The 113778-nt window shown below is 64.7% G+C and carries 108 protein-coding genes and 1 other RNA gene (1 of these 109 only partly in view); 58 read left to right on the forward strand and 51 right to left on the reverse strand.

What is annotated here, in order from left to right; genetic code table 11:
- Positions 1–388 precede the first annotated feature (388 nt).
- Together GKC30_RS07100 and acs are read left to right on the forward strand one after the other, a co-directional pair.
- Complete coding sequence (locus GKC30_RS07100) at positions 389–1258, forward strand: LytR/AlgR family response regulator transcription factor (RefSeq protein ID WP_155933525.1); 870 nt, start codon at positions 389–391, stop codon at positions 1256–1258.
- Positions 1259–1364: 106 nt separating this feature from the next.
- Positions 1365–3281 (forward strand): acetate--CoA ligase, encoded by a 1917-nt coding sequence (gene acs / locus GKC30_RS07105; RefSeq protein WP_155933527.1) that lies wholly within the window; start codon positions 1365–1367, stop codon positions 3279–3281.
- Positions 3282–3368: 87 nt separating this feature from the next.
- Here acs and GKC30_RS07110 read toward each other — a convergent pair whose 3' ends face one another.
- The 5 genes from GKC30_RS07110 to GKC30_RS07130 form a co-directional block, all read right to left on the reverse strand.
- Complete coding sequence (locus tag GKC30_RS07110; protein WP_155933528.1) at positions 3369–4142, reverse strand: hypothetical protein; 774 nt, start codon at positions 4140–4142, stop codon at positions 3369–3371.
- 73 nt (positions 4143–4215) lie between these two features.
- Positions 4216–4422: a heavy-metal-associated domain-containing protein gene (locus GKC30_RS07115; protein WP_155933530.1), complete on the reverse strand. Its 207-nt coding sequence runs from the start codon at positions 4420–4422 to the stop codon at positions 4216–4218.
- Positions 4423–4464: 42 nt separating this feature from the next.
- Positions 4465–6963, reverse strand: coding sequence for a heavy metal translocating P-type ATPase (locus GKC30_RS07120; protein WP_155933532.1), 2499 nt, complete (start codon positions 6961–6963; stop codon positions 4465–4467).
- Positions 6964–7073: 110 nt separating this feature from the next.
- Positions 7074–7673, reverse strand: coding sequence for an adenylyl-sulfate kinase (gene cysC, locus GKC30_RS07125; protein ID WP_367614019.1), 600 nt, complete (start codon positions 7671–7673; stop codon positions 7074–7076).
- 97 nt (positions 7674–7770) lie between these two features.
- Positions 7771–8187, reverse strand: coding sequence for a hypothetical protein (locus tag GKC30_RS07130; RefSeq protein WP_155933534.1), 417 nt, complete (start codon positions 8185–8187; stop codon positions 7771–7773).
- Positions 8188–8491: 304 nt separating this feature from the next.
- On the opposite strand from GKC30_RS07130, the gene GKC30_RS07135 reads away from it, so the two are divergent.
- Together GKC30_RS07135 and gltA are read left to right on the forward strand one after the other, a co-directional pair.
- Complete coding sequence (locus GKC30_RS07135) at positions 8492–9337, forward strand: sulfide/dihydroorotate dehydrogenase-like FAD/NAD-binding protein (protein WP_155933536.1); 846 nt, start codon at positions 8492–8494, stop codon at positions 9335–9337.
- On the forward strand, positions 9330–10763 hold the full coding sequence (gene gltA, locus GKC30_RS07140) for an NADPH-dependent glutamate synthase (protein ID WP_155933538.1): 1434 nt from the start codon (positions 9330–9332) through the stop codon (positions 10761–10763). Before GKC30_RS07135 ends, gltA begins: the two co-directional genes overlap by 8 nt.
- 21 nt (positions 10764–10784) lie before the next feature.
- Here gltA and GKC30_RS07145 read toward each other — a convergent pair whose 3' ends face one another.
- On the reverse strand, positions 10785–13703 hold the full coding sequence (locus GKC30_RS07145) for a DEAD/DEAH box helicase (protein WP_437179104.1): 2919 nt from the start codon (positions 13701–13703) through the stop codon (positions 10785–10787).
- A gap of 90 nt (positions 13704–13793) precedes the next feature.
- On the opposite strand from GKC30_RS07145, the gene GKC30_RS07150 reads away from it, so the two are divergent.
- Positions 13794–15215 (forward strand): response regulator, encoded by a 1422-nt coding sequence (locus GKC30_RS07150; protein WP_155933540.1) that lies wholly within the window; start codon positions 13794–13796, stop codon positions 15213–15215.
- A 46-nt stretch (positions 15216–15261) separates the two neighbouring features.
- Here GKC30_RS07150 and recQ read toward each other — a convergent pair whose 3' ends face one another.
- The 7 genes from recQ to hisS form a co-directional block, all read right to left on the reverse strand.
- Complete coding sequence (recQ, locus tag GKC30_RS07155; RefSeq protein ID WP_155933542.1) at positions 15262–17466, reverse strand: DNA helicase RecQ; 2205 nt, start codon at positions 17464–17466, stop codon at positions 15262–15264.
- Positions 17467–17655: 189 nt separating this feature from the next.
- Entirely contained in the window at positions 17656–18492 is an 837-nt protein-coding gene (locus GKC30_RS07165; RefSeq protein ID WP_155933544.1) for a DUF116 domain-containing protein, read from the reverse strand.
- A gap of 103 nt (positions 18493–18595) precedes the next feature.
- Positions 18596–19759, reverse strand: a complete 1164-nt coding sequence (locus GKC30_RS07170) for a glycosyltransferase family 4 protein (RefSeq protein WP_437179105.1) — start codon at positions 19757–19759, stop codon at positions 18596–18598.
- Between the two features lie 6 nt (positions 19760–19765).
- The gene (fmt, locus tag GKC30_RS07175) at positions 19766–20734 is read right to left on the reverse strand and encodes a methionyl-tRNA formyltransferase (RefSeq protein ID WP_155933547.1); all 969 of its coding nucleotides are present in this window, start codon (positions 20732–20734) and stop codon (positions 19766–19768) included.
- Positions 20722–21219, reverse strand: a complete 498-nt coding sequence (gene def / locus GKC30_RS07180; protein WP_155933549.1) for a peptide deformylase — start codon at positions 21217–21219, stop codon at positions 20722–20724. Before def ends, fmt begins: the two co-directional genes overlap by 13 nt.
- A 397-nt stretch (positions 21220–21616) precedes the next feature.
- A complete protein-coding gene (gene aspS / locus GKC30_RS07185) occupies positions 21617–23440 on the reverse strand; it encodes an aspartate--tRNA ligase (protein ID WP_155933551.1) in 1824 nt (607 codons plus the stop codon).
- 42 nt (positions 23441–23482) lie between these two features.
- Positions 23483–24733 (reverse strand): histidine--tRNA ligase, encoded by a 1251-nt coding sequence (hisS, locus tag GKC30_RS07190; RefSeq protein WP_155933553.1) that lies wholly within the window; start codon positions 24731–24733, stop codon positions 23483–23485.
- A 185-nt stretch (positions 24734–24918) separates the two neighbouring features.
- On the opposite strand from hisS, the gene GKC30_RS07195 reads away from it, so the two are divergent.
- Positions 24919–26820: a molybdopterin-dependent oxidoreductase gene (locus GKC30_RS07195; RefSeq protein WP_155933555.1), complete on the forward strand. Its 1902-nt coding sequence runs from the start codon at positions 24919–24921 to the stop codon at positions 26818–26820.
- Positions 26821–26964: 144 nt separating this feature from the next.
- Here the strand turns inward: GKC30_RS07195 and GKC30_RS07200 are convergent, their stop codons facing one another.
- The 10 genes from GKC30_RS07200 to GKC30_RS07245 form a co-directional block, all read right to left on the reverse strand.
- Positions 26965–27597, reverse strand: a complete 633-nt coding sequence (locus GKC30_RS07200; protein WP_155933557.1) for a redox-sensing transcriptional repressor Rex — start codon at positions 27595–27597, stop codon at positions 26965–26967.
- Between the two features lie 111 nt (positions 27598–27708).
- The gene (locus tag GKC30_RS07205; protein ID WP_155933559.1) at positions 27709–28017 is read right to left on the reverse strand and encodes an ATP synthase F0 subunit C; all 309 of its coding nucleotides are present in this window, start codon (positions 28015–28017) and stop codon (positions 27709–27711) included.
- A gap of 75 nt (positions 28018–28092) precedes the next feature.
- Positions 28093–28815 carry a F0F1 ATP synthase subunit A gene (atpB, locus tag GKC30_RS07210; RefSeq protein ID WP_155933561.1) on the reverse strand — a complete coding sequence of 241 codons (723 nt, stop codon included), beginning with the start codon at positions 28813–28815 and terminating at the stop codon, positions 28093–28095.
- Positions 28816–28840: 25 nt separating this feature from the next.
- The gene (locus GKC30_RS07215; protein WP_155934015.1) at positions 28841–29266 is read right to left on the reverse strand and encodes an ATP synthase subunit I; all 426 of its coding nucleotides are present in this window, start codon (positions 29264–29266) and stop codon (positions 28841–28843) included.
- Positions 29232–29534, reverse strand: a complete 303-nt coding sequence (locus tag GKC30_RS07220; RefSeq protein WP_155933563.1) for an AtpZ/AtpI family protein — start codon at positions 29532–29534, stop codon at positions 29232–29234. Before GKC30_RS07220 ends, GKC30_RS07215 begins: the two co-directional genes overlap by 35 nt.
- Positions 29535–29819: 285 nt before the next feature.
- On the reverse strand, positions 29820–30989 hold the full coding sequence (locus GKC30_RS07225) for a DUF3426 domain-containing protein (RefSeq protein WP_155933565.1): 1170 nt from the start codon (positions 30987–30989) through the stop codon (positions 29820–29822).
- A 28-nt stretch (positions 30990–31017) separates the two neighbouring features.
- Positions 31018–31551 carry a hypoxanthine phosphoribosyltransferase gene (hpt, locus tag GKC30_RS07230; RefSeq protein ID WP_155933567.1) on the reverse strand — a complete coding sequence of 178 codons (534 nt, stop codon included), beginning with the start codon at positions 31549–31551 and terminating at the stop codon, positions 31018–31020.
- A gap of 16 nt (positions 31552–31567) precedes the next feature.
- The gene (locus GKC30_RS07235) at positions 31568–32026 is read right to left on the reverse strand and encodes an N-acetyltransferase (RefSeq protein ID WP_155934017.1); all 459 of its coding nucleotides are present in this window, start codon (positions 32024–32026) and stop codon (positions 31568–31570) included.
- A 13-nt stretch (positions 32027–32039) separates the two neighbouring features.
- Positions 32040–32528, reverse strand: a complete 489-nt coding sequence (locus GKC30_RS07240) for a TlpA family protein disulfide reductase (RefSeq protein WP_155933569.1) — start codon at positions 32526–32528, stop codon at positions 32040–32042.
- A 104-nt stretch (positions 32529–32632) separates the two neighbouring features.
- Positions 32633–35044 (reverse strand): homocysteine S-methyltransferase family protein, encoded by a 2412-nt coding sequence (locus tag GKC30_RS07245; RefSeq protein WP_367614020.1) that lies wholly within the window; start codon positions 35042–35044, stop codon positions 32633–32635.
- Between the two features lie 314 nt (positions 35045–35358).
- Here GKC30_RS07245 and GKC30_RS07250 point away from each other — a divergent pair, with 314 nt between their 5' ends.
- From GKC30_RS07250 to GKC30_RS07290, 9 genes are all read left to right on the forward strand, one after another.
- Positions 35359–36459: a sigma-70 family RNA polymerase sigma factor gene (locus GKC30_RS07250; protein ID WP_155933571.1), complete on the forward strand. Its 1101-nt coding sequence runs from the start codon at positions 35359–35361 to the stop codon at positions 36457–36459.
- Between the two features lie 14 nt (positions 36460–36473).
- Entirely contained in the window at positions 36474–38225 is a 1752-nt protein-coding gene (locus GKC30_RS07255; RefSeq protein ID WP_155933573.1) for a tetratricopeptide repeat protein, read from the forward strand.
- Positions 38222–39154, forward strand: a complete 933-nt coding sequence (locus GKC30_RS07260) for a hypothetical protein (protein ID WP_155933575.1) — start codon at positions 38222–38224, stop codon at positions 39152–39154. Before GKC30_RS07255 ends, GKC30_RS07260 begins: the two co-directional genes overlap by 4 nt.
- Positions 39154–39468, forward strand: coding sequence for a hypothetical protein (locus tag GKC30_RS07265; protein ID WP_231117081.1), 315 nt, complete (start codon positions 39154–39156; stop codon positions 39466–39468). Before GKC30_RS07260 ends, GKC30_RS07265 begins: the two co-directional genes overlap by 1 nt.
- Positions 39469–39507: 39 nt before the next feature.
- On the forward strand, positions 39508–39948 hold the full coding sequence (rpiB, locus tag GKC30_RS07270; RefSeq protein WP_367614021.1) for a ribose 5-phosphate isomerase B: 441 nt from the start codon (positions 39508–39510) through the stop codon (positions 39946–39948).
- A 23-nt stretch (positions 39949–39971) separates the two neighbouring features.
- Positions 39972–41951: a transketolase gene (tkt, locus tag GKC30_RS07275; RefSeq protein WP_155933577.1), complete on the forward strand. Its 1980-nt coding sequence runs from the start codon at positions 39972–39974 to the stop codon at positions 41949–41951.
- On the forward strand, positions 41951–42934 hold the full coding sequence (gene glpX, locus GKC30_RS07280; RefSeq protein WP_155934023.1) for a class II fructose-bisphosphatase: 984 nt from the start codon (positions 41951–41953) through the stop codon (positions 42932–42934). The genes tkt and glpX overlap by 1 nt, the downstream gene beginning before the upstream one ends.
- 120 nt (positions 42935–43054) lie before the next feature.
- A complete protein-coding gene (locus GKC30_RS07285; RefSeq protein ID WP_155933579.1) occupies positions 43055–43411 on the forward strand; it encodes a PilZ domain-containing protein in 357 nt (118 codons plus the stop codon).
- Between the two features lie 76 nt (positions 43412–43487).
- The gene (locus GKC30_RS07290; protein ID WP_155933581.1) at positions 43488–44762 is read left to right on the forward strand and encodes a transcription antitermination factor NusB; all 1275 of its coding nucleotides are present in this window, start codon (positions 43488–43490) and stop codon (positions 44760–44762) included.
- A 159-nt stretch (positions 44763–44921) separates the two neighbouring features.
- On the opposite strand, the gene GKC30_RS07295 is transcribed toward GKC30_RS07290, so the two are convergent.
- Both GKC30_RS07295 and mnmL read right to left on the reverse strand, forming a co-directional pair.
- Positions 44922–45389, reverse strand: coding sequence for a methylated-DNA--[protein]-cysteine S-methyltransferase (locus GKC30_RS07295; RefSeq protein ID WP_155933583.1), 468 nt, complete (start codon positions 45387–45389; stop codon positions 44922–44924).
- Positions 45386–46369 carry a tRNA modification radical SAM protein MnmL/YtqA gene (gene mnmL / locus GKC30_RS07300; RefSeq protein ID WP_155933585.1) on the reverse strand — a complete coding sequence of 328 codons (984 nt, stop codon included), beginning with the start codon at positions 46367–46369 and terminating at the stop codon, positions 45386–45388. Before mnmL ends, GKC30_RS07295 begins: the two co-directional genes overlap by 4 nt.
- A gap of 175 nt (positions 46370–46544) precedes the next feature.
- On the opposite strand from mnmL, the gene GKC30_RS07305 reads away from it, so the two are divergent.
- The 20 genes from GKC30_RS07305 to tyrS all read left to right on the forward strand — a co-directional run bounded on the left by GKC30_RS07305 (position 46545) and on the right by tyrS (position 65049).
- Entirely contained in the window at positions 46545–47588 is a 1044-nt protein-coding gene (locus GKC30_RS07305) for a rod shape-determining protein (RefSeq protein WP_155933587.1), read from the forward strand.
- A gap of 12 nt (positions 47589–47600) precedes the next feature.
- Complete coding sequence (gene mreC, locus GKC30_RS07310; RefSeq protein ID WP_367614022.1) at positions 47601–48476, forward strand: rod shape-determining protein MreC; 876 nt, start codon at positions 47601–47603, stop codon at positions 48474–48476.
- Positions 48460–48945 carry a hypothetical protein gene (locus tag GKC30_RS07315; RefSeq protein WP_367614023.1) on the forward strand — a complete coding sequence of 162 codons (486 nt, stop codon included), beginning with the start codon at positions 48460–48462 and terminating at the stop codon, positions 48943–48945. The genes mreC and GKC30_RS07315 overlap by 17 nt, the downstream gene beginning before the upstream one ends.
- Positions 48929–50803 carry a penicillin-binding protein 2 gene (mrdA, locus tag GKC30_RS07320; protein WP_155933590.1) on the forward strand — a complete coding sequence of 625 codons (1875 nt, stop codon included), beginning with the start codon at positions 48929–48931 and terminating at the stop codon, positions 50801–50803. The genes GKC30_RS07315 and mrdA overlap by 17 nt, the downstream gene beginning before the upstream one ends.
- Positions 50793–51905: a rod shape-determining protein RodA gene (gene rodA / locus GKC30_RS07325; protein ID WP_367614024.1), complete on the forward strand. Its 1113-nt coding sequence runs from the start codon at positions 50793–50795 to the stop codon at positions 51903–51905. Before mrdA ends, rodA begins: the two co-directional genes overlap by 11 nt.
- 61 nt (positions 51906–51966) lie before the next feature.
- The gene (locus GKC30_RS07330) at positions 51967–52347 is read left to right on the forward strand and encodes a bactofilin family protein (protein ID WP_155933592.1); all 381 of its coding nucleotides are present in this window, start codon (positions 51967–51969) and stop codon (positions 52345–52347) included.
- A 130-nt stretch (positions 52348–52477) separates the two neighbouring features.
- Complete coding sequence (locus tag GKC30_RS07335; protein ID WP_155933594.1) at positions 52478–52900, forward strand: F0F1 ATP synthase subunit B; 423 nt, start codon at positions 52478–52480, stop codon at positions 52898–52900.
- A gap of 22 nt (positions 52901–52922) precedes the next feature.
- Positions 52923–53498, forward strand: a complete 576-nt coding sequence (gene atpF / locus GKC30_RS07340; protein WP_155933596.1) for a F0F1 ATP synthase subunit B — start codon at positions 52923–52925, stop codon at positions 53496–53498.
- Complete coding sequence (gene atpH, locus GKC30_RS07345; protein WP_155933598.1) at positions 53495–54046, forward strand: ATP synthase F1 subunit delta; 552 nt, start codon at positions 53495–53497, stop codon at positions 54044–54046. Before atpF ends, atpH begins: the two co-directional genes overlap by 4 nt.
- A 4-nt stretch (positions 54047–54050) precedes the next feature.
- The gene (gene atpA / locus GKC30_RS07350) at positions 54051–55559 is read left to right on the forward strand and encodes a F0F1 ATP synthase subunit alpha (protein WP_155933600.1); all 1509 of its coding nucleotides are present in this window, start codon (positions 54051–54053) and stop codon (positions 55557–55559) included.
- Between the two features lie 14 nt (positions 55560–55573).
- A complete protein-coding gene (locus tag GKC30_RS07355) occupies positions 55574–56452 on the forward strand; it encodes a F0F1 ATP synthase subunit gamma (RefSeq protein WP_155933602.1) in 879 nt (292 codons plus the stop codon).
- 15 nt (positions 56453–56467) lie between these two features.
- Complete coding sequence (gene atpD / locus GKC30_RS07360) at positions 56468–57865, forward strand: F0F1 ATP synthase subunit beta (RefSeq protein ID WP_155933604.1); 1398 nt, start codon at positions 56468–56470, stop codon at positions 57863–57865.
- A gap of 12 nt (positions 57866–57877) precedes the next feature.
- Positions 57878–58300 carry a F0F1 ATP synthase subunit epsilon gene (locus GKC30_RS07365; protein ID WP_155933606.1) on the forward strand — a complete coding sequence of 141 codons (423 nt, stop codon included), beginning with the start codon at positions 57878–57880 and terminating at the stop codon, positions 58298–58300.
- 291 nt (positions 58301–58591) lie between these two features.
- Complete coding sequence (gene glmU, locus GKC30_RS07370) at positions 58592–59968, forward strand: bifunctional UDP-N-acetylglucosamine diphosphorylase/glucosamine-1-phosphate N-acetyltransferase GlmU (RefSeq protein WP_155933608.1); 1377 nt, start codon at positions 58592–58594, stop codon at positions 59966–59968.
- Between the two features lie 31 nt (positions 59969–59999).
- Positions 60000–60176 (forward strand): hypothetical protein, encoded by a 177-nt coding sequence (locus tag GKC30_RS14890; protein WP_196772834.1) that lies wholly within the window; start codon positions 60000–60002, stop codon positions 60174–60176.
- Positions 60177–60188: 12 nt separating this feature from the next.
- Positions 60189–60446, forward strand: a complete 258-nt coding sequence (locus GKC30_RS07375) for a cell division protein ZapA (protein WP_155933610.1) — start codon at positions 60189–60191, stop codon at positions 60444–60446.
- Positions 60447–60486: 40 nt separating this feature from the next.
- Positions 60487–60670, forward strand: a non-coding RNA gene (gene ssrS, locus GKC30_RS07380) — 6S RNA.
- A 164-nt stretch (positions 60671–60834) separates the two neighbouring features.
- Positions 60835–62391 (forward strand): ribonuclease Y, encoded by a 1557-nt coding sequence (gene rny, locus GKC30_RS07385; RefSeq protein WP_155933613.1) that lies wholly within the window; start codon positions 60835–60837, stop codon positions 62389–62391.
- Positions 62392–62543: 152 nt separating this feature from the next.
- Positions 62544–63461, forward strand: a complete 918-nt coding sequence (locus GKC30_RS07390; RefSeq protein ID WP_155933615.1) for a CheR family methyltransferase — start codon at positions 62544–62546, stop codon at positions 63459–63461.
- Between the two features lie 304 nt (positions 63462–63765).
- Positions 63766–65049 carry a tyrosine--tRNA ligase gene (tyrS, locus tag GKC30_RS07395; RefSeq protein WP_155933617.1) on the forward strand — a complete coding sequence of 428 codons (1284 nt, stop codon included), beginning with the start codon at positions 63766–63768 and terminating at the stop codon, positions 65047–65049.
- A 107-nt stretch (positions 65050–65156) separates the two neighbouring features.
- On the opposite strand, the gene GKC30_RS07400 is transcribed toward tyrS, so the two are convergent.
- Entirely contained in the window at positions 65157–66329 is a 1173-nt protein-coding gene (locus GKC30_RS07400) for a pyridoxal phosphate-dependent aminotransferase (protein WP_155933619.1), read from the reverse strand.
- Between the two features lie 324 nt (positions 66330–66653).
- Between GKC30_RS07400 and GKC30_RS07405 the strand changes: the two genes are divergently transcribed.
- Entirely contained in the window at positions 66654–69080 is a 2427-nt protein-coding gene (locus tag GKC30_RS07405) for a PAS domain S-box protein (RefSeq protein ID WP_155933621.1), read from the forward strand.
- A gap of 167 nt (positions 69081–69247) precedes the next feature.
- Positions 69248–71938 carry a S8 family serine peptidase gene (locus GKC30_RS07410; RefSeq protein ID WP_196772835.1) on the forward strand — a complete coding sequence of 897 codons (2691 nt, stop codon included), beginning with the start codon at positions 69248–69250 and terminating at the stop codon, positions 71936–71938.
- A gap of 29 nt (positions 71939–71967) precedes the next feature.
- Here GKC30_RS07410 and GKC30_RS07415 read toward each other — a convergent pair whose 3' ends face one another.
- From GKC30_RS07415 to hisI, 7 genes are all read right to left on the reverse strand, one after another.
- A complete protein-coding gene (locus GKC30_RS07415) occupies positions 71968–72669 on the reverse strand; it encodes a cytochrome c biogenesis CcdA family protein (protein ID WP_155933625.1) in 702 nt (233 codons plus the stop codon).
- A gap of 3 nt (positions 72670–72672) precedes the next feature.
- Positions 72673–73167 (reverse strand): thioredoxin family protein, encoded by a 495-nt coding sequence (locus tag GKC30_RS07420; RefSeq protein ID WP_155933627.1) that lies wholly within the window; start codon positions 73165–73167, stop codon positions 72673–72675.
- A gap of 84 nt (positions 73168–73251) precedes the next feature.
- Positions 73252–73485 (reverse strand): thioredoxin family protein, encoded by a 234-nt coding sequence (locus GKC30_RS07425; RefSeq protein WP_155933629.1) that lies wholly within the window; start codon positions 73483–73485, stop codon positions 73252–73254.
- A 10-nt stretch (positions 73486–73495) separates the two neighbouring features.
- The gene (locus GKC30_RS07430; RefSeq protein ID WP_155933631.1) at positions 73496–74797 is read right to left on the reverse strand and encodes a permease; all 1302 of its coding nucleotides are present in this window, start codon (positions 74795–74797) and stop codon (positions 73496–73498) included.
- 59 nt (positions 74798–74856) lie between these two features.
- Complete coding sequence (locus GKC30_RS07435; protein WP_155934031.1) at positions 74857–75105, reverse strand: ArsR/SmtB family transcription factor; 249 nt, start codon at positions 75103–75105, stop codon at positions 74857–74859.
- A 211-nt stretch (positions 75106–75316) separates the two neighbouring features.
- Positions 75317–76195, reverse strand: coding sequence for an ATP phosphoribosyltransferase (hisG, locus tag GKC30_RS07440; protein ID WP_155933633.1), 879 nt, complete (start codon positions 76193–76195; stop codon positions 75317–75319).
- Positions 76195–76569 carry a phosphoribosyl-AMP cyclohydrolase gene (gene hisI / locus GKC30_RS07445; RefSeq protein ID WP_155933635.1) on the reverse strand — a complete coding sequence of 125 codons (375 nt, stop codon included), beginning with the start codon at positions 76567–76569 and terminating at the stop codon, positions 76195–76197. The genes hisG and hisI overlap by 1 nt, the downstream gene beginning before the upstream one ends.
- 246 nt (positions 76570–76815) lie before the next feature.
- Between hisI and GKC30_RS07450 the strand changes: the two genes are divergently transcribed.
- Positions 76816–77979: a DegT/DnrJ/EryC1/StrS family aminotransferase gene (locus tag GKC30_RS07450; protein ID WP_155933637.1), complete on the forward strand. Its 1164-nt coding sequence runs from the start codon at positions 76816–76818 to the stop codon at positions 77977–77979.
- A 248-nt stretch (positions 77980–78227) separates the two neighbouring features.
- Here the strand turns inward: GKC30_RS07450 and GKC30_RS07455 are convergent, their stop codons facing one another.
- Entirely contained in the window at positions 78228–78443 is a 216-nt protein-coding gene (locus tag GKC30_RS07455; protein WP_013515963.1) for a hypothetical protein, read from the reverse strand.
- A 226-nt stretch (positions 78444–78669) separates the two neighbouring features.
- On the opposite strand from GKC30_RS07455, the gene GKC30_RS07460 reads away from it, so the two are divergent.
- On the forward strand, positions 78670–79359 hold the full coding sequence (locus GKC30_RS07460) for a response regulator (protein ID WP_367614025.1): 690 nt from the start codon (positions 78670–78672) through the stop codon (positions 79357–79359).
- A 337-nt stretch (positions 79360–79696) separates the two neighbouring features.
- On the forward strand, positions 79697–80605 hold the full coding sequence (era, locus tag GKC30_RS07465; protein ID WP_155933641.1) for a GTPase Era: 909 nt from the start codon (positions 79697–79699) through the stop codon (positions 80603–80605).
- A 142-nt stretch (positions 80606–80747) separates the two neighbouring features.
- Here era and GKC30_RS14995 read toward each other — a convergent pair whose 3' ends face one another.
- The 3 genes from GKC30_RS14995 to GKC30_RS07480 all read right to left on the reverse strand — a co-directional run bounded on the left by GKC30_RS14995 (position 80748) and on the right by GKC30_RS07480 (position 83209).
- Positions 80748–80993, reverse strand: coding sequence for a metal-sensitive transcriptional regulator (locus tag GKC30_RS14995; RefSeq protein ID WP_231117093.1), 246 nt, complete (start codon positions 80991–80993; stop codon positions 80748–80750).
- A 585-nt stretch (positions 80994–81578) separates the two neighbouring features.
- Positions 81579–82310 carry a metallophosphoesterase family protein gene (locus GKC30_RS07475; RefSeq protein WP_155933645.1) on the reverse strand — a complete coding sequence of 244 codons (732 nt, stop codon included), beginning with the start codon at positions 82308–82310 and terminating at the stop codon, positions 81579–81581.
- A 26-nt stretch (positions 82311–82336) separates the two neighbouring features.
- Entirely contained in the window at positions 82337–83209 is an 873-nt protein-coding gene (locus GKC30_RS07480) for a methylenetetrahydrofolate reductase (protein ID WP_155933647.1), read from the reverse strand.
- Between the two features lie 286 nt (positions 83210–83495).
- On the opposite strand from GKC30_RS07480, the gene GKC30_RS07485 reads away from it, so the two are divergent.
- The 4 genes from GKC30_RS07485 to GKC30_RS07500 all read left to right on the forward strand — a co-directional run bounded on the left by GKC30_RS07485 (position 83496) and on the right by GKC30_RS07500 (position 88324).
- Complete coding sequence (locus GKC30_RS07485) at positions 83496–84653, forward strand: amidohydrolase family protein (RefSeq protein ID WP_155933649.1); 1158 nt, start codon at positions 83496–83498, stop codon at positions 84651–84653.
- Complete coding sequence (locus tag GKC30_RS07490; RefSeq protein ID WP_155933651.1) at positions 84650–85576, forward strand: aspartate carbamoyltransferase catalytic subunit; 927 nt, start codon at positions 84650–84652, stop codon at positions 85574–85576. Before GKC30_RS07485 ends, GKC30_RS07490 begins: the two co-directional genes overlap by 4 nt.
- Before the next feature lie 69 nt (positions 85577–85645).
- A complete protein-coding gene (locus GKC30_RS07495; RefSeq protein WP_155933653.1) occupies positions 85646–86929 on the forward strand; it encodes a dihydroorotase in 1284 nt (427 codons plus the stop codon).
- 69 nt (positions 86930–86998) lie between these two features.
- Positions 86999–88324 carry an HD domain-containing protein gene (locus GKC30_RS07500; RefSeq protein ID WP_155933655.1) on the forward strand — a complete coding sequence of 442 codons (1326 nt, stop codon included), beginning with the start codon at positions 86999–87001 and terminating at the stop codon, positions 88322–88324.
- A 98-nt stretch (positions 88325–88422) separates the two neighbouring features.
- Here the strand turns inward: GKC30_RS07500 and GKC30_RS07505 are convergent, their stop codons facing one another.
- From GKC30_RS07505 to GKC30_RS07515, 3 genes are all read right to left on the reverse strand, one after another.
- A complete protein-coding gene (locus GKC30_RS07505) occupies positions 88423–88821 on the reverse strand; it encodes an RlpA-like double-psi beta-barrel domain-containing protein (protein WP_155933657.1) in 399 nt (132 codons plus the stop codon).
- An 80-nt stretch (positions 88822–88901) separates the two neighbouring features.
- The gene (locus GKC30_RS07510) at positions 88902–89243 is read right to left on the reverse strand and encodes a DsrE family protein (RefSeq protein ID WP_155933659.1); all 342 of its coding nucleotides are present in this window, start codon (positions 89241–89243) and stop codon (positions 88902–88904) included.
- 22 nt (positions 89244–89265) lie between these two features.
- Positions 89266–89505, reverse strand: coding sequence for a hypothetical protein (locus GKC30_RS07515; RefSeq protein ID WP_155933661.1), 240 nt, complete (start codon positions 89503–89505; stop codon positions 89266–89268).
- A gap of 130 nt (positions 89506–89635) precedes the next feature.
- On the opposite strand from GKC30_RS07515, the gene GKC30_RS07520 reads away from it, so the two are divergent.
- From GKC30_RS07520 to GKC30_RS07540, 5 genes are all read left to right on the forward strand, one after another.
- The gene (locus GKC30_RS07520; RefSeq protein WP_155933662.1) at positions 89636–90682 is read left to right on the forward strand and encodes a glycosyltransferase family 9 protein; all 1047 of its coding nucleotides are present in this window, start codon (positions 89636–89638) and stop codon (positions 90680–90682) included.
- A gap of 87 nt (positions 90683–90769) precedes the next feature.
- Entirely contained in the window at positions 90770–91192 is a 423-nt protein-coding gene (locus tag GKC30_RS07525; RefSeq protein WP_155933664.1) for a DUF4079 family protein, read from the forward strand.
- A gap of 79 nt (positions 91193–91271) precedes the next feature.
- The gene (locus GKC30_RS07530; protein ID WP_155933666.1) at positions 91272–91517 is read left to right on the forward strand and encodes a hypothetical protein; all 246 of its coding nucleotides are present in this window, start codon (positions 91272–91274) and stop codon (positions 91515–91517) included.
- Positions 91518–91660: 143 nt separating this feature from the next.
- Complete coding sequence (locus GKC30_RS07535; RefSeq protein WP_155933668.1) at positions 91661–93367, forward strand: hydantoinase/oxoprolinase family protein; 1707 nt, start codon at positions 91661–91663, stop codon at positions 93365–93367.
- Between the two features lie 2 nt (positions 93368–93369).
- On the forward strand, positions 93370–94704 hold the full coding sequence (locus GKC30_RS07540) for a histone deacetylase family protein (RefSeq protein WP_367614027.1): 1335 nt from the start codon (positions 93370–93372) through the stop codon (positions 94702–94704).
- Between the two features lie 94 nt (positions 94705–94798).
- Here GKC30_RS07540 and GKC30_RS07545 read toward each other — a convergent pair whose 3' ends face one another.
- Together GKC30_RS07545 and GKC30_RS07550 are read right to left on the reverse strand one after the other, a co-directional pair.
- Positions 94799–97246 carry a glycosyltransferase gene (locus GKC30_RS07545; protein ID WP_155933672.1) on the reverse strand — a complete coding sequence of 816 codons (2448 nt, stop codon included), beginning with the start codon at positions 97244–97246 and terminating at the stop codon, positions 94799–94801.
- Between the two features lie 29 nt (positions 97247–97275).
- Positions 97276–97635, reverse strand: a complete 360-nt coding sequence (locus GKC30_RS07550; RefSeq protein ID WP_155933674.1) for a TraR/DksA family transcriptional regulator — start codon at positions 97633–97635, stop codon at positions 97276–97278.
- Positions 97636–97827: 192 nt separating this feature from the next.
- Between GKC30_RS07550 and GKC30_RS07555 the strand changes: the two genes are divergently transcribed.
- From GKC30_RS07555 to metW, 6 genes are all read left to right on the forward strand, one after another.
- Positions 97828–98271 carry a DMT family transporter gene (locus tag GKC30_RS07555; protein WP_155933676.1) on the forward strand — a complete coding sequence of 148 codons (444 nt, stop codon included), beginning with the start codon at positions 97828–97830 and terminating at the stop codon, positions 98269–98271.
- 38 nt (positions 98272–98309) lie between these two features.
- Positions 98310–99176, forward strand: coding sequence for a UbiA-like polyprenyltransferase (locus GKC30_RS07560; RefSeq protein ID WP_155933678.1), 867 nt, complete (start codon positions 98310–98312; stop codon positions 99174–99176).
- Positions 99177–99196: 20 nt separating this feature from the next.
- The gene (locus GKC30_RS07565) at positions 99197–100522 is read left to right on the forward strand and encodes a mechanosensitive ion channel family protein (protein WP_155933680.1); all 1326 of its coding nucleotides are present in this window, start codon (positions 99197–99199) and stop codon (positions 100520–100522) included.
- A gap of 75 nt (positions 100523–100597) precedes the next feature.
- Positions 100598–100999, forward strand: a complete 402-nt coding sequence (locus GKC30_RS07570; protein ID WP_155933682.1) for a rhodanese-like domain-containing protein — start codon at positions 100598–100600, stop codon at positions 100997–100999.
- A 138-nt stretch (positions 101000–101137) separates the two neighbouring features.
- On the forward strand, positions 101138–102400 hold the full coding sequence (metX, locus tag GKC30_RS07575) for a homoserine O-acetyltransferase MetX (RefSeq protein ID WP_155933684.1): 1263 nt from the start codon (positions 101138–101140) through the stop codon (positions 102398–102400).
- Positions 102390–103016: a methionine biosynthesis protein MetW gene (gene metW, locus GKC30_RS07580; protein ID WP_155933686.1), complete on the forward strand. Its 627-nt coding sequence runs from the start codon at positions 102390–102392 to the stop codon at positions 103014–103016. The genes metX and metW overlap by 11 nt, the downstream gene beginning before the upstream one ends.
- On the opposite strand, the gene GKC30_RS07585 is transcribed toward metW, so the two are convergent.
- From GKC30_RS07585 to sfsA, 4 genes are all read right to left on the reverse strand, one after another.
- A complete protein-coding gene (locus GKC30_RS07585; RefSeq protein ID WP_155933688.1) occupies positions 103011–104504 on the reverse strand; it encodes a tetratricopeptide repeat protein in 1494 nt (497 codons plus the stop codon). The two genes, metW and GKC30_RS07585, sit on opposite strands and share 6 nt — an antisense overlap.
- 92 nt (positions 104505–104596) lie before the next feature.
- Positions 104597–105928: a tetratricopeptide repeat protein gene (locus tag GKC30_RS07590; protein ID WP_155933690.1), complete on the reverse strand. Its 1332-nt coding sequence runs from the start codon at positions 105926–105928 to the stop codon at positions 104597–104599.
- A gap of 132 nt (positions 105929–106060) precedes the next feature.
- Positions 106061–106912: a DMT family transporter gene (locus GKC30_RS07595; protein ID WP_155933692.1), complete on the reverse strand. Its 852-nt coding sequence runs from the start codon at positions 106910–106912 to the stop codon at positions 106061–106063.
- Positions 106909–107637 (reverse strand): DNA/RNA nuclease SfsA, encoded by a 729-nt coding sequence (gene sfsA / locus GKC30_RS07600; protein ID WP_155933694.1) that lies wholly within the window; start codon positions 107635–107637, stop codon positions 106909–106911. Before sfsA ends, GKC30_RS07595 begins: the two co-directional genes overlap by 4 nt.
- A 143-nt stretch (positions 107638–107780) precedes the next feature.
- Here sfsA and GKC30_RS07605 point away from each other — a divergent pair, with 143 nt between their 5' ends.
- The gene (locus GKC30_RS07605; RefSeq protein WP_231117094.1) at positions 107781–109037 is read left to right on the forward strand and encodes an HDOD domain-containing protein; all 1257 of its coding nucleotides are present in this window, start codon (positions 107781–107783) and stop codon (positions 109035–109037) included.
- Between the two features lie 20 nt (positions 109038–109057).
- Here the strand turns inward: GKC30_RS07605 and GKC30_RS07610 are convergent, their stop codons facing one another.
- The 4 genes from GKC30_RS07610 to selD all read right to left on the reverse strand — a co-directional run bounded on the left by GKC30_RS07610 (position 109058) and on the right by selD (position 111744).
- Positions 109058–109669 carry a VOC family protein gene (locus tag GKC30_RS07610; protein WP_155933698.1) on the reverse strand — a complete coding sequence of 204 codons (612 nt, stop codon included), beginning with the start codon at positions 109667–109669 and terminating at the stop codon, positions 109058–109060.
- 63 nt (positions 109670–109732) lie between these two features.
- Positions 109733–110224, reverse strand: a complete 492-nt coding sequence (locus tag GKC30_RS07615) for an acyl-CoA thioesterase (protein ID WP_155933700.1) — start codon at positions 110222–110224, stop codon at positions 109733–109735.
- Positions 110221–110469 (reverse strand): hypothetical protein, encoded by a 249-nt coding sequence (locus GKC30_RS07620; protein ID WP_155933702.1) that lies wholly within the window; start codon positions 110467–110469, stop codon positions 110221–110223. Before GKC30_RS07620 ends, GKC30_RS07615 begins: the two co-directional genes overlap by 4 nt.
- Positions 110470–110697: 228 nt before the next feature.
- Positions 110698–111744 carry a selenide, water dikinase SelD gene (gene selD / locus GKC30_RS07625; protein WP_155933704.1) on the reverse strand — a complete coding sequence of 349 codons (1047 nt, stop codon included), beginning with the start codon at positions 111742–111744 and terminating at the stop codon, positions 110698–110700.
- Between the two features lie 170 nt (positions 111745–111914).
- Here selD and GKC30_RS07630 point away from each other — a divergent pair, with 170 nt between their 5' ends.
- On the forward strand, positions 111915–112688 hold the full coding sequence (locus tag GKC30_RS07630) for a YkgJ family cysteine cluster protein (RefSeq protein WP_155934033.1): 774 nt from the start codon (positions 111915–111917) through the stop codon (positions 112686–112688).
- On the forward strand, positions 112685–113170 hold the full coding sequence (gene rfaE2 / locus GKC30_RS07635; protein ID WP_155933707.1) for a D-glycero-beta-D-manno-heptose 1-phosphate adenylyltransferase: 486 nt from the start codon (positions 112685–112687) through the stop codon (positions 113168–113170). The genes GKC30_RS07630 and rfaE2 overlap by 4 nt, the downstream gene beginning before the upstream one ends.
- 84 nt (positions 113171–113254) lie before the next feature.
- On the opposite strand, the gene GKC30_RS07640 is transcribed toward rfaE2, so the two are convergent.
- A protein-coding gene (locus tag GKC30_RS07640) for a CPBP family intramembrane glutamic endopeptidase (protein ID WP_155933708.1) crosses the window boundary here: on the reverse strand, positions 113255–113778 show its 3' portion. The gene runs 94 nt beyond the window's last position; only the last 524 of its 618 coding nucleotides appear in the window; its start codon lies beyond the right edge, outside the window — the gene reads right to left on this strand; the stop codon is at positions 113255–113257.

A 113778-nucleotide genomic window follows, 5' to 3' on the forward strand; every position in this document is an offset into this window, starting at 1 on the left:
TTCCCCCTGGACCCCCATCCCCTCTCCCTTCCTAAACTTTTTGGCGCTCCGCTGCGCGGAGGGGGACTAGGAGAGCAGGAGGACGGGCTTCTTATTGAAAACCCACAAGAGAGGTGCACGTTGGCGCGGACGTGCGGCCCCCTACGCCGCCATCAAGGCCTTCCTTGCCCGCCTGCCCTTCCAGGCGGCGTAGAACCAAAAAGTTTTGAAAGGGGGTCCGGGGGGAAACTTTTTCAAAAGTTTTCCCCCGGAATCTCTCACCCACGCCCGCCCCGCCCATTCCACGCCATCCCCAGCGCTGTCTTGCATGCGGGCGAAAATGCGGGTAGGTGGGGGGAGTGGGTCGAATCCGGCCCGATGACTGGCTTTCTCTCGGGGAAATGCGGAAATGCCCAAGCTCAAGACCTTGCTTATCCATCCTGATCCAGAGGTTCGCACCGCGTTGCGCGACGTGCTGGAGGATGTGCGCTTCATTCAGGTGCTCGGCGAGGCGGTTTCGGCCTTTGAGGCCATGGAGATGCTGGAGGCGATTCCCTACGGCGTGTTCTTCGTGGGCGTGGACCTGCCGGGCGGGGCCTCGGGCATCGAAATGGCCCAGATGCTGGCCGGGCGCAAACACCGGCCAGCCCTGGTCTTCATCTCCGACACCGAGGCCCATGCCTATGCGGCCTTTGAACTGGGAGCCACGGACTATCTGCTGTGGCCACCGGCCACAGGACGCATGGCCCGCACCGTGGACCGGCTCCAGAATTTCAAGACGCGCTTTCGCGAGGTGCCCGCCCCTGCCAGCTTTGCCGCCGACCCGGACGACCCGGACGACGAGCGCGAGCACACGGTGCAACTCCCTTTGCCCGAGGAGGAGCAGGACACCTTTCTGGCCGCGCTGAAATCCGCCTGGGACCAGACCGGCGGACGCAGGCTCGAGATTGAGAAGCTGGCGGTATCCCAGGACGGCCGCACCATCCTCATCCCCTACGATCAAATCATCTTTGTGGAGGCTTTTGAGGACTATTCCTATGTGCACACGGCCAACCAGAAATTTTTATCGTCCCACAGGCTCAAGAATCTGGAGGACAGGCTGGAGCCGCATCGGTTCTTCCGGGTCCACCGCAAGTATCTCGTCAACCTGGACATGGTCACGGAGATAGCCAGCATGCCCGGCTCCAACTTCATGCTGCGCACCGCGGGCCGTACCCGCATCGAGCTGCCCATCAGCCGCCGCCGCATTGCGGAACTGAAGAAGGTCATCGGGCTGTGACCGTTCGCCCCGCCGCTGGAACCGCTGGCCGAATAACGCGGGCATTGCGGCGGCACCATGCTATGAATGAGACTCGCTGACTGCTTTTTGCGGCGAGGAGGAAACAATGGATCAGTCAGGCGCACTTGACAGCTTGCTTACCGAGGAGCGGGTACTACGCCCGCTGCCCCAGCTGGTCATTGAGGCCAATATCAATCCCCAGGAGCTGGAGGCGGCCCGCAAGTTTGCGGCCATGGACCCCCTTGGCTACTGGGAGGAAGCGGCCGACGAACTGGACTGGTTCAAGAAATGGGACCAGGTACTCGACGACAAGGACGCCCCCTTTTACCGCTGGTTCGCCGGGGCCCGCTGCAACATCGTCTACAACGCGCTCGACCGCCATATCGAGACCGCCAACAAAAACCGGCTGGCCCTGATCTGGGAGGGCGAGCCTGGAGACTCGCGCAAATACACCTATTTCGAGCTGTACCGGGAGGTGAACCGCTTCGCCAACGCCCTGCGCTCCCTTGGTGTGCGCAAGGGCGACAGGGTGGTGATCTACATGCCGCCCCTGCCCGAGACCGTCATCGCCATGCTGGCCACGGCCAAGATCGGGGCCATCCACTCGCTGGTCTTTGCGGGCTTTTCGGCCAAGGCGTTGCGCCAGCGCATCAACGACTGCCAGGCCAAGCTGCTCATCACTGCCGACGGCTTCTACCGCAACGGCCAGATCATCAACCTCAAGGAAACGGCGGACGCGGCCCTGGTCGGCTCCTGCGCCGAATGCGTGGAGTCCATGGTCGTGGTGCGCCGCTGCAACATCGGGACGGAGATGACCGACGGCCGGGACTTCCACTATGATGACCTCGTCCGCCAGGAGCGCAACGAGGCGCCCACCGAGGTCATGGACGCGGCCGATCCGCTCTTCCTGCTCCACACCTCGGGCACCACGGGCAAGCCCAAGGGCATCGTCCATTCCCACGCGGGATACATGGTGGGTGTCCACCGCTCCCTTACCTCGGTTTTTGACATCAAGCCCACGGACATCTTCTGGAGCACGGCCGACCCCGGCTGGGTCACGGGCCACAGCGCAGGCATATACGGACCGCTGTTGGCGGGGACCACCTCGGTCATGTATGAAGGCCATCCCAACTATCCCCAGGCCGACCGTCTCTGGTCCATCGTGGCCCGCTACGGGGTGACGATCTTCTACACCGTGCCCACCATGGTCCGCATGCTCATGCGTTTCGGCGCCCAGTACCCCAAACAGCACGACCTCTCCAGCCTGCGTCTGCTCGGCTCGGTGGGCGAACCCATCTCGCCCGAGACCTGGATATGGCTCTACAAGAACATCGGCCGCAGCGAATGCCCGGTGCTCGATACCTGGTGGCAGACAGAGACCGGCATGTTCATGATCGCGCCCCTGCCCATCTCGCTGCTCAAACCCGGCTCGGTGACCAAGCCCCTGCCCGGCGTGGAGGTCGATGTGGTGGACCGCGAGGGCAACTCCATGCCCCCTGGCAAGGGCGGTCTGCTGGTGGTCACCAAGCCGTGGCCCGCCATGATGACCGGGCTGTGGAACGACGACGACCGCTACAAGGAATACTGGACCAAAATCCCCGGCGTCTACTACGCGGGCGATGTGGCCAGACGCGACGAGGATGGCTACATCTGGATGCAGGGCCGGGCCGACGATGTTATCAACATCGCCGGGCACCGCATCGGCTCGGCCGAGGTGGAGGCCGCATTTGCCGCCCATCCGGCCGTGTGCGAGGTGGCGGTCATCGGCATGCCCGACCGGATCAAGGGCGAGGCGGCCAAGGCCTTTGTGGTCCTCAACGACGGCTTTGAACCGAACGACGGCATGATCAAGGAACTCAAGCGCACCGTGCGCAACGAGCTGGGCCCGGTGGCTGTGGTCAAGTCCGTCGAATTCCGAAGCGAACTGCCCAAGACCCGCTCGGGAAAGATTCTGCGCCGCGTGCTCAAGGCCGAGGACATGGGCCACGAGATCGGCGACCTCACGGGCGTTGACGAAGACTGATTCCCTGCCCCGCACCCGCCTGAAACAAGCAGAGCCGCCGGTTCCCCAAAGCGGGAGTCGGCGGCCTCAAGCGTTGACGTGCGGCGGTCAGGCCGTCAGGGACACAAGCTGGGGCAGGGCGTCTGCCGGGACAGCACCATAAGCGGCAAGGGCCGTTCTCAGGGTACCCGGCGTGAGCGCGGGGTCGGCTGCCCCTTGAAGCTGGACGGTTTCGTCCAGGTCCTGCCTGAGGGACTCAAGGAGCGCCTCGGCCAGGTTGGGAATATTCTCGACCGGGGCCGGGACCTTTGCCGAGCGCAGGAAGCTCCGGGCAGCGGTGTCGCCAGCGTCCACCTGCACGGCCATGAACTGTTCGCTGCGGCCGTTGTCGAAATAGGCGTTGAGCTGGCCGTTGACGCCCGCGTTGAAGCGGGCGATGGCCTCGTCCCCGGCCGCGAAGCCCTGATTGCGGTCAATGAAGCGAAGGGTGTCGAGCAGTCCCTGGCCCAGGGTTTCTTCGGACACGGTGTCGGCCGTGGCGGCCATGAGCATCCCCGAAGCCGCCGCCCCTGTCTCGTTGCCGAAGCGCTCGCGCACCCAGTCCAGAGTGGCGGCCAGGGAGTCGCGCAGCGCGGTGGCGTCCCGCTCCCGGCCCTCTTCATCGGGACCGGCCTCCATGCGCCGGACGATCTCGTCTGCCGTTGTCCGACCCAGGGTTTGCGGTGCCGCGCCGGGCAGGGAGCCGGGCCGGACGGAGTCTCCCGCCGCCAGACCAAGGCCGCTGGCCAGCCGGGCGCTGGCGGTTGTGGCGGCGGGCGCACCAAGGCCGGAGCGCAGTCCCTGTGCGCTCCAGGAAGGAATCTGGTCAGCCTGGATGATCATGCCCGTCTTATCGGCCGCTGCCCATCATTCATTAGGGCAGGACGGCAAAAAAAACGAACACGTCCGGGCGGGATCAGCCGACCACTTCAAAGCCGATGCGGACAATGGCCTCGGCAATGGACGATTTGTCGATGGGGCCGTTCCCGTTGGGCTCGTCATAGGTCACATTGCCAGAGAGCAGGTCAACCCGCACGTTGGCGGCGCCCAACGCCTCAAGGGCCTGAGTTACGGACTTGGCGCAATGCTGGCAGCTCATTCCCTTCACTTTGACGACAGGCATGAAACCTCCCTGGATGCAAGCCGGACGGAACCGCCGCCCGGGTCAGGCGTTGAAGAAGCGCAAACGCAGGGCATTGCCCACCACCGTGACCGAACTCATGGCCATGGCCGTGCCCGCGATCATGGGGTTGAGGGTGGGCCCGCCGAAGACGTGGAGCAGCCCGGCGGCCACGGGCAGGCCGATGACGTTGAAGGCAAAGGCCCAGAACAGGTTCTGCTTGATATTGGTCATGGTGGCCCGCGACAGGTTCAGGGCCGTGAGCAGGGCCCTCAGGTCGCTCTTGATGAGCACCACGTCGCCGGATTCCACGGCCACGTCAATACCCGAGCCCATGGCCACGCCGATGTCGGCCAGAGCCAGGGCCGGGGCGTCGTTGATGCCGTCGCCGACCATGGCCACCTTGCGCCCCTCGGCCTGGAGCCGCTCGATCTCGGCGGCCTTGCGGTCGGGCAGGACTCCGGCGATGACCGCGTCGATGCCGGCCCGCTCTGCCACCACGCGGGCCGTGACCTCATTATCGCCGGTAAGCATGATGGGCGTCAGCCCGTTGCGCTTCAGACTGGCCACCACCTCGGGCGTCTCGTCGCGCATGGCGTCGGCAATGGCGAAAACGGCGTTGAACTTGTTCTCGCTGGCAAAGAAAACCACGGTGGCGCCCTGGCCCGCGTAATGGCTGATGGCGTCCACCGCGAATTGGTCGTCGTCCAGGGAGATGCCGTTGTCTTCCATGAAGGCGCGGTTGCCAATGAGCACGGTGCGGTAGCCGATGGTGGCCCGGATTCCCTTGCCGGGCACGGCCTCAAAGGCGTCGGGCTCAGGCGGGTCCAGCTCGAGGGCACGGGCGTGACGCACGATGGCCTGGGCCAGGGGGTGTTCGCTCCGGCTCTCGGCGGCGGCGGCCAGATACACGGCCTCGGTCCGGGCCATGGTGCCCCGGACCATGGTGACGGCGGCCAGCTCCGGGCGTCCGTGGGTCAGGGTGCCGGTCTTGTCGAAGACAACGGTGTCGAGCCCGCCCGCCTCCTGGAGCGCCCGGCCCGACTTGATGAGTACGCCAAGCTGGGCGCCGCGGCCCGTGCCGACCATGATGGACACTGGCGTGGCCAACCCCATGGCGCAGGGGCAGGCGATGACCAGCACGGCCACGAAGATGCGCAGGGAAAAGGGAAAACTCTCCCCGCCCGCAAAATACCATGCCAAGCCCGAGGCAACGGCCAGGAGCATCACGGCCGGAACAAAGTAGAAACTGACGCGATCGGCCAGATTGGCGATGGGCGCCTTGGACCCCTGGGCCTCCTGAACCATACGGATGATCCGCGCCAGCATGGTGTCGCGTCCCACCCGCCGGGCCGCCACGGTCAAGGCCCCAAAGGTGTTCAGGGTGCCGCCCGCCACGGCGTCGCCCGCCGCCTTGCCCACGGGCATGGGCTCGCCTGTGAGCATGGACTCGTCCACGCTGGAGCGGCCGTCCACGACCTCGCCATCCACCGGAATGCGCTCCCCCGGTTTGACAAGCAGGGTATCGCCCGGCTCCACCTCGTCCACGGGCACGACCACCTGTCGACCGTCCCGGATCAGGGTGGCCGTGTCCGGGGCCAGCTGCATCAGGGCGCGAATGGCGTCCGAGGTCTTGAGGCGTGAACGGGCTTCGAAATACTTGCCAAGAGAAATCATGGCGATGAGCACGGCCGCGGACTCGTAATACAGGTCCATGGCCAGATGCACGGCGGCTTGTGGATCGGCCACGGCCATGGCCGCCGTGTTCCACAGGGAATAGACAAAGGCCGCCCCCGTGCCGATGGCCACCAGGGAGTCCATGTTCGGCCCGCCGCGCAGCAAGGCCGGGATGCCCTGAAGATAGAAGTTGCGGCCGGACCAGACCACCGGCAGGGTCAGACCGAGCTGGACCAGGGCAAAGGTGGCGGGCGCGTGCATGGGGTCGAGCCAGCCGGGCAGGGGCATGCCCCACATGTGGCCCATGGTCAGGATCAGCAGCGGCAGGGCAAAGGCAAAGGCAGGGATCAGCTCCCGCCTTTGCGCAGCCAACCGCTCCTGAGCCTCGCGGCGCCGGGTTTCGAAAACATTGCCCGCCTCGGAGCGGACCTCGGTGGTGAATCCGGCGTCGGCGATGGCCTGGCGGATGTCGCGGCGCGAGACACGGGCCGGATCAAAGACAAAGGAACCGGAGTTGGTGGCCAGGTTGACTGAGGCCGAACCAACGCCCGGCAGCGCCCCGGCGACGCGCTCAATGCGGGCCGAGCAGGCCGCGCAGTGCATGCCGCCTATATCAAGGCGCAGCTCCTCCAGCTCTCCGCCCTCAGCGGTCATGGCCGGAAACTGTGCCTCGAAGCCGAGTTCCGCTATGCGTCCGGCCACGGCCTCGGGAGACGAAACCAGGGGATCATAGGTCAGGTCCATGGTTTCCGACGCAAGATTGACCGAGACGGCCTCCACGCCGTCCATGCCCCCCACCGTGCGCTCGATACGTCCCGAGCACGCCGCGCAGTGCATGCCCTTGATCCTTGCCTGTACTGATTTCATCTGCTGATTCCTCGTGAGCGTAGCCGGAGTCCATAGTGCGCCTCAAGGCCCACTTTGGCAAGCAAAGGGGAAGGATATGGAGAACTCCCGCGATACCGGCCATGCCCCGGCTAGAGGGCCGAGGTCTTCAGGACATACGCCATGACCCTTTCCACACACTCGTCAATGCTCGCCTTTTCGGTCTCCAGCAGCAGGCCGGGGGAGACAGGCGGTTCGTAGGGGGCGGAAATGCCGGTGTAGTTCTTGATTTTCCCTTCCCGGGCAAGGCGGTAGTAGCCCTTGGTATCGCGCCGTTCGCACTCTTGGACAGGGCAGGAGACAAAGGCCTCGTGAAAATCGTTCGGCCCGATGATCCCGCGCACCCGCTCGCGATCGGCGCGAAGGGGCGAGATGAAGGCGCACAGGCAGATGATGCCGTTTTCCAGAAAGAGCTTGACCATCTCCGCGATGCGCCGGGTGTTTTCGGCCCGCGCCTCGGGCGAGAAGCTCAGGTCGCCGCACAGGCCGTGACGGACGTTGTCGCCGTCAAAGACCTTGACACGCATCCCCCGATCAAACAGGCGCTTCTCCACCTCGTGGGCAATGGTGGACTTGCCCGAGCCGGACAATCCGGTGAACCACACGGCAAGAGCCCTGTGGCCGCCCAGACGCTCCCACATCCCGCGGTCCACCGCTCCGTTGAAACGGCGGATATTCTTCTTTTCTTCCACGCTGTGTCCTTGGTTTTTTCCCACTAAAAAAACACGGTCAGTCCGTTTTGTCCAGCGCTTTGGCGCGGCGGCGCAGTTCCGGTCGGAACGGGAAGGGTCAGACTATCGAGGCAAGCATGGTGCCCGGCGGAGGAGAGGCCTCGCGGGCAGCGACGGCGTAGGCGGCCAGGGCGGATCGCATGCGGGCCGGAGAAGCCGTCTGGCCCGGGGCGGAGGAGCCGGACACCGCCTGGTTGCGGTGGTCGGCCCCGGATGATCCCAGGCTGGCGCGCAGGGCAGCCACCTCGGCCTGGGTAGAAAAGGCGGCGGCCTGCTGCCGGGCGCGGCGCGACTCGGGCGAGAGGGCGGGATCGACCACCACGCGGGAGGATTCGTAATCCAGCCCGAACCGGCCCAGGCGAAAGCCGAAGGCAGAGGTGGTCACCGTGGCCCCCGGCCTGTCGGTCACTGCCTCGCTCCGGGCGGCCCCGGCGTTGGTTTGGTACTGTTCCACGGCGTGGGACTGGATCCGCACGACTTCCTCCCCTAGGACCACGGGCACAAAAAATGCCGGGGCGCACTTCTCTGCAGCCCGGCCGTCCCTGCGGCCCGGAGCGTGAGGCCAAGGCCCGCTCCCACCGCGCTCGCTCCTGAAGGACCCGTGGTTTTCCGCTTCCCATCCATGGGAATTGGCACATGTCGATACTGGTCTTAGGCAATCAGGATACCCTGTCCCGCCGGTTTTGACAAGTCCGCCCGCGAAGGCTACTACCAATGACTTCGCCGCGCGGCCGCAACGCCGCCGGGATGCCGTCATCAACCGCAGCCAAAGGCTTGTCATGGGTTATACCATCGTCGAAAAACAGGAGCTGATCCCGGGCCAGACCACCATGATGGTCATTGACGCCCCGCAGATCGCCAGCAAGGCCCGACCGGGCAACTTTGTCATGATCAGGACCTCGGAACGCGGCGAGCGCATTCCCCTGACCATCGCCGACCGCGACAGCGCTCGCGGCACCATCACCATCGTCTTTCTCGTGGTGGGCAAGACCACGGCGGATCTCGCCACCCTGAACCAGGGCGACCAGATCCTCGATGTCTGCGGCCCCCTTGGCCGGCCCACGCACATAGAGCCGTCCGGCACCGTGGTCTGCGTCGGCGGCGGCACCGGCATCGCGGCCATGCACCACATCGCCAAGGGCCACGCCGAAGCGGGCAACCGGGTCATCGCCGTGGTCGGCGCCCGCAGCAAGGACCTGCTGCTCTTTTGCTCAGAGCTTTCCACATTGTGCCCTGAGCTGCGCATTGCAACGGACGACGGGTCGGCCGGGCACAAGGGGTTTGTCACCGAGGTGCTCAAGGACATTCTCGACTCCGGGGAGAAGATCGCCGAGGTGGTGGCCGTCGGCCCGGTGCCCATGATGGAGGCCGTCAGCCGCGTGACCCTGCCCTATGGCGTGAAAACCACGGTCTCGCTCAATTCGATCATGGTGGACGGTGTGGGCATGTGCGGCGCGTGCCGCTGCACCGTGGGCGGCAAGACCCTGTTCGCCTGCGTGGACGGTCCCGAGTTCGACGGCCATGCCGTGGACTATGCCGAACTCCGGGCACGACTCTGGCAGTTCAGGGACCAGGAGCAGGGAGCCATGGAACGGTTCAGCAGGGAGTGTCGCTGCGATGGCTGAGATGAAGACCAAACGGAAGATCCGCCCCAGGGTGGCCATGCCCGCCCAGGATGCCCTGGCCCGCTCGGGCAATTTCCATGAGGTGGCCCTGGGCTATTCTCCCGAACAGGCCCTGGTGGAAGCACAGCGCTGCCTGCAATGCAAAAACCCCACCTGCCAGTCGGGCTGCCCCGTGGAAATAGACATCAAGGGCTTCATCGCCGCCCTGTGCGACGACGACCTGGCCGGAGCCTACGACATTCTTAGGCGTACCAATGCCCTGCCCGCCGTCTGTGGCCGGGTCTGTCCCCAGGAACACCAGTGCGAAGGCGCCTGTGTCCTGGGCCGCAAGCACGAACCCGTGGCCATCGGCCGCCTTGAACGCTATGTTGCCGATGCCTTTCTGCGGCAGGCGGCCGAGTCGCCCGACGCCTGCAGGGCTGTCACGGACCTCGACGCCTGCCAGCCGAAACGGGTTGAGCACCGCGTGGCCTGCATCGGCGCCGGTCCGGCCTCGCTGACCGTGGCCGGAGACCTTGCCGGACGCGGCATCTCCGTGGATGTTTTCGAGGCTCTGCACGAACCGGGCGGAGTGCTGGTCTACGGCATCCCGGAATTCCGGCTGCCCAAGGATGTGGTGGCTCGCGAGGTGGACGGACTCAAGGCTCTGGGCGTGACCTTCCACTGCAACTGGGTGGGCGGCAAGACCGTGACCATCGACGACCTTTTCGCCCGGGGCTACGACGCTGTCTTCGTAGGCGTGGGGGCCGGGCTGCCCCGCTTTCTCGGCATTCCCGGCGAAAACCTCGTGGGCGTGTTCTCGGCCAACGAATACCTCACCCGCGTCAACCTCGGCCGCGCCTACGACCATCTCAACCACGACACTCCGGCATTTCGCGCCCGGCGCACCGTGGTCATCGGCGCGGGCAACGTGGCCATGGATGCGGCCCGCACCGCGCTGCGCATGGGGTCAAGCGAAGTCTCGGTGGTCTACCGGCGCAGCGAGGCCGAAATGCCGGCCCGGCGCGAGGAGATCGAACACGCCGTGGAGGAGGGGGTGCGCCTGCGCTGCCTGTGCGGCCCCCTCGCCTTTCACGGCGACAACAAGGGGGGCCTCAATGGGCTGACCGTCCAGAAGATGGCCCTGGGCGAGCCCGATGCCTCGGGCCGGTGCAGCCCGGTCTGCCTTGAGGGACAGACCGAACATCTCCCCTGCGACATGGCCGTCATCGCTGTGGGCACCCGGCCAAACCCCATCCTCATCGAGGCCACGCCCGACCTCGGCCTGAACAAATGGGGCTATGTGCAGGCGGACAAGGATACCGGCGAGACCTCCATCCCCAACGTCTTTGCCGGGGGCGACATCGTCACCGGCTCGGCCACGGTCATCTCGGCCATGGGCGCGGGCCGCCGCGCCGCCCGCGAGATCGCCCGCAGGCTGCTCTAAAACGACGCAATCGGGCCTTTATCACCAGCCCACGGGTAGCCGAACCTTCTGGCCCGCCTTGTTGGTGAAGAAGATGTGGCCGTGCTCGCGACCGTGGAGGTAGAGATCGCGGGTGGCGGCCACGTCGTCCCGGCAGTATTCGGTGATCAGGTCCAGGCGGCCTTCCTTCCACCATTTGAGGGCCATCAGGCCGTCGGCCGACTTGCCTCCGCCCAGGGTGGCCCGGGCCACGTTGTCGAGCTTGAGTCGGTAGCCGAGCCGAGCATTGATCTCCACCAGCAGATCAAGGCTCGGCAGGCTGCGGAAGGCGAAGGGATGCAGGCCGCCCAGCACCGCGTAGTCGAATTTGACGTGGTTGAAGCCGATGACCAGATCAAAGAGCCGCAGCCGGGATACCAACCCGTCCAGGTCGTCCTGGCCGTAGTCGAACATGGACTCCTCGCCTGAATCCCAGACGCAGGCCACGGACACGCCCATGCGGTCCGCCCGGTGCCAGCCGCCCACCTCGTCGGCCGAGTAGCGGGTCTCGATATCGATGACGCCGAACCGCTCCGGGGCGGGTCTGCGAGGTGCGCCCGGGGCAAAAGGGGCGGACGGGGTCATGGTCACCTCCTTGGTCACGGTGGCTGGCGCCGCGCCAGTGCGGATGGATTCCAGCACATAGCGGGCGGCACTCTTGTCGATGGGCCGATTGCCCGAGCCGCACTTGGGCGAGTGGACGCAGGAGGGGCAGCCGGTCTCGCAGGGGCACTCGTCGATGGTGCGCAAGGTGGTCAGCAGCAGTTCTTCTGCCTGCTCAAACGCCTGGCGGGTCAGCCCGGCGCCGCCGGGCATCCCGTCGTAGATAAACACGGCAGGGCCGTTCACCTGGGGGTGCATGGGGGTGGAGATGCCGCCCAGATCGTTGCGATCGGTCATGACCAAAAGCGGCAACATCCCGATGGCCGCGTGCTCAAAGGCGTGGATGCCGCCCATGAAGTGCAGGTAGCCGGCCTCGCACCCGACGCGCACGGCGTGGGGAATCTCGAACCACAGGCCCTCGGTCTCGAAGCGCAGGGGCGGCAGGTCCAGCGCAGTGATGCCAAGCAGCTTGCCGCCGCGCACGGCCCGCTTCTCGTAGCCGGTAATCTGCTCGGTGACCTTGAGGCGGCCGAAATGGACGCGGGTGCCAAGGCAGGTCCGGGTGCCGAGCACTTCGAGAATCTCCGTGTCCTTGCTGCCGCGTGGACGGGTGTAGTAGCCCACCCGTGCGCGACGGGCGCGCACGGCCAGGGAGCCCATGTCCATGTCCTCAATGACGTAGGTTCTGCCCCGGTGCAGGTAGACCGCGCCCGGATGCGCCTCGCGAAAGGCGCGGTGGGCGTCCAGGGTGCCGATGACCGGCCGCCTGCCCTCCCGGGTGCAGGAATCGTCGCCCGTGACATCCTCGATGTGCATGGATCGGCCCGCGCCGCGCAGGTCCAAGTCGCCATGGGGGCGTTTGCGGTAGGTGACGATCTCTCCGGGGTGCCCCGAAGCCGTGTCGACCACCTCGCAGAGATGGCCAGCCGTCACCAACTCGTCCACCCTGCGGCCCACCGCCTCCTCGCGCAGGAAGCCCTCGCCCCGGCGCAAGGTCAGCTCGGCTGCGGCGCAGATCAGGTGGCGGTCCATTATCACCGGGTTAAAGGGGTTGAGCATGGCCGATTCCGGCGGCCGGGCGAAGAAATCCTCGGGATGGCGCATGAAATACTGGTCAAGGGCGTCTTCCTGGGCCACCAGGGCGACCACGCTGTCGCGGGCGGTGCGGCCCACCCTGCCGCCGCGTTGCCAGGTGGCCATGATCGAGCCGGGGTAGCCGACCATGATGCACAGATCCAGCCCGCCGATATCGATGCCCAGCTCCAGGGCCGAGGTGGAAATGACGGCCAGCAGTTCGCCCGAGGCCATCCGGGCCTCGATCTCGCGCCGCTCCTCGGGCAGGAATCCGGCGCGATAGGCCGAGATGCGGTCGCGATACTCGCCGCCGCGCTCGCTGGCCCACAGGGCGACAAGCTCGGTCAGCTTGCGCGACTGGCAGTAGACGATGGTTCGCATCTCCCGGGCCAGGGCGGCCCGCAAGAGCTCGATGGCCGCCTGGGCGGGCGACCCCTCCGGGTTGATGAAGACAACGTGCCGCCTCCCTCTGGCCGCACCCGACTCCAGGACCGGATGCACGTCAAGGCCGGTGAGCATCCGGCACAGCTCCACCGGATTGCCGATGGTGGCCGAAGAGAAGAGAAAGGTGGGGTGCGCCCCGTAATACGCGCACAGCCGAAGCAACCGCCGGAAAACCATGGCCATGTGCGAGCCCATGACCCCGCGATACGTGTGGACCTCGTCCACCACCACATAGCTCAATCCCGCCAGGAATCCGGCCCAGGCCGCGTGGTGGGGGAGCATGGAGAGGTGGACCATCTCCGGGTTGCTCATGACCACGTTGGGCGGCGCATCGCGGATCTTCCTGCGGAAGTGGGGCGTGGTGTCTCCGTCGTAGATGGCGGCCGTGGGCCGGTGCGCCCCCGGTCCGACCGGGAGCAGTCCGGCAAGTTCGTTGAAGCCCTTGAGCTGGTCCTGGGCCAGGGCCTTGAGGGGGAAGAGATAGAGCGCCTTGGCCTCGGTGTCGGCCAGGCAGTGGTCCATGACCGGCAGGTTGTAGCACAGGGACTTGCCGCTGGCCGTGGGCGTGGCCACAACCACATGGCGTCCGGCCCGGGCGTGGTCCACGGCCTCGGCCTGATGGGCGTACAGGGTCTCTATGCCGGACAGGGACAGGGCCGCGCCCAAGACCGGGGACCATGGCTTGCGCGGGTCCGAATGGCGTGCCCGAACCCCCTCCACCACCCGGTGATGGGCCACCTGGGCGGCCATGCGCTCCGAATCGAGCAGAGCGGCCACATAGCAAGCAATAGGGTTGTCCACAGGGGCGAAGGGTAGTATGATGCTGATCCTGAAGCAATCAAATTGTCCGGGCGCCCCCGAGGCTTCCGGCCCGGCGGAGGAAAACGCTTGATGAACAGGACCATTGCCGACAACAACGACAACGGGGTTCGCCAGCGCATTCTGGTGGTAGACGACTCGGTCTCGGTCCGCTACGCCCTGGAAAAGCATCTGACCGAGGCCGGGTTTGACGTATCCCTGGCCGAGGATGGCGCCGAGGCGCTGGCCAAGGCCGTGGAGGGCGAGTTCGACCTGGTCATCACCGACGTGGACATGCCGAGGATGGACGGCTTCGAGCTGTGCCGCCGCCTCAAGGAGGAGTTCAAGACCTCCGCCATCCCCATCATCATCCTCTCGACACGCGAGTCTGACGAGCGCGTTGAACAAGGGTTCCGCGTCGGCGCCGACGCCTATCTGGCCAAGGGCGACGACATCCGGGAAAGCATCGAGCGCATCAAGGACATCATCCGGGCCCGCAACTTCCTGACCGGCAGCAAGGTGCTGGTGGTGGACGACTCCTCAAGCATCCGTCTTTTCCTGCGCGTGGGCCTGACCGAGAACGGATTTGCGGTCAGGACCGCCACCAACGGCCGCGAGGCCCTGGAGATGCTCCCCGAGTTCCGGCCCGACCTGATCATCACCGACCTGATGATGCCCGAAATGGACGGCTTTGCCCTGTGCCGGGAATTGAAACGTACCGAATTCGCCTCGGTGCCGGTCATCGTCATGTCCACCATGGGAGACAAGGGCATCATGCGCCGCCTGATGCGCGAGGGCGCGGCCTCGTTCCTGATAAAACCCTTTTCCGTGGCCCAGCTCTCGGTGGTCATCGAGGAGATTTTCTCGTCGAATTTCCGTCTCCTGCTCGAGGAAAAGGAACGCCTGGAGATGGAACAGAGGCTGACTCTTGCCGCCATCGCCAGCCTCGTGCAGGCCCTTGAGGCCCGCGACAGCCTGACTCGCGGCCACTCGGAACGGGTCGCCCTGGTGGCGGTGGGCATCGGCCAGGAGATGGGCTTCAACCCCGCCGAGCTGGACCGGCTGCTGCTCATCGGCAGGCTCCACGACCTGGGCAAGATCGGCGTGCGCGACGACGTGCTGCTCAAGAAGGACTCCCTGACCAACACCGAGTACGAGCACGTCAAGGCCCACTCCAACGTGGTGGCCGACATCCTGCGGCCCATCACCAGCCTGCACGACATCCTCGAAGTGACCACCTCCCACCACGAGCGATGGGACGGCAAGGGCTACCCCGACGGTCTGGCCGGGGAGGCCATCCCTCTCAGGGCGCGGATCATATCAGTGGCCGACGTGTTTGAAGCCGTCACCTCGGAGCGTCCCTACCGCGACTCCATGCCCCGGGCCGTGGCCGTGGACATCATCCGCGACGAGCGCGGCAAGCAGCTCTGCCCCACCTGCGTGGACGCCTTCCTGCGCTGGTATGACCGCACCGGAGGCGTCATCGAGCTGCCAGAGGATTATCGGCAGCGGTAGAATCTTTCCCCCGAGGCCCCCGTCATTGCGGCCTTCCGTATCGCCGTTACTCCCGCCCGGCGTGGGCGCGGACCATGCGCAGCACATCATACGAATGGCGGCCTTCCAGGGCCTCGTACACCGGAGTCAGGGAGATCACGCCCTTGTCGCGAAAGGCGGCGAAGGTCTCGAGGATGCGGCTGATCTCGGCATCGGGCAGCCCCGATGCCCGGCGAAAATCGAGGCGGCCCAAAGCCACTGCCTGGGCAAGGTGGCTCCAAACCGAGCCGGGCTTGAGGCCGCGCCGCGTTGCCACTGCCTCCGCATCCCCCAGTTCCTCGAAAAGGGCCAGCGACTCCTCGGCCGTGGCCGAAAGCTCCCCATTGGCAGCCCGCTCCAGCTGCTGCCGCCGTTTTTCCCGCCGCTCCGGCGGGATCTCCGGCGTGGCGGGCGGACGGCCGTACCTGTCGGCGTGGTCGCGCAGGCAGTCGAGAAATGTCTGGCCAAAGCGCGTTAGCTTGACCTCGCCCACGCCGGTCATACAGGCCATGGCCTCCCTGTCTTCGGGGCGGTAGCGGACCATGTCGAGGAGGGTGCTGTCCGGGAAGATGGCATAGGGCGGCACGCCCTGCTCCCCGGCCACACCGAGACGCAGCTCGCGCAGGGCGTCGAACAGGGCCTGGGTCTCCTGGTCGGTGAGCACGTCATCGGCCGCCACCGGCCTGCGGGTCTTGGCGGCCCGGACCGCCACCACCGGATCGGTGCGCAGCCGCACCGGGGACTCGCCGCGCAGCACGGACCAGGAACGCTCGTTCAGGGTCAGGGCGCCGTGTCGCTCCATATCCACTGAAAGCAGGCCCGCGGCGGCCAACTGGCGGTAGACCGACTTCCACTGCCCGAGGGTCAGCTCTCCGCCGATGCCCCAGGTGGACAGCTCGGTATGGCGGAAACGGCGCGAGCGCTCGCTCTCCTTGCCCACCAGCACCTCGGCCAGATACGCGGCCCCGAACCGCTGGCCGGTGCGATAGATGTTGGAGAGCGCCTTCTGGGCGGCCACGGTGCCGTCCCAGGTCTTAACCGGACTTAAGCAGGTGTCGCAGTTGCCGCACGGCGCGGTGTGCTCGCCGAAATGGCCGAGCAGGACCTGACGGCGGCATCCTGCGGTTTCGAGAAAGGCGAAAAGCGCCCCGAGCTTGGCGTGCTCCACCCGCTTGCGCGACAGGTCCGCCTCGCCGGACTCGATCATGGACCGCAAAATGGCGATGTCCTGGAGACCGAAACAGAGCCAGGCCGAAGCAGGCAGGCCGTCGCGCCCGGCGCGGCCCGTTTCCTGATGATACGCCTCCAGGCTCTTGGGCGGCTCCAGGTGGCAGACGAAACGGACGTTGGGCTTGTCCACGCCCATGCCAAAGGCCACGGTGGCGACCATGACCATGCCCTCGCCGCGCATGAACCGCTCCTGGTTGCGGTGGCGCTCCTCCTTGGAGAGCCCGGCATGGTAAGGCAGGGCGGTGATGCCGTTGTTTTCGAGAAAAACGGCGGTCTGCTCCACCTTCTTGCGGCTCAAGCGGTAGACGATGCCCGAGTCGCCGCTGTGGCGCTCGCGGATAAAGGCGAGCAACTGGCGCTGGGGATGGTCCTTGGGCTGGACCTCGTAACGGATGTTGGGGCGGTCGAACCCGGTGGCAAAAACCTCGGCCCGCTCCAGCCCGAGATGGCGGATGATGTCGCGCCGGGTGGGCTCGTCGGCCGTGGCCGTCAGAGCCAGCCGGGGCACGCCGGGAAACCGCTCGGCGATGACCGCAAGCTGCATGTACTCCGGCCGGAAGTCGTGCCCCCACTGGGACACGCAATGGGCTTCGTCTATGGCGAAAAGGCAGGGATCGCACCGGGCCAGCAGATCGAGAAACTCGGGGCGGCACAACCGCTCCGGGGCCACGTAGACAAGGTCGAGCTGCCCGTTGACGAGCCGCTGCTCCACTTCCCGCGCATCCTGCGGATCAAGGGACGAATTGAGGCAGGCGGCGCGAACCCCCATCTGGGTCAGCCCCTGCACCTGATCCTGCATCAGGGCGATGAGCGGGGAGACGCACACCCCCACCCCGGACCGGAGCATGGACGGAATCTGATAGCACAGCGACTTGCCGCCGCCGGTAGGCATGAGCACCAGACAGTCGCCCCCGGCCATGACCGTGTCGATGATCGGGCGTTGCAGGCCGATGAAGTCGTCAAAGCCGAAGACCGAGCGCAGGATGTCAAGAGGTGAGGCCATAGGCGGCCACCCTAGGGCATCGCTCCATCAAGCGCAAGAAATGCGGCGCACCCTCGGGGGGGGGGGGGGGGGGGGGGGGGGGGGGGGGGGGGGGGGGGGGGGGGGGGGGGGGGGGGGGGGGGGGGGGGGGGGGGGGGGAGGGGGGGGGGGGGGGGGGGGGGGGGGGGGGGGGGGGGGGGGGGGGGGGGGTCAGAGATGGGTGCCTTCGGCCGTGGAGATGGTCCGGCCGGCACCAGGGGTCTTGCCCTTCAGGTACTCGGGCAGCAGGAAGCGCTCCAGAGCGGCCAGGAGCTGGCCGTGGTCCACCAGGGTGTCGAGGCAGGGGCCGTGGGGCCGCTCGTTGAGCACGCCGAACACAGGCAGGGGATAGGCGTCCTGAATGCCGCTGGACAGATCGCGATAGCAGGCCACGGCGATGATCAGACGCGGACGCATCTGGACCACGATGCGCCGGGCGATGGTCCCGCCCGTGGCGATGGCCAGATTGACGCCGTAGGCGTCGTGCAGGTCGAGGAGCCCGGAGATGGGGCACAGCCCGCACCGTTTGCAATTGTTGATGTCGTAGGTCAGGCGGCGGTCACACTTGGAGCTTTGCAGACAGTGGGGCATGAGCAGCAGCACATCTTCGGGCCGGTAGCGGCCCGCCTCGGCCTGGACCAGCTCGTTGTTGACGCTGATGAAGGAGAGCATGATGGCCTCCTTGTCAACACCCAGGACCCGGCCCAGCAGGACCATCACCGGCAGAAAGAGCTTGATGGTCAACCCCCGGAACCGTTTGGAGCCGGGCAGATGCCGCTTGGTGACAATGTTCAGGAACAGCCCCCAATAGGCCACGGACACAAAGCCGATGAGGACCAGCACCACCGCCCCGAGCACCCAGGAGGCGGCCGGATGGATGTTGGCAAGCCCCAGATAGGGCACCACCCAGAGGGCGGCCAGAAACAGGCAGAACACAAAGCAGGTGACGCTGATCAGACCGATGAAGAGCCGTTTTCTGGCCTTGCGTATGCTTCGGGTGTGGGTCATGCTTTTCTTGGGTGGTTGTCGTCTTGCCCGTGCTTCGGGGAAAACCGCATGGCTTCGGTCCCCGGTCCGCGAGCCTTGCGTCGACATATCGCGCTATCGTCCCCTATGACTTATTCAGGGGCACCTCGTCCAGGGTCAATGGGCCGTAGACCCGTTCTCCGGCGTAGACGCGCATGAGAGCGGCCCCCTTGGCCTCCAGGGTCATCAGCGTGCGTACCACGGCCCGGCCCGCCTTGCCCATGGCCGTCCGCAGCGACGGATCAGCGGCAAGCAACCGCATTTTGTCTGCCAGGCAGTCGGCATCCTCGCTGGGGCAGAGGCAGCCGTTGAAGCCGTCGCGCACCACCTCGGGAATACCGCCCACGCTGGTGCAGATGGCGGGCAGCCCCTGGCCGAAGCCTTCGATGAGCGCGTTGGGCAGACTTTCCATGCGCGAGGTGAGGACAAGAACGTCGCCTTGGCAAAGCTCGGCCAGCACCTGCTGGTGGGGGATGGTGCCGGTGAGGCGCAACCTCTCGCGCACGGCGGGAGACACCTGCTCCGGGAACCGCTCCAGCTCCAGGGGGCCGACCCCCACGCCCACGAACTCGAACCTGTCGCCTTCCCCGCCCTGGCACAATGCCGAGGCAGCCCGCAGGAACACGTCAAACCCCTTGATTCTGGCCACGTTGCCCGCATAGACGAAGCGCACCGTCCCGCCCTTCTCGTCCTCGGACGAGGGGTCCGCAGGGATGTCAGGGCCTGTGTAGGCGTTATAGACCACGTTGAGTCGGCGCTGCATGACGCCATGGGCCCTGAGGATGCCCGCGCAGTGCATGGAGTTGGCGATAACGCCGTCGGCCAGCGCGGTCCACAGGAAAAAAACGGCATTGGGGCGCGAGATGACGCCCCGGTTGATGTAAAGCCTGCACCGCGCCCCCATGAGACGGGCCAGCACCCCCATCTTGTAGGCGCGGTTGTGGAAGGTGTGGACCACGTCGATGTTCTTGTCCGCAACCAGGCGTTTGAGGAACGCACCGGCATGGAGATAGTCGCGGAAGCGGCCAAAGGGGATGATCTCAACATCCAGGCCGCTCAGGGCCGGGATGATCGCCGAATCAGGAGAGAGCACGGTGTACGTCCTGACTCCGAGGCCGGACAGGGCGGCGATGTTGTTCACCATCTGCCTGCTGCCCCCGGACAACTTGTCCGAGTCCGTGACATACAGGACGCGCCGTACGGCGGGTGTGGGCCTTGCCTTGACTGTCTGCTTGGGCCGTTGCGCCACGCCGCCCTACCGACACGCCTTCATGTAGCCGCAGACAAAGGCCGCGGCGTTCATGGTCTTGCGCCCTTCGGGCTTGATCTCGGGCGTAAGGTACACCTTGTCCGCTGCAGCGATGCCGAGTCTGCCGTCCACCTCGCCAAGCACCGTGCCGGGAGCCGCCTCGGCCGGGTATTCCGAGACCTCGCCCGGGGCCACGTTCAGACAAAGCGTCCTACCGTCCGGGCCGGTCCAGTCGAAATACGCGCCCGGCCACGGATACATGGCCCGAATCCGGTTGTGGACGGTCTGCGCGGGCTGGTTCCAGTCGATGGCGCCCTCGCCCTTTTCCAGTTTTTTGGCATAGGTGGCCAGAGCATCGTCCTGAGGCAAAAACATATACCCGCCGGTCTGCAGCCGGGCCAGGGCCTCGCAGATGCAGATGCCGCCGAGCCGGGCCAGCTCGTCGTGGATGGTGCCCGCATGGTCGTTGTGGCCGATGCGCAGCGCCCGCTGGACCATGACCGGGCCGGTGTCGAGCCCGGCCTCCATCTTCATGATGGAGATGCCGGTGACCACCTCGCCCGCCTCGATGGCTCGCTGGATGGGCGCGGCACCGCGATACTTGGGCAGGAGCGAGGCATGGACGTTGAGCGGATACAGCGCGGGCACATCAAGCACGGCCTGAGGCAGGATCAGCCCGTAGGCCGCCACCACCAGCACGTCCGGCTTCAAGGCCCGCAGCGCCTCGATCTCCGCCTCGTCCTTGAAATGCTTCGGCTGGAACACGGGCAGCCCGCGCTCCAGGGCCACCCCCTTGACCGGCGAGGGCTTGCACTGTCTGCCCCGGCCGCACGGACGGTCCGGCCGGGTGTACACGCCCACCACCTCGGCCCCGGCAAAATCAAGCAGAATGCGCAAAATCTCGGCCGCAAACTCCGGGGTGCCCATGTAGACCGCGCGTAGCGGCTTCAAGGCCGCCTTGGCTACGCTTTCCATCTGGCGGCCTTTTTCCTGTAGAGGTTGCGTTTCAGCCGTCCGGCCCGGTCCGCAATGGTCACGCCGTCCAGGTGGTCGATCTCGTGCTGGAGCACGATGGCCAGAAAGCCATCGGTGTCGATGCAGACCTCCTTGCCCTCGCGGTCCAGCCCCGTGACCCTGACGCGTTCCTTGCGCAGCACCGTGGCCGTAAACTCCGGGCAGCTCAGGCACCCCTCCTCGGACTCCACCTCGCCCTCGCTCTCCACGATCTCCGGATTGATCAGCACGCGCAGGTCGCCGCGCAGCTTGGGTCCGGTCTGATCCACGCAGACAAGCCGGATGGATTTGCCCACCTGAGGCGCGGCCAGGCCCACGCCGTCGCCCTCGTACATGGTCTCGATCATGTCGTCGATGAGCTGCTGCAATGCGGGCGTGACTTCTCCAACCGGCTTCGCCTTGGCAGCCAGCACGTCGTCAGGCCATGTGCATATGTCGAGTTTCATTATGGTATGCCTCCGGCGGCCAGGGAACCTTTTGAAAAAGGTTCCCTGGACCCTCCAAAACTTTTTGGCGCTCCGCCGCCCGCAAGGGCAGGCGGAAACGGATAAACAAGACGGCGGCGGAGAAGGCGTTGCAGAACCAAGGCCGCGTCGCTGCCGTCAGAATCAGTATAGGAATAATACCGAAAGATCAAAAGGCGAGGGTTTACATGAAAAACATCCGGTTTTTGCGACTGCTTCCATCGCAAGCCCGGCTCCCTCGCCCCCGTGCGACCCCCTGCGCCGCCATCAATTTCTTTCTTGCCCGCACAGCGCATCCAGGCGGCGCAGACCCAAAATGTTTTGAAAGGGGAGCGCGAGGGGAAAACTTTTTCAAAAGTTTTCCCCTCGCATCTTCTCCCTAATTTTCCTTCTTTTCCCGCAGGCGGATGCCGAGTTCGCGCAGTTGCTTGCTGGGCACTTCGGACGGCGCTTCGGTCATGAGGCAGGTGGCCTTCTGGGTTTTGGGGAAGGCGATGACATCGCGGATGGATTTGGACCCGGTGATGATCATGATCAGCCGGTCGAGGCCAAAGGCGATGCCTCCGTGGGGCGGTGCGCCGAACTTGAGGGCGTCCATGAGGAAGCCGAATTTTTCGCGGGCCTCGTCAGCGTCAATGCCCAGGGCGGCGAACATGATGCGCTGCTGCTCGGCGGTGTGGATGCGGATGGAGCCGCCGCCCACCTCGTAGCCGTTGATGACCATGTCGTAGGCGCGGGCCAGGGCGTTGCCGGGATCTGTGGCCAGGGTTTCCATCTGGTCGGGCTTGGCCGAGGTGAAGGGATGATGCCGGGCCACGTAGCGCTTTTCGTCGGCATCGTATTCAAGCAGCGGGAAGTCGGTGATCCAGACAGGGGCGAACACCTTGGGATCAATAAGGCCGAAACGCTCGGCCAGCTCGCAGCGCAGGTTGCCCAGGGCGGCGTTGGCGATGTCGGCCGCGCCGGCCTGGAAGAAAAGGATGTCGCCGGGCTGGCAGGCGGTGCGCTCGCGCAGGGCGGCGATCTCGTCTTCGGAAAAGAACTTGACGATGGGCGACTGCCACTCGCCGTCCTCCTTGATCTTGATCCAGGCCAGCCCCTTGGAACCGTAGATTTCCACGAACTTGGTGTAGTCGTCGATCTCCTTGCGCGAAAGCTCGCCGCCGCCGGGTACGCGCAGCACCTTGACCAGCTCCGAGGCGGCAAAGACCTTGAACCCGGAATTGGTGAAGATGTCGGTCACTTCGGTCAGCTTGAGGTCAAAGCGCAGATCGGGCTTGTCCACGCCGTAGTCGCGCATGGCGTCGGCATAGGTCATGCGCGGGAAGGGGTCGGGCAAGGCTGCGCCCACGGTCTCCGAGAAGATGGTTCTGACCAGCCCCTCGGCCATGTCCTGGATGACGGCCTCGTCAATGAAGCTCATCTCGATGTCGATCTGGGTGAACTCGGGCTGGCGGTCGGCCCGCAGATCCTCGTCGCGGAAGCATTTGACGATCTGGAAGTAGCGGTCCATTCCCGAGACCATGAGCATCTGCTTGAAGAGCTGGGGCGACTGGGGCAGGGCATAGAACTCGCCCTGGTTGACCCGGCTTGGAACCAGGAAGTCGCGTGCGCCCTCGGGGGTGGACTTGGTCAGCACCGGGGTCTCGATTTCGAGGAACCCCAGGGCGTCAAGGTAGCGACGCACTGCCTGGGCGGCCTTGTTGCGGATGATGAAGTTACGCGCAAGACTCGGGCGTCTTAAGTCGAGAAATCGGTATTTGAGGCGCAGGTTCTCGCCCACCTCCACCCGGTCTTCGATGGGAAAGGGCGGGGTTTCGGAAGTGTTGAGGAGCTTGTATTCCTCCACCTCGATCTCCACCTCCCCGGTAACGAGGTTCCTGTTGGCCATGCCCTCGGGCCGCATACGCACCACTCCCTTGACCGCCACCACGTATTCGGCGCGGATGGCGTGGGCCCGCTCGTGCACGTCCGGGTTGCCCTCGGGATTGAAGACCACCTGGGTCAGCCCCTCGCGATCGCGCAGATCAAGGAAGATGAGTCCGCCGTGGTCCCGCCGGAACTGGACCCAGCCCATGAGACAGACCCGCTCGCCCAGGTCGGCGGCGGTCAGCTCGTTGTTGTGGTGGGTGCGCCGCCATCCCGCCAGGTCTTGGATGACGCGAAATTCGTTGTAGTCTCTCTCTTCCTGCTGTTCAGCCATGTATATTCTCCGGGTGTATTGCGTGACGCTTCGGGCGGTTTTTCATTCCGTCCCGATCTGCGCCAAATATTCAGCTTGCGGCATTGTTGTCTGCTGACCTTCGCCGACCATGGGCTTGATGGTCACGGTGCCTTGCGCCAGCTCGTCGCCGCCCATGATCAGGCAGACCCTGGCGCCGGACTTGTTGGCCGCACGCATGCGGCTCTTCATGGACCCGCCGCCGTAGCACGCCTCGCCCACAAGCCCCTTGTCGCGCAGCCGCTGGGCAAAGAGCATGGCCGCGTTGGCCGCCGCGTCGTCCACCACGGCCAGATAAAAATCAGGGGCCGGGGTCTTGAGGCTTCCCAGCAGCAGGGCGAGCCGCTCCATGCCGCAGGCAAACCCCGTGGCCGGGCAGTCCGGGCCGTCAAGGCTTCGGATCAGCCCGTCGTAACGCCCCCCTCCGGCCACAGCGGTCTGTGCGCCGATGTCGTGGCTTGAAACCTCAAAGCAGGTACGCACATAGTAGTCCAGCCCGCGCACCAGCCGGGGGTTGAGCTCGTAGGCCACTCCCGCGCCATCAAGGATGGTGCGTACGTCGTCGAAATGGGACTCGCACTCGTGGCAGAGATGGCTGGTGATGACCGGCGCGTCCTGAACCAGAGCCTTGCAGCCGGACACCTTGCAGTCGAGGACGCGCAGGGGATTGGTGTCCATGCGTCGGCGGCAGTCCTCGCAGAAGTTGGCGCGGTCCTTGGCCGTATAGTAGTCGATGAGGGCTTGACGATAGGCGGGGCGGCACTCGTGGCAGCCCAGGGAATTGAGCTCCACGGTCAGTCTGGTCAGGCCCAGGGCGTTGAGAAAGGTGCACAGCATGAGGATCAGCTCACCGTCGGCCTGGGCCTCGGGCGCCCCGAATATCTCCGCATTGATCTGATGAAACTGGCGCTGGCGGCCCTTCTGGGGGCGCTCGTAGCGAAACATGGGACCAATGGTGAAGAACTTGGAAATCTTGCCCGGCTGATGTGTGCCCGACTCGATGAAGGCGCGGACCACGCCTGCCGTGGCCTCGGGCCGCATGGTCAGGGAGCGGCCCTTGCGATCCGGGAAGGTGAACATCTCCTTGCCGACCACATCCGTGTCCTCGCCGATGGACTTCTGGAAAAGCTCGGTCTTCTCAAGCACCGGGGTCCGCAATTCACCAAAGGCGTAGCGCGAAAAAATGTCGCGGGCCACGTTTTCCATGCGGGTGAAGACGGCCGCCTCCTCGGGAAAGAGATCGGCAAACCCTTTTATTTTTTGAATCTTCGACATGTCGCGCTCAAGCCCTCTCTAGAAGTCATGTGGCAGGAAACGAATTTGGTTAGTCTATCCGGCCCGGATTGTCAAAAAAGAAGGCTGCCCGCAGCCCGGCCCCCTGACGGGAACCGATGCCCTCTTCGCCATTTTGGATTTGACCTGGCCGACAAACTTCACCACTCTCCGGGTTGGAGGAACCCATGCCCATCATCACCGCCTGCACCATGGACTGCGGCGACGCCTGCTCGCTGCTGGTGGACCCTGACGCCAGGACCGTCCGGGGCAACCCCAAGCACCCCTTCACCAAAGGATTCTGCTGCAAGAAGGGTGGCCGCTACTTCGAACGCCTCGACGCGGATGAGCGCATCACCACACCGCTGACCAAAATCAACGGCCGGTTCGTTGAAGCGACGTGGGACGAGGCCATGGGGCTGATCGCCCGGCGACTCGACGCCGCCCGACAGCACCCGGAGACCATCCTGCACATCCACGGGCACGGCTACCGGGGCGTCCTGGCCAAGGCCAGCTCCATCCTGTTTCAAGCCCTTGGCGCCTCCACAACCCGGGGCGCACTCTGCGACAACACCGGCATCACCGCCTCCATCATGGATTTCGGAGCCCTTGACCACAACGACCCAGAGGACATTCTGTGCGCCAGCCGCATTGTCAACTGGGGCCGGGACCTGTCCCGCTGCTCGGTCCATCAGCAGGCACTGACGGCCCGCGCCCGCAAACAGGGCACTGAGGTGTTGACCATCTCGCCCGGCGGCGACGGCGCGGCTGAATTCTCGGACATGACCATCCGCGTGCGCCCCGGCACGGACCGCTTCCTGGCCGCGGCAGTGATCAAGCTTTTCCTTGAAGCGGGCGACCTCAATCCGTGGGTGCTGACCCGTACGGCCAACTGGCCCGCCCTGCGCGGCCTCATAGATGGCCGCACATTCCACGACCTCTGCCGGGCCTGCGATGTGACGGCCCAGGACGCCGAAACGGTCTACGACTGGTACGCCGACCCAGGCAACGTGGCCACCCTGCTGGGATGGGGCTTGCAGCGCCACGTCTTTGGCGGCGAGAACGTCCGCTTCATCAATGCCGTTGCCATGCTCTCGGGCAATGTGGGCATCAGCGGCGGCGGGGCTTACTACAACATCTCTTCGGGCCGCAACCTCGGCACCTGGACGCACTTGGTCCAAGGCGGCCATCCCTGTAAAACCCGACGCGCACTGCTCCTCAACGACCTGGGCGCGGAGCTGCGCCGGGCCGATCCCCCCGTGGATTTCGTCTGGATCGACGGCCACAACGTGGTCAATCAGGTGCCGGACTGTCTGGCCGCGGCCGAGGCGATGCAAAGGCCCTTTGTGGTGGTGGTTGACGGCTTCATGCACGACACGGCCATGCTTGCCGATGTCATCCTGCCGCCCGCCTTCATGTTCGAACGCGAGGACGTGCTCGGCTCCTTTGTCCACAACTGCGTCAATCACTGTGCCGCGGCCGTGCCGCCGCGGGGCCTCTGCCGCCCCGACTTCGACATCGTGACCGAGCTCGGCTCACGCCTCGCAGAACCGATCATCCTTCCCGACGCGGAAACCTGCCTGACCGAGGGACTGAAACAGTCCGGCATCGCCCTTGATGAACTGCGCGAGCACGGATTCGTCAAGGTGGGGCATCCCCGCGTGGCTTTTTCGGGCATGGTCTTTGCCCATCCCGACGGGCTCTACCGCTTCCCGGAACACCTCTCGCCCGAACCCCGGCGCGACCAGGACCACCCGCTGCAACTGCTGACCCTGGTGCGCGGGGAATCGCTACATTCCCAGATCCCCGAAGCCGATCAGGCCGGGTTTCCCACTGTCTGGATCGCCAAGGACTGTCCCGCCTTCGCCGCCCTGGACCCGGCTCGGGACGCCTACCTCGTCACCCCGGCCGGGACCATGCGTGTCGAGGTACAGATCGCCCCGGGGCTGCACCCGGACACGGTGATCATGCGCCGGGGCGGGTGGATGAAATACGGCCACAACGCCAACGTCATCATCGAGCCACGCATGACCGACATGGGCGAGGGATGCGCCTACTACAGCCAACCCTGCCGCCTGGAAAACCGCTGAGCGCCTCAGTCGAGACACCTCGGCATCCTGACGGCCAGCCCCGGAATTGCCTGAACGCCGACACGGTCCGCCTTCAGGGAGATCCCCACACGGCCAGACCCGGCCAATCCTGAGGTCCGGGACGTTCGCGCAAAGGGTGTGCGCTCAATCGTTTCCCAGGGTGATCTGAAAGGCTATGGAGTAGAGGTGGTCAAAGAAGTCCACATATTCCACAGGGATATGCGGCGGCACATTAATGCGCGCCGGGGCGAAGTTGATAATGCCGCGGATGTTGGCGTCCACCAGATGATTGGCGGCCCGCTGGGCGCGATCTGGCGGTGTGGTGATAATGCCGATCTCAAGGCCCAGCTCTGGCGCCTGTTCCACCAGATGGGTGGGACAGACGATCTCGAGATCCTCGAATTCACGACCTATCTTGTCAGGATCGCAGTCAAAGGCAGCGGCGATGTGGAAACCGCGCCGCTCGAAATCATGGTGGCGCAGCAGGGCAATGCCCATGTTGCCTACCCCGATCAGGGCGCATTTCCAGACCCGGTCGATGCCCAGCGACTGCTTGATGGAGGTGATGAGTTCCTGGACGTAGTACCCGACCCCGCGTACGCCAAACTCGCCGAAATAAGCCAGGTCCTTACGTATCTGCGACGAGTTGACCGAACAGGCCCGGGCCAGCTTCTCTGACGAGATGACCTCGTTGCCGTCCCTCAGCAGATTCTCGAGCACCTGGATGTAAACAGCCAGACGCCCGATGGTCGCCTTAGGGATATGTTCACTTTTCATTGAATAACGTCTCTTTCAAAGTCAGAAGCCTCCGGCCATGTGAATTTTGGAACATGTCGGATGCTTAAAAAAGGGAGGCCGAAGCCTCCCTTGGAGTCGCAGTCTGTCGAACTAGACGACGAAGAGCAGGATCAGGTTGACGACCAGGGCGTAAATGGCCAGGGACTCGATGAAGGCCAGACCCAGGATCAGGGTGGTGGAGAGCTGGCCGGCGGCCTCGGGGTTGCGGGCGATGCCTTCGCAGGCGCCCTTGACGCCCATGCCCTGGCCGATGCCGCACAGACCGGCGGCGATGCCCATGCCGATGGCGGTGGCGTATGCCTTGGCGGAGAGCACCGCGGCATCGCCGTCAGCAGCGAAGGCGACAGAGGCAACCAGAAGCATGGCCAGGGTGGTGAACAGAACTTTCGTGATCTTCATTGTGAATCCTCCAAGTGGAATCGTGTAATATAGTTTTGGTCCGAGGACCATTTCCCCAAATTCAGCCTTGCCCGCCTAGTGCGCGTGCTCCACGGCACCCTGCAAATAGAGCATGGTCAGCATGAAGAAGATGAACGCCTGGATGCTCTTCGCCAGCAGGAAGAGCAGGTACATGGGCAGCGAGCCCAGCAGCGGAGCCAGGAAGAACATCAGGATGAGCACGATCTCCTCGCCGCGGATGTTGCCGAAGAGACGAAGGGTCAGGCTCAGCGGCCGGGCCATATGAGAGATGGGCTCCAGGATGAGCATGAGCGGGGCCAGGAAGCTGACCGGGCCCATAAAGTGCTTGATGTAGCCAAATCCCCACTTCTTGATGCCCACGGCCTGATAGAACACGAACACGATGATGGCCATGGCGGCCGGGGTGTTGATGTTGGCGGTGGGTGCGTCGCAGCCAGGCACAAGCCCTATCCAGTTCATGACCAGGATGAACAGGAAGATGGTGCACAGAAGCGGCATGAACTGCCGTCCCTGCTGGCCGAGGTTGGAAACAACGAAATTCTCAAGACCGCCGATGATGGTCTCGAAAACATTCTGCAAGCCGCCGGGAACAAGCTGCAAGCGGCCGCGGACAATCATGCCCAGGGCGAAGAGAATGCCCATGCACAGCCACATGTAGAGCACATGGTTGATGCTCTCCACGCCAAGCGCCGCCTCGACGCTGGCGCCCCAGTGGCCGATGCTCTTGAGCATGTCCATGTACAACAGAGGATGCGGTAATCCGCCTGAGAAACCCATATCCAAGCCTCCTTAAAAAAACAGCCTAGGCCCTTTTCCGCCCCACCTGAGACAGGCCGGTCGCGGCGACGTTGATCACCACCGTTCCCAGACCCGTAATCAGCCCCCAATGGGGAACACGTTCGACTCCGATCAGCCAATACAAGGCCAGCCCGCTCAGAGTCATCTTCACCACGAATATGACAAACATTTTTTGCGGTCCCCCCTCCTGCGTCCGAATCAACATCTCGACGACGCGGGCAAGCGCCCAGAAGTTGACAAGGGCGAGTACCGCCCCGGCCGCAAAGGCGAGAGACCACCGGGATGCAAGTGTCACCAGCACGATCACTAGAGAGGTCCCCAGCGAAACGTATATCTGGTTGCGGACGAGGATACGCACATCGGGCCGATCAAAACCGCTCTTGACGAGCAGCCGCTCAACCCGCTGATTGATCATCTCCAGCACCTTCATCTCCATTATGTTTCAAAGAACCCGATTTCCTGGCCTCTTCCCGTCGCTGCAGTTTCCTGAAGTCTTCGATCACCATCTTGAACCCGGCCATGACCCCGAAAACAAAGAAGATCATGATCAACCAGGGCTTGGTGCCGAAGATGTCGTCCAGGAAATACCCTATGGCGAGGCCGACAACGGTGGCGGAAACGATGTGAAGGCCCATCGTGCTGGCGGTTCCCCCGACCTGCACGAGATTTGTCCAGCGACCGTCTTTAGAAAAGAACATCTTTGCGTCCTGTAGCCCCCACCGTCGCGGCAAACCCCCGCCCGACCGGAGCAGGCCATTCGTGCAATCCTTCACAAGTGGAGGAGAAGTAGCACAGCCGGTCAATTCCCGTCAATGCGTTTTTCTGGAAAACGGCTCCTTTTTTCGTTGGAAAAAGCCCCTGTCCGCGGCTGGAAAACCCTGCGTTCAGGCCAGGGTCGACACGAACGCGGCCTGGCTGGAGGTGCAGCCGCGGCCGCGCCGTCAGTCCGGCCCCGTTGTCCAGTCCGTGGCGTCTGGCCGGGATCAACTCGGGTCGCCCACGTCAACCACCTTGACCAGGAACTCCTTGACGTTGGGCGGCGGCTGGAAAAACACCGCCATAAACGGCGTGGACGAACCGGGCCGGATGAAGGTGTTGTTGGAGAGGATGCCCACCTCGCTGGCCAGGCCGTCCTCGATCTCCTTTTGGGTCTGCACCTGCAACTGGAACTGGGAGAGCACGTTGCCGCAAAGCAGCGCCTGGGAGGCGAGCACCGTGCCCGCCTCATCGTAGAGGACAACCTCGACGCGGATGCGCTCCTTGGGCGTGGAAAAGACGTTGACCGCCTTGCCCTCGACCACGAAGAGGTTGCCGGTCTTCTCGTTGGCCACATAATACTGCTTGACGTTCTTCAGCTCAATGCGGCGCACCCTGTCGGCCGGGGATTCTCCCGGGGCCGCATCCCTGTCGCCCACAGGCTCCATGAACAACCTGCCCAGGTAGGGGACGTTCTGGAAATAGGCGGCCGGGTCGACGCCGAGCAGGGTCCACGCCTTGAAATACACGGCCGCGCCAAGGCCGAGCGCCAGGACAAGGATCACTATCAGGCAGCCAAGGGAGCGGCTGCCCTTGCGTGCGGGCTCGTCGTCCAGGCCGAATCCCGCAACGTCGTCCTCGTCCTCCTCCTGGTCCTCGCCGTCTTCTTCGTCGCCTGCGAAGAGGTCGTCATCGGGTTCGGACCCGGTTTCTTCAAAAAGATCGTCCGCCGCTTCGCCAGAGGCTTCGTGGCCCCGGTCGTCCAACGATTCGCTTTCGGCCTCATCGTCGTCAAAGAGGCCCTCTCCGTCCGGGGTTTCGTCCTCGTCATCAAAGAGGTCGTCCATGCCCGGCATCTCGTCGTCTCCGGCCCCCGGCTCCTCGGGAGCCTCAGGAAACCCGGCGTCCACGTCTGCCGGGGGTGCGCCTTTCGGCTCGGCCGCGCTGGCCGATGCCACTTCGTCGAAGGTCTCGTCAAACCGCTCCCCGGCCCGGGTGTCCGTGCTTGCGGACTCCTGCTCGAAAAGGCTCTCCACCTCGTCCTCGGGCATGGCCTGGGGCGGCGGCGTCTTGAAAACATGGGTGCACTTGGAGCACTTGACCTTGGCGCCTTTGGCCGGGACCTTCTCATCGGGAAGGTTGTACCGGGTCTGGCAGTTCGGGCAGGTGACGATCATGGTTATGTCTCCAATGGGGCCGTGTTAACTATCCGTTATCCGTGGACAACTCGTAAATTCCGTCCAACTCCCGGTAGCGCTCGGCATAGTCGAGGCCATAGCCCACGATGAACCCCTCGCCAAGCCTGAACCCTGAGAAATCAACGGTCACTTTTTTTTCCCGCCGCTCATGCTTATCAATAAGCGCACATATTTTCAAACTCTTCGGATTGCGTCTGCGCAAAACATGAAGCAGGAAATCCATGGAGTGGCCGGTGTCCACGATATCCTCGATGACAAGCACGTCCTTGCCCTCGATGGAGATTTCGAGGTCCTTGGAAAAGACGATGTCCTCCCCACGCGACACGGCCGTCCCGTAGCTGGCCAGACGGACGAAGTCCACTTCTATCTCCCGGTCAATGCGGCGGATCAGGTCCGAGAAGAAGAGAAACGCGCCCTTGAGCACACAGACGCAGACCAGCGGGCCAGAGCCCCGGTAGCTGGCGGCGACCTCCCTGCCCAGCTCTTCCACGCGGGCGGCCAGCTGGTCGGCGGTGATGAATGGTGTCAGTTTATGTCCCATGTTTCCTGAGGGGGGGTTAAAGAACCATGACCATGGCCACTTCGTTGCAATGATCGGGAAAGCGCGGGCAGTTGAGGCAGTCGGCGAACACCTTCTGGTTGAGCGCGTCCATGTCCTCCTGCACGAATTCGAGATGGGCGAAGAACCCGGTCTGCTCGGTGAGGGTATAGACCTTGAATATCCCCAGGGTCACGGCCTCGCTCAGGCAGGCCTCCACCAGCTTGCGGCCCAACCGCTTGCCCCGATGCCCGGATACCACCACCAGGGAGCGGATTTCAGCCAGATTCTCCCAGATGATGTTGAGTGCGCAGCAGCCGATGACCGCGCCCTGATCGTCCACAGCCACGAAAAAGTCGCGCAGATGGGAATAGAGCTGGCTGAAGGAACGGGGCAGCACCAGCCCGTCATGCTCCTCGCGGTGCATGAGCAGGGAATGGATTGCCTTGACATCCTGGATGCGGGCCTTGCGGATCATGCGCGACACGGCGTCACCGGGCGGCCAGCTGATCCGCCAGCGCTTCGAGCATGGGCAGGGGGAAGACCCCGGCCCGCGAGAATATCTGCCTGCCCCCGGCGTCGAACACCACCAGGGTGGGGATGGCCTCCACCTCGAAACGGGCCGCCAGGCTCTCGTCGCCATGGTACACGGGCAGCGTCGTGGACTTGTCCTCGAAAAAGGCGCGAAGGGCAGGCTCGCTCTCGTCCAGCGACACGCTGAGGATGGTGACATCCGCGCTGCGAGAGGCGTGGAACCGCTCCATCTCGCCAATCTGCTGCTTGCACGACGGACACCACGTGGTCCAGAAGAACAGCACCGACGGCTTGCCCGGATTGTCGGCCAGCAGGGCGTCAAGTCCCGCGGAATCAAGGGGCGCAATCCCCCTTGCGGCCGAAGGCTCCCCTTCCGCGCCGCCGGAACAGGCCAACAGCGAAAAGCCCAATACGATCATGGCGGCGAACCGCCCTAACTTGCTCATATGTCACCTCGTGGTCGTGTGCGGCCACCCTAGCAGAGTTGATTGGCAAATAAAAGCGCGGACGAGGCCTGTCCCCCCGTCCGCGAAACCCGGCGCCCCAAGGGCTATGCGACAAGGCTTTGGGCCAGCTTCACCGCCCGCACCGCATCGGTGGACCAGCCGTCCGCCCCGATGGCCGTGCAGAATTTTTCGGTGACCACGGCCCCGCCGATGATCACCCGGATGTCCAGCCCGCGCTCGCGCACCATCTTCACCGTGTCCTCCATGCGGACCATGGTGGTGGTCATCAGGGCCGAGAGGCCGATGATGGCCGCACCGTGCTCCTGGGCCGCGTCCACGATGCGCTCCGCAGCCACGTCCTTGCCCAGGTCCACCACCTCGAACCCGTGGTTCCTGAGCATCAAGCAAACGATGTTCTTGCCGATGTCATGGATGTCGCCCTCCACTGTGGCCATGACCACCACCGGCTTACGCCCTCCCCCACCCTCGGCCTCCAGCAGCGGCCGGAGTCGGCCGAAGGCGGTCTGCATGGTCTCGGCAGATTGAAGCAGCTGGGGCAGGAAGTATTCCTTGCGCTCGTATTTTTCGCCCACGGCCAGAATGCCGGGGATGAGCAGATCGTTGACAATGCTCATGGCCGCCATGCCCCGGCCCAGCTCGACCTCCACCAAGGCGACCACCCCGTCGCGATCGCCCTTGACCACCGCTGCCTGCACCGGAGGCAGATCCGGCGTCTGCGGGCCCGAGTCCGCCACGGGCGCGGCGGCCCCGCCCCCGCCATCGGTCCATTCGGAAAAGCGGCCAATGTACCGGGCGGCCTGGGGATCGCGGTCGAGCAGCACCTCGGCGGCGTGCAGGGTCTCCTGGATGCGGGCCGAATTGGGGTTGGAGATGAACGAGCACAATCCCGAAGCCATGGACAGGGACAGGAAGGTGGAGTTGAGCAGCTCGCGGGCGGGCAGGCCAAAGGAAATATTGGACAGCCCGATGGTGGTGGGCAGGCCCCAGTCGTCGCGGCAGCGGCGCATGACCTCCAGCGAATGCCGCGCAGCCTCGGGCTTGGAGGACACGGTCAGGGCCAGGGCGTCCACCATGATCAGCCGCCGGGGGATGCCCAGGCCCTCGGCTTCCACCAGCAGGTCCTCGATGACCGCCAGCCGCTCCCCGGCCGTAACCGGGAGCTTGCGCCCCACGATGGGCAGCAGGATGAACGGTGCACCAAAGAGCTTGCACAGGGGACCGAGGGCTTCCATCTTTCCCGGCTCGCCGGAGATGGAGTTGACCAAAGGGGAGCCGGGATAAACCCAAAGCCCGGCCTCCACGGCCGCCGAATCGTTGGAGTCGATGGACAGGGGCGCGGTGAACCGGCCGATGAGGGTTTTGATCAGACCGGGAAGCAGGGTTTTCTCGTCCACCATGGGGGCGCCCACATTGACATCGAGAACCGGAGCCCCCAGCTCGATCTGCTCGGCCGCAAAGCGCACGGCCTCGGTGTGGATTCCCTCCTGCAACTCGGCGGTGAGCTGCGCCTTGCCCGTGGGATTGATGCGCTCGCCGATGATCACGCCCGGATGGGAAAAACCGATGGGCACCGAAACCGAGCGCGAGGTGAGCACCATCCGGGCGTCGTCGGTCGGCTCGGGTCGCTTCCAGCTCCTGTCCCCCACCCTGGCCCGCAGGGCGCGGATGTGCTCGGGCGTGGTGCCGCAGCAGCCGCCCAGGAACTTGGCACCCATGTCCGCGAACCGGGCCGCCTGTTCGGCAAACGGCTCTGGGGCGAGACGAAACACGGTGTTGCCCGCGTCGTCCAGCTCGGGCAGGCCCGCATTGGCCTCGGCAAAACTCGGGGTGGCCAGGCGGGGCGCCCAGGCGGCCAGGGTGTCGACCATGCGCTCCGGCCCGGCCGAACAGTTGGTGCCGATAAGCTCCACGCCCATGTTCTGCATGGTGTCCACAAAGGTCAGGGGCGAGGTGCCTGTCAGGCTGGCGTCGCCCTCAAAGGTCATGGACATGGCCACCGGAAGCCGGCACTCCAGCCGGGCGGCCACAACCACGGCCCGGGCCTCGGCCAGATCGAAATGGGTCTCGCCCAGAATCAGGTCCGCGCCGCCGTCCACGCAGCCCCGGATCTGCTCGCGAAAGATCTCCACCAGCTCGCGGAAGGTCAGTTCGCCCAGCGGTTCGACAAAATGGCCGGTGGGGCCGATGGAGGCGGCCACAAAGGCGCGGTCTCCGGCCACCTCCCGGGCGATGCGGGTCATGGCCCGGTTCAGCTGGTAGGGGTCGGCGTCGAGTCCCAGCTTGGGCCGGGAGCCGCCAAAGGTGTTGGTGGTCAGCACATCGGCCCCGGCCTCGAGGTAGTCCCGATGTACGCCCCGGATGACCTCCGGCGCCTTCAGCCCCCAAAGCTCGGGCGAAAGTCCGGCAGGCAGCCCCCGGCTCTGGAGCAGGGTGCCGTATCCGCCGTCAAAGAAGTATATCCTGTCATCGCGCAGAATGGCTCTGAAATCGGGCACAGATCCCTCCCGGTCTTGCGCACGGCCCCGTATTCATCCCTGGCGGGCCGCTCTTTGGCCGCAGCCCCGGCCAGGGCGAGCGGCATTGCCGTCGTATTTATATATCAAGATATCCAGATGTATCCGCACTCCCAACCGATGGCAAGTCTTTTCCCGCAGTGCGCGGCAGTGGGAAGCCTTTGACGGGTCAGGGTTCGGCCTGCCCCGAGGTAGCGAAAATCATTGAAAAGGACAAACAAAAACTATATTGTCCTTTTTTCCATTCTTTATATATCAGTATTGAACCGGGCTGCCGACGCCCGCCGCATACGACCATGACAGCCTCACGCAACACATCCACCCCCGCCGTCGAACCCGTCGATGCCGAACTCCTGACGACCGATACGGAGGACGAAGAGCTCGACATCGACGAAGCCCTCTCCCCGGACGACGAGCCGGATCTGACGGACGCCGATCTGGACAGCAGTTTTGGGGGCGACTCTTCGCTGCCCGCCCGGCTCGACCCGCCCGAGTCGCGGCTGCCCGCCTTTGTGACCGCATCTTCCAAGGAGGTCCGGGTCCGCGACCCGCTCCAGCTTTATCTTCGGGAGATAGCGCGCTTTCCCCTGCTTGATCCCGAGGAGGAATACGCCCTGGCCAAGCGGGTTCAGGACGAAAACGATCAGGACGCGGCCTTCAAGCTCGTCTCCTCCCACTTGCGGCTGGTGGTCAAGATCGCCATGGACTTCCAGCGCCGCTGGATGCAGAACGCCCTGGATCTGATCCAGGAGGGCAACGTCGGCCTGCTCAAGGCCGTGACCCGCTTCGACCCGGAAAAGGGCATCAAGTTTTCCTACTACGCGGCCTTCTGGATCAAGGCGTATATACTCAAGTACATCATGGACAACTGGCGCATGGTCAAGGTGGGCACCACCCAGACCCAGCGCAAGCTCTTTTACAACCTGAACAAGGAACGGCAGCGCCTCCTGGCCATGGGCTTTGACCCCACCACCGAGGCGTTGAGCAAGAGCCTCGGGGTCAGCGAGGCCGAAATCGACGAGATGGACCAGCGCCTGTCCAGGAACGACATGTCCCTCAACACCCCGCTGGGAGAGGACTCCGACGCCACGCGAATGGACTTTCTGCCGTCGCTGGGCCCGGGTATTGAGGAATCTCTGGCCAGCGACCAGATCGTGGACCTGCTCCTGGAAAATCTCAAGGCCATCCGGCCCACGCTCAACGACAAGGAGCTGGCCATCCTCGACGAACGGCTGCTCTCCGACGACCCTGTGACCCTGCGCGAGATCGGCGAGCGGTTCGATGTCACCCGCGAGCGCGTACGCCAGATCGAAGCCCGGCTCATCGCCAAGATACGCGAGCACATGACAGAGAAGATCAAAGGGTTTTCCAAAGACTGGGTGCTCGAACACGACTAACCACGGACGATCGCATGAAACGCATACACCGCCATGGCCCGCTGCTGCCGCTGATCCTGCTCATCCTGTCGCTGACAGGGCTTTCGGCCTGCGCGGCTCGCGGCGGGCCGGTGCCGACCTCCCAGGCGCGGCCACTGACCCCTGAGGCCCGGCTGAGTTACGACTTCCTGGTCTACCAGGACCAGTTGCAGCGACTGCAGCGGCACATGGCCGAAGGCGTGCGCAGCCCCCTCTCCGACAAGGAGGTGGCCGAGATCGCGGCCAGGGCCGAAGCCGCCCTGGACCGTCTTCTTGTGGAAGCGCCCGCGCCCCAGCTCTTTCTCGAAAAGGCCGGATTCACCTGGAACGATCCGGCAGGCACGGCGCGGTCCCGCCAGACCCTGAAGGACGGGCTGGAAAAATTCCCCGACGACCAGCTCCTGACCATCTACCTCGCCAACACCTATGTCATGGACGACCGGGTGGACGATGCCGTGGAGGTCATGGAGGATTATCTTTCAAGAAAGGCCGACGACCATCAGGCCAGGGAGCGCCTCGGCCAGATGCTGCTGGATTCAGGCCGCGAGGCCCAGGCCCTGGACGCCCTCAAGAAAATCCCGGCCGACCGGCGCTCGCCAGACGCCCTCTTTGCCATGGGCCGCGCCCAGGGCGCCCTGGGCATGCGCAAGGCGGCCATCGCCAGCCTGACCAAGGCTGCGGCCATGGACGACACCTTCACCGAAGCCCTGGTCGAACTGGCCTACCAGTACGAGCTTGCCAGGGACTATGTGTCCGCCGAAAAAACCTATGTCCGCATCCTGGAGCGCGGCGAGCAATATCCCGAAGCCCGGCTGCGGGTCATCGGCCTCAACCTCAAGCTCAACAACCCCTCGCGCGCCCTGGCCATGACCCTTGACGGCCCGGCCAGCAAGGCTTTCATCCTCGACGCCGTGCTCCTGTTCATCAACGACGGGTTTTACGCCCAGGGCTCCACCGCCCTGGACCGGCTCACCTCCGACGGCGAGGTTCCCGCGGAATACTACTTCTACAAGGCCGTCATCGCCAACGACGGCGAGGGCGATCCGGCCAAGGCCCTGACCTTCCTCGGCAGGGTGGGCCGGGACGACCGGCTCTATCCCCACGCCCTGCGCTTCAAGGCCCAGCTCCAGAACGCCATGGGCAACGAGGCCGAGGCCCTGGTCACGGCCCGCCGGGGCAAGCAGGACTTTCCGGACCTGACCATATTCTATATCCTCGAATCCGCGCTGCTCAAGAACGGCGGCGACGCCGACGGGGCCGAGAACGTGTTGCGCCAGGGCATCGCACGGCTCAAGGGGGACCCCGAGCTGTCCTACGAGCTGGCCATGCTCTACGAGGTGCAAGGCCGCCGCGCAGAGGGGCTGGCCCTGATGGAGGGCGTCCTGCGCGAGCACCCGGACAACAGCAATGCCCTCAACTTCGTGGGCTACACCCTGGCCGAGGAGGGGCGCGACCTCGATCGCGCCCTGGTCCTGGTCGAAAAGGCATCGCTCCTTGATCCTGAAAACGGCTATATCCTCGACTCCGTGGCCTGGGTCCACTTCAAGATGGGCGACCACGCCAAGGCATGGGAAAACATCGGCTACGCCGTGGACATGGTGGACAGCGACCCGGTCATCTGGGAGCATTACGGCGACATAGCCAGGGCCATGGGCAAAAAGGCCGAGGCCCGCAAGGGATACCGCAACGCCATCAGGCTCGGCTCCCCCCACCCGGAAGCGGTCAGAAAGAAGTTGCAGGGCCTATGACGCCGCAGCGCCTCCCCCTTTTCGTGGCCCTGGCCCTGCTCGTGGTCACCGGGGCGACTTTGGGCTGCGCCCCGCGCATGGCCCGGCTGCCCGAGCCCACCGACCCCGCCGCAGCCTGGGCAGCGATGCGCCGCGACTCCTGCGCCCCGCCCGCCCGACCCGCCATGCTGGCCAAAGGTTCGCTCTACTACACCCGCGTCCTGCCCGCCCGGCGCACCAACCGAACCCAGTTCACCATGTGGGGCGATTTCCACGGCCCCATGCGCCTGGATGTATCCGCAGGCATCGGCACCTCCCTGGCCCACATCCGCGAAGACGGTGACGGTCTGACCATCTTCCACCCCGAGCAGAAGACCGCCTACACCCACGCCGACCCGGTGCTGGGTGCCACGCGCCTGGGCATGCCCTTTCCCTTTTCCCTGGCTCAGCTGGCCCGTGTCTGCGCGGGCGACTTTGCCGGACTGGTGCCCGAGACATACGAACAGGCCGAACCCGGAAACAACGGCTTCACCTATGCGGTGACCCACCGCCTGGCGCACGCCGACGGACAGGCCGGAACCACCGATGTCCGCCGCATCGGCCTGGACCGGGCAGGCAGGCCCGTGCTCATCGAAGGCACGGTGGCAGCTGCGCCGGACGAAGGGAGCGCAGAGGCTCGGCAAACCGGCGGCCCGTTGCGGCGGTTCTGGCGGCTGGAGATCAATACCTATGAGAAAGTTGCCTCGCGACCGCCCCTTCCGGGACGGCTGACCCTGGCCATGGACGACGGCGAGGCAGGCGTCTTGCGCATCACGGCGCGAGAGTTTAAGGTTGCACCCTGGCCTCCCAGAGCCACCGGGCTCGAACTGCCGGAAGGCACCCGGGTATATCGGCTCGACGGAGCGGCCGCGCCGCAGGAACCGGGAACGCCCGCGACACACGAGGACTGATGATGAACAGCGTGAACAAGGACGAATCGGTACTGGATGTCTTCCTGCTCGGGCTGAAGACCTGGGTGGCGGAAATGGGCTGGCTGACGCGCTCGGTGCTCGGCCGGTTCGAGATCGGCAGGCTTGAAAAAGAACTGGAACGGGAATATGCCGCCCTTGGACGCATCGCCGAGCAACCCAGGGGTCGCAAGGAAGAAAAGGATCAATGCCTCGGGCAGATCGGTTTTCTCAAGGAGGAAATCGAAACCCTCAAGGCCGAACTGGCCCAGGACCGCGAGACCCGGATGCGTCCGCTGCGCGGCGAGGGCGACTGAGCCCACGGCATCAGCCGACATCCAAGGGAGATTTTCACGGTGAAGAAAACCATCGTCATCGGATCGGACCACGGGGGGTTCGCCCTCAAACAGGCGTTGATCGAGGCCCTGGCCGCATGGGGACACCCGGTCGAAGACCAGGGACCGGACTGCGCCGACTCCTGCGACTATCCCGTCTTCGCCGCCAGGGTGGCGGAGCGGATCAAGGCGGATAAGGACGCATTGGGCGTCCTCATCTGCGGCACGGGCCAGGGCATGACCATGGCGGCCAACCGGCTGGGTGTTCGCGCTGCCCTGTGCACCAACGAATTTCTCGCGCGCATGGCACGCGAGCACAACGACGCCCGCGTCCTCTGCCTGGGGGAACGCGTCACCGGCCAGGGGCTGGCCCTGGCCATCCTCAAGACGTTTCTGGAAACCGGGTTCGGGGGCGGGCGGCACCAGCGGCGCATCGACCTCATGGACGCCACCTCCGAATAACACCTGTCAAGAAGGGTTCCACCATGCAGAACATGACGGACAAGACCGTCGCCGTGGTCAAGGGGTTGATCATGGACGGCGTTGCCAAGGCCAATTCCGGCCATCCCGGCGGGGCCATGTCCTCGGCCGACTTTGCCACCATCCTCTTCTCGGAATTTCTCCGGTTCAATCCCGACGACCCGAGCTGGTTCAACCGCGACCGCTTCATCCTCTCGGCCGGGCATGAGTCCATGCTTCTCTACGGACTGCTCCATCTCAACGGCTTCATTTCCATGGACGACATCAAGAACTTCCGCCAGCTCGGCTCGCTGACCCCGGGCCATCCCGAGGTTCACCTGACTCCGGGCGTGGAGGCCACCACCGGCCCTCTGGGCCAGGGCTTTGCCATGTCCGTGGGCTTTGCCGCGGCCGAGGCGCACCTGCGCGCCCGCCTGGGCGAGGAGGCCATGAACCACTTCACCTATGCCCTGGCCTCGGACGGCGATCTCCAGGAGCCGATAGCCCTGGGCGCGGCCGCCCTGGCCGGCCTGTGGAACCTGGGCAAGCTCGTGGTGTTTTACGACTCCAACAAGATCCAACTGGCCGGCCCCACCTGCAAGGCGGACTGCACTGATCACAAAAAGGTCTTCGAGGGCCTGTGCTGGCAGGTCATCGAGGTGGACGGCCACGACCACGAGGCCATCCGCGCAGCCCTCAACGCGGCGCGGGACGAGGCCGACAAGCCCACCCTGATCATCGGCCACACGGTCATGGCCAAGGGATGCGCCACCCTGGAAGGCAGCCACAAGACCCATGGCGAACCGCTCAAGGCCGACGAGATCGCGGCCACCAAGAAGAAGCTCGGCTTGCCCGACGAGGCTTTCCACGTCCCGGCCGACGTGCTCGACGCCTACCGCGCCCGCTTCGACAGCCTGCGCAGCGAGGCGGCCCTGTGGCAGACCCGCGTGGACGCGAAGCTGGACGAGGACGCCGACTTCGCCGCCCTGTGGGCCCATGCGACCCGCCCCCGGCCCGAACTTTCCATCAAGTGGCCCGCCTTCACCCCGGGGGAGAGCATGGCCACCCGGCAGGCATGGGGCAAATGCCTTGACGCCGTCTCCGGCTCCCTGCCCACCCTGGTGGGCGGCAGCGCGGACCTCGACCCGTCCAACCAGACCATGACCTTCCGCACCACCTACGGCGACTTCGGCGTGGACGGCCACAAGGCGCGCAACCTCGCCTTCGGCGTGCGCGAGTTCCCCATGGCCGCCATCATGAACGGCATGCAGCTGCACGGCGGGCTGCTCCCCTTCGGCGCCACCTTCCTGACCTTCTCTGATTACTGCCGCAACGCCATCCGCATGTCTGCGCTGCAGGACCTGCCCGTGCTCTATGTCTTCACCCACGACTCCTTCTGGGTGGGCGAGGACGGACCGACCCACCAGCCCATCGAGCACGTCAGCTCCCTTCGGCTCATCCCCGACCTCATCGACCTGCGCCCGGCCGACGCCAACGAAACCGCCGTCTGTCTCGACATCGCGCTCAAACAGCCGCGCCACCCCTCGTGCCTCTTCCTGACCCGCCAGGGTCTGCCTGTCCTCGACCCGGCCGAGTATCCGTCCATTGTCGAAGGCCCGCGCAGAGGCGCCTACGTGCTCCAGGATTGCGAAGGCGAGCCAGACCTGATCATCATCGCCTCCGGTTCCGAGGTCTCCCTGGCCCTGGCCACGGCAAGGCTCTTCAAGCGCAAGGTGCGCGTGGTCAGCATGCCTTCGGCCAAACTGTTTGACGATCAGCCCGAATCGTATAAAAATGAAGTACTGCCGCCCCAGGTAACACCCCGGGCCGCCGCCGAGGCAGGTCGCACCGGCCTTTGGCACAAGTACGTGGGGCGCGACGGCGTGGTGCTTGGTCTGGACCACTTCGGGGCCTCGGCTCCGGGAAAGACCCTGTCCGACAACTACGGCTTCACGCCCGAGAACTTTGCCCGAATGATCCGCGAGAAATACGAGGAGTTGACATGATGGAAGCCCCCCAGAAAAACCTTGCCCTGGACCTCGTCCGCGTGACCGAGGCCGCTGCCCTGGCCTGCGCCCGCTGGCTCGGCAAGGGCGACAAGATCGCCGCCGACCGGGCTGCGGTGGACGCCATGCGCCTGTGTTTCAACACCCTGGAGATCGACGGGCGGGTCATGATCGGCGAAGGGGCCAAGGACGATGCGCCCATGCTCTTCAACGGCGAAAAGCTCGGCCTGGGTCAAGGCCCCAAGGTGGACATCGCCGTGGACCCGCTTGAAGGGACCAATCTCCTCGCCTATGGTCGGCCCAACGCCATCTCGGTGGTTGGCGTGGCCCCCTCGGGCGCCATGTTCGACCCCGGCCCGAGCTACTACATGCAAAAACTCGTGGTTCCCTCGGACGCCAAGGATGTGGTGGACATCGAGGCCCCCACCGGCCACAACCTCAAGCTCATCGCCCGGGCCCTGAACAAGGACGTGGACGATCTGGTGGTCTTTGTCCTGGACAAGCCGCGCCACAAAAAGCTCATCAGCGAAATCCGCGAGGCAGGGGCCCGCATCCAGCTGCACACGGACGGAGACATCACCGGCTCCCTCATGGCCATCGACCCCCGTTGCGAGGTGGACGTGATGATGGGAACCGGCGGCACTCCGGAGGGCGTGCTCTCGGCCATCGCCATCCGCATCATGGGCGGCGAGATGTTCGCCAAACTCGACCCCCAGAAGCAGGACGAGAAGAACGCCCTGGCCGACTTCGGCATGGACGTGCGCCGTGTGCTCACGGTCAAGGATCTGGTCAAGAGCGATGACCTCTTCTTCGCCGCCACCGGCATCTCGGGCGGCACCTTCCTCAAGGGCGTCTCCTATCACGGCCACGGCGCCGAGACCTCGTCCCTGGTCATGCGCGGCAAGACCGGCACCATCCGCTACGTCGAGGCCCTGCACAACTGGGACTCCCTGATGCGCTTTAGCGCCGTGGATTACGACTAACCGCCAATGGGCAACACCGCTCACAAGGGCCGGGACCATGACGGTCCCGGCCATTTTTTTCGCGGCCCGGTTCAATCGAACCCGAACTTAGGCTATGCTTGAGGCAAGAAGGAGCGAGCCATGTCCGAAGACAAACGCAAACACACGCGGGTGGCGGCTGGTTTCGAGGCATACGTCACCGTGGGCGACGTGGTCATGCCCGTGCAGACCAGAAACCTGAGCCTCAAGGGCGCACTACTCACCGGGTGCGGCGACTGCGCAGAGGGGACAGGCGTGGAACTGCACCTGCCCCTGTCGCCCGGAGTACGCATCGTGGTGGACGGCGTCATCAGGCGGACCAAGGGCGACGAGGCGGCCATGGCCTTCACGGAAATGGACGACCTGAGCTTCACCTTTCTCCACAGGCTGGTGCAGCTCAACGCCCCGGACCCCGAGGCCATTGACGACGAACTCCTCGAAATCTTCGAGAAGCTTTGACCTGACCTCCGCCCGATACGGCCAAAAGGCACATCCCTTCTTGCGTCCCGAGACCGCGGCGCGTAAGAAACAGGGTATGAGCCCGCGAACACCCAAACCCCTGCCTCCGGCGCGGCGCATCGCCCTGGAGGCCCTCTCCCGCTGTCTGCTCTCCGGCCTGGACATCCAGGCCGCCCTGGACACCGCCCTGACCGTACGGCCAACCGATCCCCGCGACTCGGGCCTTGCCACCGAGACGGCCTACGGCTACCTGCGCCACAAGGGCCGCGTGGAACACCTCCTGGCCCGGTTCCTCAAGGACCCGTCCAAGCTGCCGCCCAAGATGCGGCTGGCCATGGGCGTGGCCGCCTACGAAATCGTGTTTCTGGACAAGGTGCCAGCCTACGCCAGCGTGGACTGGGCCGTGGAATTTGCCAAAACCAAGCCCGACGCAAGGTTATCCGGCCTGTTCAACGCCGTGCTGCGCCGGGTGGCCGAACTGGGCGAAACCGCCCACGATCCCGATTTCTACCGCAAGGACGCCTCGGGACCGGAGTTTCTCACCCGCTGGTACTCCTGCCCGCAATGGCTCACAGACCTGTGGCGGCGGAACTACGGCGAGGAGGACGCCCGGGCCTACCTCGAGGCCCAGCTCAATCCGCCCGCCCTGGGCATCAACCTCTTCGGCCATCCCGAAGCGGACGAGCTCTTTGCCGAGCTGGCCGCCCTGCCCGAGGTTCTGGACATTGAGGGGATGAGCTTTGCCCTGCCGCCGGGCACAGCCTTGGAGGATGAGCCCGACCCGCCCCTGGCCCGACAATCCTTTGCCGCCCGGCAGGTGATCGAAGGCCTCAATCCTTCAGGCTGGCCCGGGCCGGTGTGGGACGCCTGCGCCGGACGCGGGGGCAAGACCCGCATCCTGCGCGAAAAGAACATCGAGGTCCTGGCCTCGGACATCCACCGGGGACGGCTGGCCGCCCTGAAGCGCCAACTGCCCGAAGTGGAAACATTTGCCGCCGACGCGGTCGCGGACACGCCGCCGAGACAGCCCGGCACCGTGCTCCTCGACCTGCCCTGCTCGGGCCTTGGCGTACTCTCGCGCAGACCGGATACCAAGTGGAAACGCTCGCCCCGCGACCTCGACGATCTGGTCCGGCTCCAGACCGCCATCCTGGACAACGCGGCAGCCCAGGTCCGGCCGGGCGGTGCCCTGGCCATCGTCACCTGCACCCTCAACCCGGACGAAAATCAGGGGCTGGTCCGCGCCTTTCTGGCCTCCCACCCCGGCGCCTCGCTGCACACCGAGTGGACCACCCCGCCGGATTCACCCCTCAACGAGTTCTTCTACGGCGCTCTGGTGGACCTGGGCTGACCCGGGCAGGCTGCATCGGGGAGCCTCCGGCCGCCCCTTCGGAGGGACCAGGGCGCTGGTCAACAAGCCGGATTTACGGCCCCGCGCGAAGCGCCGCCAAAAAGTTTGGGGAAAGGAGGGAGTGGGGGGCCGGAGACGATTCCTTCCTCCCCCCCCCCCCTACAGCGCCCCCTCGAGACGAAGCAGACGTTCCTTGAGCTTGATGCCGCCCTCGCCGGAAAAGCCTGTCAGCTTGCCCGAGGCCCCCACCACCCGGTGGCAGGGATAAATCAAAGGAAAGGGATTGGTGGCCATGGCCCGCCCGACAGCCCGGGCGGCCTGTGGTTTTCCCATCTCGGCGGCCAGCTCGCCGTAGGTGCGCATGGTCCCCCGAGGCACCCGGGCCAGGACCTCCAGGGCGGCCCTCTGGAATCCGGTCAGCCCGGAGAGGTCGTAAGGCAGGGCGGGCCAATCGGGATCCAGGCCGGACACGTAGCGGAAGAGCGCCTGCTTGAGCAGTCTGGCCTCGTCAGAGAGGACGTGCGACTCGGCCACGGCAGTGGCCCAGTGGACGTTGAGCCGGACAAGGCGCCCGCTTTCCCAGGTCAGGGACAGGGCCAGGGGATCTGCGACGATGCATTCCTTCATGGCAATTCTCCTTTGCTTTCCGTTGAAAACCATGCAGACGCCCCGGCAGCCGGACCCCAGAGCCTGCCCTGGCGGATGTCGGCCGCGTCCAGATGGGCGCGCACCGCGTTGTGCAGGGCGCGCATGTTCCCGGCCCAGGCCGGGGCTAGCAGCTCGCCCTGGGCCGGATTGGCGTTGAGCCGGTGGACCACCGTGGTCGGGGCGAGGCGCTCCAGGGCGTGGCCCAGCTGTTCGAGATACTCGTCCCGGGTCAAAGGCTCGTATTCGCCCTGCGCATGGAGCCGGGCCAACCGAGTGCCACGGGCCACATACACGTTATGGAACTTGATGCCCTGCACGGGCAAGGCATTGACGAAGTCCACTGTGGCTGCCAGATGCCCGCGCCCTTCGCGCCCCCCCGGCGTGGGCAGCCCGGCCATGACGTGAGCCACCACGGTCAGCCCACGCCCGGCAGCCGCACGGGCCGCATCGGCAAAGGCCGCCGCATCGTGCCCCCGGCCGACGTGGGCCAGAGTGGCGTCGTCGGCCGACTGCAACCCAAGCTCCAGGGTCAGGTCGGCCAGACCCAGAGCCTTGCGCCGCTCGGCAAGCAGATCGAGCTTGTCGGAGTCCAGGCAATCGGGCCGGGTTCCAATGCTAAGCGCCACCAGCCCGGGAAGCCCCGCCAGGGCGTCCAGGGTCCGGGCCAGCCGCGACACCGGGCCGTGGGTGTTGGAAAAGGATTGCAGGTAGGCCGTGTACCGCTCAACCCCGCCCCGCCGGGCATGGACCGAACGCCAGAAGGCCCATTGGGCCGGAATGTCGAGCCCCTGGGACAACAGCCCCGAACCCGAGCCCGAGGGGTTGCAGAAAACGCAGCCGTCGACGGAAAGGGTTCCGTCCCGATTGGGACAGGAAAATCCGGCATCCAGAGGAATCTTGAGGACTCTTCCTCCGAAGAGCTGGCGCAGATGAGTGGAAAGGGCGTGGAATCTTTTCATGCTTTTTAGAAAAAGTTGAGAAAAAAAGAGCCAAGCCGGGTCCAGCGTATTGCCTGGGCTGATTTCATTTGGTACGAATCCCTAGCTGAAATGAGACGCTAGCGCACTTCCAGGTCATTGGAAAGTGTCTCCGAGCATATACGTCACACTGTGATTTGAAGGGAACGGGGGTTGCATGGGAAGCCTGCTCAACAAAATTATCGGATCTTTCTCCAATGATCTCGCCATCGACCTGGGGACAGCCAACACGTTGGTCTATGTCAAGGGCAAGGGCGTGATGCTCTCCGAGCCCTCTGTGGTGGCGGTCAAAAAAGACTCCCGCGGCGGCAAGGCCGTGCTGGCGGTCGGCTCCGAGGCCAAAAAGATGCTCGGCCGCACCCCGGGCAACATCGTGGCCATCCGGCCCATGAAGGATGGCGTCATCGCCGACTTCGAGGTGACAGAGGCCATGCTCAGGCACTTCATCTCCAAGGTCCACAACAGCCGCCGCCTGGTTCGCCCGAGGATCATGATCTGCGTCCCCACCGGCATCACCCAGGTGGAGAAGCGGGCCGTCCGCGAGTCGGCCCAGTCCGCGGGCGCGCGCGAGGTCTACCTCATCGAGGAGCCCATGGCCGCGGCCATCGGGGCCAACCTGCCCATCACAGAACCCACCTCCAACATGATCGTGGACATCGGCGGCGGCACCACCGAGATCGCGGTCATCTCCCTCTCGGGCATCGTCTACGCCCGCAGTGTGCGCATCGGCGGCGACAAGATGGACGAGGCGATCATGCAGCACGTCAAACGCAAGTACAACATGCTCATCGGCGAATCCACGGCCGAACAGATCAAGATGCACATCGGCTCCGCCTACCCGCTGGGCGACGAGGAGCCGACCATGGAGGTCAAGGGGCGCGACCTGGTAACCGGCATCCCCCAAAACCGGCCCATCACGGCCGAAGAGGTGCGCGAGGCCATCAGCGAGCAGGTGGAGGGCATTGTCCAGGGGGTACGCATCGCCCTTGAGCAGACCCCGCCGGAGCTGGCGGCGGACATCGTGGACCGCGGCATCGTCCTGACCGGCGGCGGCGCCCTGCTCAAGGGGCTCGACATGCTCCTTCAGCACGAGACGCAGCTGCCCATCACCGTGGTCGAAGACCCCCTGACTGCCGTTGTGCTGGGCTCGGGCAAGGCGCTGGACAACATAGACCTGTACAAGGACATCACCACAGACTAGGTAACCGGAAGCGTGAAAAAGCCCAAGAAGATCGCCATCGTGATCGTGGCGGGGCTCTTCGTGTACCTGAGCCTGTATACGTGGAACCTGCGCACCGGGCATCTGGACGCCCTTTCAAGCTACACCGGCCTTGATATCGCAAGCCTCATTATCCGCCCGGGGCAATGGGTCCACCATAAGTCATTGGGATTCTGGGAGCGCTACATCCACCTCGTCGGTCTCAAGCAGCAAAACGACGAGCTGGTCCGCGACAATGCCCGGCTGGTGCGCCATAACATGCTCCTCGCAGCCGAGGCGCGGTCTGCCCACCGGCTTGAAAACCTGCTGGGATTCACCCCTCCAGGGCAATGGGAGTTCAGCGGGGCCCGGGTCATAGCCCACCGCATGGGGCCGACCGGGAGCCTGGCCACCCTGGCCGTGGACCGGGGCGCCGCATCCGGGGTGTCCAAGGACATGCCGGTGGTCAGCCTGGACGGGGTCGTGGGCCGTGTGCTGCGCACCGGAGGCATCGCCTCCACCGTGCTGCTGCTCACGGACGCCAACAGCCGCATAGCCGTCATCGGCGAAAACAACCGGACGCCGGGCATGCTCTCGGGCCAGGGCTACGGCCAGCCCCTGGTGGTCCACTACATGAATCTCAACGCGGTCATCGACCCCGGCGAACTGCTGCTCACCTCGGGGCTTTCCGGCATCTTTCCCAAGGGACTGCCTGTGGCCCGGGTGGTCCGGGTGCGCCGCTCGGACATCTCGCTCTTCCTCACGGTGGAGGCCGACCCTCTGGTGGATGTGGTCGGGCTCGAGGAGGTTCTGCTGCTCCACCGCGCTTCCGCGGCACCGGACGACTCCGGGGCGGCACAGGAGGAGGCACAGGGTGTTCTCGGGCAATAATCTCATTGCCCTGCTCTGGTGGGGCGCCTACACGGTGGCCGCCGTCTGGCTGCACAGATTCGTGCCCGGCGTGGACCTTTTCGCCCCGGGCATCGTACTCTCCCTGCAGGAAGACGGCGGACGGCGCACCCTCTGGCTGGCCCTGTGCTGGATGCTGATCATCGAAGGCACGGGCAACCTGCCCTTTGGCTACGGGTTGGCGTGGTACGGCGTACTCCTGGTGCTGTATCTGCTCGGCCGATCCGTGTTCGAGGCGCGCTCTCTGGTCTTCATGTGCCTGCTTGGACTGGCCCTGGGCGCACTGCACCCGGTCATCACCCACGGCTTGGCCTCGCTGGCCGAACTGACGGTGAATGACCGCCAGTTGCTTCTGGAAGGGGCTCTCCAGGCCGCATTCTTCCCCGTGATCTGGGTGATCGCGGGCAAAGCCTTTCCCAAGGTGTTGAGGCAGGATGTCAAACCTTTATGACAACGCCAGCCAGCAGCCCCCGCGCTCGGGACTGCTCCTGCTCCAGGGTCTCATCTTCCTGGTGTTCTGCCTCTTTGCCGTGCGCCTGTGGTATCTCCAGATCCATCGCGGCGAGTTCTACGCCCGCAAGGCAAAGGAAAACCAGCTGCGCCAGGAATCCATATTCGCCCCTCGCGGGCTGATCCGCGACAGAAACGGCGACCTCCTGGCGGTCAACGAGCCCGCCTACGCACTGGGCCTTGTCCGCGAGGACTGCCAGGACGTGGACGGCACCCTCAGACAGGTGGCCCAGTGGACAGACGGCAACTTCGACGACCTCAAGGGGCTCTTCGTCAAGAACCAGAAACGGGTCAAGAGCTTTGAGCCCCTGATCCTGGTGCCCGACCTCTCCTTTGATCAGGTGGCGCTCATTGACGCCAACAGGCTGCGCTGGCCGGGGCTGGCCATCCAGGTGCGGCCCCGACGCCAGTATCGCCACGGCAAACTCCTGGGCCATGTGCTCGGGTACGTGGCCGAGGCCAACGAAGAGGAGATGGAGCGGCGGCCCGAACTGGCCCTGGGCGACTATGTGGGCAAACAGGGCATTGAGCTTGTGCTGGAGGACCGCATGCGCGGGGTCAAGGGACTGAGCCAGTTCGAAGTGGATGTCACCGGCCGCAGGCTCCAGGAACGCGTGCTCAAACACCCGCGGGCAGGACACGAAATCTCCTTGTCCATCGACCTGGGACTACAGGAACTGGCCATGGACTGGCTCGACGAGGAGGCCGGAGGCGTGGTGGTCATGGACGCGGACACCGGCCAGCTCTGGGCCCTGGCCACCTCTCCCTCCTACGACCCCAACGCCTTTACCTCGGGCCTGACCCCGGCCCAGTGGGCGGAACTGCGCGACAACCCTCAACATCCCATGCAGAACCGCGTCATCCAATCGGTCTACCCGCCCGGGTCGGTATTCAAGCATGTGGTGGCTGGCGCCGGCCTGCACTACGGCATGCTCGACCCCAAAGAAGTGGTTCACTGCCCAGGTTTCACCCAGCTCGGCAGCCACGTTTTCCGCTGCTGGCGCAAGGGCGGCCACGGCAACGTCAACATGGAGCGCGCCCTGATCGAATCCTGCGACGTGTATTTCTATCGGCAGGGCAAGAAGCTGACGGTGGACCGCATGAGCGAGTTCGCCTTTGCCAGCGGTTTCGGCCACCCCACCGGCATCGACCTGCCCCACGAAAAGGGGGGGAACATCCCCACCCGCGAATGGAAGCGCAGACGCTTCGGCGAGGGCTGGCAGGGAGGCGACAACCTGAACATGTCCATTGGCCAGGGGTACACCCTGGTCACACCGCTGCAGGTGGCGCGGTTTTTCGCCGCGGCCCTCAACGGCGGCAAGCTGCTCAAGCCCCTGTTGCTCAAGGACGACAAGCCCGTGGTTCAGGGACAGGTTCCCTTGAACCAGGAACAGCTGGACCTGCTCTACCGGGCCCTGGTGCGCACCGTGGATGACGACAGGGGCACCTGCCGCAGGCTGCGCACCGCCGGGGTGGTGGTGGGCGGCAAGACCGGCACGGCGCAGGTGGTGCGGCTCACTGACGCCCTCAAGGCCCTCAAGGACGACGACATACCCTACCGCTTCCGCGACCACGCCTGGATGGCCGCCACGGCCGAGAAGGAGGGCAGACGCTTTGCCATCGTGGCCATGATCGAGCACGGACTGCACGGCAGCTCCGGGGCTGGCCCCGTGGTCAAGGCCCTTATCGACTACATCTTCTACGGCAAGATCACCCCAAAGCCCGAGGCCCAGAAGGCCAGATCCCGGGCAGCGCGGCTGCTCTCACACAACGCAACAGGGGGCGGCCGTGCCAATTGACCGCAGGCTGATCCTCTCCATCAACTGGCCGCTTTTGGGGCTGGCCGTGGTCCTTTTCCTGCTTGGCACCGTCAACCTCTATTCGGCCAGCGGCTACCGGCTCGAAGAAGGCATGAGCTTGGCCCCGTACTTTCTGCGCCAACTGGTGTGGGGAGCCATGGGCCTTGGCGGCATGATCCTGGTCATGCTCTTCGATTACCGTCACCTCAAGACCATCGCCTGGCCGCTTTTCTGGCTGACACTGATCCTGCTGGCGGCCGTCTTCTTCGCGGGCAAGACCATCTATGGAGCCCGCCGCTGGCTCGACCTCGGCTTCATGAACTTCCAACCCAGCGAGCTGGCCAAGATCGCGGTGCTCATCATCGGCGCCCGCATCCTGGCGCGCGAGCGGGAGCCTCTTGGTTTTGTCCGGCTGGCCTACGTTCTGGGCGTGGGCCTGCTGCTGGCCGGGCCGATCATCCGCCAGCCCGATCTGGGCACGGGACTTTCGTTGGTGCTCATCCTGGGCGGCATGATCCTCTATCACGGGGTCACACCGGGCGTGTTCAAGACCGCGCTCATCGCCATTCCCTCAATGCTGCCCCTGGCGTGGCTTTTCCTGCACGACTACCAGAAGCGGCGCATCATGACCTTTCTTGATCCCACCACCGACCCGCTGGGCTCTGGCTACCACATCATCCAATCCCAGATCGCCATCGGCTCGGGCGGATTCTGGGGCAAGGGTTTCCTGCAGGGCACCCAGTCGCAGCTGCGATTCCTGCCAGAGCGGCACACTGACTTCGCGGTGGCGGTCTTCTGCGAGGAATGGGGTTTTGTGGGGACCATGGTTCTGCTCACCCTCTTCTGCCTGTTTCTCCATCAGATGGTGAACATCGCCAAAGACGCCAGGGACCTCTTCGGCAGCTACCTGACGGCAGGCGTGTTCTTCTATTTCTTCTGGCAAATCCTCATAAACACGGGTATGGTTCTCGGGCTGATGCCAGTGGTGGGCATCCCCCTTCCCTTCATCAGCTACGGGGGCAGCTCAACGCTGGTGAACTTTTGTCTTGTCGGGCTTGTGCTAAATGTGTCAATGCGCCGGTTTCTGTTCAAGCAGAGCTGATGCGGGCCGCCATGGCGCAAGCCTCGGAGTATAACTTTTCTTTTTCGAGGAGCGCGTTTTCATGGCGAGAGACGAAATCAACGCCTTTCTGGGCGCAGGAACCAACTACCAGGGAAAGCTCAACTTCCAGGGAGCCGTACGCATAGACGGCAACTTCAAGGGAGAGGTCGTCTCCGACGGAACCCTGGTGGTGGGACAGGAGGCTGTGGTGGAAGGGCAGATCCGCGTGGGACAGCTGGTCCTCTCGGGCAAGCTCCTGGGCGAGGTCGATGCGGCCAACAAGGTCGTCCTGCACAAGACGGCCAACCTGCTTGGGAACATCCGCACACCAGTGCTGGTGGTTGAGGAGGGCGCGGTGCTTGAAGGCCAGCTTGTCATGGGCAGCCTCGACACCGCGACGCCAAACCTCCCGTCCGACACGCCTGCTATTGATAACGACTAGGGCGGCGCAGGCTCAGACGGACTCCCGACCACCGCTCCAAAAGCCAAAAAGCCTTTGACACAGGCGCTGAAATTGGGTAATCCGCAGTGACTTTGCGCTAAAATTCACAACCTCTCGGGGGGCATACGGCATGGTTATACCTGACAAAACAATCTTCATCCAAGGCGTGAACTTTCTTGTCACGATCTTTGTCCTGAATGTTCTGCTGATCAAGCCCATTAGGGAAATCATCAGCAAACGCAAGGGCTTGATGGACGACCAGATGGAGAAGATCGACGCCTTCAACAGCAATGCAGGCAAGAAGCTGGAGGACTACGAGAGCCAGCTTGCGGCCGCTCGCAAGGAGGCCAACGAGATCCGCTCGTCCATGAAACTGGACGCGACCGCCACGGAGCAGGCGCTCATGTCCGAGGCCGGAGCCGAGGCCGCCGGAACCATCCAGGCCGCCCGCGCAGAGATCAAGACCCAGGTGAAGGGCGCCATGGAACAGTTGACCAAGGACGTGAACAAATTCGCCGAACAAGCCACGGGCAAGATCCTTGGTCAGGCTTAGTCAAGGCAAGGAGGGTTTCATCTTGAAACGGGTGTATGTGTTTTTCGCGGTTCTCTTGACCGCACTGGCAGTGGCCTCGGTCGCCCTTGCCGCCGGGGACGACCACGCGCTGTTCACAACGGAAAACGTGAAGGACTATGCGTGGCGCATAGGCAACCTGATCATCTTTGCGTGGCTGCTCTACAAGTTCGCCGGAGCCAAGATCAAGGGCTTCTTCGTCGGACGCCGCGACCAGATCAAGCAGGAGCTTGACGATCTGCAGAGCCGTCAGGCCGAGGCGGAGAAAAAGCTCAAAGAAGTGGAGGCGGGAATCGCCAACATGGCTCAGGAGAAGGAAGCCATCCTTACCGAGGCCCGTGCACAGGGCGAGGCCATCAAGGCCGCCATCATTGAGAAGGCCCACAAGGACGCGGAAGCGCTGAAGGAACAAGCCAAGCGCACCGCGGCCAACGAGGCCCAGGCCGCCGTGGACACCATCCGCGCCGAAATGGCCGAAATGGTCATGGCCGCCGCCGAGAAGATCGTCTCCGAGAAACTCAGCGCGAAAGACCACGAGAAACTCGTGGATGACTACTTAACAAAGGTGGTGCTCAATTGACCGGTAACGTAGTATCCCGCCGCTACGCCAAGGCCCTGTTCACGATCGGCGCCGCCAAGGGCGAGGCGGAACAGAAGGCATACGGCAAGCAGTTGTCGGAGCTGGCAGACTCCATACTGGCCGCTCCCCAGGCCCTCTCCTTCTTCAAGAATCCCTCCTTCAGCGCGGAGGAGAAGAAGAGCGTTCTCAACAAGATGGTTGAAAAGGCATCAATGGATCCGATGGTCCGAAACTTCTGCGACCTGCTGGCCGACAAGGGCCGGGCCGAGATGCTTCCCGCCATCGCTTCCGATTACAAGGTGATGATGGACGCCGTGACCGGCGTTCTCACAGGTGAGCTCATCACCGTGAGCGATATGGACGAGGAGAGGAAGGCGCAGATCAAGGCCCGCCTTGAAGAGCAATGCGGCAAGAAGCTCGAACTGACCTTCCTGGCCGACAAGGCCATCCTCGGCGGTATCGTCCTCAAGATCGGGGACAAGGTCATGGACGCAAGCCTCAAGGCTCAGCTGCAGATTTTGAAGGAAAATATTAAAAGGGGTGTGTAGGGCAATGCAGATCAAAGCAGAAGAAATCAGCAAAATCATTCAGGACCAGATTCAGAACTATGAGTCTCGTGTTGAAATGAGCGAGACCGGCACCGTCCTCTATGTCGGCGACGGTATCGCTCGCGTGCACGGCGTCGAGAACGTCATGGCCATGGAGCTGCTGGAATTCCCGGGCGGCCTGATGGGCATGGTGCTCAACCTTGAAGAAGACAACGTCGGTGTCGCCCTGCTGGGCGATGACACGGGCGTCAAGGAAGGCGATCCGGTCAAGCGCACCGGCACCATCTACTCCGTGCCCGTCGGCGACGCCGTCATGGGCCGCGTGGTCAACCCCCTGGGCCAGCCCATCGACGGCATGGGCCCCATCGACACCACCGAGACCCGTCCGGTCGAAATGAAGGCCCCCGGCATCATCGCGCGTAAGTCCGTGCATGAGCCGTGCTACACCGGCCTGAAGGCCATCGACGCCATGACCCCGGTTGGCCGCGGCCAGCGCGAGCTGATCATCGGCGACCGTCAGGTGGGCAAGACCGCTGTTGGCGTGGACGCCATCCTGGCCCAGAAGAACACAGACGTACATTGCTTCTATGTGGCCATCGGCCAGAAGAAGGCGTCGGTCGCCCTGGTGGCCGATGTCCTGCGCCAGCACGGAGCCATGGAGTACACCACCATCGTCTCCGCCACGGCTTCCGAGCCCGCCCCGCTGCAGTTCATCGCCGCCTACACCGGCGCGACCATGGCCGAGTTCTACCGCGACAACGGCAAGCACGCCCTGATCGTGTACGACGATCTTTCCAAGCAGGCCACCGCCTACCGCCAGATGTCGCTCCTGCTCCGCCGCCCTCCGGGACGCGAGGCATACCCCGGCGACGTTTTCTATCTCCACTCCCGGCTGCTGGAACGCGCCTGCAAGGTCAACGACTCCCTGGGCGCCGGCTCCCTGACCGCCCTGCCCGTGATCGAGACCCAGGCCGGCGACGTGTCCGCGTACATCCCGACCAACGTCATCTCCATCACCGACGGCCAGATCTACCTTGAGCCCAACCTCTTCCTCGCAGGCGTCCGGCCGGCCATCAACGTCGGCCTCTCCGTCTCGCGAGTCGGCGGCGCCGCCCAGATCAAGGCCATGAAGCAGGTGGCGGGCACACTGCGCCTGGACCTGGCCCAGTACCGCGAGTTGGCCGCATTCGCCAGCTTCGGTTCCGACCTGGACAAGGCCACCCAGGCCAAGCTCAACCGCGGCGCTCGCATGGTCGAGCTGCTCAAGCAGCCGCAGTACAAGCCCCTCAAGGTCGAGGAGCAGGTCGCCGTGCTCTACGCCGGGACCCGCGGCTTTGTTGACGATGTTCCGGTCGAGGCCGTCCCGAAGTTCGAGGCCGAGTTCCTTGAATTCATGCGCAACGCCAAGTCCGCCGTTCTGGACGCCATCGTGCAGAAGCAGGCGCTGGACGCCGACCTTGAGGCATCCCTCAAGGCCGCCATTGAAGAGTTCAAGAAAGGTTTCAGCGCTTAATCAAGGGGTAGCCAATGGCTTCGTTAAGAGACGTCCAAAATCAAATAGTTGGCGTCAAGAAAACCAAGCAGATCACCAAGGCCATGAACATGGTGGCCTCGGCAAAACTGCGCAACGCGCAGGACCGCATCGAGCGGTTCCGCCCGTATGCGAACAAGTTTTACGAGATGCTCGGTGACTTGGCTGCCGGCGCCGACGAATCGGTACATCCGCTGCTGGAGGTCCGGGACGAGGTAAAGACCGTGGGCATCATGGTCGTCACCTCTGATCGCGGCCTGTGCGGCGCATTCAACACAAACATCATAAGCACCGCCAAGAAGCTGGCTGCGGCCAAGGCCGCCGAAGGGAAGACCGTCAAGGCGTACTGCATCGGCAAGAAGGGCCGCGATGCCTTCAGGAAACTGGAGATAGACATTGTCCGGGCCGAGCCTGACGCCATGAGCAAGTTCGACTTCACCCTGGCCGCCAGCGTCGGCAACGAACTCATCTCCGGCTATATTTCCGGGGAGCTGGACGAGGTGCACATCGTGTACGGAGAGTTCCAGAGCATGGCCAAGCAGGTGCCCGTGGACCTGTGCGTGCTGCCCATGGCCACCCAGGCCAGCGAGGCCGAGCCCGCTTCCGGCGGCTCCGGTGACTATCTCTACGAACCGTCTGTTGAAGGCCTGCTGGCCGAGCTGCTGCCTCGGTTCATCAAGGTCCAGGTCTACCGCGGTCTGCTCGACACCTCCGCGTCCGAGCATGCCGCCCGCATGGCCGCGATGGATAACGCCACCCGCGCCTGCGACGACCTGACCCAGTCCCTGACCTTGTTGTACAACAAGACCAGGCAGGCTGCCATCACCAGCGATCTTATGGACATTGTCGGCGGCGCTGAAGCGCTGAAAGGATAAAAGGGGGCTATGAAAATGGCTAATACTGGAAAAATTGCACAGGTAATCGGCGCCGTTGTCGACGTCGAATTTGCCGATGGGAATCTTCCCAACATTCTGTCCGCGTTGGAGATCAAAAACCCCAACAACATCGACGCCCCCGTGCTGATCTGCGAAGTCGCGCAGCACCTGGGCAACAACGTCGTCCGCACCATCGCCATGGACGCCACCGAAGGATTGGTCCGCGGCATGAGCGCGCTTGACCTTGGCCAGCCCATTTCGGTCCCGGTCGGCAAGGGCTCCCTGGGCCGGATCATGAACGTGGTTGGCGAACCCGCCGATGAAATGGGCCCGGTTCCCTGCGACAAGCGGCTGCCCATTCACCGCCCCGCCCCTTCCTTCACCGAGCAGTCCACCAAGGTCGAGCTGCTCGAGACCGGCATCAAGGTCGTTGACCTGCTCATCCCCTTCCCCAAGGGCGGCAAGATGGGCCTCTTCGGCGGCGCAGGCGTCGGCAAGACCGTTATTCTCATGGAAATGATCAACAACATCGCCAAGCAGCACGGCGGCATCTCCGTGTTTGCCGGTGTTGGCGAACGCACCCGCGAGGGCAACGACCTTTATCACGAGATGAAGGACGCTGGCGTTCTGGAGAAAGCCGCCCTGGTCTACGGCCAGATGAACGAGCCTCCGGGAGCCCGCGCCCGCGTCGCCCTGACCGCCCTGACCTGCGCCGAGTACTTCCGCGACGAGGAAGGCCAGGACGTGCTCCTCTTCGTTGACAACATCTTCCGCTTCACCCAGGCTGGCGCAGAGGTGTCCGCGCTGCTCGGCCGCATGCCTTCGGCCGTGGGCTACCAGCCCACCCTGGGCACCGACCTCGGTGGCCTGCAGGAGCGCATCACCTCCACCAACAAGGGTTCCATCACCTCGGTCCAGGCCGTGTACGTGCCTGCCGACGACTTGACCGACCCCGCTCCGGCCACGACCTTCTCGCACCTTGACGGTACGCTGGTCCTCTCCCGCCAGATCGCCGAGCTCGGCATCTACCCTGCGGTGGACCCGCTGGACTCCACGTCCCGCATCCTTTCCCCGGATGTTCTCGGCGTCGAGCACTACGCCACGGCCCGCGAGGTGCAGGCGGTGTTGCAGAAGTACAAGGAACTCCAGGACATCATCGCCATTCTCGGCATGGACGAGCTCGGCGATGACGACAAGACGACTGTTGCGCGCGCCCGGCGCATCCAGCGCTTCCTGTCCCAGCCGTTCCACGTTGCCGAAGTCTTCACAGGGGTTGCGGGCAAGTACGTCAAGACCGAAGACACTGTGAAGGCCTTCCGTGACATTCTCGACGGCAAGTACGACGACCTGCCCGAGCAGGCCTTCTACATGTGCGGCGGAATCGAGGAAGCCATCGAAAAAGCCAAGCAGTAAGCGAGGTACTTCATGGCCAATACTCTGAAGCTTGAGATTGTCACTCCCGACCGGAAGGTGCTTTCCGAGAACGTGGAATACGTGGGTGCCCCCGGCATCCTCGGCGAGTTCGGTGTGCTGCCGAGCCACGTTCCCTTCCTCTCCGCCCTGGGGATCGGCAATCTGCATTACAAACAGGAAGGCAAGGCGTACTATGTCTTCATCTCGGGCGGATTCGCCGAGGTCAGCAACAACAAGGTGACAGTGCTCGCCGAAGTTGCCGAAAAGGCCACCGAGATCGACATTGAACGCGCCCAGAAGGCCCGCGAACGCGCCGAGGCGCGCACCGCCCAGGCCAAGGAGAAGATCGACGCCGCCCGCAACCAGGCCGCGCTGCGCAGGGCCATCGCCCGCATGTCGTGCCAGCGCTCCGGCAAGTCCGCAGGCACCTGCTAACCGATCCGACCCATCACCCTGATACACAAAGGGCGGGCTTTCGAGCCTGCCCTTTTTCGTTGCCCTGTCCCGTCCTGTGTCCCGTCCTGAAATAGGTCCTCTGGGTGTCAACCTATTTCAGGACGGCTCACCCTGATGGTGCCAACTCTGGCTGCCGTGAGCGGCGGCGCAAAGGCAGCGCAACTCGCCAAGGGCTCGCCAACAGGCCATTTGACGGTTGTCCTTTCCCCGCCAAGGGGGTAATGAGCCCAAAACACCGGGCGTATGCGCCCGGTCGCGCAGGGAGAGAGTATGCCAAGACCGACCATCGCCGCCCTGATCCTGGCCGCGGGAAAGGGCACCCGCATGTATTCGGACAAACCCAAGGTCCTCCAGACCATTCTTGGCGAGCCCATGCTCCGCCACGTCTACAACGCCCTGGCTCCACGGTTCGGCAGCCAGCCGTTCACCGTGGTGGGCCACGGCGCCGGGCTGGTGGCTGACGCCTTTCCCGATATGTCAGAGCGCTTTGTTCTTCAGGAGGAGCAGCTAGGCACCGGCCACGCCCTGCAGGTGGCATGGAGCGCCATCGTTTCTGCCGGGGCCGACTACTGTCTGGTCATCAACGGCGACACGCCACTGGTCTCTCCAGAGGCCCTGGACCGGCTGCTGGACCAGACGGGCTGCTGCGACATCGCCTTCATGACCATCACCCCTCGTGACCCGGCCGGATTCGGCCGTGTGGTGCGAGACGAAGACCGCCGGGTGTCCGCCATCGTGGAGGCCAGGGACTTCTCCGTGGCCCAGCACGGACCGGCCACTGGCGAGGTCAATGCGGGCATCTATCTGCTCCGGGTCGCCAGCGTCGGCCCCCTGCTCGACCGGCTTGGCAACAGGAACAATAGCGGCGAATACTACATCACCGACCTTGTGGGCCTGGCCGTGGATCACGGGCTGGCCGTCGAGGGCGTCCAGTGCGGCGATGATGTCAGCCTGATGGGCATCAACAGCCCACGCGAGCTGATCCATGCCGAGGCCGCCATGCGGCGGCGCATCGTGGAGGCGCACATTGACGCCGGCGTCCTCGTCCACAACCCGGAAACAGTCATCATCGGCCCCGGAGTGGTCATCGACCCGGGGGCCGAAATCTTCGGGCACTGCGAAATCTACGGCGCATCCAAAGTGGCGGCCGGAGCGCGGCTCGGGTCATACACCCACATCACGGATTCGGCCTTCGCCGCAGGCTCCGTGGTGCGCGAATTCTGCCACATCGAAAGCGCGGAAGTCGGCCGGGATGCCGTGGTCGGACCCTTTGCCCGGCTCAGGCCCGGCACCGTGCTGGGCGCGGGGTCCAAGGTCGGCAACTTTGTCGAGGTGAAAAAATCCATCCTGGGCGAAGGGGCCAAGGCCAGCCATCTGACCTACCTCGGCGACGCCGAGGTCGGGCCGGGAGCCAACATCGGGGCCGGGACCATCACCTGCAACTACGACGGCAAAAACAAGTTCACCACGGTCATCGGTCCCGGCGCCTTCATCGGCAGCAACACGGCCCTGGTGGCGCCAGTCACCGTGGGCCGCGACGCCCTGGTCGGGGCCGGGTCCACCATCACCAAGGATGTGCCCGACGAGGGCGGGGCCATTGCCCGGGCCAAACAGATGAATATTTCGCGCCGTCTTAAGAAGTCTTGATTTGTCCGGGCTAAAGGGATAGACAGGCGAAATGGAACTTATAGTCCAGCTTGAAGAGCGATTCAACAGGTTGCTCAACAAAATTAGTGAGTTGAGGGAAGAAAACCAGCGCTTGAGGGAGGAGGTCGAGGCTGAGCGGCAGACGCGGCGCGACATCGAATCTCGCATCGATACGCTTTTGGAGAAGATCAAAAGCGAGCTGGATTAACAGCGACAGACGATGCCACGCTACACGTTGACCCTGTTCGGCCTCGAGATATCCTTCAAGACGGATGCGGAAAGCGACCGGATTGAAGCTGCGCGGGCCTTGTTGGAGAAACGATATAACGATCTGATAGCGGGAGCGGGTGATCTCAGCAAGGAAAAGGCGCTGACCTTCCTGCTCCTGAGTCTGGCCGACGACTATCTGGTCGGCGAGGACAAGCTGGCGCGGCTGGAAGAGAAAATCGGAGAGATTTTGGAAAAAACCCCGGAATAATCCGGGCCGATCATAGGGCCGGAACCGGGGCGGGCAGAAAAATACCCTGGGATGTTGGTGATTGCCAGGAGCGTTTTTGAGCCAATGCTCTTGAAAAGGGCGACGACTCCAGCGGACTGGTGTGCAGGCCCGGCAGGACCGGGAAGCCTGAAGGTGCGCGAGTCATGCCCACCTGGACCAGCCAGGTTCAAAACCAACTGGCGACACGGCCTCCCGGGGCTCCTCGCGGTGTGACGCTGCGGCGTCACTCTCCGGGGCCTATCCCTTCCACTTCCTCTCCCAACGTGCCCAAGGCACCTCCTTCCACGGCCGCCCCGTGGCCACAAGCGCTTCGTTGGCGTCAACAGACCGCCCAAAGTCTGTCAACATACCACAAGGAGAAATCCCCATGTTCATTGAAATCGCCATGATCGGCGCCGGAACGTGCGTCGGCCTGGGGGTCGGTTTCCTTCTGCACAGATACATATCCGATAAACAGGTGTCCGATTCGCGGGGGCTGGCCGAACGCATCGTCGAGGAGGCCAGAAAGGAAAGCGAGGCCCTGAAAAAGGAGTCGAGGCTCCAGGCCCAGGACGAGATATTCAACCAGAAAAAGGAGCTGGAGCGCGAGTTCAAGGACCGCGAAACCCAGCTCAAGGAAGAGCAGAAGCGGCTTCAAAGCAAGGAAGAACGGCTTGACGCCAAACGGGAGAAGGTGGCTGACAAGGAAGCCCAGGTGGTGGAGCTGGAAAAACACCTCATCAAGCAGGAAAAACAGCTGGCCGACCTGGAGGAAGACCTTGAGCGCAAGGCCGACGAGCATGAGCGCAGACTCCAGGAAATCTCCGGCCTGACCGCCGAGGAGGCCCGTGAAAAGCTCCTGGCCGAGATCGAGTCGCGCACACGCCACGAAGCCGCCAGAATGGTCCGCACCATCGAGATGGAGGCCAAGGAGAACGCGGCCAAGAAGGCTCGCGAGATCCTCTCCCTGGCCCTGCAGCGCTACGCGGGCGACTACGCAGGCGAGCAGACCGTTACGGCCGTGACCCTGCCCTCGGAGGATATGAAGGGCCGCATCATCGGCCGCGAGGGACGCAACATCCGCGCCCTTGAAGCGGCCACTGGCGTGGACCTGATCATTGACGACACGCCCGAGACCGTGGTGCTCTCCGCCTTCAGCCCCCTCAAGCGCGAGGTGGCCAAGCTGGCCCTTGAGCGACTCATCCACGACGGCCGCATCCACCCCGCCCGCATCGAGGAGGTGGTCAAGAAGGTCGAGGGCGAAATGGACGCCAAACTCAAGGAGATAGGCGAACAGGCCACCTTTGACGTGGGTGTGCACGGCATTCATCCCGAGCTGGTCAATCTGCTCGGCCGCCTGCACTACCGCACCAGCTTCTCCCAAAACGTGCTGCAGCACTCCATGGAAGTCGCCTTCCTGTGCGGCGTCATGGCCGCGGAGCTGGGCCTCAACGAAAAAGAGGCCAAACGGGCCGGTCTGCTGCACGACCTGGGCAAGGCCGTGGACCACGAGGTGGAAGGCCCCCACGCCGTCATCGGAGCGGATCTGGCCAAAAAGCACGGCGAGTCCAAGGAAATAGTCCACGCCATCGCCGCCCACCACGAGGATGTGCCGCCCATGTCCATCCTGGCCAACCTGGTCCAGGCCGCGGACTCCCTCTCGGGTGCCCGGCCCGGCGCCCGCAAGGAGCTGCTCGAGAACTACGTCAAGCGCCTTGAGGAGCTTGAAGGGTTGGCCACCAGCTTTGACGGCGTGTCCAAGGCCTATGCCATCCAGGCGGGCCGCGAAATCCGCGTCATGGTCGATTCCGAGCGCGTCGGCGATGAGAGCACCTATGTCCTGTGCAAGGACATCGCCGAAAAGATCGAGAACAACATGACCTACCCCGGCCAGATCCGGGTCACGGTCATTCGCGAAAAGCGTGCCGTGGGCTACGCGAAATAGGCTTGATGGCGGCCCGGCCCCCTGCCGGGGACCGGGCCGCGTCCCTTTGACCACGCGCCGCGCCTGCGGATTTATCATGTCCCTTGAATGTTTTTTGTGATCATGATGGCGGACGGACCAAGGGCGCCAGCCCCGTCCCCTGGAGCCAGCCCATGAACAAGGACACCAGACTCGCCGCAGGCGGGAACCAAGGCCTCGACAGGGAAGCGTTGGACAGGACCATGGCCAACACCATGAACCTGTTCCGCGCCGAGATGGGCGATGGCGAGTTCCGGCGGTTCAGCGAACTCATCCAATCCGAATTCGGCATCAAGATGCCGCCCACCAAGAAGGTGCTGCTCCAGTCGAGGTTCCAGAAGAGACTGCGCGCCCTGGGCATGCGCTCCTACAAGGAATACTGCGACTACGTCTTTTCCGAAGAGGGCCGGGAGCGCGAGCGCTCCCACCTGGTGGATGTGGTCACCACCAACACCACACATTTCTTCCGCGAGCCCAAGCACTGGGAAATCATGAACACCATGGTCCTGCCCGAGCTGTGGGGTCGGGGCATCGGCCGGGGGATGCCGCTGCGGCTGTGGAGCGCAGGCTGCTCGAGCGGCGAAGAACCCTACACCCTGGCCATGCTCCTGTCCGAGTTCACGAACCGGGCCCAGGGCTTTGACTTCGCCATCCTGGCCACTGACATCTCCCGAGAAATACTGCAAAAGGCCATGCGTGCCGTCTATCCCATGGAAAAAGTTGAAGAGATACCGCAGACCATGCGCAAACGGTATCTGCTCAAAAGCAAGACCAAGCCCCTTTTCAAGATTGATGCCCCCCTGCGGTCCAAGGTCAGCTTCCAGCAGCTCAACTTCATGGAGGACTTCCGCATCCAGGAGCCCCAGGACATCATCTTCTGCCGCAATGTGGTCATCTACTTCGACCGCGACACCCAGGTGGTGCTCTTCAACAAATTCTGCAACCACCTCAAGCCCGGCGGATACCTCTTCATCGGACATTCCGAGAGTCTCTCGGGCATGCGTCTGCCCTTGCGCCAGATCGCGCCCACCGTCTTCCAGAAAATCGGTTGAGCCTTTACCCCGGGCTTGCGTTTGCCAATAACCTCCGATTTCCCCCTGCCTTCCATCCCTGCGCGAAGCGCCCGCCAAAATGTTTGGGGAAAGGAGGGGACAGCGGTTTGGGGCAAGCGCTCTCCGGTCCTGCGATTGCCGGATGTGCTTGCCCCGGACCCTGCCCAAAGGTATTTTACACGGCGCGATTTTTGACTTAGATGATACCTCCGGCCAGGCGGTACGTTCGCCGGGAGCCGGGAGGAAAGGACCGCGCGGATGCGGCCATGGAAAGATATATTCGCACGGAAACAATGAGGATTCGATGAACATCTACGACGAACTGAAGTGGCGCGGACTGGTCAATCAGGTCTCTGACGAAGACAAGGTGCGTTCCTACCTGGCCAAGCCCGGGGCGGCCATGTACTGCGGGTTCGACCCCACGGCCGAAAGCCTGCACATCGGCAACCTCGTGCCGCTGCTCTGTCTTGCGCGAATGAAGCGTGCCGGACACAGCCCCATCTTTCTGCTTGGCGGAGCCACTGGCCTCATCGGCGACCCGTCTGGCAAGGACAAGGAGCGCGAGCTGTCCCGCCAGGAGGATGTGGACGCCCGCTCCGAAAAGATCAAGGCCCAGGTGCGTCGCTTCTTCGAGCGCAATACCGGCGAGCGCCCGGAAATCGCCAACAACTACATCTGGACCAAGGATCTGACCACCATCGAGTTGCTGCGCGACGTGGGCCGCTACTTCACCATCAACTGGATGCTCCAGAAAGAGTCGGTCAAGGGCCGCCTCGACCGCGAGGACGTGGGCATCTCCTACACCGAGTTCAGCTACATGGTTCTCCAGGGGTACGACTACTACCACCTCTTCAAGACCAAGGGCTGCCGTCTGCAGATCGGCGGAGGCGACCAGTGGGGCAACATCACCGCGGGCTGCGAGCTGGTGCGAAAGAAGTGCGCCCAGGAAGAGGGCGCACAGGAAGAGGTCTACGCCCTGACCTTCCCGCTGATCACCACGGCCTCGGGGAAAAAATTCGGCAAGAGCGAAAAAGGTGCCATCTACCTCAGCCCGGATCTGACACCGCCCTACGCCTTCTACCAGTTCTTCATCAATACCGATGACCGCGACGTGGTCCGGTTCCTCAAGCTCTTCACCTTCCTGAGTCAGGAGGAGATCGACGCCCTGGAGCAGGAGCAGACCGAAACCCCGCACCTGCGCCCGGCACAAAAACGACTGGCCGAGGAGGTCACGCGCATGGTCCACGGCCAGCCCGAACTGGACCGGGTCATGGCCGCCACCGAAGCCCTGTTCGGCGAGGGCACCCTCAAGGGCGTGGACCCGGGAACCCTGCGCGCCGCGCTGGAGACAGCGCCCCACTGCCACTACGCCCCAGGAGACGTGCCCGATCTGCCCCAAATCCTTCTGGACCTCAAGCTGGTCACTTCCAAGGGCCAGGCCCGCAAGGACATTCAGGGCGGCGGCGTCTACATCAACGGCGAGCGCGTGGAAGGGGACCAGAGCGTGGTCGAAGCCGACTTCATCGGCGGCGAACTCCTCATCGTCCGCAAGGGCAAGAAGAACTACGGCCTCGTGACCCGGGGCTAGCAAGCGATACACAACGGCGACCTGCTGCGTTGCCGCCAAGACCGATGACAGGCGGGCCTGCCGGAATCATTCCGACAGGCCCGTTTCTTTGCGGTGCGGGTGAGCGGCTACCTGCCGGTGAGTACCTTGCCCACGCGCTCCAGGGCGGTACGCAGGGTGTCGTCGTCCACGGCGTAGGAGAAACGGATGCACTTGTCGTCGCCAAAGGCGGAGCCGGGCACCAGGGCCACGCCCGCCTCGTCGAGCAGCTTGCTGCACATGGCGGCCGAGTCCGGCGCATCCGGGGTGTAAAACTGATCAAGCACCGGAAAAAGATAGAAAGCCCCGTCGGGCTTGGGACACTGCGCCCCCCAGCCGGTGATGATCGCATGGGCGATGTCGCGGCGGCGCACAAAGGAACGCTTCATTTCGTCCACGATGTCCCAGGAGCCGTTCAGGGCCGTCAGGGCCGCTTTCTGGGCGATGGAATTGACGTTGGAGGTGGATTGGCCCTGGATTTTGGACATGGCCTTGACCAGGGTTTCGTGAGCCAGGGCGTAGCCCACCCGCCATCCGGTCATGCAAAAGGACTTGGAGAGGGCGCCCACGATGGCGATGGTTTCCGGGTGCGCCTCCCATGCCTTGGACAGGGAGGCGGGCTCGGCCGGAGCATAGACCAGCCTGTCATACACCTCGTCGGAAATGACAAACACGCCCCTGGACCGCGCCCAGGCAGCGATCTCGTCGAGCCGGGCCTGTGTGTAGCAGCAGCCCGTGGGGTTGGAGGGCGAGTTGAGAAGGAGAACGCGGGTCCTTGCGGTTCGCGCCGCCTCCAGGGCGTCCGGGGTCACGAGGTAGTCCTGTTCCGCCGTGGTGGACACGAACACGGACACCCCGTCCGCAAGCTGGACCATGGCCGGATAGCTGACCCAGTAGGGCGCCGGGATGAGCACCTCGTCGCCGGGGTTGAGCAGGGCCATGAGCAAATTGTAGAGCACCTGCTTGCCGCCGTTGCTGACGATGGCGTTGTCGGCCGAGGCCGAAGCGCCGTAGAACCGGCCGTAGTACCCGGCCACGGCCTCGCGCAGCTCGGGTATGCCCGGCACGGGCGTATAGCGGGTGAACCCCTCGTCCAGGGCCGCCTTGGCCGCCTCGCAGACATGGGCGGGCGTGCCGAAATCGGGCTGACCCACGGCCAGGCTGATAATCTCTCGGCCCTGGGCCTTGAGTGCCTGCGCCCTGGCGTTGACGGCCAGGGTGGCCGAAGGCTTGATTCTCTCCAGGCGATCGGAAATTCGCATGCAACGCTCTCTTGCTTGAAAAATGGTTGGACAGACCGCTCCCAAGCCCCAATAGACCAAAAAAAAACGAAGGTAAATCCGATTTCCCTGCCCGGCGAAAAAAGTCGCCGGAGGGATGCCTTATTCACAGGATCACGAGGCAGACAGGGCCATTCCCTCGCCTCTCCACGCGATACCCGTGTCCGTCTGGTTTTTTCACGGCAACGCGACTCCCTGTTTGTCGTCTGGCTCGAAATGCGATATGAAGTGATTCCGGCCCCTTTGCCGGGCGTCATTGGCCCTGTTGTCGAGTCACGCCCTGAAATCGTTGCTCCGGGATTGCGCATGACGAGCCGTTGCCGCCACCTGGGACTCGCCTTGGCCCTGCTGACCCTGGCCCTTGCCATGGCCTGCCGGTCGGCCACGGCCCAAAACGACCAGCCTGCCCCGCCGCCGGGAACCTTCTATATCACGACCGAAGAAAGGGCATGGCTCGACGCCCATGCGGATCTGCGCCTTGGCATGTGGGTGGGGTCGCCGCCCATCGTCTTCCGGGGCCGCGACGGGGCCATCCAGGGCATGGCCCCCGCCTATGTGGACATCGTCACCCGCAAGCTGGGCCTCAAGCCGCGGCGGATACGCGCCTCAAGCCTCTCGGCCCTGTGGGAGCTGGCCAAGGCCCGCGAGGTGGACATGATGGGCGCACTGCCGGCCGATCCCGTGTTCGCCGACGACCTGCTCCTTTCCGAGCCCTACCTGCTCCTGCCCATCGTCATCGCCACCCGCACCGAGTACCCCATGATCGCCGGGCTCGACGACCTGGCCGGGGAGGCTGTGGCCGTGGAGGACGGCCACATTCCCCATCGGCGCATCCCCGGAGACCACCCGGCCATCCGGCTCGTGACCGTGGCCAACGCGGAGGAGGGACTAAGCGCCCTGCTCTCGGGCCGGGCCGCCGCCTTTGTGGCGGGCGAGGCGACCATCACCCACCTCGCCAGAGAGCGGGGCATCGCCAGCATCCGCATCGCAGCCATCACCGAGTATTCCTCGCGAGTCTCCATGGGGATACGCAAGGACTGGCCAGAACTGCTTGTTCTGGTCAACCGCGCCCTGGCCTCCATCTCCAAGGAAGAGCGCGAGGGCATCCGCGACTACTGGACCGTGCTGCGCGACAGCCGGTGGGTGGAGCGTCCCCAGGTCTGGCGCATGGTGGGAATGGTAACGGCAGGCGCGGTCTTTCTGCTGACGCTTTTCTTCCTCTGGAACCGCCGCCTGGCCCGCGAAATAGAGCGCCGCAAGCGGGCCGAGGCAGAACACCGCCGCGCCCTTGAGGGCTCCCGGCGGATCATAGAATCCGCAGACATCATCATCGTGGGACTCGACTACGCAGGGCATGTGCGCCTCTTCAACCGCGCCGGAGAGGCCATCACCGGCTACCCCCGCGAGGAACTCCTGGGCCGCAACTGGTTCGACATCGTGGTGCCCCGCGAGCGCTTCCCCTTTGTCTGGGACGAGTTCTCGCGGCTGGTCAATGAAGGGGTGCGCAGCACGGCCGACACTTTTGAGAGCCCCCTTTTGACCAAGGGGGGAGACACCAGGCAGATCCTCTGGCGCAATTCGGTCACTGGCGATGGCGAAGACGGGCTGGCCACCATCTCCTACGGCACGGACATCACCCACCGGCTCCAGGCCGAGGAAGAGCTGCGGCTGACCCAGTTCGCCGTGGACAACGCCGCCATGGGAGTGCTGCGCATCCGGCCCTCCGGGCGTATCGTGTACGCCAACCTGACCGCCGCCCGAATGCTCGGCTACACCCGAGGCGAACTCAAACGCAAAACCGTCATGGATGTGACCAGGGAGATACCCCGCGAGCAGTGGCCCGAGCTATGGGATCGGCTCAAGCAAAGCCAGGTGGTCACTCTTGAAACCAAGGCCCGCACCAGGGGGGACGCCACCCTGCCCGTGGAAATCACGGCCTATCACCTGCTTTTCAAGGGAACCGAGGTGGCCATTGCCTTTCTCTTCGACATCACCGAACGCAAACGGCTGGAGACCCTGCGCGAGGACGTGGAGCGGCTGGTACGCCACGATCTGCGCTCCCCCACCCTGGCCGTACAGACCCTGTTCACCCTCTTCGACAGGGCCGACAACCTCACCCCGGATCAGCGCGAACTGCTCGAAAGCGTCAAGCAGGCCAGCCGCCGGATGCTCAACATCATCGACATGTCGCGGGTCCTGTTCAAGATGGAGGCAGGCACCTACACCCTCTCCCCGGTGGCCGTGGACCTTGTGACGGTGGCCGCTGCGGTCATTGAAGACCTCAGGCCCGCGCTACGCGCCTCAAACGTGTCCATGGCCGTCAACCTCAACGGCGACCCCGCAGGCCACGACAATGTCTTCATGGTCCACGCCGAGGAAATGCTCTGCTACGCCCTGCTCGCCAACCTGATCAAGAACGCGGTGGAGGCCTCCCCCAAAGGCAGCACCGTGACCCTCGACCTGCGCACCTCAAGCCAACACATCGTCACCGTGCACAACGCAGGCGTCATTCCCGAGGATATCCGCGACTCCTTCTTTGAAAAATACGCCACATCAGGCAAGATCCACGGCACGGGCCTTGGCACCTACACCGCCAAACTCGTCACCACCGCCCTGGGCGGAACCATCGACTTCACCACCTCCGAAGCGGACGGCACAACCATCACCGTACGCTTGCCCGTACACCGCGACACAGCCCCCCGGACCGGACCCGAGCCGGAAAACGGTCCATAAGGGGCCAGGGCCGAATCAAGGAAACGATTCCTCCACAATGCGCCAAATAGGAACCAGGTACGTTTTCCCTGTCTCGGGCATGGTTTCGTATTGTTTTTCCATCGGTCATGACGTATATTTCAGGCTCTGTCGCGACTCCGCAAACCCAGCCAGCAGGTGCGCCGCCGATGCCCGATCAGAATGAACAGACCTCCCTGCACTTTTTCGGTTCTCCGACCCAGGCTCCCCGAGAACTGCTCTCGCAGCTTTCGCCGCAGCCCGCGCCGGGCACCATGCCGCCTCCAGCCCCTGTGGACTCCGAAGACCCGGACGGACCGGACGGAGAGGGCTTCGACGGCACCGGGCGCTTGGGCGAAGGAGTGTTTGGCGGCGGCAATCCTGGCGAAGGGGACGGCAACGACGGCGACTTTGATTCCTGGGAGGATTTTTCCGGAGGTTTCGGCGAGGACGGCCTTGGCGGTGCGGCCCCGCTACTGTGGCCTGACGGCCCTCTGACGGACGGGGGGCTCTTCGGCAGCACCATACCCGGCAGCGAACCGTTTGGCGGGGCGTTCTTCGGCGGCCCCTTTGGCGGTCCTCCCGGCACCCCTTCGGACGGCTCGCCCGGGCTTCCCGATCCCGGAGCTCTGCTCGACATCGCCTATACGCCGCCCATACCCTTCGGCTCGCTGGGGCCACCTCCGGGCGCAGGGCAGGGAGTCGCGACCGACGAAAGACGCCCGATTGAGGAAAACTCGGCGCAAGGGCCGGACCTGAGCCCCTTTGACCCCCTGGTCTTCAAACAGTGGTATATCAAGAACCTCTCGGGCGGGGTGGACCTCAATGTGGTCAAGGCATGGGAGGACTATACCGGCAAGGGCGTCCGCGTGGCCGTGTGCGACGACGGCGTGGACTACAACCACCCGGACCTGGCGCCCAACTACCTCGTCGACCTGGGCTGGCACCAGACCAACAACAACTCCGACGCCTTCCCGGACGAAGGACAGAACCACGGCACTGCTGTGGCCGGGTTCATTGCCGCGGCCAGGAACGGCTACGGCATCCAGGGCGTGGCCTACGACGCCAAGATAGCCGGGTTCGTGGAGGGAGAAGGTGACAATGTGCTGGCCCCCCTGCTGGCTCGGCAGACGGGTTTCGACATCTCGCAAAACAGCTGGACCCTTTCTCCCTTTGCCAACGAGACGGCAGTGACGGATGCCGTGAAAACCCTGGCCGACGAGGGACGCGACGGGCTGGGCACGGTGGTGGTCTTCGCCGGTTCCAACGAGCGCGCCCAGGAGATCATGTCCACCTACTACAACACCAACAACTCCCCCTACGCCTTTTCAGTGGGCGCGGTGGACAGCACCGGCAAGTACGCATGGTTCAGCTGCGCCGGGCCCAACCTGCTGGTCACCGCCCCGGGCCAGGACGTGCTGACCACGGACAGGACGCCCCCGGCCGGGGATGACCCGAACGCCTATTTCCACGCGGGCAGCGGCACGTCCTATTCATCGCCCATGGTCAGCGGCGTGGTGGCCCTGATGCTGGAAGCCAATCCGGGCCTTGGCTACCGCGACGTGCAGACCATCCTGGCGGCCACGGCCGTGCGCACTCCGGGGATGGTCTCGGCCGAGGGAAAGCCCTGGGACTGGCAGATCAACGGCGCCACGAACTGGAACGGCGGCGGCATGCACGCCAGCCACGACTACGGCTTCGGGCTGGTGGACGCCACAGCGGCCGTGCGTCTGGCCGAGTCCTGGGACCAGGCGGCCGGAACTTACGGCAACCTGGATCCGCTACCCGTCCAAGCGATTACCAACCAGCCCATCTCCGACGGATCAGGCGAAGACGCGATCTCCTCCATCAACATAGGCTCGAACTACATCGTGCAGCAGGCCGTGGTCACCGTGAACATTACCCACCCCCGGTTCAACGACCTGGAAATCATCCTGACCTCGCCAAAGGGCACTGAAAGTGTGCTCCTGTACCACCCGAGCATCGAGGGCATCGCCCAGGAGTGGGGAGTCGAAACAGCTGTCTTCCTAGAAGCGAGCGAGGGTACCTTTGGTTCAGGCAACACTTGGTCCTTCATGACAGTGACCCCGTTCGGCGAGAACGGATTTGGAACCTGGAAACTGGAGGTCAGGGACACGGCCTTGGACGACACCGGCACCTTGCACGACTGGACCCTGACCCTGTACGGAGACGAGCCCTCGGTGGACGACTACTACATCTTCACCGACGAATACGCCTCCCTGGCGGCTGCCGACCCGTCCCGGGCCACCCTTGAGGACACCGACGGGGGCAGGGACACCATCTACGCCTCGGCCGTGACCGGCAACAGCTACATCGACCTCACCCCCGACTCGGTCAGCACCATCGCGGGCGCGTCCCTGACCATTACCGCTGGCACGTTCATCGAAAACGTCCACGCTGGCGACGGCAACGACACCCTCATCGGCAACGACGCCAACAACGTCCTCTTCGGCTGGCGCGGCAACGATGTCATCTCCGGCGGCGCAGGCAACGACCTGATCAGCGGCGGCCTGGGCGCGGACACCCTGACCGGCGGCGGCGGCCGCGACACCTTCTATTACGGCTCGCCCGACGAAGGCGGCGACCTGATCACGGACTTCAACTTTTTCGATGATCTCTTTCACTTTGCCTATGCCGAATTCGGGCAATCAAGTACCGGCTCTCTGGACCCGCTGTATTTCTTCACCTCCGCCGCCCTGGTCGATGTGGACAGCGCCTGCTTCTACTACGAGTCCTCCATCCTCTGGTACGACGCGGACGGAGCAAGCGGCGAGGCCGCCGTGCAGATCGCCCAGGTCATGGGCGACGCGGTCCAGGCGGACAGCATCATCTTCGTGTAGGAGGATACTTCCGAACCAAGCGGGAACAATCAGTCGAAGAACGGCAGGGCGATGAAATACACGCCCAAAAGGCCGATGGTCGCCCCGGCCAGACGGCGAAACCGCTGGCCTGCGCTACCAAAGGCGCTGCTTGCGAGTACCCGCTTGACCCAGGCTGTGGAGCTTCCTGCCAGCAGGATGGGCAGGCAGTGGCCGATGCCGAACAGGGCGATGAGCAGCATGCCCGAGGCGATGCGCTCCTGAACCAGGATGATGGCCAGGATCGGGGCGATGAACCCGAAGGTGCATGACCCGGAAAGCACCCCGTAAGCCAGCCCCAGCACCAGAGCCCCGGACAGCCCCCGCAGCCGCAGCCGCCCCATCAGACTGCCGGACAGGGAACAGCGGGCCACGCCGAGCATGTCCAGGGCCACCCACAGCAGCACCAGCCCCACCAGGATCGTCCACCACGACGGCACGTCGCCGAGCATCCTGCCGAGCATGGCGCAGATGATGCCCACCAGGGCGATGGTGATGAACAGCCCGATGGAAAAAAGCAGGGCGTAGCCCACGGCGCGACGCCCCTGCACCGGCTCGTCCTGGCCGCCCACATAGCCAACGATGAGCGGGATGGAGGCCAGATGGCACGGCGAGAAGAGCACGCTGACCACGCCCCACAGGAAGCAGCCCAGGGCGGCCAGGGCCAGCCCGCTCCCGATCCACTCGTTAATGAGCAGGTAGAATTGGTCCATCCGCTACTCCCCGGGCATGCCCAGCTCCACGAGCTTGACCATGATGTCCGCCTTGCTCATGAACCCCTCGTGGCGGTAGCGTTCCTTGCCCTGCGCATCGTAGAAAATCTGGGTGGGAATGACGCGGATGCCGTACTTCTTCGCCTCGTCGTTGTAATGCCACACGTCGATGAAGACGATGGCGGCCCTCCCCTCAACCTCGGCAGCCACATCCTTGAGGATGGGCGCCATCATCTTGCAGGGGATGCAGGAGTGTGCGCCGATATCCACCATGGTTGCCAGCCCCGGCACCGGGGTGGTCTGAGGCCGACCGGAGAGCAACTCGGCCACTTCGGCCGACAGCGCCGGGTCTTCGGCGGCCTCGGCCTGCGCCGTGGTCATTGTCCTCGCCGGCTCGCCGGAGGTGATGTCCTTGGGAGAGGGGACAAGGACATACGCGACCACACTTGCGACCACGGTCAGGACGAGCAGTCCGGCCAGCAGGAAGGGTTTTTTCATCATTGCCTACTTCAGGAGTTCGGCAGCCTTGGCGGCGGCCAGTTCGATGTTCCGGGGCGAGGGTTCTGACGCAGCCATGCCCGATCAGGCTATCATCTTCTTGAGTTCTTCCACGGACGGCACCCTGCCGACCACCTTGACCTCGCCGTCCACCACCAGGGCGGGCGTGGTCATCACGCCGTATTGCATCATCTCGTTGATGTCGCCAATCTTGGTCAACTCGTACTCGATGCCCAGTTCCTTTGCAGCGGTTTCCACATCGTTCATGAGCTTCTCACACTTGGGGCAGCCGGGGCCAAGAACAACAATCTTCTTCATTGCCATCTCCTTATCCGAAAAAGGTTCCATAAATCATGCCGCTTATGGTGGCCATAACCACTACCAGCAGAACAAACACCACGGTTTTTAGCGTGCCCATGACGCTTCGGATGACCAGCATGTTGGGCAGGCTCAGGGCCGGGCCGGCCAGGAGCAGCGCCAGGGCCGGGCCCTGGCCCATGCCGTTGCCTATGAGCCCCTGGAGGATGGGCACCTCGGTCAGGGTGGCGAAATACATGAAGGCCCCGGCGAAAGAGGCCACGAAATTGGACAGGAGCGAATTGCCGCCCACGGCCTGGGCCACCCAGGCGGACGGAATCAGCCCCTCCTCGCCGGGCCTGCCCAGCAGCAACCCCGCGATGAGCACGCCAAAGAGGAGCAGCGGCAGGATCTGCTTGGCAAACCCCCAGCTCTGGCCGAACCACTCGCCAAGCTCGCCCCCGCGTGTGGAGGTAAGCACCGAAAGGCCGAGGATTCCGGCCACAAAGGAGAGCTGCGGCAACTGCGGAATGAGCAGGCCCAGGGCCACAGCGGGCAGCGCGGCCAGACCCATCTGCCACAGCCGGACGTTGAACCAGGCCACCAGACAGGCGGCAAAGCCCAGGGAAAAGAGAGAGGTGATGACCCACTTGGCCGAGTGGATGGCGTGCCACAGGCCGGATGCCTCGGCGGGCTTGCCCCAGTTGGCAAAGACGAGCACGCCGACCATGGTGGCGAAGTAGACACCGTTCTGCCACAGGGGACGGGCCACCTCGGCCTCGGGCACGGCCGCCATCTGTGCGGCCTTTTGCTGCTCCTCCTTGCGGAAGATGAAGTGCATCAGCAGCCCGATGACGATGCTGAAGACGATGGCCCCGATGGCCCTGGCCAGACCGAGTTCCGGGCCCAGGATACGGGCAGTGAGGATCACGGCCAGCACGTTGACGGCCGGACCCGCGTAGAGAAAGGCCGAAGCCGGGCCAAGGCCCGCGCCCATGCGCCAGATGCCCGCAAAGAGCGGCAGGATGGTGCAGGAGCACACGGCCAAAATGGTGCCCGAGCAGGAGGCCACGCCGTAGGCCACACCCTTGTTGGCCTTGGGGCCAAGGTACTTCATGACCGCGGCCTGGCTGATGAACACGCCGATGGCTCCGGCGATGAAGAAGGCGGGCACCAGGCAGAGCAGCACATGCTCGCGGGCGTAGTCCCGGGCCAGATGCAGGGCCTCGAACACGGCGTTGTCGAATCGCTCCCCGCCAAGGGGAAGATAATAGAAGGCAAGAAACACGCCGAGCACGGCGAGCAGCGGTTTCCATTCGCTTTTCCAGGTCATGGCCGGGCCTCTTGGATCATTTATTTGCAGTTTTCGCCAAATAGTGGCGTTAAAAAAACTCACTTCGCGTCGAGCACAGCGTCCACGCAGTTGAAAAAGTTGAGCACACACGGCACCTTGAGGCGATAGAAAACCTGGAGCCCGCGCTTGTCGTCCACAACGATGCCCGCCTTGCGCAGCACGCTCAAATGCTTGGAAACCGTGGAGATGTCGTGCCCGATGAGTTGGGTGAGATCGCAGACGCACCGCTCGCCTCGCGACAGCTCCTCCACGATCCGCAGCCGCGACGGATGGCCCAGAGCCTTCATGACCTGTGCCCTGCGGCGAAAGGCTTCATCACTGCCTGCCCTGATGGGCAGCAAGGAGGGAGTTTTGGCGGCGTTCACAATTTGGCAATATGGCCAAACAGGCGCGTTGTCAAGGGCCGCTGTGCCGATCGTTCCCATAGAAAAAGGCCGGAAGCGCCGAGTTGCGCTTCCGGCCTTGCGGAGGCGTTGATCTCCCGTGCCGGGGCGCGGGCTAGATGACCTTGTTCAGCGGGTACTCGATGATGCCCTCGGCCCCGAAGGCTTTGAGCCTGGGGATGAGATCGCGCACGATCTTTTCCTCGACCATGACCTCCACCGAGAGCCAGGAGGGGTCCTGCAGCTCGGCCACGGTGGGCGAGTTGAGGCTGGGCAGGGAGCCATTGAGTTCGGCCAGCCTGTCCTTGGGCAGGTTCATCTTCAAGCCGACCATGCGGCTCGCCTTAAGAGCGCCCTGGAGCAGCAGGTTGATCTCCTCGATGAGCTGACGCTTTTTGGGGTCGGCCCAGGCATCCTTATTGGCGATGAGCTGGGTGTTGGTCTGCATCAGCTCGGCGATGATGCGCAGGCCGTTGGCCCGGATGGTGGTGCCGGTCTCGGTGATCTCGACCACCGCGTCGCACAGCCCCTCGACCACCTTGGCCTCGGTGGTGCCCCAGGAGAACGAGACATCCACGTCCACGCCCAGGGACGCAAAATATTCGCGGGTGAAGCCCACCAGCTCGGTGGCGATCTTCTTGCCCTGGAGATCCTCGGGCCGCTTGTAGGCCGAGTCGCCCCGGACGCAGAGCACCCAGCGCGCCTTGCGATTGCTCACCTTGGAGTAGATGAGATCATCGACCACCACCACGTCGGACTTGTTCTCCCTGATCCAGTCCATGCCGGTCAGGCCGACATCGAAGGTGCCGTTTTCCACATACATGGACATCTCCTGGGCACGGGCCAGGGAGCAGGAGATGCGCTCGTCGTCGATGTCCGGGAAGTAGTTGCGGTTGTGGAGCTTGATCTTCCATCCCGCCTTGCCGAACAGGTTGATGGTCGCCTCCTGGAGAGAGCCCTTGGGAATGCCGAGTCGAAGGAATTGGGTGGACATTATTTGTATACCTCTTTGGGGTCAAAGACGAGGGGGGAGCATTCCCGGACCTCGCCGTCCTTGAGTTCGCGATAGAAGCAGCTGCGATAGCCCTTGTGGCAGGCCGCGCCGCCTTTTTGCTCGATGAGAAGGACCACGGTGTCGTCGTCGCAGTCGATGCGGATGGACTTCACCGCCTGGGTATGGCCCGAGGTACCGCCCTTATGCCATAACTCCTGACGGCTGCGGCTCCAGTAATGGACCTCGCCGGTCTCCAGCGTCTTGTCCCATGCCTGCTCGTTCATGTAGGCCATCATCAGGACTTCGCCGGTCGCGGCGTCCTGGGCGATGGCCGGAACAAGCCCGTCCATTTTCTTGAAATCCGGTCTGATCATGCGGTACCTCGTATCAGATGGCTTTGGTCCGGTCCATCTGCGGGCCGGGCGAGTTACATAGCGAAAGCCCGAATAAAGCGCAACCGATGGGTTTGCGGTGTCGCGCAACCGTCACCCAGGGCGGGGGCAGACGGCACGACCCCATAGGGATGTTCGCCCCGGCCTCGGGGCCATTTCCATTTACCGCCGGGCCGGTATCTGCTACTTCTCCCCACGACACGAGACGTGTCCACAAGGAGTACGAGCATGCCCGTTCGTTCAAAAGAGAATTTCCTCATCTTCGGCTCCCCGCGCATCGAGCAGGACGAGATCGACGAGGTGGTGGCCTCCATGGAGGTCGGCTGGCTCGGCACCGGACCCAAGGTAGCCCGGTTCGAGCGCGAGTTTTCCGCCTATGTGGGCGCACCTCACGCCGCGGCCTGCAACTCGTGCACCGCGGCCCTGCACCTGGCCCTGGTGGCCCTGGGACTCAAGCCCGGCGACGAGGTCATCACCACGCCGCTGACTTTCTGCGCCTCGGTCAACGCCATCATCCACGCCGGATGCACCCCGGTGCTGGCCGACATTGATCCAAGCACCCAGAACATCGACCCCGAGCGAATCCGCGAGAAGATCACCAGCCGCACCCGGGCCATCCTGCCCGTCCATTTTGCGGGCCGCTCCTGCGACATGGACGCCATCATGGCCATTGCGGCCGAGCATTCGCTCAAGGTGGTGGAGGACTGCGCCCACGCCATCGAGACCACCTGGAAGGGCCGCCACGCAGGCACCTTCGGCGATTTCGGCTGCTTCAGCTTTTACGTCACCAAGAACGTCTGCACGGGCGAGGGCGGCATGGTCGTGGCTGCGGGCGAAGACGCCATCCGCCACGTCAAGGTGCTTGGCCTGCACGGCATGAGCGCAGACGCCTGGAAGCGCTTTTCCGACGAGGGGTACAAGCACTATCAGGTGGTGGAGGCCGGGTTCAAATACAACATGATGGATCTCCAGGCCGCCATCGGCATCCATCAACTTGCGCGAGTGGAAGACTACTTCGTGCGCCGCTGCGAGATATGGAACAGGTATCAGGCCGCTCTGGCCGACCTGCCCCTGACCCTGCCCGCGCCCGAGGAGCCGGACACCCGCCACGCCCGGCACCTCTATACCGTCCTGGTGGACCCGGCCGCCTGCGGGGTGGAGCGCGACGACTTCCTGATGCGCGTCACCCGCGAGGGCATCGGCGTGGGCGTCCACTACCTGAGCATTCCCGAGCAGCCCTACTACCGCCAGCGCTTCGGCTGGACCCTGGACGACACCCCCCACGCCGTGCGTATTGGCCGCCAGACCGTGAGCCTGCCGCTCTCCGCCAAGCTCACCGACGGCGACGTGGCCGACGTGATCGAGGCCGTCAAGCGCTCGCTTGGGGCCTGAGCCTGACCGCGACCCTCACGAAAAAGCCCGGCGCACCGCCGGGCTTTTTCGAAAATGGAGGAAAGGGGTTCCGTGTCCAGGCTTGATTTGCGCCGTCCTGGCGCTCATCCCCTCGGGGCGTCGACCGGAACCGACATCAATATCCGCTGTTCTGCGGAGTTGTGATCTTTTTGAATACGTTCCCTGTACGGCTCGAAGACTCGCCGACAGTCACTTAACGACGCAGATCGCCATTTTTCAACAGCCCGCTAGCAGTCGTGGAAATCCTTGTTGATATAGAAGCACAGATCGAACAGATTGTGCACCATCTCGTCCACCAGCTCCTCCGAATCAGCTCCGGCCATCTCCACGCTCATGGTCTTGTTGACGATCTTGGAGAAGAGCATCCCGATGAGCTGGTCGTCGTACACCGTCCAATACTTGCTGCCGGAAGGAAATTTCTTGTCGAATCCGTGGTAGTACATGCCTTGAGTCCCTCCGTCGAAATGGCTCGCCCTGCGGCGGCTACAATCTCCCTATCGGCCTGATCGGCCAACACCTTAAGGGGAAAATTTGCCCTGGCGCCATCTGCTGTTTTTCCCGGACAGGTGACATTTCGTCGTGATAAAGTTACTGGATTGTCACACCGCCGTGACACCTCGTGCGGTATAGCAGGCCGTAACAATTCACCTGCCAGCAAGGAGATGCGCCGTGTCCGCCCACAAAATACTGGTGGTCGAGGACCACAAAGACACCCGAGAGCTGCTCAAGTACAACCTCACCGCCGCCGGATTCGACGTGGCCGCTGCCGAGGACGGCCCCTCCGGCCTGGCCCTGGCCGAGGCTTTCCGGCCCGACATCGTGCTCCTCGACCTGATGATGCCCGGCATGGACGGACTCGAGGTCTGCCGACAGATCAAGGGAACCGCCACCCTCTCGCGCATCCCGGTGATCATGCTCACGGCCAAGGGCGAGGAGATCGACAAGATCGTGGGCCTGGAGCTCGGGGCCGACGACTACATCGTCAAGCCCTTCTCTCCGCGTGAACTGGTGCTGCGCATCAAGGCCGTGCTGCGCCGCGTGGGCGGACACGACCTCAAGACCCCAAAGATTTGGGAGCGCGAAGGATTGCGCGTGGACTTCGAGGCGCACCGCATCACCGTTGACGGCGAGGAGGCCGCCTTGACCGCCACGGAATTCAAGCTGCTCACCGTACTCATCTCCGGCAGCGGCAAGGTCCAGACCCGAGACAACCTCCTGGACACCGTCTGGGACACCCACTTTGAAGGCTACTCGCGCACCGTGGACACCCATGTGCGCCGCCTGCGCCAAAAACTCGGCCCCTACGCCGACTGGATAGAAACCGTCCGAGGCGTGGGCTACCGCTTTCGCGCAGCGTAAGTCGGCCCTTCACTACGCGAAGGAATAAGAGCGAAAGCCGACGCGCTTTCGCTCCCCAGGGCGGCTTCCCGCCCGCCCCTGCTTGATCCGCCCCCCTTTGGGGCAGCGCAGATCGTGTTGCGCCGGAGTTCGCCTGGCCTCGTGGGCCGTGGTCTCCCCTTGCCTCTTCGCCCCCTCGACAGACCCAAGCCATTGCCCCGATGCCCGAGGTGATGCGGACCGCCATCCCCGGCAAGCACATTGCCTGTTGCCGGGGGCGGCCCGGATTGCTAGAGAAGGTCCAGCGCAACCACGCGCCGCAACACCCGGCCGGGCCTTGCCCGGCACCGGAGGAACAATGCACAAATTCGGAACAGTGGCCCTCATCGGCCCGCCCAACGCGGGAAAGAGCACCCTGATGAACCACTACCTGGGGCAGAAGGTGGCCATTGTCTCGCCCCGGCCCCAAACCACGCGCAACCGCATCAGCGGCATCCTGTCCACGGACGAGGCCCAGGTGGTCTTTCTCGACACCCCGGGCATCCACCAGTTGCGCGGCAAGATGAACCGCTTCCTGCTGGAGGCGGCCTGGAGCGCTCTGGCCGGGGCGGACGTGGTGGTGGTGCTCCTGGACGCGGCCCTGTACTCGTCCAAGCCGCACATGCTGGACAAGGAGCTCAAGCCGCTGGTCAGGCCCGTGGCCGAGACGGGCAGGCCCGTTCTGGTGGCGGTCAACAAGATCGACCGGGTCAAGGACAAGGCCGCCCTGCTGCCGCTGCTGGCCCGTGTGGGCGAGATGTGGCCCGGAGCGGAGATTGTCCCGGTCTCGGCCCTCAAGGGGCAGGGCGCGGACGTGCTGCTATCACGGGTGCTCGATTTCATCCCCGAAGGGCCCCCCATGTTCCCCGAGGACCAGCTCTCCACCGCTCCGGTGCGCTTCATGGCCGCCGAGATCATCCGGGAGAAGCTCTTCTACCAGCTGCGCCAGGAGCTGCCCTACACCACGGCCGTGGAGATCGAGGTTTGGGACGAGGCCACCCGCGAGGGCATGACCGTGATCAACGCGGTCATCTACACTGCCCAGAAGAGCCACAAGGGCATGATCATCGGCAAGCAGGGGGCGAATCTCAAGAAGATCGGGTCCGAGGCGCGGCTTGAGATCGCCGAGCTGCTGGGCACCAAGGTCCATCTGGAGCTCTGGGTCAAGGTGCGCGACGGCTGGACCGAAGACCCCGGTTTTCTCCGGGCCATGGGCCTTGGCGAGTAGCGGATTGTTGTAAAACGCCGTCCTGAAGACGCTGCGCGACTGTGGGCGAGCCTTCAGGCCGCCCAGGAAGCTGAGGCAAAAGGGGCACAGGTCCGCTGCCCAGCGGATCTGCATGTCGGCTCCCGCCGACGCCCCGAAAGGGTCAGCCGTCCACGAACCCGGTCAGCACCTTGATGAATTTCTCCAGCGACTCCTGGTCTTCCCGCCCATCTTTGGCGTCACTGACGGTCTCGGTGTAGCAGCGCAGCATGTAGCGCTTGAGGATGAGCTTGTTGGCGGACTGAAGGGCCGAGCGCACAGCACGGACCTGGGCCAGAATGTCCTCGCACTCCTTGCCCTCCTCGACCATGCGCTGAATGCCGCGCACCTGGCCCTCGATGCGCTTCATGCGTGAAAGGACATTCTGCTTGAGCCGCTCCTGTTCCTGTTCGCTCGCGTTCACGGCGCACTCCTTGTTCAATGCTCGCCCCGGCCTCTGCGGGGCGGTCGTTACGTCGTCAGGACGCTCCCCGCTTTGCCTGGCCCGGGGGAAATACCCTACACGCCCAGGGTATCTGCCCTTGGACGGAGGAGGCCCGGCCACAGCCGTTTTCCTTACCACCAACCACTTCGGCAGCGTCTTTCTGCTCAACACCTTGAGCCCGTCTGCGGCCGTGTCCACGGTCCAGAACGGGAAGATCGGCGGGAGAAGGTCGACTCGCAACCCGACCCGGCTCGCGAACCTTACCGACATACTTAACGGCCTGCAAGAAGCGCCGCACCCATTCCCCGACTCCGAGAAGCCGTGACGGCGATAGGCACGGCAGTGCGCCCATCCTTTCCCCGCGTGATCCGGGGGCTCAGGGACGGCCACGCCGCGGGATGCGCCGGGCCGATCACCCGCAGCCCGCCCCACGGGGACGGCACGTTTGTTTGGCGAACCCCCATGCCTGGAACACGTCTCGGGATTTCGGAAAGACCTGGGTGCTGCGGGCTACCAGAGTCTGTCGGCAAAGGCCCTGGGGAACCCCCTGGCCTCGATCAGGGCGACGGTGGCAGCGATGTCGTAGGGCACCCGGCGCAGGGTCACTGTGTGTGAGTCCGTATCGAAAAGCACATACTTGGCCCGGTTGTCGCCGTCGCGGGGCTGGCCCACGGCCCCCACATTGACCAGGTGACGAAGGCCCGGCTCAAGCACGGTCTCGCCTGGGGGCAGCGCCAATCTGGGGCTGGCCCCGGCTCCGGGCCTGTAGGTGAAGCGCATCAGGTCGTGGGTGTGCCCCGCGAAACAGAACTCCTCGGCGTACCGGGCAAAGACCTCGCCCATGCCGGTCTCGTGCCGCCAAAGGTACTCGCTGACCGAATCGGGCGGCGTACCGTGGACCATGCGGCAGCCGTGGGCCACCAGCGCCTTGGGGCGCGACACCAGCCACTGGTAGGTGGCCTCGTCGATCATCTCGCGGGTGCGCCGCAACACATCGGCCGCGGGCTGGTTGAAGCCGCGCAGGTAGTGGATGTTGATCAGCCCCTGCTCATGGTTGCCCATGAGCAGCGTCACCCCGGCCTCGCGCAGCAGGTCGCAGCATTCCTGCGGCTGCGGTCCGTAGCCGATGGCGTCGCCCAGGCAGTACAGCTCGTCCGCACCCTGGTCGGCCGCGTCGGCCAGCACCCGGCTCAACGCCGCCACATTGGCATGAGGGTCGGACATGATGGCAAGGCAGGGCATGGAGCGATGGTATACCCTTGCCCGGCTCAGGGCAACAGCCCGGCCCGCTCCACCACTTCCAGGCAAAGGTCGGCCCGGTTGAAGGGATAGAGGTGGACGCCCGGCGCACCGTGCCGGAGCAGCTCCTCCACCTGGGCCGCGGCCAGGGAAACGCCCAGGCGGCGTACGCCCTGATCGCCGTTCTTGGCGTGGGCTGCTTCCATGGCGGCCAGGATCTTGCCCGGCACCGGCGCATCGCACAGGGCTGCGACCCGTTTGATCTGCCCCAGCCCACGCACGGGCAGTACGCTGGGAATCACCGGCTTGTGGCAGCCCGTGGCGGCCAGTCGGTCCACCATGTCGAAGTAGCGGCGGTTGTCGAAGAAGAGCTGGGTCACGGCGAAATCCGCGCCCTGATCGAGCTTGAACTTCAAAAACGCGATGTCATCCACCAGGGAACGGGAATCGGGATGCCCGTCCGGGTATGCAGCCACGCCCACGGCAATGTCCGGGGCCAACCGGCGCACCCTGGCCACCAGGTCAGAGGCGTGGGCAAACCCGCCGGGACGGGCCGTTTCCCCGGTCGGAAAATCGCCGCGCACGGCCAGCACGTTGCGGATCCCTGCCCCCTGCAACGCCTCCAGCCGGGCGGGCAGACCGGAGGGCTCCTCGTGCACACAGGTCAGATGCGGCATGACCGTTAACCCGTGCTCCCGCGCCAGAATACCTGCGGTTTCCGCCGTGCCCACGGCCCCGCGCCCGCCCGCGCCGCAGGTTACGGCCGCAAAGAGCGGCCGCACCGCCTTGACGGCTTCCACGGCCAGCCAGAAGCCCTCCTGCTCCGCCTCGCTGCGCGGCGGCAGCAGCTCCACGGACACGAATGGCCGGCCACCGGCCCTGATGGCCTCTGGAATGAACATGACAACCTCCTGCGTTTCTTTGTGTATCAATATATCTCAATATACGGATAAATTGATGTTGGTCTACAGCGCGTTGTTGATGCCGTCAAGAAAAAAGCTCCTGCCTGCCATGCGCGGGAAGCTGGCCGGGGCCGCAGACGCGGGTGGGGCCACCTGTCGCCACAGGGTGAGACAACAGGATTTCCCTGGACCCTGACGGCAAAACGGGGTATTCCCTACTTTCAGTCCGTGCGCGGACACGCCACCAGCCAAACAGCCCTGACCAGGGGGAAGCCGGAAGCAGCGAATGCCTGAATTGTTTCGTGCGGCCAAGGCCGCGACCATGATCCCCGACGCCCCCGTCATCGACGACGCGGCCGTCATCGTCAGCCAGGGGACTGTCACCGAGGTCGGCACATTCCGCCGCCTTTCCCCGACCCACTCCGGCCCCGTGACCGACCTTGGCGATGTCATGCTGGCCCCCGGGCTGGTCAACGCCCATTCCCATCTCGAGCTGGCGCATCTGCGCGGCCTGTGCCCCCAGGGCCACGGCTTCATGGCCTGGGTCGAGGACCTGCTGACCCGGCCCATCTTCGACCTCGACCCCCCTCTGCTCGACAAGGCGCTGGACGAGCTGAAGCGGACCGGGACCGTCATGGTCGGGGACATCGCCACCCGCTTTGCAAAGGAAATGGCCGGAGCGCTTGAGGCATCCGGCCTTTTTTTCGTGGTCTTTGCCGAGGCCATCGGCGAGACCGTGCCCAAGACGAGTTTCATCCCCCGCGCCGGACACGCCCGAGGTGTCCTGTCCGTGGCCGGGCACTCCCTGTACACCACCCACCGCGACGTGCTGCGGGCGGCCAAGGCCGAGGCCCGGAATTGCGGCCTGCCCTTCTCCCTGCACCTGGCCGAGCACGACGACGAGGTGGCCATCATGGCCGGGGAGCCGAGCGCGTTCCTCGACCTGCTCCGGGGCCGGGGGCGCTTGCTGGACTTTGTCCCGCCCGGCACAGGCCCGGTTCGTCACGCCGCGGACCTCGGCCTGCTCGACGAAACGACCCTGGCCGTGCACTGCGTCAAGGTCACGGACCGGGACATCGAGACCCTACGCGCATCCGGGGCCACGGTCTGCCTGTGCCCGCGCTCCAACCACTTCATAGCCAGCGACCGTGCCCCGTGGGAAAAGTGGGTCGCCTCGGGCACCCCCCTGTGCCTGGGCACCGACTCCCTGGCCTCCAACCACGACCTCGACCTCTACGCCGAGGCCCTGTATTTCGCCGAGCGGTACGAGGGCGAGCTGCGCCTGACCGATCTTTTGGCCATGATCACCCGGACCCCGGCCCGCTTCCTGGGCGCGGCCGACCGGCTGGGGACCATTGAGCCGGGCCGAACGGCCGTTTTTTCCACGGTCCCCAAGACCGTCACCGACCATTTCCACCAGCGCCGGAGGCATGAGAGCACATGAAATGGCTACACAAGGACCTGCTGGACGTTTCCCAACTCTCCCGCGCCGAGGTCATGGCGATCTTCGAGACAGCGGGCCGGTTTCAGGAGCTGCAGCAGCGGCCGGTCAAGAAGGTGCCCACCCTCAAGGGGCGCAGCGTCATCCTCTTCTTCGCCGAGCCGAGTACGCGGACCAAGACCAGCTTCGACGTGGCGGGCAAGCGCCTCTCGGCCGACACCTTCTCCCTGGCCAAGAGCTCGTCCAGCCTGACCAAGGGCGAGACCCTCAAGGACACGGCCCTGACGCTCCAGGCCATGGCCCCGGACGCCATCGTCCTGCGCCACTGGTGCAGCGGGGCGGCCCGGTTTCTGGCCCGGCGCGTGGAATGCTCGGTGATCAACGCGGGCGACGGGCGCCACGCCCACCCCACCCAGGCGCTCCTCGACAGCTTCACCCTGCATCAGGAGTGGGGCGAGCTGGCGGGCAAGACCATCCTCATCCTGGGCGACATCGCCCACAGCCGGGTGGCCCGCTCCAACGTCCTGCTGCTGAACATGCTCGGGGCCAGGGTTCGCCTGTGTGCGCCGCGCACCCTGCTGCCGCCCCAGGTGCGCTCCTGGCCCGCCACCGTGTATTCCGACCTGAGCGAGGCGGTGCGCGGCGTGGACGCTGTCATGTGTCTGCGGCTGCAACTGGAGCGCCAGCAGGACGGACTGCTGCCCGACCTGCGCGAGTACGCCCGCACCTACGGCCTGGGCCCGCGCCATGTGGAGCTGGCCCGGCCCGAGGTCAAGATTCTCCATCCCGGCCCCATGAACCGGGGGGTGGAGATCAGCTCCGGGCTGGCCGACTGCGCCGACTCCCTGATCCTCGATCAGGTGGCCAGCGGCGTGGTGGTACGCATGGCCCTGCTCTTTCTCTACATGACGAGAAAAGGCGAATAAAAGAGATACATTGAACAGCCTTGCGACACCTATGCGCCTGGCTGAAACGCAGGCGACGGAGAGGACAAGATGGCCAGGATTGATTTGATCGTCCGCAGGGCGAAGCTCGACGGCAGGGACGTGGACGTATTCGTGAGCCGGGGCAGGATCGTTGAGGTTGCCCCCTCGGCCAAGACCCTTGAGCCGGGAGACGCTACGGTGGAGGAGGCCTTTGGCCTCATGCTCCTGCCCTCCATGACCGATGCCCATGTCCACCTGCGCGAGCCGGGCTTCGAGTACAAGGAAGACATCGAGTCCGGACTGCGGGCCGCGGCCTGGGGCGGGTTTGCCAACATCATGTGCATGGCCAACACTAGGCCGGTCAACGACGAAGGCTCCGTGACCGAACTGATGCTTGAGAAGGCCCGCCGTGCGTGGCCCAAGGGGCCTCGCCTGTTTCCCATCGGCGCACTGACCAAAGGGCTTGGGGGCGAGGAGCTGGCTCCCATGGCCGAACTGGCCCAGGCCGGATGCGTGGCCTTTTCCAACGACGGCGTGCCGGTCAGGTCCACCGAGCTGTTCCGCCGGGCCATGGAATACGCCTCGGACTGGGACCGGGTGGTCATCGATCACTGCGAAGACCCGTATCTGGGCGTGGGCGCGGGCGTCAACGAGGGTGCCGTGTCGAGCCGACTGGGCCTGCCCGCCCAGCCCGACGTGGCCGAGGCGCTTCAGGTGGCCCGTGATATACTGCTGGCCGAGTATCTGGGCCTGCCCATCCATCTGGCCCACATCTCCTGCCGCAAATCCGTGGAGCTGATCCGTTTCGCCAAGGGGCGCGGCGTCCGGGTCACGGCCGAAACCGCGCCGCACTACCTGATCCTGACCGAGGAGTACCTGGAGGCCGAGGCCACGGAGTACGACACCAACGCCAAGGTCAATCCGCCCCTGCGCACCCCTGACGACCAGCAGGCCCTTTTCGACGGGCTGGCCGACGGCACCATCGACATCCTGGCCACGGACCACGCCCCCCACGCCGCCCACGAAAAGGAGACCGAATTCGACGTGGCCCCCTGCGGCATCACCGGGCTGGATACCGCCCTGTCAGTGACCTGGGGGCTGGTGGCCGCAGGCAGACTCTCGCGCCAGACCTTCCTGCGCGCCTGGACCACCGGGCCGTGCGCCATCTTCGGCCTGCCCGTGAACACCTTCACCCCTGGCGATCCTGCGGATTTCTTTCTCTTCGACCCGGACGAGGCATGGACCGTCGGCCCCGACACCCTGCACTCCAAGGGGAAAAACACGCCGCTTTGCGGAGCCGTCCTGAAGGGGCGGGTAAAAACCCATTTCATTCAGGGCAAAAAGATTGTATAGGCTGGGCTGCGGAACCAGAGGTTTCGCGGACAGGTGATCCAATCAAACAAGCATTTCGTGAGGGAATACATGAGCCAGCCTTTCAAGGACGCCGTGGGCTTTTGCAAGACCATCATGCGCAACGGCTACGACGCCTACGTCATCAACGCCCGGCTTCAGGCCCTGACCCTGGACGAGACGGGCAGCGAACGCGAACTGGACATCTGCACCGAGGCAGGGCTCTCGGAATTGCGGAAATACTTCCCGGCCATGGAGGAAGGACGCGACAAGGAGGTCCTCGGCACCCTGTCCGAGGGCGGCGTGACCTACTATTTCTACCCGGCCGACGTGGACGACGCCTCCTACACTGAAGAGGCCGTGTCCACCATGACCCCGCGGCTGCTGCGCCGGCTCGAACAGCGCGGCGACATCCCGCTCTCGGCCGTGTGCCCCTTCATCCCCAAGGCCAAGGACATGTACGCGGACTTCGCGGACTTCTCCGAAGGGGTCATCCGCTTCAAGGGCGTACCCGATCAGGCGCTGAAGAAGGACTATTCCCTGGCCTACCGCGCCCTGCGTTTTGCCGCCAATTTCGACAAGGAAATCGAGGCCAACACCTGGATAGCCATTGTCCGCAACGCCCGCCGCGTCCTCGACTACGTGCCCATGAGCGACTTCCTCGACGAGTGGCGCAAGGTCGAGGCAGAGTCCATGCACCGCTTCTTCCGCCTGCTTTTCGACTCCTTCCTACTCCACGGCCTGATCCCGGAGATCGCCGCCCTGTCGCGGGTCAAGCAGATCAAAAATCCGGAAAGCAACGCCGAGGAAACCGTGATTGAGCACACCTTCGCGGTGATGAAGGCATACCCCGAGGAGCTGCCCTACGACTGGTTCGGCACCGTGGCCTGCCTTTTCCACGATGTGGGCAAGCTCTATACCGCCGAACACTACGACGGCCGCTGGAACTTCCTGCAGCACCACAGGGTGGGGGCCAAGGTCACGCGCAAGATCCTCAAGCGTCTGCGCTTTGAGGAACAGGACATCGAACTGATCTGCGATCTGGTCAAGAACCACATGCGGCCCCACTTCATGCTCACGGACAAGGGCATCCGCCGTCTGCGCTCCCTGGACGAATACCCGCGCATCATGGAAATGGTCCGGGCCGACATCAAGGCCAGAAACGGCTCCTGGCGCGAGTTCAACCACAACCTGAAGATGGCCGAGCGGGCCGACATCCCCGAGGACGAGATAGAGCCGCTGCTCGACGGCAACCGGATCATGAACCTCACCGGGCTCAAGCCCGGCCCCATGATCGGCGTGATCCGCGATGCCCTGCTCACGGCTCAGATCGCCAACGACATCTCCTCCGTCGAACAGGCCGAGGCGTTCGTGCTCCAGTACCGCGACGCCATGTGACCTTTGGCCGCCCTGCGGCCGACATCGTGCATCATAAAGATCGCGGCCCGCCCTTCCCCAACGGAAGAACGGGCCGCGATCCGGTTCATGCCCCAGCCTCAGCGCCAGTAGATCACGGCCTCCTGCCTGCCGAACTCCCTTGCCGCCGCCACGTCGAGGCCGAAATACACGTCCACCCGTCGCTCGAAACGCTGGTGCATCTTGTCCAGCACCAGATACGGGCCGCCCAGCCCCTTGATGTGGATTTCGGTACCATGGTCAAGGCCCAGCGCGAGCAGATCACGCGAGACGGCCACGCTCATCATCCCCGGCTCGAGCCGGTCGCCCCAGGCAGCCACAAAGGGATCGCCCGCGGTCTGGCGCGGGGTGGAGTTGTAGGCCGTAAGCGTCACGCGCTCGCTGTTCCACAGCACCGCATTGGGCACGGTCAGCCCGTAATGGAGCCCGGCCAGCAGGGTCGCGACAGCCACGGCCGCCAGGAAAAGCGATGTCTTCATCCACGGACCATAGCCCGGCAAGCGGCGCAGGGACAACCCCCCGCTGGTCGCCTGCAGGCGACCGCTGCCAGCATCGCCGATCAGAAGGTGATGATGGTGTAGCCCTGGCTGATGTATTCGGCCATGGACGGGTGGCCGGACATGTCGTCGAGCAGGGGCAGTCCGGCTGCCCGGACCGCGTCGAGCACGCCGAGCTTGGCCGAGCAGGCGCGGCAGGCTCCGTCCACCAGCCCCTGCTGCCGCGCCTTGCGGTACAGGGCATTGAGCGGATGGTCCGGTTTTTCCAGCTCCGGCACCAGGGTCACGGCCGCCCCCTCAAAGACGATGGCCGCCCTGTGCCCCCGCTCGGCCATGTCCAGGCCGTTGAGCAGAACGTGAACGAAACAGGACGACTCTCCGCTGAAGGCGTACAGGCAAAACATGCTTCCCCCTCTGGTTGCGCTCCTAACTTTCCGGGTCCGCGAACTTGTCGGCGATGATGGCCGCATCGCCCGGCCCGGCCTTGAGGTCAAGCTCCTTGGAACTGCCGTGGCAATGGAAGCCGTCGGCCCGCATGGTCACAAAGCCCGCCGAGAGCGCCCGGCTGTAGGGCATCTGCTCGCGCATGTCCGCGTGGTCGATGCGGTTGGGAAAGATGATGGGCGTGGGCGCGCCGGAAAAATCCTCGAACATGATGTACTTCATGGCCTCGCTCCTGCCTCTTGATCGTGCGTGTCGCGGCCGGACGGTACCGGCCCCTTGCCAGGAACAATAGGCGGTTATGGTCGCGATATCAACCATTGCCTGAACCCCGGCCGCACGATATGACGGGCCGATGCAGACGTATCGCAAGATCGGGGTCTGGCAGACCGCCTTTTTGGGCGACGCCGTGCTCACCCTGCCCCTGCTCCGGGCTCTGGCCGACGCCTATCCCGAAGCAGATATCCACCTCTTTGTCCGGGCCGGACTGGAAGGGCTCTTCGCTGCCCAGCCCGAACTGTCCGTGGTGCATGGCTTTGCCAAGCGCGGGGCGCAAAAATCCATGCTTTCGGCCCTCGGGCTGGGGCGCGAGATCGGCCGTCAGGGCTTCGACCTGTGGATCTCGGCCCACGCCAGCCTGCGCTCGGCCGCCGTGGCCGCGGCCACCGGCATCCCCCGGCGCATCGGCTATCACCGCCCCTGGTTCAACCGGCTGGCCTACACCGATGTGGTGGACCGGCGCTTTCACCAACAGGAGGAAGTGGAGCGGCTCATGGGCCTGCTCGGCCCCCTCGGAAAGAACGGCCCGGCCCCAGAGGCCCGGCTCGTCCTGCCGCCCGAAGCCATGGCCGCCGCCGACACCTTCTGGCGCGGACAATGCGCCGACGGCCCGGTGCTGGGCATCCATCCCGGCTCCACCTGGCCCACCAAATGCTGGCCCGTGGAATATTTCGGCCAGGTTGCCGCCCTGGCCACAGGGGCGGGTGCGCGGGTGCTCGTCTTTGCCGGACCGGGGGAGGAGGGGGCGGCCGGGGCGGTCATGGCCGAGGCCGTGGCCCGGGGCGCGGTCCCGGACAGCCTTGTCAACCTCGCGGGCAGGCTCTCCCTGCCGGAGCTGGCCGCCTGGATCAGACGCCTTGACGCCTACCTGACCAACGACTCCGGCCCCATGCACCTGGCCTGGGTGCAGGAGACCCCGCTGGTGGCCCTGTTCGGCCCCACGGTGCGCCACCTCGGCTTCTTTCCCCGCGGCGCGGGCTCCACGGTCATGGAGGTGCCCCTTGAGTGCCGTCCCTGCGGCCTGCACGGCCCAAGGCGCTGCCCCCTGGGCCACCACGACTGCATGCGTACCCTGACCACGGACATGGTATGGGAGGCCCTGGCCCCCAAGCTCCTGGGCTGATTGCCCGCCCCCTTTGACTCGGACCGAACTTGGTGTAGTCTCCTAGTCAGTCCCTTGTGCCGCAACATGACACCGGAGGAAGTCGCCATGCTTTGGTTCCACCCCGTTTTGCAATTCGTGGCCACGCTGCTTGGACTCTATACCGCCTGGCTGGGCCTGCAACGGCTGCGCTCCAACCATTTCGGGACCAAGACGGTCTTCCGGTGGAAGGGGCACGTCAACACTGGCCGAGCCGCCATGGTCCTGTGGCTCATGGGGCTCTTCGGCGGATTGGCCGTGGCCCGCCTCCAGTGGGGGGTCAACTTCGTCACCGGCACACATTACCAAGTTGCCCTGGTCATGCTGCCGCTGCTGATTTTCGGCATGGCCTCCGGGGCGTACATGGACCGGGTCCGGGCGCGGCGCACGGCGCTCCCTCTGGCCCACGGCGTGTGCAATCTGCTGCTTCTGGCCCTGGCCCTGCTCCAGATACGCACCGGGTGGCAGGTGATCCAGGATTTCATCCTCTGACAGGCCGTGCCGGACTTGCCTTTGGACCGCGTCCGTCGTATCGCCGGACCTCGGATCAACGACAACAAGCGGGACACCCATGACCAAAGCTTGCGTCGGCTGCGGCTGGTGCTGCCTGACCGACCCCTGCATGGACTCGCACAGACGCTATGGCTACCTGCCCCGCTGCCCGGATCTGCGCTGGGACGAGGCGCAAGGCCGCTACCTGTGCGACCTGATGCTCGACCCCGAGACCGCCGACGAGGTGCGGACGGGCCAGCAGGAAGGGCAGGGTTGCTGCGCTCCCCTCAACGGATGGCGCGACGAGGTGCGCAACCGGGGCTGACATCCTCCCTGCCCGGTTGCGATGCGGACCGCCGCCACGACCACTCCCCGCCCCAAACCGGCCGCTCGCCGAATTCCGGGTTGCGCACCCGCCCTGCGCGGTGCTAAATGCGGAGGTGGCTTGAAAAAGCCCAAGGAGAGCGCATGCTGCTAGGAATCGACGTGGGGGGCACCCACACCGACGCCGTGGTCATAAGTCTGGAGGGAGGAGTCCGCATCCTTGCCTCATGCAAGGTGCCCACCCGTCACGATGCCCTGCTTTCGTCCGTGACCGAGGCCCTTGAGACCATCCTGGGCCAGGTGGACCCGGCCGGAGTTACCCGGCTCAACCTGTCCACCACCCTGTCCACCAACGCCATCGTCCAGGGCAGGACCGAGGACGTGGGCGTCCTCGTCAGCGCCGGGCCGGGCATTGACCCGCACAACTTCATGCCGTGCCGGAATTTTCACGTCATCGACGGCTCCATCGACCACAGGGGCAACGAAGTACGCGCACTCTCCCCGCGCCAGCTCTCGGACGCCGTGGACGCCTGCCGGGCCAACGAGGTGCGCGTCTACGCCGCGGTCTCCAAATTCTCCACCCGCAACCCGCGACACGAAAACGCCATCCGCCGCGCCGTGCTCCAATGCCGCGAGGAGGCGGACTGCGAATACGCCGACTTCGTCACCTCGGGCCACCAGCTGGGCGGGGCTCTCAACTTCCCGCGCCGGGTGGCCACAGCCTATTTCAACTGCGCGGTGTGGCGGCTCTACAACCACTTCGCCACGGCCGTGGAACGCGCCCTGGCAGACATGGGGCTTGGCCATGTCAAGGTCAACATGCTCAAGGCCGATGGCGGAACCATGCCCCTGACACGTTCCCGGCGCATGCCGGTGCAGTCCATCTTTTCCGGCCCGGCCGCCTCGGTCATGGGCATCATCGCCCTGACAGACATCTTCCACGACTCGGTCATTCTCGACATCGGCGGCACCACCACGGACATCGCCGTGTTCGCCGACGGCGCCCCGCTCATCGAGCGCGAAGGCATCGCCATAGGCTCGCATCCCACCCTGGTCCCGGCCCTCAAGGTGCTCTCCATCGGCATCGGCGGCGACTCGGTCATCTCGGTGTCCGAGGCGTCCGGCACAGTGCGCGTGGGGCCGAACCGACTGGGGCCGTCCGTGTGCCTGGGGGGCGGACAGCCCGCCCTGACCGATGCCCTCAACGCCACCGGGGCATGCGCCGTGGGCGACACGGCCGCCTCCCGCGCCGCGCTTGAAGCCCTGGCCGCCGCCCACTCCATGGACGCCACAGCCCTGGCCCGCGCCGCCGTGGATTATGCGACCAAGACCATCCACAACGCCACCCGCGACCTCGTGGATGAAATCAATTCCAAGCCCGTCTACACCATCCACGAACTGCTTGAGGACAAACGGGTGGTGCCCAAGAAGGTCTATCTCATGGGAGGACCGGCCAATGCGCTCAAAATGCCGCTGTTCGAGCGCTTCCAGCTCTCCACCGAGGTACCCGCACACTCCGGGGTGGCCAACGCCATCGGCGCGGCCCTGACCCGCACCACCTGGGAACTGGAGCTGTTTGCCGACACCCAGCGCCACGTACTCTTCATCCCTTCCCTTTCCTACCGCGAGAACATCCCCACCAGCTACGGCCAGCGCGACGCGGAAAAGGACGCCATGAACCAGCTGGCCATGCAGCTCGACTCCATGGGCGTGTTCCTGCGGCCCGAAGACGCCCAGATCACCCACTCGTCGAGCTTCACCATGGTCGAGGACATGGAGCAGGTGGGCCGCAACATCCGCGTCAAAAGCCAGGTGCGGCCCGGTGTGGTCGCCACCATCAGGGAGGGTTGAACGTGCTCAAGGCGGACAAATCACTGGGCATCGTCTTTTTTCCGGCATTCGACTGGGCCATCTCGCCCACCCATCCCGAACGCCAGGAGCGGCTGCTCTACACCCAGGACCAGCTGCGCGAGGAAGGGCTCTTCGACATCGAGGGCGTCACCGAGCACAAACCCGACGTGGCCGCCATCGAGGACGTGGAGCGTGTCCACTTCTGTTTTCCCGAGGTCAGCGCCGTGACCACCCGCTCGCACCTCATCTCTGCGGGCGGAGCCATGAAGGCCGCGGACCTCGTCATGCAGGGCGAGTGCGACCGCGCCTTCGCCATGGTCCGGCCGCCCGGCCACCACGCCATGAAGGTGGTCCACGGCGCTCGGGGCTTCTGCAACATCAACATCGAGGCCGTCATGGTCGAGCACATCCGCGAGACCTACGGCCACAGGCGCGTGGCCATCGTGGACACCGACTGCCACCACGGCGACGGCACCCAGGACGTGTACTGGCACGACCCGGACACCCTGTTCATCTCCCTGCACCAGGACGGGCGCACCCTGTACCCCGGCTCGGGCTTTCCCCACGAGCTGGGCGGACCAAAGGCCATGGGCCGGACCCTGAACATCCCCCTGCCGCCAAACACCTCGGACGAGGGGTTTCTCATGGTCATGGAGCGCGTGGTCCTGCCCATCCTCGACGATTTCAAGCCCGACCTGATCATCAACTCGGCCGGGCAGGACAACCACTTCACCGATCCCATCACGGACATGAACTTCTCGGCCAGGGGCTACGCGGCCTTAAGCGACATGCTCAAGCCGGACATCGCCGTGCTCGAAGGGGGCTACTCCATCCAGGGGGCGCTGCCCTACATCAACCTCGGCCTGTGCCTGGCCATGGCCGGGGTGGACTACTCCCTCGTCCGCGAGCCCAACTTCAGCCCGGAACTCATCCGCCAGGACGCCCGCACCACGGCCTACATCGAGGAGCTGTGCCGCCAGCTGCCCGCCCTCTATTTCGACCCGCCGCCCTACAACCGCAAAAACGACGTGCGCCAGGGCGTGATCTCGGGAAACACCCTGGTCCGGCAGCGGCAGATATACTACGACACAGACGGCATCAACGAGACCCAGCGCGAGACCCTGTTCCTGTGCGACGAGTGCCGGGGCCTGCTCAAGGTCGAGACCCGGGCAGACTCCGGCCCCCAGTGCCTGGGCGTGGAGATCCCCGTCCACGCCTGCCCTGACTGCCGCAGCCGGGGCTACCAGATCGTGGAGGACGCCCAGCTCAAGGGCAACGCCCGCTACATCCAGCTCATCAACCGCCTGGACCGCGACTACCTGCGCGTGGGATTCTGAGGATAGGGGACCGCGCCCGCAAGAGAGGAAGGGACGGCCGCAAGGGGGTTCTTTTCAATCGGGTGCGCCCGATAACCGTCTTCGCTCCCGCCCCTCACGGGGTGCGCCCCTCTCGGGCCACATGGGAGCCGAAGATTTCCCAGGTCTTGAGGAAGGTGGCGTCAAAGGTCCGGTTCTCCATGTGGGAGCGGGCCTTGCGGCGCATGTACTCGATGCGCTCGGGCGTGTCGATGAGGTGGAGCACAGCCCGGAGCAGGGCGTCCGGGTCTCCGGCCGGGACCACGAGGCCGGTCTCGTTGGGCAGCACGTTTTCGCACGGGCCGCCCTTGTCGGTGACGATGACCGGCAGGCCCGAGGCCTGGGCCTCCAGAACCACGTTGCCGAAGGTGTCCGTGGCCGAGGGGAAGACGAAGACATCCGAGCTGGCATAGGCCTGGGCCAGGGCCTCGCCCTTGAGGGTGCCGGTAAAGGTGACGGGCGAGCCGCGCAGCAGCCGCTTCATCTCGGCCAGGTAGGGACCGTCGCCCACCACGACGAGCTGAAGCCCCTCGCGCAGGCGCACGGCCTTTCGATATGCCTCGGCCAGCACATCGAGCCCCTTCTCGCGGGACACGCGTCCCACATAGAGCAGCTTGGTCCGTCCCTCCGCATCGTAGCGGGAGAAGAACCCGTTGCGCTTGGCCGGATGGAAGCGGTCGGTGTCCACCCCGCGGGGGTAGGTGACTATCTTGTGCGGGTCGATGCCGTGGTCGGCCAGCTCGAAACGGGTGGCCTCGCTGGGCGCGTAGATGATCTGCATCTGGTTGTAGAACCAGCTCATGTACCGCCAGCAGCCGTCCTCAAGGGCCGAGTCGCCGGTCAGTGCGCCCACATAGTCGGGAAAGGCGGTGTGGTAGGTGCCGTGGAAGGGCAGCTTGAGGATGCGGGCAATGGCCAGCCCGGCCAGCCCCACCGGGCCGGGAGTGGCCGCCAGGATGCAGTCGTATTCCTGCTCGAAGCAGTGGGTAAGCATATCCAGAAGCGGAGGGTAGGCCAGCTCGATCTCCGGGTACTCGGGAATGGCGAACCGGCCAACCGGGGCAAAGCTGACCGCGCCGGAGATGTCCGCGCTGGCCCCGCAGGTGATCACAGTCATGTCCTTGCCGTGGCGGGCGACCATGGCCAGTTGCTGGCGGATGGTCCGGGCCACGCCGTTGATCTCGTCAAAAGTGTCGGTGAAATGGGCGATGCGCAGGCTGGTGCCGCCGCGCCTGGCCGCCTTGGGCCGGAACCGGGCAAGGCAGTCGAGCGAAAAGCGCCGCTCCCGCGAGAAGAGATCGTAACCCACGAAATACGGCGCCAGCAGGGTGTAGAGCGAACCGGCCGAGCCCATGGAATGGAAGACATCAAAGAGGTTGGCCCCCAAGGCTGCGCTCAGGGTGCGGTCAGCAAACTGGGCCAGGACGCGGTTGGCCGCCAGGGACACGAACCGGGACCACTCCCGCTCCAGCACCAGGGGGTCGCGCTCCTCGCCCCGGGCGATGCGCATCAGGGCCGGATCGCGGGCCACGATGTCGCCCGCCTCCTTGAGCAACATCTCCTGCACGGAGCGGGTCGGCCCGTATTCGCGGTGCAGGGTGGCCTTGCCCCGGCCCACCAGCCGCAAAAAGCGCTCCACCAGCGAGCAGCCAGGAGAGCGCTCGGGCGAAAGGGCGTTGCGGGCGAAGCGGAAGCAGAGGTGTTCGCTGGCCGCGTGGCCCAGGGAGCCGAGGCGCGAGCGGTAAAAACCGTAGGCGATGCCGTAGAGATTGTGGGCCATGGTCCGGGGCGTGGCCGGGGTACCGCCCGGCCGGGCCGTGTGGTCGCGCACCCCGGAGAGCGCTGCGCCCACCGAGGGTTCGCCCCGGAACAGGGTGAACATGCGGGCGATGTTGAGCGAGCTGTGGTCGTCGGACCCGCCGATGATTCCCTTTTCCCATGGCGTGTCGCCGTGGGGTTTGATGTTGTGCATATTGGCCAGCCGCTCCATGTCCGCCGGGGTCAGTCCGGTCAGGATCTGACGCAGCACCTGGTTCTGGCGCGCATCGCGGGTGCCGTTTTCCTCGAAAACGTCGAAGAGCAGCAGGCTCTGCTCAAAGTGGGCCGGGGTCAGCCGGTCGTTGACCGCGAACAGGGGGTGGGCCAGGACGTGAACGATGTCCTGCCCGCGCAGATACTCCACCAGATCAAAGACATTCTCGCGGCAGTGCTGGATGTCGTCATGCTGGGCCTCGGTGATGTCGTAGGCCAGGACGTGCAGCTTGCATTTGTCCTCGGGAAAATAGGTGGTGATTTCCTCGCTGACGAATGCGCCGGGCAGCCCGGCGATCTCCAGGCTGCCCCGGATGGTGTTGTGGTCGGTGATGGTCACCAGATCCATGCCGCGCTCGCGGGCCGCGGCATAGAGGGAGGCTGGCTCGGTGAAGCTCTCCGGGCAGCCCAGCTTCTGCAGAATCCACTGCGAGGGACGCGTGGAGTGCTTGGAGTGGACGTGCATGTCCACCCGGAACCGTGTTTCGGCCATGAATGCCTCGCTGGGTTGTGGGCGGCGCCTCAGGCGCAGCGCACGTCATCCGAGAGCAGGCCGTCCTCGGCCGCGCACTGGCAGATGATGCACAGCCGGGCCGAAGGGTTGGCCTTGAGCCGGGCCAGCCCGATGGGGTCGCCGCACTCTTCGCAGACGCCGTAGTCGGTCTCGTGCAGACGCCTGATGGCTGCCTCGTATTCCCTGATGCGGACCATGCGGCGGTGCTGCATGGCCAGACTTACCCCCTGCCGGGCGAGCTGCGCGGCAAAGTCGGTGTCGTCCGGGCAATTTTCCAGCGCAAAGGACTCGGCGGTTTCCTGCGTGGTCAGGCTGCTCAATCCATTCAACAGGTGGTCCTTGATTTCGCGACGTTGCGTATCGGTCATGGAATCCTCCGGATGATGAGAGTGATGATGGCTTCATCTATCTCCACCCGGCCGGAATTGATTGACGCCCGCGTGACGACGCGCCGACGATTGCGCATCGAAAACCGGAGCGGCCGGGGTTGCAACGGATTTGCCATAGGCCGCCCATGCAAACCGTGGACGAACGGCCAAAAGCCGGGTATAAATTAAGAGATGAAGTGGTTTTTCATACTCTTTGCCTTGCTGGCCGGAGCGGGGATGCCGCTTCAGGCGGGAATCAACCTGCGGCTGCGCCACACCCTGGGCGAGCCGGTCATGGCCGCGCTGGTATCTTTTGCCGTGGGCACTTTCTGCCTGCTGGCCTATGCGGCGGCGGCGCGGACGCCCCTGCCGCCGCCGGGCGTTCTGGCCGCCACTCCCTGGTGGGCCTGGACAGGAGGGGCGCTGGGCGCATTCTTCGTCTTCGCCACCATCGTCCTGGCCGGGCAACTGGGCGCTGCCACCACCATGGCCTGGCTCCTGGCCGGACAATTTCTGGCCGCCCTGCTTCTGGACCACTTCGGACTGGTCAGCTTTGCCCTGCGCGAGATCACTTGGCAGCGGGTGGCTGGCGTGGCATTGATCATCGCGGGCGCGGTGCTGGTCAACAAATACTGACCCGACGCACCCCGCGCCGCAATCCGAGGGAGGAACCCATGCCGTTTGCCAAGGACCTGACCGCGGTCTGCCGTATGATCAAGATCGAGCACTCGGTGTTCGCCCTCCCCTTTGCCTATGCCGGAGCCTTTCTGGCCGCAGGGGGCTGGCCCGGACTCTGGAACATGCTCATCCTGACCATCGCCATGGTGGCGGTGCGTTCCTTTGCCATGGCCTTCAACCGCTACGCCGACCTGGACATCGACAGCGACAACCCGCGCACCCAGAACAGGCCGCTGGTCACGGGGGAGATTTCCACCCGGTTCACCCTGGTCTTCATCGGTGCCACGGCCCTGATCTTCGTGGCCGCCTGCGCCCTGATGAACCCGCTGTGCCTGCTGCTCTCGCCCGTGGCGCTGGGGCTCTCGGCCTTCTACAGCTTCTGCAAGCGGCTGACCCGCTGGTGTCACTTCGTGCTCGGCGCGGTGTTGGGGCTGGCTCCGGTGGCGGGCTGGCTGTGCGTGGACCCGGTGCTGACCCTGCCCGCAGTCCTGCTCTTCTTCGGCGTGACCTTCTGGGTGGCCGGATTCGACATCCTCTACGCCTGCCAGGACTCGGATTTCGACGCCGGCCGGGGGCTGCACTCCATGCCCGCTCGCCTGGGCATCGCCTGCGCCCTGGAAATTTCCACCATGAGCCATGTCGTCACCGGAGTCTTTTTCCTCCTGGCGGGCTGGAGCGCGGGCCTCTCCTGGCTCTACTCCCTGATCGCCCTGGCCGTGTGGGTGGTGCTCATGGTCGAGCACAAACTGGTCCGGCCTGACGACTTGAGCCGTGTCAACGTGGCTTTCTTCACCCTCAACGGCTTCATCTCGGTGGCGCTTTTCGCCGGGGTGGTCCTTGATCTGGCCCTGCGGGGCCAGTAGCGACAGGCGGAGTCCCGCACATGGAGCAGCTTGACCGCGTCATCGCCTTTCTCGGCCAATGGCTCAATGCCAACGTGCTCAACTGGCTGATGGCCGTGCAGTGGGGCCTGGTGGCCGGAAGCCTCGTCCTGGCCGCGCTCCTGTGGCGCAGGGTCGGACGAAAAGCCTCCAGATGGGTGGAGGCCAACGTGCCCGGCGCCCTTGCGCGTTCCCTCCTCACGGCACTGCTCGGGGTGGGGGCCAGCGTTTTCTTCCTCATGCTGCTGCGCGTCTGGGTTGCGGCCTTTGCCGCTGCCGGGCTTTCGCCCTGGCTGCTCCATGCGGCCAGCGATCTCGCCGTGGCCTGGATCGCCATCAAACTGCTCACGGGCATGATGGCCAGCCGCTCCCTGGCCCGGGCCGCGGCCCTGGCCGTCTGGGCCGTGGCTGCCATGAGCGTTTTCGGCCTACTCTCACCCATCACGGACTTTCTGCAAAGTCTAAGCTTTTCGGTGGGGGACAGCACCTTCACCGCCTTGGGAGCCGTCAAGGGCCTCCTCCTGGCCGGGATATGTCTCCAGGCAGCGGCCGTGGCCGCCCGTTTTGCCGAGGGACGCATCCAGACCCTGGCCGATCTCTCCCCCTCGTTGCAGACCTTGCTGGTCAAGGCCGTCAAGGTGGCCCTGTTCACCACGGCCATCCTCTTCGCCATGTCCAGCGTGGGCATCGACCTGACCAGCCTGGCCATCTTCTCCAGCGCCCTTGGCGTAGGCATCGGCTTCGGCCTCAAGACGATCATCTCCAACTACGTGGCCGGGGTGCTCCTGCTCCTCGACAACTCCATCAAGCCCGGCGACACCGTGGAGGTGGGCGACGTGTTCGGCGTGGTGCGCGGCATGCACAGCCGCTACACAACCATCCTGACCCGCGACGGCAAGGAATATCTCGTCCCCAACGAGCAGCTCATTTCGGGCGAGGTGGTCAACTGGACCCACTCCGACACCAACGTCCGCCTGAAGATTTCCGTGGGCGTTGCCTACGAGAGCGACGTGGAAAAAGCCCTGGCCCTGCTTGAAGAGTCGGCCCGCGAGGTACCCCGCGTACTGCGCGACCCGGCTCCGGCGGCCCGGCTGATGGGCTTTGGCGACAGTTCGGTGGACCTGCAGTTGCGCGTCTGGATCGCTGACGCGGAAAAGGGGCTGGCCAACGTGCGCAGCGACGTGCTGCGGGCCGTGTGGAAACGCTTTCACGAACACGGCGTGGCGTTCCCCTTCCCGCAGCGCGACGTGCTCCTCAAACCGGGCTCCAGGCTGGAAGTAGCCCTGGACCGACCGGGCAGAACCGGCACAGGGGGCGGCGACACCTGATCCACTCGCAGGGGGCGACGCCGGGCCGGAGCCCCGGCCCGAGCCATGGAACAGCAACCTTGAAGGGGGGAGACCATGCGCAAGTTGTGGATAGCCATTATCCTGGTGGGCGGGTTCCTGCTGTGGGACGTGGGCTGGTGGCTGGGCTTCGGCGTATCGCCCATGAGTCCGAGGGAGCTGAAACTGGCGGTCAACGAGGGCCGCGCCCCGGTAATCATCGACGTGCGCACCCGCTCCGAATTCGAGTCCTTCCACATCCCCGGTGCCATCAACGTGCCCTATCCGGCACCCCTGGCCGAACTGGCCTCGGTCTCCCCGGACCCGACCAGGGCCGTGGTGGTGGTCTGCCTGACCGGCCACCGCTCCCCGCCCGTGGCAGAGCAACTGCACCAGGGCGGATACACCGCCGTGACCAACCTCACCTGGGGCATGCTCGCCTGGAAGCTCTTCGGCGGCGAGACGGCCTCGGGACCTTAAGACAGGGCAAGCCCATCTCGTCGCGACTCCGACGGCCCCTTGAGGGTGGATGGGGAGATGCTATTTCGGGAGACGTTCACCCTGGGCCGTGCAAATCGAGCCATTGACCGGACCGGCTACCAATCGTACCATCCCCTCATGAGCGAGTATATCGACGATCTTGACGCCGGGCCGGGTGTGGGTCTTGTGGAGAAGAGGTTCTTCTCCTTCGGCTCCGCGGATGAGCCCCTGGTGCTGGAGAGCGGGCGCTCGCTGGGACCAGTGACCCTGGCCTTTGAGACCTGCGGCACCCTGAACGAGGCCAGGGACAACGCCGTGCTGGTCTGCCACGCCCTGACCGGAGATTCGCACGTGGCCGGGCGCTACCACCAGGACGACCCCAAGCCCGGATGGTGGGACATCATGGTCGGCCCGGGCAGGCCCATCGACACGGACAAGTACTTCGTCATCTGCTCCAACGTACTCGGCGGGTGCATGGGCTCCACCGGCCCCACCTCCCTGGACCCTGCCGAAGACAGCCGACAGGGCACCCCTTACGGCACCCGCTTTCCCGTGGTCACCATTGGCGACATGGTCCGCTGCCAGCGCAGGCTGATCGACCACCTGGGCATCGAACGGCTGCTGGCCGTGGCGGGCGGCTCGGTGGGCGGAATGCAGGTGCTGGAGTGGTCGGTGCGCTACCCGGAGCGCGTCTGCGCGGCCCTTCCCCTGGCCACCACCTCCAAGCACTCGGCCCAGGCCATCGCCTTCAACGAGGTGGCCCGGCAGGCGATCATGGCCGACCCGGCCTGGATGGGCGGCGACTACCATGCCACGGGCCGCCCCGAGCACGGGCTGGCCGTGGCCCGGATGATCGGCCACATCACCTACCTCTCGGACCAGTCCATGCGCGACAAGTTTGACCGCAGGCTTCAGGACAGATGCGAATTGTCCTTTGATTTCGAGGCGGATTTCCAGGTGGAGAGCTATCTGCGCTACCAGGGAAACAAGTTCGTCAACCGTTTCGACGCCAACAGCTTCCTCTATCTGACCAAGGCCGCCGACTACTTCAACCTTGAGAACCAGCACGGCGACGGCTCGCTGGTGGCCGCCTTTGCCAAGGCCCGCTGCCGCTATCTTGTGGTCTCCTTCACCTCGGACTGGCTCTACCCCACCTACCAGTCACGCGACATGGTCAAGGCCATGAAGAAGAACGGGCTGGATGTGAGCTTTTGCGAGATAGAGGCCCCCTGGGGGCACGACGCCTTCCTGTTGCCCAACGCCCGGCTCGATGCGCTCATTTCCGGGTTTCTGGGGCGGGTCAAGGAGCAGTGCGCTGCCGGGGAGTGCGACGCTGTCGGCACGGGAGGCACCGGGGCCGGGTGCGCCCCGGCAGGAACCGGAGGGTGTCATGCGCTTTGATCTCCAGGTCATCGCCTCCTGGATCGAGCCAGGGGCGCGGGTGCTGGACCTCGGCTGCCGCACCGGCTCGCTCCTCGACCATCTGCGCCGGGAAAAGTCCATCCGCGGCACCGGGATCGAGATCGACGAACAGGCTGCGGGCGAAGCCATCGCCAAGGGGCTCTCGGTCATCCACGGCGACATCTACGAGGAGATCGGGGACTACCCGGACAGCGCCTTTGACCAAGTCATCCTCTCCCAGACCCTGCAACAGGTCCACGACCCCGCCCGGCTGATTCGCGACATGCTGCGAGTGGGCCGACGGTGCATCGTCTCGTTTCCCAACTTCACCCACATCGGCAACCGGATGCAGATGTTCTTCACCGGCCGCGCCCCTGTATCCCGCGAGCTGCCCTACCAATGGTACGACACGCCCAACATCCGGGTCATCCCCATCACGGACTTCCGGCGCTTCTGCCGCGACATCGGCGTACCCATCGTCAGGGAGGTGGCCATCTCCACCCACCACCACGACACCCGGGGGCGGGTCATCACCGTCCTGCCCAACCTGCTGGCCACCTTCGGCATATTCATGCTCGGCAGGCACGATCAGGCGAACGAAACACCCGGTTCATAGATCGAAACGAAAGGTCTTGCCCCCGGCCCCCTTCTTCCCCTTTGCGTCCCCCTTTCCGCTGCCTTTTTTGCCCTTGGCCTGTTTTGCGGCCAGGGCGTCCACATCATACCCGCCGCCCGCCTCCCTTTCCTGTCCGTCGCGGCTCCTGCCCGCCGGGGGCACGCGGTTTTGCGCTCGCTTGAGCCGCCGCCGGGCCGTGGCATTTTCGGGGTCCAGGATAAGGACGTGTTCAAAGAAGGGAACCGCGTCGTCATAGCGGCGCAGGTCAAGGTAGAGGGAGCCGAGGTTCAGGGCAACGCCCACGCTGCCAGTGAAAAACGCCTGATCCAGGGCAAGGGCCGCCTCGAAGCAGCTCAGGGCGGTCATCCGCTCGCCGCCCTCCCAGTAGGCCAAGCCCATGTTGTAGTGGACGGCCGGGTCGTCGCGGACAATGCCCAGCGCCCTTTCGTAAACATCCACGGCCTCCCGCCACTTGCCCTGGCCGCGCAGGATGATGCCCAGGCGGTTGAAGTGGGCGAGATCGTCGCGGCCCAGCACCCGCTTGCCGCCCAGCACCCGCTGCAGATACTTGACGGCCAACTCCGGGGCGCGTCCGGCCACTGCGTCCACGATGCGCTCGGTCAGGTCGCCTGCGATGCTCAACTGCTCCCGTTCGGCCACATCCACGCTCTGATCCAGATAGACCTCAGCCTGCTCGGGCTCGTCGCGCAGCAGATGCTGCCGGGCGATCTCTATCTTGCGCTCGGGATTGAGAGGGCTGATCTCGTCGAGCTGCTTCATGTAAGCCAGGGCGCGCTCGTCCTCCATCTGGACAAAGACATCGGCCAGCTTGACCAGCGGGGCCATGAAAATGGGGCGGCTCTCGTGGGCGGCCATATATGCCTGGACCGCCTTGTCTGTCTCGCCGATGCCCAAGAGGGCGTCGCCGCGCATGACCAGCCCCCGGGCGCTGTCCGGCTTGAGCAGCAGGATGCGGTCGGTCACTTCCAGGGCCTTGTCGTATTCGCGGACCCTGAGCAGTCCCTCGCAGCGGTCCATCTGCTTCTTGAGGACAGAGGGCGGGTTGATGGCCGAGGCCAGGTCCTCGATGACCCTGTTGGCCGAAGCGGGCTTGACCAGCACCCGGCTGACGCCCAGCTCGAAGAAGTAGGCCACGGTCTCGCGTGTGGCCTCCCAGGTGAGCACGACCATACGCACATCGGGAAACTCGCGCCGAAGGCGCAGGATGAAATCCGTGGTCGGCCGCTCGGCCAGCATGCGCTCCACAAAGACCACGCAGGGCACCTGCGCATCGCGCAACTCCAGGCACTTGTCCATGGCCGCCTGGGACTGGGCATAAGAAAAAAGCACGTCCCCCCTGGAGCCTATGACGCGGCCGACGATGTTGCGCAGGGCGCGGACGAACAGGGCGTCGTCCGAGAGATAGACGATCACTCCCCGCTCCAGGAACTCCCGGACGATCTGGTCGTACTGGTGGACCTCTGCCATGCGCCCTCCCGGATGCGCCGCTCTTTGGGCGGCGGCATCTGCCCGGACGGTACGTGATATCCGTCCGCAGGGTCAAGGCGGACCTCCCCCGGCTACTTGGTCAGACCGTGGAGCTTCTGTCTGGCCGTGGTGTTGCCCGGGTTGAGGGCCAGGGCGTTTTCCAGGAATCCCCTGGCCTTGTCGGGCTGGCCCAGGTCACCGTAGATGGTGCCCAGGTTGAGGGAGGCCACCTCGCTGGGCTTGTAGAACTCGGGATTCTTGCTCAGGGCGGTCTCGAAACACTTGGCGGCCATACGCTTGTCGCCGCCGTCGAAGTAGGCCATGCCCATGTTGTAGTAAAGCCCCTCGTCGTCGGGCGAAATCTGAAGGGCGCGGCTGTAGTTGTCGATGGCCTCGCGCCACTTGCCCTGGCCGCGCAGGGCAATGCCCAGCTTGTTGAACAACACGATGTCGTCCTTGCACAGGGAGTTTCCCTTGGATTCAAGCACCTTGGTCAGATACTTTTCCGACATCTGCGGCGAGACCTGGGCCACGGCCTCGGAGATGCGCTCTGCCACGGAGCCGACCATGCTCATGGCCTCGCGTGTGGCGGCCTCGATGGCCTGATCAAAATACTTCTCGGCCCGGTCCATCTCCCTGCGAGCCACGTGGACCCGGCCTATGTCGGTCTTTCGATCAGTGTTCAGCGGGCTGAGTCTGTCAAGCTTCTTGAGATATTCCAGATGCTTGTCTTCATCAACCCCCTCGTAGGCGCGGGCCAGCCGTTTGAGGGGTTCAAGATACAGACGCGAGCTTTCGTGCGCCTTCATGTAGCTTTCCACGGCCTCCTCGCGTCGGCCCGCCTCAAGGTAGACATCGCCGCGCAGCATGAGACCGGCCGGACTGTTGGGCTTGATGGCCAGGATCTTGTCGCTGACCTGAAGGGCTTCCCGATACTTGCCCGAGGCCAGGAACCGCTTGCCCATGTCCATGTATTCGCCCAGCTTGCCCTGGGGCTTGATGGTGAAGGCCATCTTCTCGATGATGTTGTTCATGGACGCGGGCTTGGAAATGACGTTGTTGACGCCGATCTCGTAAAAATAGGCGATGTTCTCGCGCTTGGTCTCGCCCACCAGGACGATGACCCGAAGGTCGGGCAAAAGCCGCTTGATGGTGATGATGGTGTCCGTGCTCGGACGGCCCCCCATGAGCCGCTCGATGAAGACGATGCACTCGACCTTGCTTTTCTGGAATTCCTGAAGCCTGCGCAGCCCCGCCTGGACATCCTCAAAAGCGAAGAGACAGTCGCGCTTGGTGCCGATGATCTTGAAGATGGTCGAGGAAAGTGTCTTCTTGAAGATGGGGTCTTCGCTCAGGAGCAGGATAACTCCGCCCTTGTTCTCCAGAAAATCGTAAACAATGGAATCGTATTTCTTGTCCGCCATTTTTCCCTCATGCCCGTCCCTTGCTCCGGGCGGTATGGTTTTTCGCGCAGGTTCCCCGTCCGCGCAGCAGGGTGATCATGAACCATGTTTCATCGGAAGGGTATGATTTTCCCAGGATCGCGGCCCGCCTGTTCACCCCTGTTTCTTGAGGGAGCCGAGATAGATGGCCGCCAGGGCCAGGGCAACGCCGGTCAACTCCACCGGGCTGGTCGCCTTGTCGAAGAAAAGGATGTCCCAGACATAGGAGAGCGTGGGCTGCAACAGCAGGATGAGCCCCACCAGCGAGGTGCGGACCTGCTGGATGCCCCGGGTGATGAGATACCACCCCACAGCGTGACAGACAAGGGCCAACGCGGCCAGGGCGGCCAGGGAACGGGTGTCCGGGATGGCAAAGGAGTCGCCCCGGCCAAGGGCAAGCCCGCCGAGCATCAGCCCGGTGATCAGGGCCACGGCCCCGGCCATGGCCAGGGCATCGACCCCGGCCCGGCTCAGGGAAAACTTGAGGGCAAGCAGATACAGGGCATAGAACAGGGCGGTCAGCAGGCCATAGACCACGCCCAGACGGAACTCCGGGGTGAAAGAGGCCCAGGACACGCCGACCATCAGATAAAGCCCGGTCAGGGCCATGGGGATGGCCAGCAGAAACGGCCTGGAAACGCGCTCCCGCAGAAAGAGAACCGAGACCGCGGCCAGGGCGATGACCTGAAAGTTGGCGAGCATGGTGGCCAGTCCCGGCCCCACCAGCCCGATGGCCCGGTGCCAGCAGTAAAAGTCGGCGGCAAAAAAAACGGCCGAAACCAGGGACCAGCGCCAGACATGCGGCGTCATCTGGCGCAGCTTGCCCAGCCGCCAGAGGATCACGGCCATGCCCAGACCGCCGCCCGTCAGACGATAGAACCCCGCCACGTCGGGCGGCACGTCGGCCAGCCTGACCATGATCGACGAGAAGCTGATGATCACGGCTCCGACGATGAACCCGGTCATGGCCGCACCACCGCAAGCCTGCGACCGAGCCGGACCCCGGATCGGTCCACCCGGGCAACCAGGGGCCAGGCTTCCACGCCCCGTTCAAGGGCCTCGTAAAACAATCCTGCATAGACCGGGTCCACCACGTCGGCCGGGCCGAAGCAGCGCCCGTCGGTCCGCTGGATGAGGAAGAAGAGGGCCACCCGCGCCCCGGTGGCGGCCAGGGCCATCAGCTCGCGCAGGTGTTTGTGGCCGCGCTCGGTCACGGCGTCGGGAAAACAGGCCACCTCGTCCTCCACCATGGTCACGTTCTTGCACTCCACCCACAGCGGGCCGCCCGGGCCGTCCAGCCGGGCATCCAGGCGGCTCTGGCCGGTCCGGGCCTCGGCGCGGAAGGTGTCGTACTCCGCCAGCTCCGGCAGGGAGCGAGTCTCCCAGGCGCGGCGCAGCATCCGGTTCGGGGTCAGGGTGTTCACTCCCACGAACCGGCCGTGCAGCTCCATGGCCTCCAGGGTGTAGGGCAGCTTGCGGCCGCGACTGGCTGCAGGCGAAAGCAGGGCCACGGTTCCGGGCCGCAACAGGCCGAGCATGGAGCCGGTGTTGTTGGTGTGGGCCAGTACCGTGCGGCCGGAATCAGGGCCGTCAAGGGCCACAGCCTCCACGGTGAACCGCTTGTATCGCCTGACGAACCTGGCCCGGCAGCATTCGCCGGGGTGGTGGATGAAACATGCGGTGTCAGCCAATTCGCCTCCCTTTTGACTTCAAGCAACGGATTTCTCACTCTTTTGATCCGGTGGCAAGGAGTATTCCTGTTGCCTGGGGGTCGGAAATCGACTACCCTGGTAAACACGGGACTGTTTTTGCGGGGAGGATGTCCGTGCCGAAAATGATTTTGTCGCAGCTTGCGCCGGGCATGACCCTGGCCAACGACCTGACCACGGCCGAGGGCCGCCTGCTCTTGCCCCGTGGGGCCATGCTCACCGAGGCGCACATCCGCACCTGCCGGGTGTGGGGCGTGGTGGAGGCCGACATTCAGGGCGACGAAAACGAGTCCAACGACCGCTTCACCTCCTTTGACCAGATCCACCCCGAGGTGCTCGAAGCCTGCAAGATCCTGGCGGCCCAGCGCTTTGTCCTCAACAACGCCCAGCGGCCCGTGGTCAGGGAACTGGCCCGGCTCTATGTGCTGCGCCAGGCGCGTGGGTTTGCGCCCGAGCAGGCGCGCTGGATGGTCGCCGCCTGCCAGCATGACGATACCGTGGACATCTTCGCCCCGCCGCCCACCAGCGAGACGGGCATCAGCCCCGAGGCCGTGGTGCGCCAGGAGATGGAGCTGGCCTCGCTGCCCGCCATTTTCTTCCAGATCACCGAGAGCCTGAACAACCCGCGCAGCTCGGCCTCCTACGTGGCCGAGGTCATCAGCAAGGATGTGGCCCTCTCGGCAAGGCTGCTCAAGATGGTCAACACCCCCTTCTACGGCTTTCCCAGCCGGATCGACACCCTGTCGCGGGCCGTGACCATCGTGGGCACCAACCAGCTGACCAACCTGGCCCTTGGCGTGTCGATCATCGCCGCCTTTGACGGGGTGCCCGAGGAATTCTTCACCCTCAAGGAATTCTGGCTCCACTCGGTGACCTGCGGCATCGTGGCCCGGCTGCTGGCTGGACGGGCCGGGCTGGACGGCGACGAAAAGTTCTTCGTGGCCGGACTGCTCCACGACATCGGCCGATTGGTCATGCTCAAGAACCATCTCAAGGCGTCCATCGAGGTGCTGCGACCGGCCAAAGTGGGACGACGGGGACTGGTGGATGTCGAACGCGCTGTCTGGGGCTGCACCCATGCCGACATCGGCGGCCGGATGCTCAAGAGCTGGCGGCTGCCCGCCTTTCTCGAGGTGCTGGTCCAGCACCACCACACGCCCATGGAGGCGTCCATGCCCATGGAGGCGGCGGTGGTCCACGCGGCCGACTTCGTCACCCACGGCCTGGGCATCGGCTCCAGCGGCGCCTCCCTCGTGCCGGAGCTGGACATGCGGGCGTGGAAGCGGCTCGGGTTAAGCGAGGCGGACCTGCCGGAAATCGTGCGTCAGGCCGAACGCCAGGCCGACGATGTCATGGCCGCCTTCTTCCCGGACGAGGCTTAACGCCTCCCGGTCCCGACCGATCACCCCTTGGGCGGCCAGCCCCGGCCAGGGGCATTGACGGCCTCAAGCACCTTCTCTCCCTCGCCCTCGTAGGCCAGCCGGTCCTCCTGCGGCGTGGGCCGGGTTACGGGCGGCCAGACCCCTGGCTGCGGGTCCGGTCCCTTGCAGGCCTCGGCGCAGGGCTCGCTGTCGGCCATGGCCGGGGTTCTGCGGATGTCCACCCCCGCTACCGGAGCACTGAACTCAATGGGAATGTTGTTGGGATCAAAGGCGTAGATGGAATGGATAAAGCCGTGGTCCACCACCTCGGAGCACCAGAACCCGGCCGCTTCGAGCCTGTCCTTGATCTCCCACAGGTCGTCCTGGCCCGCCACCCCGAAGGAGACGTGATCGAAACAGACCGGACCCCGCACCGGAAAGCCGTGATCGCGCTCGGGCACGGGCTCGATGCCCGGCCACTCGAAAAAGGCGATCATGTCCTGCCCGGAAATCTCAAGGAAATAATGGCGATAGCCCGGATGGCCCAGCCCGGCCACCAGACGCATTCCCAGCAGGTCGCGCCAGAAGCGCAGGGTGGCGTCCATGTCGCCAGTGACCATGGCCAGATGATTGATGCCGGTGTAGGTGGGCATGGCGCTCCTTTTGGCTCGGGCCGGGGTCAACCGGCCGGGACAATGCAGCGGGGCCGGAAGCAATCAGCAAGGCTGGGCCTTGCCCTCCTCGATGGCCCGCTCGCGTTGGCGCATCTCGCGCCGCAGCTCTGCCTCGCGGTGGCGTCGCTCGGCCGTGGGCGTATCCAGCAGCAGGGGCGGCACCGGGGTGGGCTTGCCGCCGTCGTCCAGCGCCACAAAGGTGAGGTAGGCGGAGTTGGTGTGCCTGACCTCGCCTGTGCGCAGGTTCTCGGCCTCCACGCGGACGCCGATCTCCATGCTGGAGCGGCCCACATGGTTGAGGCTGGCCTTGAATATCAATAGCTCGCCCATGTAGGCGGGCTGCTTGAAAGCCATGCGGTCGATGGACACCGTGACCACGTTGCCGCGGGTGTGCCGCTTGGCCACCACGCCCGCCGTGGTGTCTATATGACGCAGGATGACCCCGCCATGCAGGTTGCCCGCCGGATTGGCGTCCTGAGGCAACACCAGATGGGTCATGACGACTTCGGATTCCTTGGCCGATTTCGGCTTCATGCCTGTTCTCCCTTGCTTTTCCCGTACTGAACCCGCGCCTCCCAGACCAGCTTGCCCACCTTGCGGCCCAGGTCGGCCTGACGGGTACGCATCAGCGCCTCGGCCGCCTCCGCATTGCCCTGCTGCCTGAGCAGGGTGGCGGATTCGAGGTCGCGCAGATGCTTCCCGCACTCGTGGATGAGGGCCGAGAGATTCAGCGTCTCAAGCTCCCTTGGCACACGGACAGAGCGAACTTTCTTGCTCATTGGGACCTCCCCTGATTTCACGGCGTCATGCTTTTTGATGACAGAGCGTGGCGCGAGGTGTCAAGCAGCCGGGACCGGGAAGCCTCCGGCGGCCCCTTCGGGGAGACCAGGGCGCTGCCCTGGACCCGCCAGGGGCCTAAGGCCCCTGGACCCCCGGGTTGCGGTTTGAAGCCGAAAAGTTTGGGGAAAGGAGGGGATGGGGGGCCGGGGGCGCGACTCCCCCCCTGGTCAGAGGATGATCAGGGGGGTGTCTTGGTCTCTGGTTCGGGCCACGCCGACTTGCGCGGCCAGATCCCCGGCCGCTTCCAGCAAGGCCACGGCCCGGTCGAGCTTGTCCGGCGGCACGGCCAGGAGCAGCCCGCCCGAGGTCTGGGCATCGAACATCATGTCCAGGGCAATAGGGTCCAGGCCCGGAGCCACCTGGGTGCGTTGCAGGTAGTGAATACGGTTGCAGATGGACCCGGCCGGGAGCAGGCCCATGGCCGCCAGATCCAACGCACCGGGAATGAGCGGCACGGCGTCCATGTTCAGCTCCATGGTCACGCGGCTGGCATCGGCCAGCTCAATGAGGTGGCCGCCCAGGCCGAAGCCGGTGATGTCCGTGGCCCCGGTCAGCCCCAGCTCGGCGATGACCCGGCCGCCAGCCCGGTTGAGCCGTCCGCACACCGCGAACAGGGTGTCCTCCATGGCCTCGCAGCCCGGCATCTCGCCCTTGATGGCCGTGGCCAACACCCCGGTGCCAACGGGCTTGGTCAGGACCAGCACATCTCCGGGGCTAACGCCCCGGTTGGACGCGAACCGTGCCGGATCGACCGTGCCGGAAACGGCGAGGCCGTACTTGATTTCGTCGTCCTCCACGCTGTGACCGCCCGAGGGCACGGCTCCGGCCTCCACCACCGCATCGCGGCCGCCGCGCAGCACCTCGCGCAGCACCTCGGGCGGAAGCTTTTTGACGGGGAAACAGACGATGTTCATGGCCGAGAAGGGTTCGCCGCCCATGGCGTAGACATCGGAGAGGGCATTGGCCGCGGCGATGCGGCCGAAGCGGTAGGGATCGTTGACCACCGGGGTGAAAAAATCCACGGTCTGAACCAACGCCCTGCCCGGAGGAAAGGTCAACACAACAGCGTCCTCGTTGTCGCCGGGGCCTCCGGCCAACACGCGGTCATCCGTGCGGGCATACATGCCCGAAAGTGCCTGCTCCAGGTCCCCCGGAGCGATCTTGGCGGCTCAGCCGGCCGCTTTGACCATGCTTACGAGCTTGAGCTTCGTCATGCTTTCTCCTTTCTCCCGATTCTATCAGAGAGCCGGGGCAATGCAAAGGACGCAGTGGCCGCCTGGCTGACCCGCCCGCCAGGCTTTGCCATCGGCCCGGCACCGTGCTAGGACTCCTCGTGCCGGGGCGGGAACCGATCCGTCCCGGCGCACCCAAGACCGGAGACGCCATGCACGACGACCAGACCAAGGAATTCCTGGCCAGCCTGCCCGAGCTGGAACAAGGCAAGACATACCACTTCAGGTGCCACCCGGACATCGCCTGTTTCAACGCCTGTTGCAGCGACCTCAACCTGGTGCTCACTCCCTACGACATTCTGCGCCTTCGCCGCTCCCTGGGCCTTGGCAGCGTCGATTTCCTGCGCGCCCACACCACCATGCACCGGGTGCCGGACACCGGGTTTCCCGAGTTCCGGCTGCGGATGATAGACAATCAGGCCCGCAGCTGTCCCTTTGTCCGCGACGCGGGATGCTCGGTCTACCCGGACAGGCCCGGAGCCTGCCGCATGTATCCCCTGGGCAGGGCCACCCGGCCCGATGGCCAGGGCGGGGTGCGTGAGCATTTTTTCATCGTGCGCGAGGATCACTGTCTCGGCTTTGCCGAGCCGCACGAATGGACCGGCGACTCCTGGAAGCAGGACCAGGGTTTCTTGGCCTACACCGCCAGCAACGACCGCTTCATGCACCTGCTGGCCCGCATCCGCCAGACCGGCTCCCCCGTGCCCGAAAAGATGGGCCACATGGCCACCCTGGCCCTCTACAAACTCGACGAATTCCAGCGCTTCATCGTCCAGACCCGGCTCTTCGACCGCCTGGAGATGGACGCGGAGCGTCGCGAGGCCGTGCTCAAGGATGAGGCAGCCGCCCTGGAATTCGCCCTGGACTGGCTTGAGCTGATGCTCTTCCAAACCACCCCGAACCTTGTTGCCCGGAGAGCGTCATGACCCTGCCCGCCAACCCCAAGCTCATGTCCATCCGCACCTTTCTCAAGAGAAAGGCAGAGCTGCCCTCCGGCCACCGGCTGGTCTTCACCAACGGCTGCTACGACATCCTGCACCCAGGGCATGTGGATCTGCTGACCCGCGCCCGCGCCCTGGGGGACTTCCTGGTCCTCGGTCTCAATTCCGACGAATCGGTGCGGATGCTCGGCAAGGGTGATGACCGACCGCTGAACACCCAGGACGAACGCGCATTCGTTCTTGCCGGGCTGGCCTGCGTGGACGCCATCATCGTCTTCCACGAGTCCACGCCGCTGGAACTGATCAAGGCGGTCCGGCCCCAGGTCCTGGTCAAGGGCGGCGACTGGGCTCCGGATACCATCGTGGGCCGCGAGGTGGTCGAGCAGGCTGGCGGCACGGTCCACAGTCTGCCGCTCTTGCCCGGATACTCCACCACCAGTTTCGTGGAGCGCCTCCGCAAAGGCTGAACCCTTTTCTCCCCACCTGAGGAAAGGCCCGGAGCACTGCGCTCCGGGCCTTTTTCCTTGGGCCGGATCAGCCGGGGTCGGCCCCTACATATTGTAGAGGACGAAATTGATCAGGAAATGGACGATGGTGGAGGGCCAGACAGAGCCGGTGGCCAGGACAGCCGGGGTCAGGATCAGGCCGTAGACAAAGGCGTCGGTCAGGGTGTGGGCCGACAGGGACCAGTGCATCAGGGAGAAGAGCAGGGCCGAGACCGCGTACAGGGCCGGGGTGGAGAGGCGCGGTCGGAGCACGGACAGGGCCAGCCCCCGGCAGACCAGCTCCTCGCTCACGGCCACCAGCACCAGCCCGGCCGTGGCATCAAAGCGAAACAGGGGCGAGGCAGTGTCGAGCGGCACCCCGCCCAAGGCCCAGGTGGGATAATACGGGGCCAGGACGAACTCCGAGAGCCAGAGATAGGCCATGGCTACCGCCGAGGTACCCACGGTCCACAGGATCAGGTCCGTGACCGGCGGCCAAGACAGGCCGAGGGCCGCCCGGTCCAGGGCTCCGCGCCGGAGCATGAGCAGCAGAAAGGCGAGGATGCCAAAGCGCATGGCATAGTCGATGA

This window comes from Pseudodesulfovibrio alkaliphilus (assembly GCF_009729555.1).
Lineage (GTDB): Bacteria > Desulfobacterota > Desulfovibrionia > Desulfovibrionales > Desulfovibrionaceae > Pseudodesulfovibrio > Pseudodesulfovibrio alkaliphilus.

Excerpts from the sequence above, each read along its gene's own strand:
- GKC30_RS07590 (WP_155933690.1), bottom strand. The coding sequence starts at position 105,928 with ATGGCGGACAAGAAATACGATTCCATTGTTTACGATTTTCTGGAGAAC.
- mrdA (WP_155933590.1), top strand. The coding sequence starts at position 48,929 with ATGTCAAACCTTTATGACAACGCCAGCCAGCAGCCCCCGCGCTCGGGA.
- GKC30_RS07375 (WP_155933610.1), top strand. The coding sequence starts at position 60,189 with ATGCCACGCTACACGTTGACCCTGTTCGGCCTCGAGATATCCTTCAAG.
- GKC30_RS07490 (WP_155933651.1), top strand. The coding sequence starts at position 84,650 with ATGAAATGGCTACACAAGGACCTGCTGGACGTTTCCCAACTCTCCCGC.
- GKC30_RS07485 (WP_155933649.1), top strand. The coding sequence starts at position 83,496 with ATGCCTGAATTGTTTCGTGCGGCCAAGGCCGCGACCATGATCCCCGAC.
- GKC30_RS07585 (WP_155933688.1), bottom strand. The coding sequence starts at position 104,504 with ATGGCAGAGGTCCACCAGTACGACCAGATCGTCCGGGAGTTCCTGGAG.
- GKC30_RS07450 (WP_155933637.1), top strand. The coding sequence starts at position 76,816 with ATGCCCGTTCGTTCAAAAGAGAATTTCCTCATCTTCGGCTCCCCGCGC.
- mnmL (WP_155933585.1), bottom strand. The coding sequence starts at position 46,369 with ATGAAAAGATTCCACGCCCTTTCCACTCATCTGCGCCAGCTCTTCGGA.
- GKC30_RS07525 (WP_155933664.1), top strand. The coding sequence starts at position 90,770 with ATGCTTTGGTTCCACCCCGTTTTGCAATTCGTGGCCACGCTGCTTGGA.
- GKC30_RS07570 (WP_155933682.1), top strand. The coding sequence starts at position 100,598 with ATGCGCAAGTTGTGGATAGCCATTATCCTGGTGGGCGGGTTCCTGCTG.
- GKC30_RS07355 (WP_155933602.1), top strand. The coding sequence starts at position 55,574 with ATGGCTTCGTTAAGAGACGTCCAAAATCAAATAGTTGGCGTCAAGAAA.
- GKC30_RS07150 (WP_155933540.1), top strand. The coding sequence starts at position 13,794 with ATGAACAGGACCATTGCCGACAACAACGACAACGGGGTTCGCCAGCGC.
- GKC30_RS07290 (WP_155933581.1), top strand. The coding sequence starts at position 43,488 with ATGAGCCCGCGAACACCCAAACCCCTGCCTCCGGCGCGGCGCATCGCC.
- GKC30_RS07500 (WP_155933655.1), top strand. The coding sequence starts at position 86,999 with ATGAGCCAGCCTTTCAAGGACGCCGTGGGCTTTTGCAAGACCATCATG.
- GKC30_RS07100 (WP_155933525.1), top strand. The coding sequence starts at position 389 with ATGCCCAAGCTCAAGACCTTGCTTATCCATCCTGATCCAGAGGTTCGC.
- GKC30_RS07605 (WP_231117094.1), top strand. The coding sequence starts at position 107,781 with ATGATTTTGTCGCAGCTTGCGCCGGGCATGACCCTGGCCAACGACCTG.
- GKC30_RS07545 (WP_155933672.1), bottom strand. The coding sequence starts at position 97,246 with ATGGCCGAAACACGGTTCCGGGTGGACATGCACGTCCACTCCAAGCAC.
- GKC30_RS07165 (WP_155933544.1), bottom strand. The coding sequence starts at position 18,492 with ATGACCCACACCCGAAGCATACGCAAGGCCAGAAAACGGCTCTTCATC.
- GKC30_RS07530 (WP_155933666.1), top strand. The coding sequence starts at position 91,272 with ATGACCAAAGCTTGCGTCGGCTGCGGCTGGTGCTGCCTGACCGACCCC.
- glmU (WP_155933608.1), top strand. The coding sequence starts at position 58,592 with ATGCCAAGACCGACCATCGCCGCCCTGATCCTGGCCGCGGGAAAGGGC.
- tyrS (WP_155933617.1), top strand. The coding sequence starts at position 63,766 with ATGAACATCTACGACGAACTGAAGTGGCGCGGACTGGTCAATCAGGTC.
- GKC30_RS07405 (WP_155933621.1), top strand. The coding sequence starts at position 66,654 with ATGACGAGCCGTTGCCGCCACCTGGGACTCGCCTTGGCCCTGCTGACC.
- metX (WP_155933684.1), top strand. The coding sequence starts at position 101,138 with ATGAGCGAGTATATCGACGATCTTGACGCCGGGCCGGGTGTGGGTCTT.
- GKC30_RS07420 (WP_155933627.1), bottom strand. The coding sequence starts at position 73,167 with ATGAAAAAACCCTTCCTGCTGGCCGGACTGCTCGTCCTGACCGTGGTC.
- GKC30_RS07240 (WP_155933569.1), bottom strand. The coding sequence starts at position 32,528 with ATGAGCAAGTTAGGGCGGTTCGCCGCCATGATCGTATTGGGCTTTTCG.
- GKC30_RS07595 (WP_155933692.1), bottom strand. The coding sequence starts at position 106,912 with ATGACCGGGTTCATCGTCGGAGCCGTGATCATCAGCTTCTCGTCGATC.
- GKC30_RS07415 (WP_155933625.1), bottom strand. The coding sequence starts at position 72,669 with ATGGACCAATTCTACCTGCTCATTAACGAGTGGATCGGGAGCGGGCTG.
- glpX (WP_155934023.1), top strand. The coding sequence starts at position 41,951 with ATGGAAGCCCCCCAGAAAAACCTTGCCCTGGACCTCGTCCGCGTGACC.
- GKC30_RS07515 (WP_155933661.1), bottom strand. The coding sequence starts at position 89,505 with ATGAAGTACATCATGTTCGAGGATTTTTCCGGCGCGCCCACGCCCATC.
- GKC30_RS07430 (WP_155933631.1), bottom strand. The coding sequence starts at position 74,797 with ATGACCTGGAAAAGCGAATGGAAACCGCTGCTCGCCGTGCTCGGCGTG.
- GKC30_RS07225 (WP_155933565.1), bottom strand. The coding sequence starts at position 30,989 with ATGATCGTCACCTGCCCGAACTGCCAGACCCGGTACAACCTTCCCGAT.
- GKC30_RS07120 (WP_155933532.1), bottom strand. The coding sequence starts at position 6,963 with ATGAAATCAGTACAGGCAAGGATCAAGGGCATGCACTGCGCGGCGTGC.
- hisG (WP_155933633.1), bottom strand. The coding sequence starts at position 76,195 with ATGTCCACCCAATTCCTTCGACTCGGCATTCCCAAGGGCTCTCTCCAG.
- hisI (WP_155933635.1), bottom strand. The coding sequence starts at position 76,569 with ATGATCAGACCGGATTTCAAGAAAATGGACGGGCTTGTTCCGGCCATC.
- era (WP_155933641.1), top strand. The coding sequence starts at position 79,697 with ATGCACAAATTCGGAACAGTGGCCCTCATCGGCCCGCCCAACGCGGGA.
- acs (WP_155933527.1), top strand. The coding sequence starts at position 1,365 with ATGGATCAGTCAGGCGCACTTGACAGCTTGCTTACCGAGGAGCGGGTA.
- GKC30_RS07200 (WP_155933557.1), bottom strand. The coding sequence starts at position 27,597 with ATGAAAAGTGAACATATCCCTAAGGCGACCATCGGGCGTCTGGCTGTT.
- GKC30_RS07480 (WP_155933647.1), bottom strand. The coding sequence starts at position 83,209 with ATGTTCATTCCAGAGGCCATCAGGGCCGGTGGCCGGCCATTCGTGTCC.
- GKC30_RS14995 (WP_231117093.1), bottom strand. The coding sequence starts at position 80,993 with ATGAAGCGCATCGAGGGCCAGGTGCGCGGCATTCAGCGCATGGTCGAG.
- GKC30_RS07435 (WP_155934031.1), bottom strand. The coding sequence starts at position 75,105 with ATGAAGGCTCTGGGCCATCCGTCGCGGCTGCGGATCGTGGAGGAGCTG.
- GKC30_RS07365 (WP_155933606.1), top strand. The coding sequence starts at position 57,878 with ATGGCCAATACTCTGAAGCTTGAGATTGTCACTCCCGACCGGAAGGTG.
- GKC30_RS07555 (WP_155933676.1), top strand. The coding sequence starts at position 97,828 with ATGAAGTGGTTTTTCATACTCTTTGCCTTGCTGGCCGGAGCGGGGATG.
- GKC30_RS07535 (WP_155933668.1), top strand. The coding sequence starts at position 91,661 with ATGCTGCTAGGAATCGACGTGGGGGGCACCCACACCGACGCCGTGGTC.
- GKC30_RS07285 (WP_155933579.1), top strand. The coding sequence starts at position 43,055 with ATGTCCGAAGACAAACGCAAACACACGCGGGTGGCGGCTGGTTTCGAG.
- GKC30_RS07305 (WP_155933587.1), top strand. The coding sequence starts at position 46,545 with ATGGGAAGCCTGCTCAACAAAATTATCGGATCTTTCTCCAATGATCTC.
- hpt (WP_155933567.1), bottom strand. The coding sequence starts at position 31,551 with ATGGGACATAAACTGACACCATTCATCACCGCCGACCAGCTGGCCGCC.
- GKC30_RS07615 (WP_155933700.1), bottom strand. The coding sequence starts at position 110,224 with ATGAAGCCGAAATCGGCCAAGGAATCCGAAGTCGTCATGACCCATCTG.
- GKC30_RS07390 (WP_155933615.1), top strand. The coding sequence starts at position 62,544 with ATGAACAAGGACACCAGACTCGCCGCAGGCGGGAACCAAGGCCTCGAC.
- tkt (WP_155933577.1), top strand. The coding sequence starts at position 39,972 with ATGCAGAACATGACGGACAAGACCGTCGCCGTGGTCAAGGGGTTGATC.
- GKC30_RS07255 (WP_155933573.1), top strand. The coding sequence starts at position 36,474 with ATGAAACGCATACACCGCCATGGCCCGCTGCTGCCGCTGATCCTGCTC.
- GKC30_RS07110 (WP_155933528.1), bottom strand. The coding sequence starts at position 4,142 with ATGATCATCCAGGCTGACCAGATTCCTTCCTGGAGCGCACAGGGACTG.
- GKC30_RS07410 (WP_196772835.1), top strand. The coding sequence starts at position 69,248 with ATGCCCGATCAGAATGAACAGACCTCCCTGCACTTTTTCGGTTCTCCG.
- rny (WP_155933613.1), top strand. The coding sequence starts at position 60,835 with ATGTTCATTGAAATCGCCATGATCGGCGCCGGAACGTGCGTCGGCCTG.
- GKC30_RS07560 (WP_155933678.1), top strand. The coding sequence starts at position 98,310 with ATGCCGTTTGCCAAGGACCTGACCGCGGTCTGCCGTATGATCAAGATC.
- GKC30_RS07520 (WP_155933662.1), top strand. The coding sequence starts at position 89,636 with ATGCAGACGTATCGCAAGATCGGGGTCTGGCAGACCGCCTTTTTGGGC.
- GKC30_RS07135 (WP_155933536.1), top strand. The coding sequence starts at position 8,492 with ATGGGTTATACCATCGTCGAAAAACAGGAGCTGATCCCGGGCCAGACC.
- metW (WP_155933686.1), top strand. The coding sequence starts at position 102,390 with ATGCGCTTTGATCTCCAGGTCATCGCCTCCTGGATCGAGCCAGGGGCG.
- GKC30_RS07495 (WP_155933653.1), top strand. The coding sequence starts at position 85,646 with ATGGCCAGGATTGATTTGATCGTCCGCAGGGCGAAGCTCGACGGCAGG.
- GKC30_RS07425 (WP_155933629.1), bottom strand. The coding sequence starts at position 73,485 with ATGAAGAAGATTGTTGTTCTTGGCCCCGGCTGCCCCAAGTGTGAGAAG.
- GKC30_RS07550 (WP_155933674.1), bottom strand. The coding sequence starts at position 97,635 with ATGACCGATACGCAACGTCGCGAAATCAAGGACCACCTGTTGAATGGA.
- GKC30_RS07215 (WP_155934015.1), bottom strand. The coding sequence starts at position 29,266 with ATGAAGGTGCTGGAGATGATCAATCAGCGGGTTGAGCGGCTGCTCGTC.
- GKC30_RS07265 (WP_231117081.1), top strand. The coding sequence starts at position 39,154 with ATGATGAACAGCGTGAACAAGGACGAATCGGTACTGGATGTCTTCCTG.
- atpA (WP_155933600.1), top strand. The coding sequence starts at position 54,051 with ATGCAGATCAAAGCAGAAGAAATCAGCAAAATCATTCAGGACCAGATT.
- GKC30_RS07250 (WP_155933571.1), top strand. The coding sequence starts at position 35,359 with ATGACAGCCTCACGCAACACATCCACCCCCGCCGTCGAACCCGTCGAT.
- rfaE2 (WP_155933707.1), top strand. The coding sequence starts at position 112,685 with ATGACCCTGCCCGCCAACCCCAAGCTCATGTCCATCCGCACCTTTCTC.
- GKC30_RS07630 (WP_155934033.1), top strand. The coding sequence starts at position 111,915 with ATGCACGACGACCAGACCAAGGAATTCCTGGCCAGCCTGCCCGAGCTG.
- gltA (WP_155933538.1), top strand. The coding sequence starts at position 9,330 with ATGGCTGAGATGAAGACCAAACGGAAGATCCGCCCCAGGGTGGCCATG.
- recQ (WP_155933542.1), bottom strand. The coding sequence starts at position 17,466 with ATGGCCTCACCTCTTGACATCCTGCGCTCGGTCTTCGGCTTTGACGAC.
- aspS (WP_155933551.1), bottom strand. The coding sequence starts at position 23,440 with ATGGCTGAACAGCAGGAAGAGAGAGACTACAACGAATTTCGCGTCATC.
- GKC30_RS07510 (WP_155933659.1), bottom strand. The coding sequence starts at position 89,243 with ATGTTTTGCCTGTACGCCTTCAGCGGAGAGTCGTCCTGTTTCGTTCAC.
- atpD (WP_155933604.1), top strand. The coding sequence starts at position 56,468 with ATGGCTAATACTGGAAAAATTGCACAGGTAATCGGCGCCGTTGTCGAC.
- atpB (WP_155933561.1), bottom strand. The coding sequence starts at position 28,815 with ATGGGTTTCTCAGGCGGATTACCGCATCCTCTGTTGTACATGGACATG.
- GKC30_RS14890 (WP_196772834.1), top strand. The coding sequence starts at position 60,000 with ATGGAACTTATAGTCCAGCTTGAAGAGCGATTCAACAGGTTGCTCAAC.
- GKC30_RS07330 (WP_155933592.1), top strand. The coding sequence starts at position 51,967 with ATGGCGAGAGACGAAATCAACGCCTTTCTGGGCGCAGGAACCAACTAC.
- GKC30_RS07475 (WP_155933645.1), bottom strand. The coding sequence starts at position 82,310 with ATGCCCTGCCTTGCCATCATGTCCGACCCTCATGCCAATGTGGCGGCG.
- GKC30_RS07295 (WP_155933583.1), bottom strand. The coding sequence starts at position 45,389 with ATGAAGGAATGCATCGTCGCAGATCCCCTGGCCCTGTCCCTGACCTGG.
- GKC30_RS07195 (WP_155933555.1), top strand. The coding sequence starts at position 24,919 with ATGCCCATCATCACCGCCTGCACCATGGACTGCGGCGACGCCTGCTCG.
- GKC30_RS07565 (WP_155933680.1), top strand. The coding sequence starts at position 99,197 with ATGGAGCAGCTTGACCGCGTCATCGCCTTTCTCGGCCAATGGCTCAAT.
- GKC30_RS07400 (WP_155933619.1), bottom strand. The coding sequence starts at position 66,329 with ATGCGAATTTCCGATCGCCTGGAGAGAATCAAGCCTTCGGCCACCCTG.
- GKC30_RS07505 (WP_155933657.1), bottom strand. The coding sequence starts at position 88,821 with ATGAAGACATCGCTTTTCCTGGCGGCCGTGGCTGTCGCGACCCTGCTG.
- GKC30_RS07260 (WP_155933575.1), top strand. The coding sequence starts at position 38,222 with ATGACGCCGCAGCGCCTCCCCCTTTTCGTGGCCCTGGCCCTGCTCGTG.
- GKC30_RS07455 (WP_013515963.1), bottom strand. The coding sequence starts at position 78,443 with ATGTACTACCACGGATTCGACAAGAAATTTCCTTCCGGCAGCAAGTAT.
- fmt (WP_155933547.1), bottom strand. The coding sequence starts at position 20,734 with ATGGAAAGCGTAGCCAAGGCGGCCTTGAAGCCGCTACGCGCGGTCTAC.
- GKC30_RS07610 (WP_155933698.1), bottom strand. The coding sequence starts at position 109,669 with ATGCCCACCTACACCGGCATCAATCATCTGGCCATGGTCACTGGCGAC.
- GKC30_RS07220 (WP_155933563.1), bottom strand. The coding sequence starts at position 29,534 with ATGTTCTTTTCTAAAGACGGTCGCTGGACAAATCTCGTGCAGGTCGGG.
- GKC30_RS07205 (WP_155933559.1), bottom strand. The coding sequence starts at position 28,017 with ATGAAGATCACGAAAGTTCTGTTCACCACCCTGGCCATGCTTCTGGTT.
- def (WP_155933549.1), bottom strand. The coding sequence starts at position 21,219 with ATGAAACTCGACATATGCACATGGCCTGACGACGTGCTGGCTGCCAAG.
- GKC30_RS07335 (WP_155933594.1), top strand. The coding sequence starts at position 52,478 with ATGGTTATACCTGACAAAACAATCTTCATCCAAGGCGTGAACTTTCTT.
- GKC30_RS07235 (WP_155934017.1), bottom strand. The coding sequence starts at position 32,026 with ATGATCCGCAAGGCCCGCATCCAGGATGTCAAGGCAATCCATTCCCTG.
- GKC30_RS07115 (WP_155933530.1), bottom strand. The coding sequence starts at position 4,422 with ATGCCTGTCGTCAAAGTGAAGGGAATGAGCTGCCAGCATTGCGCCAAG.
- hisS (WP_155933553.1), bottom strand. The coding sequence starts at position 24,733 with ATGTCGAAGATTCAAAAAATAAAAGGGTTTGCCGATCTCTTTCCCGAG.
- GKC30_RS07620 (WP_155933702.1), bottom strand. The coding sequence starts at position 110,469 with ATGAGCAAGAAAGTTCGCTCTGTCCGTGTGCCAAGGGAGCTTGAGACG.